This is a genomic window from Spartobacteria bacterium UBA695 (assembly GCA_002298145.1).
GTDB lineage: Bacteria > Verrucomicrobiota > Verrucomicrobiia > Chthoniobacterales > Chthoniobacteraceae > UBA695.
The window spans coordinates 173015-288357 of record DBMP01000006.1 but is presented as its reverse complement, the minus strand read 5'-3'; the positions used below and the strand labels follow the sequence as shown (position 1 = coordinate 288357).

Sequence of the window (115343 nt, the reverse complement as noted above, 5' to 3'; positions counted from 1 at the left end):
GGGGATTCCACCTTCCATAGCTTGCCTTGTCGGTAATATTCGCCGTGCCCGCGAAGAATCAGCGAGAAGTTACACGTCCCGAAATCGTGATGCACCCAGTCCTGCTTCGGCGCGAGGACGTCGGCGCTGACCACGGGCAATGCCGACGGAAACCGGCGGGGGAACGGAGCCCAGTGTTTGATTGAAAAGTCCATGTTTTTGAAATGACTATCCATTCCGAAGGCGGGGGGATGTCAACTACTATCGCCACAGTTCTGCAATAAACTCCCATGTCCTCCAAAACACGCATCGGAATCATTGGCTGCGGTAATATCAGCAGCATCTATCTAAAAAACGCTCCTCGCTTTGAGGCGATCGAAGTGGCCGCCGTGGCCGACCTCGACGCCGACCGGGCGGCGGCTCAAGCCAAGGAATACAACGTGCCCCGGGTGCTGAGTACCGAGGCGCTTCTTGCCGATCCGGGGATCGACATTGTGCTCAACCTCACCATCCCCGGCGTTCACGGGGAGCTGGCGATCAAGGCGCTGGAAGCGGGCAAATCGGTTTACAACGAAAAGCCGCTCGCCCTGGATCGCGAAAGCGCCGCGAAAATGCTGGCCCTCGCCCGGGAAAAGGGCCTGCGGGTTGGCTGCGCGCCGGATACCTTCCTCGGAGCCGGTTTACAGACTTGCCGCAAGCTCATCGACACGGGCGCCATTGGCCAGCCGATCGCGGCGGTCGGGTTCATGATGGGGGCGGGGCCTGAAGCATGGCATCCCAATCCGTTTTTCTTTTACCAAAAAGGCGCGGGCCCGCTCTTCGACATGGGGCCCTACTACCTTACGGCGTTGACCACGCTGTTCGGACCGGTTAGCCGCGTGACGTCCTCTTCGCAGATCCCCTTTAAGCAGCGCCCCATCGGCAGCGAACCGCATCGCGGAGAGTTGATCAATGTCGAGGTGCCGACCCACGTGGCGGCGGTGCTCGACTTCGTTTCCGGGCCGGTCGCAACGCTTATTACCAGCTTTGACATCGCCGGGAAGAACCATCTGCCTCGGATCGAGATCTACGGGACGGAAGGGACGCTGCAAGTGCCCGACCCGAACACGTTCGAGGGCCCGGTGCTCCTGAACAAGCGAGGCGAGGAGGCTTGGACCGAAGTGCCGATCACCTTCGGCTACAACGAAAACAGCCGGGGCGTGGGCTTGGCCGACATGGCGGTGGCCATCCAGTGTGGCCGTCCGCACCGCGCCAGCGGCGAAGTGGCCTTCCACGTGCTCGATTTGATGCACTCCATCCACGAAGCGTCCGAAGCCGGGAAGCATCTCCCCATGGCCAGCACGATGTCTCGCCCGGAGCCCTTCCCTGAAAACCTGCCTTTTGGCCAAATCCCCGCCTAACCCTACACTAATCTAGAAACAACTCCATGAAACTGAACCAAGTTGGTTTTCAACTCTACACCTGTCGGGATCTGCTCAAAACGCCCGAAGGGATTGTCGACACGCTCAAACGCCTGCGCAAAATCGGCTACACGACGCTGGAACTTTGCGGCGTGGATGCGGTTTCCGCTGCGGAGCTCGCCAACATCATCTCAGGCGAGGGCTTCAAGGCCATCAGCTCGCACGAACCGTCCGATGAGCTGCTGGCCTGCCCCGAGAAGTCCATCGAACACCTCGATCTCTTCGGGTGCTCCGCAGCCGCTTATCCGTACCCGAGCGGCGTCGACTTCGGCAGCCGCGCCGCTCTTGAGGAGCTGATCGCCAAGCTGCAACACGCGGGCGATGTGCTGGGGAAGGCGGGCAAGTCGCTGGCCTACCACAATCACCATGTGGAGTTCCGCAAGGTGGATGGCAAAATCATTCTCGATAGGATCTACGACGGTACCTCCAAAACCGCGCTGAAAGCCGAACTCGACACCTTCTGGGTTCAACGCGGCGGCGGCAGCGTGGTGGAGTGGGTCCAAAAATTAAGCGGGCGCATGGAGGTCATTCACCTCAAGGATTACGTGATCAACGACCAGACCGAGGCCCAAATTTGCGAAATCGGCGCGGGCAACATTAACTTTAAGCCCGTAGTGGCCGCTGCGGAAGCTGCTGGGTGCCAGTGGTTTGTGGTCGAGCAGGATACGTGCCCCGGCGATCCGGTTGATTCGCTGGCTCAGAGTTTCCGCTATATCCAAGAGAACCTTGTCTAGAGTAGAATAGCGCCATGTCCAGACCCGTTACGATATTTACCGGCCAGTGGGCGGATCTCCCGCTCGCGGAACTTGCCCCCAAAGTCAAAGCCATGGGCTACGACGGCTTGGAACTCGCCTGTTGGGGCGACCATTTCGACGTCGAGCGCGCGGTGAACGAGCCGGATTATATTCCTGCAAAGTGGGCGCTGCTGCAACAGCACGGCCTGACATGCTATGCCCTTTCGGCTCACTTGATCGGCCAGGCCGTTTGCGACCGCATCGACGCGCGCCACCAGGCGATCCTCCCCCCGGATATCTGGGGCGATGGCGAGCCGGAAGGGGTCCGCTGCCGCGCGGCGGAAAAGATGAAGACCGCCGCCCGCGCCGCCCGCAAGTTCTTCGACGCCCGGCCTGCCGCCGAAAAGGGCCTTCCTGCGATCGTCAACGGGTTTACCGGGTCCTCCATCTGGCACGCGATCTACGCCTTTCCGCCCACGGACCAGGCGTTTTGGGAACAAGGTTACCGGGACTTCGCCGACCGCTGGTTGCCGATCCTCGATGTGTTTGAAAAAGAGGACGTGCTCTTCGCGTTGGAGGTGCATCCGACGGAAATCGCCTTCGACATCGCCACCTCCAGGCGGGCGCTGGAAGCCGTCGGCAATCACCCGCGCTTCGGGTTCAATTTCGACCCGTCGCACCTCGGCTACCAGGGCGTGGATTACGTCAAGTTCCTGCGCGAGTTTGGTTCGCGCGTTTTCCATGTCCACATGAAGGACGTCTGGTGGGGGCATGGCGACGGCTCGGTTGGTGTTTTTGGCGGCCACACCGATTTCACCGACCCGCGCCGGTACTGGGATTTCCGCTCCCTGGGCCATGGCGATATCAACTTTGAGGAGATCATCGTCGCGCTCAACGATATCGGCTACCAGGGGCCGCTTTCCGTCGAATGGGAGGACGGCCGCATGGACCGCATCCACGGCGCTACGGAGTCGTGTGCGTTCGTTCGCAAGCTTGACTTTACCCGCAACTCGGCGGCGTTCGACGCAGCCTTTGCCCACAAATAAATCCCCCCAAACAACATGAGCATCAAAGTTGCCATCATTGGAGCGGGCGGTATGCTCCAGTATCACGCGGCGGGATTCCGGGCCGCCAAGGCGGAGATCGTCGCCGTTGCTGACCTGAACCTTGCCGCAGCGCAAAAAGCGGCGGCCACCCTGGGCGTCCCCAAGGCCTTCGGGTCGGTGGATGAACTGCTGGCCGCGTGCCCCGAGGTCGAGGCCGTCAGCGTCATTACGCCGAATAAATTCCACAAGGCGCTCGCTATCCAGGCGTTGAATGCCGGGAAACATGTTTTCTGCGAAAAACCGCCGGCTCTCAACGCCGCGGAGGTTGCCGAAATGAAGGCCGCAGCGGAAAAGGCGGGCAAGCGTCTCATGTTCAACTTCAACAACCGCGCGCGGCCCGAGACGGTGGCGATGATGCGCTACATCGCCGACGGCACCGTGGGCGGGATCAACTCGGCGCAGGCCAAGTGGATTCGCCGCACGGGCATCCCCGGCGTGGGCGGCTGGTTTACCAACAAGGCGCTCTCTGGCGGCGGCCCGCTCATTGACCTGTTGCACATGATCGACCTGGCGCTCTATTTCATGGGCTACCCGGAGCCGGAATACGTGCTCGCGCAGAGCTTCAATGACTTCATCCACGACCCGGCGTTCAAGGGCCCGTGGGGTATTCCCGACAATGCCGCCGGGGTCACGGACGTTGAAAACGCGGTGCACGGGTTTGTGCGTTTTAAGACGGGGCAGGTGCTCACGCTGCAAGTCTCCTGGGCCGAGATGGTCGAGCGCGAGGAAGTTTCTGTCGTCTTCCAGGGCCGGAAGGCTGGGGGCGTGGTGCGCCGCCTCTTCGGACGCGACGGCATCGACGATACCGCCATCGACCTGGGCGAGCTTTACGTTCAGGAGCATGGTGTTTCTGTGAATCGCCGCCTGATCACCGAGCCCGATCCCGCCATGGGCCGCGAACGTTCCGCCGCGAATTTCATCGAAACCCTGGAGGGGAAAGCCCAGCCGCTCAATAACGTGGACGAGGCGCTCAAGCTGATGAAGATCATTGACGCAGCCTACGAATCGGCCGCCACCGGGAAGCCTGTCGCCGTCGGGTAGGGTCGATTTTTCGCTGTTGCGCAAGCGCCGGGGCTCCCCATCGGGTCCCGGCGCTTTTTGTTTGCCCATGACGGACGGGGAAATATTTTCCGCTTGCGGTTTAGTGGAAACTACGGATACTGAAAAAGTTTCCAATGTGCCACGTTTGTCATGAAAACTGATTCTCCCGCGATCGGCGCCGATTCGGCCCGCGAGCGCATCGTTAGCGCCGCCCGTATCCATTATTTCGCCGCCGGTTTCCGTGGGGTGACGATGGATGATCTGGCCGCCGAACTCGGGATGAGCAAAAAAACGCTCTACGCCCACTTTCCGTCGAAAAACGCCCTCCTAGAGGCCGTGCTGGAGAATAAATTCGGCGAGGTGAACGCCGATATGGAGGAGGTGGTCCGGCACTACCGGGGCGATTTCGCGGCGACGTTGCACGAGATGCTCGCGGTGATGTCGCGCCACATTGAGGAGGTCCACGTGCCGTTTCTGCGGGATATGCGGCGCGCGGGCCCCGAAGTTTTCGCCATGGTCGACAGCCGCCGCAGCGCGCTCTTTGGCCGGTATTTTGATTACCTCATTCGCGAAGGGCGCAAGTCCGGCCTGGTGCGCAAGGATGTGCCGGTACACTTCATTGTCGAGATGGTCATCTCGGCGGTGCGTTCGCTCGTGACCCCGGCCAAGGTGGTCGAGCTGAAAATGACGCCCAAAGCCGCGCTCTCTTCGATTGTTACGGTGATCCTCAATGGCGTGCTGATCGCCCGTGAGGCCCCTGCTCCCCGCCCCCCCCATGAAGCGTAAACTCCTCATTCTGCTCCTGCTCGCCGTCATCGGAGGATTGGGCTACGGCCTTTGGAAACTGCGGCATCCCGCGCCGTCGTCGGTGCTGACGCTCTATGGCAATGTCGATATCCGCGAGGTGAACCTCGGGTTCCGCGTGGCGGGCCGGATCAAAGACGTGCTCAAGGAGGAGGGAGACGCCGTCAAGCCGGGGGAGGTCGTGGCCCGGCTTGATCCCGAGACCTACCGCCATGACGTGGCCCAGTACACGGCGCAATTAGCGACCGCCCGGGCCAAGCTGGAGGAACAACTCGCCGGGTACCGCCCCGAGGAGATCGCGCAGGCCCGCGCCAACGTCGAGGAACAGAAGGCGACGGTGGCCAACGACGAGCGGCTTTTCCTGCGGCAGAAAGAGCTTTTTAAGCGCTCGGTCGCTTCGCAGCAGGAGTACGACGCGGCGGAATCGACCTACGAAGCCGCGAAATCGCGCCTCCTTTCGCTCCAGGCCACGCTCGCGCTTGAGGAGGCGGGCTACCGGCGCGAGGAGATCGAGCAAGCCCGGGGCAATCTCGCCTCGGCGGAGGCCTCGCTGGCCCTGGCCCGGACCAACCTGGCCGATACGCAAATCGTGGTGCCCTCCCCAGGCATGGTCATTACGCGTTCGCTGGAGCCGGGGACGGTCGTTTCAGCGGGAGCCTCGGTGCTGACGGTCTCGCTGGCCGAGCCGGTCTGGGTGCGCGCTTACGTTTCGGAGACGGAGCTGGGCCAGGCATGGACGGGCAAACCGGCACGGCTCTTTATTGATTCCCGGCCCGGATTTTCCTACGAAGGGCGCATTGGCTTCGTCTCGCCGCGAGCGGAGTTCACGCCCAAGAACGTTGAAACGCCGGACCTTCGCACGGGGCTGGTCTACCAGATCCGCGTGGTGGTGGCCAATCCCGATGAGCAGTTGCGCCAGGGGATGCCGGTGACGGTGAAAATCGAGCGCGGCAAATAGAGGGCCTTATGTCTGTCGTCACGCTCCGGCAAGTCAGCAAGCACTTCGAAGGGGCGAAAGCTCCGGCGGTCGCCCCGCTATCGGGTGAGCTGCAAGCCGGGCTGGTCACGGGGCTGGTCGGCCCCGACGGCGCGGGAAAGACGACGCTTTTGCGGATGATCGCGGGATTACTGCATGTTACCGAGGGCGAAATCCGCGTCAACGGCCTCGACCCGCTGCGCGACGGCCCGGTGCTCTCCAACGAAGGCTATATCGGCTACATGCCCCAGAAATTCGGGCTCTACGAGGATCTCACGGTTCAGGAAAACCTAGTGCTTTACGCCGATCTGCGCGGTGTGGTCGGGCGGGAGCGTAAGGAGTCCTTTGCGCGGCTGCTGGAGTTTACGGATCTTGCCCGGTTTACCGATCGCCCGGCGGGAAAGCTCTCCGGCGGTATGAAGCAGAAGCTCGGCCTGGCCTGCGCGCTCCTGGGCAAGCCGCGCCTGCTGTTGCTGGATGAGCCGGGCGTGGGCGTCGATCCGATTTCGCGCCGCGAGCTTTGGAAGATGGTGCAGGCGCTTGTGGGCGAGGGGATGGCGGTCGTCTGGAGCACGGCTTACCTCGACGAGGCCGAGCTTTGCCAGGAGGTGCTGCTGCTCAACGATGGTAACTTGCTTTTTGCGGGGAAACCGGCCGACCTGACGGCGCGGGTCCGGGGGCGCTGCCTGGAATTACGGGACCCGCCCGGTAACAAGCGCGACCTGCTTTCCCGCCTCCTGCGCGAACCGGCCGTGGCCGACGGTACCATCCAGGCCCGCAGTATCCGCCTCGTATTGCGCGAGGGGGCGACGCGGCCCGCGCTTTCCGAGGGCGAGGCAAAGGCGGGGGCGCATTACGCCGAGGTGGAGCCCCGGTTCGAGGATGCTTTTATCGACATCCTCGGGGGCGGGCCGGGGGGTGTTTCCGTGCTGGCTGATCGGATGCGCCAAATACCACTGGATCATACAACGGTAATCGAGACCCACGAGCTTACCAAGCAATTCGGCGATTTTGTGGCGGCCAATAAGATCAATCTTTCCGTGCGGCGGGGGGAGATCTTCGGCCTGCTGGGCCCCAACGGCGCGGGTAAATCGACCACTTTTAAAATGATCTGCGGTCTGCTGCGCCCGACCTCGGGGACCGCGAACGTTCTGGGCCTCGACCTGGAGCACAGCGGCAGCCAGGCCCGCCAGCGCTTCGGCTACATGGCGCAGAAATTCTCCCTCTACGACCGCCTCACCGTGCGGCAGAACCTCCGGTTTTTCTCCGGCATCTACGGCCTGGCACTTTTCAAGCAAAAGGCCGCCTGCGACGAGATGATCGAGGTGTTTCACTTGCAGCCCTACCTTGACACCACTCCGGCCACGCTGCCGCTCGGCTTCAAGCAGCGCCTTGCGTTGGCGTGCGCCGTCATGCATGAGCCGGATGTGCTCTTCCTGGACGAGCCGACCTCCGGCGTCGATCCCGTTACGCGGCGCGAGTTCTGGACTCATATCAACGGCTTGGTTTCCAAGGGCGTCACGGTGATGGTGACGACGCACTTCATGGACGAGGCCGAGTATTGTGACCGCATCGGGCTCGTCTACCGGGGGCAGTTGATCGCCAGCGGCACGCCCGATGAGTTGAAGCGCATGGCCCACGGAATGGTCGACCCAACGATGGAGGACGCGTTTATCGAATTAATTCTGCGCCACGACGCCAACGCCAACGTATGAAAACGCCCCGCCTATCTCCCTCGCTCCGGCGGCTCTGGGCGCTCTCGCTCAAGGAATCGTACCAGATCGTCCGAGACCCGAGCAGCATCTTGATCGCGTTCATTCTGCCCATGGTAATGCTCGTCATTTTCGGCTATGGCGTGAACCTCGACTCTTCGTCGCTGCGGGTGGGCTTGGTCATGGAGGACACGGGCGCGGAGGCCCAGCGCTTCGCCGCGCGGATGATCGGCTCGCCCTACATGCAGATCACCGTGGGAACGCGGCCCGAGATGACCGAGGCGCTCACCCGGGGGGCGGTGCGCGGATTCGTGGTTGTCCCCGCCGACTTCACCGCGCAGCTCCACCGCACCAGCGGCACGGCCCCGCTGCAAATCATCACCGACGGCTCCGAGCCGAACGTCGCCAACTTCGTCCGGGCCTACGTGCGCGGCGCTTGGCAGGAATGGCAGGCCCAGCGCGCGCTGGCAAAGGGGGCGGCGCTTCCCGCGCAGATCAACGTGGAGTCCCGCTTTTGGTTCAACCGCTCCGCAGAGAGCCGGAACTTCCTTATTCCCGGATCGATTACCATCATCATGACCGTCATCGGCGCGCTCCTGACCTCGCTCGTGGTGGCGCGCGAATGGGAACGCGGCACGATGGAGGCGCTCCTTGCCACGCCAGTGACTCGCCGGGAGCTGCTCTTATCCAAGCTGATTCCATATTATATTCTCGGCATGGTATCGATGGTGATCTGCGTCGGCGTGGCGGTCTTCCTCTTCGGCGTGCCCTTCCGGGGCTCCATCCCGATGCTGCTGGTCTCGACGACCTTCTTCCTGATGGGCGCGCTGGGGCAGGGGCTTTTTCTTTCCACCGCGCTGCGCAACCAGTTCATAGCGGCCCAGGCGGCGCTCAACCTTGCGTTTTTGCCTTCTATCATGCTTTCCGGGTTCATCTTTGAAATCAGCAGCATGCCCGCGCCGATTCGCGCGGTAACGTATCTCTTCCCCGCGCGCTATTTTGTCACCGCCATGCAGACGCTCTTTCAGGCAGGCGACGTTTCCGGGCTCCTCTGGCGCAACCTGGGCATCCTGGCGCTTGCCGGTCTCATTTTCCTCGCCCTTACCGCGGCCAAAACCCGCCGCCACCTTGACTAATGCTTCACCGGATTTTCACGCTCATTCTCAAGGAACTCCAGACGCTCCTGAGCGACCCTCAGAGCCGGGCGATCCTAGTTATGCCGGTTTTGCTCCAACTGCTCCTTTTCCCCAAGGCCGCCACGCTGGAGGTGAAGAATAACGCGCTCGGCGTCTACAACCAGGACAACGGCCGGGAGTCCCTGGAGCTCATCCAGCGTATTGGCAAGGCCCAGGCGTTTTCGCGGGTCGAGTTTTTCCGCAGTGACGGCGAACGCACTCGGGCCATCAATGACCAGGACGTTCTGCTCGCGGTGGAATTCCCGGCGGATTTTTCGCGCAAGCTGGCGGCGGGGGCGAGCCCATCGCTCCAGATCATCCTCGACGGACGGCGCTCCAACAGCGGCCAGATTGCGCTCGGCTACATCCAGGAAATTCTCTCCGATTATATGAGCGAACGCTCCAGTGCCGCCACGCTCTCCACCACTGTCGTGCGCAATTGGTTCAATCCGAACCTCGACTATTTTTGGTTCATCGTCCCGAGCCTGATCGCGCTTATCACCAACATCGGCACGCTGATCATCACCGCGCTTTCCGTGGCGCGGGAGCGGGAGCAGGGGACGTTTGAGCAACTGCTCGTCTCGCCCCTGACGCCCGGGATGATCATGCTCGGGAAGGCCGTGCCCGCGATCATCGTGGCCGTTGCGCAAGGGACCGTCATCCTCCTCGGGGGCGTGTTTCTCTACAGCATCCCCTTCCAGGGCTCGCTGCTGCTGCTCTATGGCAGCATGATCGTCTACATCATCTCGCTGGTCGGCTTCGGGCTGGCCATTTCGTCGGTTTGCGCCACGCAGCAGCAGGCGTTTTTGGGCATGTTTGCCTTCATCATGCCATCCGTGCTGCTTTCCGGATACACCTCGCCCATTGAAAACATGCCCATCTGGCTCCAGAAAATCACCTGGATCAACCCGCTGAGGCACTTCAATGTCATCGCCAAGGGCATCTACCTGAAGGACATGACGGCGGCGGAAGTCTTCCATAACGTCTGGCCCATGCTGGTCATCGCGGCCATGACGCTTTCGCTGGCAAACTGGGCCTTCCGGCGGCTACGGTAAAAAATTCCGCGAGTTTTTTAAAAAATAGGCTTTCCAAACGCCCGGAAAGCGGGCAGATTTCCCATCCCATTTCGGACGCTTAGCACAGCGGTAGTGCGTTCCCTTCACACGGGAGAGGTCGCAGGTTCGAACCCTGCAGCGTCCACCATTTTCCCAGCTCCGGACTTAGGGTGACACAGGAAGGGTTAGGTGTTTTCAAACCTATCGCGGTGCGCATATGGAAAAAATGGCGGTTTTTTGCGCGGTTTCCGAAAAACAGCAAACTGTGCTACGTCAATCCAGGCGGAAGCTGTTTCTCTGCTGCTAAACGCCCGTACGGGATCTGCCTCACGGGGGAGTATGGGCGACGGAAATGCTACCGAGTTCATTTTCGTCTCAGTTTTGGTCGGTGTCTTGGTCGCTAACGCTATATGTACAATCTGATAAACGCGGTTGTATAAGTTAATCTATATTTAACATCTGTTGTTTAATGTGGTTGCGATGCCTTCACATGGCTTTCACAATCTTCACGGTTCTGCCATTTTTGTGGCGGTAGATGTTACATTCGCGGTCTTGTTAATAGCCTCAAAGCTTAGCATAAACGGCGCCCGTCAAATGCAGGCCGGAGTTCCGGTTATTGCATCGTAGTAAATATTATCATTCTCGGAGGTTGTATGTCCCATGCGGCCTTTCGAGAACATGCCTATGTGCACCTGTTTTGTATGGTTATGAATTTGAAATTTTCCCGCTCCGGCTTGGGATGGGTTGCCGGATTATTAATGACGGTTGTTTTAGCCGTCAGCGCACATGCCGCGACGCTTGCGGGCTATTGGGAGTTTACCCAAGCGGCCCAGGTGACGACCAGTGGAACGGTTTTTCATGGCGTGAAGTTGCCGAGCGGATCCACTTCGCCCGACCTGTTTGTCAACGGTACGGCGCCCAGCTATTCGGCGACGCTTTCCGATGGATCAACGACGCTCTCCGGTGCGATTACAACCGTCTTGGGGCCGGCCAATCGCCTGAAGGTTACCCATGGGCTGACAACTGGGGCGAGCGGCTACGTTGAGAACTATTCATTGATGTTTGACCTCTTCAGTCCCTCGACAAGCATCGGAAAATGGCGCTGCCTATTGCAGACAAATGCCGGCAACACCAATGACGGTGACTACTTTATCAATGCTTCAGAAAAACTCGGATCTTCTGAACTGAACTACTCCGGAGCGCTGGCTAGCTCGAAGTGGAAGCGCGTTGTCGTGGTGGCGTCGATGAATAATTTCATGAAGGTGTACGTCGATGGAACGCTGTTTTATACCCACAAGACACCGGCGCTGAGCAGTTCAAACAGCCGTTATGCGCTGGATTCGGCGATGCTTTTGTTTGCCGACAATGATGGGGAGAATTATCCGGTGAACGTTGGTGCGGTGGCGGCGTGGAGTGGGACGCTGAGCGCGACGGAAATCTCGGCGTTGGGCACGGCGGGAACTCCGGTTTACACGCCAACGAACAGTGCGCCGGTGATTTCTCAGGGGACTTCGACGACGCTCCAAGTGGCGGAAAATGGAACGGTTGCCACGACGTTGAGCGCGAGCGATGTCGATGGGGACGCGATTAGTTGGAGCGTGGTGTCGCAGCCGACCCATGGGAGTATTCAGTTGACCGGCAACAATACAAGCGCACCGTTAAACTACACTCCGGCAACGGGATATGCGGGCACCGATTTGTTTGTCATCCAAGCGACCGATGGTGCGGCGTCGGCCCAAATCACTGTTTACGTAACGGTGGCGGAGAAGTTGGGCGATGTGATGTTGACCGGCTATTGGAAGTTCGATGACGCTACCAACCGCAACAAAGCTACGGTTGGCTTCGATCTGCAAGCCTTGGGGACTGGCTTTTCCTCGGTTACCGGCATGACGGATAGCGATGGGGCGATGCAGGTTAGCAAGGGCAGCTTTTATAAAATAATTCACGGTATGGCTCCCAACGGCAGCACCACTGCGAAAAAGGTGAACCGTTACACGGTGATGTGGGATGTGATGGTGCCTGCGGAGAGCAGTTCGGTGTTCAAGACGCTGTTGCAAACCGACACCACCAACACGACTGATGGTGACCTGTTTATCAGCGGTTCAAATCAGGTGGGGACGCTGACAGGGGTAGGGGGGTATACGACGTCGGCGCTGACGTCGGGCAGTTGGTACCGCATTGTATTGACGGTGGACAATGGCACGGCGCGCAATATTTATGTCAATGGTACGAAGGTCTATACCGGCTCTGTTGTGGGGACGCTGGACGAGGTTCGCTATGGGTTGCAGGGCGAGATCCTGGCTTTTGCCGATGACAACGGTGAAGACGGAGCGATTTGTGTTTCCAATATGGCGGTATGGAGCGGGGCGCTTTCCGACACTCAGGTGTCCATTATCGGCGCTCCGGGCAGCGATCCGGATGCGGCGGTGGCTTCCAAGCCGTATCCCGGCAGCCTTTGGGAATTCAATGAACCGACACGGATGGAGGCGGCCACCATTGGCAACCGTCTCTATCGCATTGGCACCACGTTCACGGCGGCCGTTGGGAACGGCAGCGATGATGGAGCCTCGCAAATCGGTGCGGGTAGCCACTATGTTGTGCCCCATGGCTTGGTGGCTTCAAGCGGTAGCGGAAAAATCAATGAATATTCCATTCTCTGGGACGTGAAGTACACCAACTCGGGTACCGCGAAGGCCCTGTTGCAGACGGATCCCAATAACGCCAAAGGCGCTGATCTTGTCATCAATAATGACGGTACCGTTGGCCATGCCGATTTGGGCGGATTTTCCACCCAAGCGACTTCGGCGGCTACCTGGTACCGGATCTTGCTTGTGGTCAAGAACGGGACCAGCCGCTCGGTATATGTCAACGGGACGCTTTGGCTCCAGGGGAATGCGGGCAGCGTGGACGATCACTATGCGCTCGATCCCGCGAGTTTCCTGGCTTTCGCCGATAACGGGGGAGCGGAGGGCGGCATCACGGTGACCAATCTTGCCGTGTGGGGCCGTGCCGTTAGCTACGCCGAGGCGGTTGCTCTGGCGACGCCCGCGAGCACGGTTGCCGATGGGACTCAGGAGGTCCAGGCTGATAACGCGCCGGTCATTACCGAAGGAGGCAGCTACACGATTAATGCCACGAAGAATAAAGCGGCGCAGGCGGTGACGCTTCATGCGACGGATGCTGATGGCGAAGCGCTCACGTGGAGTGTCGGCCAGGCGGCTGGAAAGGGGACGGCGACGGTGTCGTATAGTGACAGTGGCGTCTGTACGGTGAACTATATTCCGGCGACTGGATACACCGGGCTGGATTCATTTACTGTGCAGGTGAGCGACGGGTGGCTTGCGGCGTCGGTCGCCTTCAGCGTCAGCGTTACCGATCCGGCGGCCAATCCGGTGTTAACCGTAGTTTCCGCCTATGGCACTGCCACTCCCGCTGTGGGCACGCATGCCTATACCCGGGGGACGAAGCTGACTAATAGCGTGGCCGATGAAGAGACCGCCACTGAGCGACACCACTGCATTGGTTGGAAGATGATCGGAGACAGTCCGGCGGAAGGTAACGCCAATACCATGGACATGACGATCACCCGTGACTCAATGCTCACGTGGCTTTTCCGCACCGAATACCGCGTTGAGACCGCTGCGACAACCGGCGGCACGGTGAGTGTTGCGAGCGGCTGGTTTACGGCGGGGCGTCCGATTCAGATTACCGCCGTCGCCGATGATGGGTATTACTTCAAGGGCTGGACCGGCGACACGGATGGATGCACGCTCGGCGGCAAGCAGATCGTCGTTCCCATGGATCGCGCCCGCTCGGCGATCACCGCGCAGTTCGCTCCCAACGAGAATTTCTCCGTTATCGCACTCCCGGATCCGCAGAACTACAGTTCGCAGACCTCCCCGGCCGATCTATTCACGCGGCAGACTCAGTGGGCGCTGGATAACAAGGACAACCTGAATATCAAATACCTTGTCCCGATCGGGGATCTCGTTAACAGCGCCACCAGCGACAGCCAGTGGCAGCGGGTGACTAACGCCATGGATTTGCTCAATGGCAAACTGGCTTACGGCGTCATCGCGGGCAATCACGATCTGGCCTCCGGTGATACCCATTACATCACTCGCTTTGGTCCCAACAATGCGCGCTGGATCGATTCGTCCACCGGTAAGTATTACGATTGGCTCAAGGGCTTCTCGCCGCGTGGCTACAGCTCTTATCAAATCGTAAACGTCAACGGGCGCGACTACATGTTCCTGCTGCTCGATTGTGATTGCCCCGACTCGGACATGGCCTGGGCCGTTTCCGTTCTCAAAGCCCATCCGTACACGCCCACGATGGTGGTGACGCACGATTACCTCGCGGAGACTGGCGCTTACGGCAATACCGGAAGCGGTACCGGGGCGCGCGGGCGGGTCAATTATCCCTCGCCCTACATTAGCCTGGCCCCGGATCGCAATACCCCGACGGAGATTTGGAACACGGTGATCAAACCGTTCAACCAAGTCTACATGGTCTTCTGCGGGCACAACTTCGCGCAGTATTGCCTGCCAGATACCAACGCGGCGGGCAAGAAGGTTTACCAGGTCCTCGCCGATTACCAGACGCTCCCCAATGGCGGTAATGCCTTCCTGCGCATCATGGAATTCCGGCCGTCGAAAAACGAAATCTACAGCACGACCTATTCACCGTACCTCGGGCGGTACATGGCCAACAGCAGCAGTCCCTCGGCGCTAATCACATCGGATAACACGGGAATGTTGAACCTTACCGATGTCGACGGCGGCGAGTTTTCGGTTACCACGGATTTCGATACCCGCTTTAACTACAACCTGACCGTCGTCTCGTCGCAAGCTTCCGTCTCTCCAGCTTCCGGCTCCAGCAGCATCGCCCCGGGAACGCCCGTGGCCGTCAGCGCCGATGATAATATCGACGGCACCACGCGCTATGTCTGCACTGGCTGGACGCTCTCTGGCGCTACCGTGGCCTCGGGTACGGGCAACTCCACCTCCTTTACCATGGACGGCGACACGACGCTGACCTGGAGCTGGGCCAAGCAATATTACCTTTCCACGTCGGCCGTCGGTCGCGGCTTGGTCAGCGTGAGCAGCGGCTGGCAGAGTGAAAATGCTTCCATCACCGTTGTCGCCCAGGCCGATTCGGGCTACAGCTTCATCGGTTGGAGCGGAGACATTGAGGGATGCACGGTTTCCGACAATCAAATCACCGTGCCGATGACCCGGGGGCGCGGTCCGGTGACGGCCCAGTTTACCACCTCGGTACCGACCTATAGCGTCACCGTGGCCAGCGCCAATGACGGCGTCTCGCCCACCCCGGCTACCTACTCTTACGAAGAGGGGACCAGCGTAACCTTTACCGCACAGGATAGCAGCGACGGCACCACGCGCCGCATCTGCACCGGCTGGCAAACGAGCGGCTCTGTCGCGCTCTCGGGTACGGGCAAGGAAGCCACGATCAGCGTGAACGGTGACTTCACCTTCACGTGGAACTGGAAGACGCAGTATCTCCTGACGACCTCCGTTTCCGGCGCGGGTACCGTCAGCGTGGCCTCCAGCCAGTGGGTGGATGAAGGCACGGCGGTTAGCATTGTTGCCACGCCTAATTCGGGCGCTGCATTTAGCGGATGGTCCGGCGATACCGGTGCGGGCACGGCCAACGGCAGCACCTTTACCATCGCCCAGATGACGCGCCCTGTTACGCTGGTGATGGCGAACTTCTCAAGCAACCTCTGTACGCTCACGGTGGTTTCCTCCGGAAGCAATACGATCCCGGCTCCGGGTTCGACGCAGCTGGACTACGGAGCGGTCGTGACCTTCTCGGCGTCGCCGGTTGAAAATGGCCGCAGCCGCAAGGTGCCCACGGGTTGGACTCTCGCGACGGGCTCATCGACGCTCAGCGGAACCACGACCAGCGGCACCTTTACGATCCAGGAAAACACTACGCTCTCGTGGACGTGGCAGAACCAGGTGGTCCTGCAGTTGACCTCGGGCGTGCAGGGCGCCGTGCTCCCCTCCGACGCGGGTGGCTGGCATGCCGTGGGCGAGCAAGTGGTCCTCGAAGCGGTTCCCTCGTTTGATTTCAAACTCCATCGCTGGAGCGGCGAGGTCGGCTTTGAATCGACCTCAGGAACGGTGACCATCACCATGGACCAACCGCGCACCATTGCTGCCGACTTCACAGCCGAGGCTGCGGGGGGCGGTACACCTCGCTGGTGGCTGCGTCGCCATGCGCATCTCATTGGCGATAATTTCGATGCCGCTGAGCAAAGCGATTACGACCAGGACGGACAGAGCGCCGCGCAGGAATTCGTAGCGGGCATGGACGACCAGGATGGCTTCCAGCGTTTCGCGGTCGCGAGCACCTCGCTGGCCACCGGCACCAACCCGCAGATGGTGCTGACATGGCCCGGCGCAGCCAATCGTTTCTATAGCGTCTGGTCGTCGACGAACCTGCATGGGGCCTACTCGCTTGTGCGCGACGAGATCGCCGCGACCGAGCCGTACACCTCGGCAACGGTGCCGCTGAGCGGTACCTCCGCAAGGTATTACCGGGTAAAAGCCGAACTGGTGCCTGGCGGTGAAATCGACAGCAACCCGCCCGCATGCAGCCACGAGCCCGAGATCGGTTCATTGCAGCGCACGATGAGCCTGGTACCCGCTGGAACCATTGGCATGGGCCGGGACAATGGCGGCGATCTCTACAGCTCTCCGGCTCACCGGGTCTACACCAGCGCCTTCTTCATGGATCAATATGAAGTGACCGTGGCGGATTGGAAAAAAGTGGCTGCCTGGGCGGCCAAGAATGGATACGACCTGAGCTCCACGCTCTTCTTTACCCGGCCTGATAATCATCCCGCAGCGGCCATCAGTTGGTACGATGCGGTGAAGTGGTGCAACGCCCGCTCGGAAATGGAAGGACGTATTCCGTGTTACTATACCGACGCAGCCGCCACCAACGTCTACCGGAGTGGAACGCTCGATCTGGGGCCAGCGCAGGTCAACTGGACCGGCAATGGTTACCGCCTTCCCACCGAGGCGGAATGGGAAAAAGCCTGCCGTGGTGGCACTGACGGCCTGCTTTACAGCTGGGGCAACGATGGGACGGTGGCTACCACCCAGGCTAACGGATGGTCCTATCAGACGTTGATTAACAATACGGACAGCCCATATCCGCTGACCACAGCCGTTGGGACCTTTGCGGCCAACGCTTACGGCCTCTACGATATGCACGGCAACGAATGGGAATGGGTGTGGGATTATTACGCGCCTTACGATAGTCCGGCGGTATACGATCCCAAGGGGCCCAAGACCGGCACGCAGCGGCTCCTGCGCGGCGGCAGTTGGTGGAATGAAAACTCGGCCATGGTTGATAGCAACCGCTATCCCTTCCCGGCCGTTGGCGAGACCGTCTATGGCATGATCGGCTTCCGGTGCGTGAGAGCCGCTGGTCCGAACGAACAATGACCATGGCTTCCAAAATATTAACGATCATGAAACGCATCCCTTCCCTTTGTCATTGGCTTCGCGCCGTGCTGTTGCTGGCGTCGATTCCGGCCGTCGGCCACGCGGATACCGAGGTTTTAACGGAACCTGTGGCCGTTCTTCCGATCAAGGTCAACGGCGGCACCGTGGCGTCGCCTACCTTATCGGCCATCGCGCCGACGCTGGTTCATCCGGTGAGTTGGCGTGGCCCCGTGGCCGCTGTTTCCGGCACGGTGATCTCCGTCGCTGAGGGTAACTGGGCGGCCGGTGATTTCAGCGGTGCCAACGGCTCCTTTTATCTTGAGATTGTCGATGGAGCCAATGCCGGGCGTTGGTCCACGATTACGGCCTGCGGCGAAGACAACATCACGACTTCCGATAATTTGAGCGCCCTGCTTTCCGCCGGGACGACCCTCAGCATCCGCAAGCACGTTACCGTGGACGATTTCCTCGGAGCGGCCAACACGGCCGGGTTGCAGGGAAGCACGTCGCTCTACAGCGCGGATGAAGTGCTTATCTACAACGGGTCCAAAGCTACCACCTGCTGGTATTTAAATAAAACCTCCAAAGCAGGCTGGTACACAGCGTCTGGAAGCGCCGCCGGTTCACTAGTCATCGCGCCCAACCAAGGCATCATCGTCAAACGCAAAACCGCCTCCACGGTCGGGTTTTTGACGGCCGGAACGGTTAAAACTGGGCCGACTGCGCTCCTGATCCAGCCGGGCGTCAACGTCGTGGGTTCGATGTCCCCGCAGAGCATGCCCCTTTCCAGCAGCGGCCTCTACACGGGCGATGCTTCCACTGGGGTCAAAGCTTCCACCTCCATGGCGAGTGCCGACCAGTTGGTTATCTACGGCGACTCAGGGCAGAGCACTTACTGGTATCTCGCACATCCCTCCAACTCGAGCTTATCGGGTTGGTATAACGCGAAGGCTCAGTCGTCGGGCAGCGTTGGCATCGCGCCGGGGAGCGCGGTGGTCATCCAGCGCCTTTCCAGCCAATCGTCATTCCAGTGGGTTGTCCCAGCTTTTTAGAAATCCTGCCGTTAACCGCCTCAAGCCGTCCTTTAAATTCACCAAACTATGAAACGCCTGATTTGCCTGTCGTTGCTCTATTTTGCCATCGTGCTGCCCGCTCCCGCTACCACGATCAACTTCACTAGCATGAACCTCTTTGATGTGGGTTCGTTTACCTTCGTTGATGCCAATGGAAATATTCTTTCCAACGGCGACCTGGTGCGCGTTGGATATTTTGAGAACCTCTCCGCGCTTTCGGCGGGAATGTCTGTGACTCAAATGGAAACTGCGGGCTCTTGGCACAACTTTGGGGACATGCAGATTTCCAGCCCGTTTGATTACGCGGGCAAACTCTACGGCGATATTACCGACACCAGCGCAGCGGCTTCGGCGTTTGACGGGAAATCGCTTTACGTCTGGGTTTTTGACGCCGGGACGACGAGCGCGGCTTCGTCGTACGGCATTTTCCGGGCCTATTCGGCCGAGACGGCGTGGATCTTCCCCATCAACCAATACGGCCTGGGCGACAGCGTCACGCTCAATGTTGACGATGGAAGTCTGCAAGCCGTCCGGAACGTCGGGGATGTTGACGCGGCTTCCAGTGAGGTCAAGCTCACAAGTATCGAGTCCGTTCCCGAACCCTCGTCCATTGCGCTGGGCGGGCTCTCCCTTCTCGTGGTCGGAGGACTCCGCTGGGTGCGGGCCCGAGGATTGCGCCGGGAGGCGTAAGGAGGGCAACCTACCGGTGGCCTGCCCTCGGGAAAGTTTTGGCCTCCTTGTAGGGTTGGTCCATCGGAAGAACCGTGGCGTGAAACCGTGACATCAACGGCTCTCCGCGCGGAGGTCGGCTATTTGGGATGGAGGGCAAAAAAAACGCGTCCGCATTCAGGTTTTGCGCGTTTAGGTTAAGTGCGATGCCAATGGAATGAGGTGGAATGGGCAAAACCGTGTTGGAGAAGCACGGTGAAATACCTATGACAGGAGCCGCGCCAAACCCAGATAGCGAAAAGGCGGCCATGGAGAAACAACGCCTCTCGGAAAATAGTGCAGGCACCCATAACTGGAGCCACTGGGGGCCCTATTTGTCCGAACGACAATGGGGCACGGTGCGGGAGGATTACAGCGCGGGCGGGGATGCCTGGAGTTACCTTTCTCACGACCAGGCTCGAAGCCGCGCCTACCGGTGGGGTGAGGATGGCATCGCGGGCGTTAGCGATGATTCGCAATTGCTGTGCCTCTCGCTAGCGTTGTGGAATGGGGTGGACCCGATTTTGAAGGAGCGGCTTTTTGGCCTCACCAATGATGAGGGGAATCACGGCGAAGACGTTAAGGAGTTGTATTACTATCTCGACGCCACGCCGACGCATTCCTACCTCAAGATGCTCTACAAGTATCCCCAGGGCGAGTTTCCCTATACACAGCTGGTTGAGGAAAATAGGCGCCGCGGCCTGGAGCAAATGGAGTTTGAATTACTGGATACCGGCTGTTTTGATGAGAACCGCTATTTCGACGTGTTCATCGAATACGCGAAAGCCGCGCCCGACGATCTGCTTATGCGCGTGACGGTGTGCAACCGTGGCCCGGATCAAGCGCCCCTCTGGTTGTTGCCTCAGCTCTGTTTTCGCAATACGTGGGTGTGGGAGCAAAACGCGCCCAAGCCAAAGCTCGCGGGGCAAGGCGGCGTAATCATCGCGGAGCATCCCAAGCTGGGTAACTATCGGCTCGCCTGTGAGGGGCAGCCCTCGCTGCTGTTTTGCGAAAACGAGACCAATGCCCGCCGCCTTTATGGCGAAACCCAGGCGCAGGGTTTCTTCAAAGACGCGTTCCATGACTACCTCGTCCACGGCGACCATGACGCGGTGAATCCCGAAGCAACAGGCACCAAAGCGGCCGCCGTTTATGCATTGAGCGTCCTACCGGGCGGGGAGGTTGCCATCCGTTTGCGCCTGACAAAAACCGGCGACGCTTTGCCGAGCGATCCGTTTGCCGACTTCGATGCCATTTTTGCCCAAAGGCAGGCAGAAGCAGATGCGTTCTACGCCGGAGTACAGGCGGGGATCGCAGATGACGACGCGCGGCTGGTGCAGCGGCAGGCCTTCGCGGGGATGATCTGGAGCAAGCAGTATTACCGCTATTCCGTAAAGGAGTGGCTGACCGGCGATCCTGCCATGCCCCCGCCGCCGCAGCAGCGCAAGTGGGGGCGTAATCACGACTGGAAACACCTTGATTGCGCGGATGTGATTTCCATGCCGGACAAATGGGAATATCCTTGGTTTGCCGCATGGGATCTGGCCTTTCACTGCATCCCCCTGGCGTTGATCGATGCCGAGTTTGCCAAGTCCCAGCTCGTTCTGCTGGTGCGCGTTTGGTATATGCATCCTAACGGTCAGTTGCCCGCCTACGAGTGGTCCTTTGGCGACGTGGACCCGCCCGTGCATGCATGGGCAGCGTGGCGAGTGTTCGAGATCGACCGCAAGCAGCGCCGAGAGTCGAACCCGGCGGACCCTGGCGATTTGGAGTTCCTTCAACGCATCTTTGAAAAGCTGCTGGTGAACTTTACCTGGTGGGTGAACCGCAAGGACGCGCAGGGCCGCGATATTTTCCAAGGCGGCTTCCTCGGTCTGGACAACATCGCCTGCTTCAACCGGAGCGCGCCCATCCCCAACGGCGGCTTCATCAACCAGGCCGACGGCACCAGTTGGATGGCGATGTACTGCCTCAATATGATGCGCATCTCGATTGAGCTGGCCTCGCACAATGCGGTGTATGAAGACATCGCGACCGAGTTCTTCGAGCATTTCCTTTCGATCACAGCCGCCATCAACGGCGTAGGCGATCGCTTTCCCGGGCTCTGGGACGAGGCGGATCAATTCTACTACGACCATCTTTGTTTCCCGGATGGCCGGAACATCCCGCTACGTGTGCACTCCATTGTCGGCCTGATCCCGCTATTTGCCGTGGAAGTGCTGGAAGCGGATCTCTTTAAACGCTTGCCGGTTTTCTCCGAGCGGCTGGAATGGTATCTCAAACACCGTCCGCAACTTGCGGCGCTCGTGTCTCACTGGCAAATCCCCGGGCAAGGAAAACGGCGGCTCCTCGCATTGCTGCGCGCTCATCGCATGAAGGCCCTTTTAAAACGAATGCTCGACGAAACGGGTTTCCTTTCCGACCACGGAGTGCGAGCCGTCTCAAAGTATCATGAGCAGCAGCCGTTCCGGTGCGGGATTGACGGAACCATCCACGAGGTCGATTACTGGCCTGCGGAATCTCACAACCGGGCCTTTGGCGGCAACTCGAATTGGCGCGGCCCGGTCTGGATGCCGATCAACTATCTCATCATCGAGTCGCTCCAGAAATTCCACCACTACTACGGCAATGATTTCAAGATTGAATATCCCACAGGCTCGGGCCGGTTTATCACAATCAACGATGTTGCCAACGAGCTTGGCCAACGGCTCACACGTCTGTTTCTAAAAGGCGAAGACGGTCAGCGGCCCGTTCTCAAATACCATCCGAAACTCGCGGGGGACCCCCACTTCCGCGACTACGTGCTCTTCCACGAATACTTCGACGGCGACACCGGGCGCGGCGTTGGCGCTTCGCATCAGACGGGTTGGAGCGGCTTGGTCGCGAAGCTGATCCAGCCCGCAAGCAAACCCGACTAAAAAAGAGACCCTATGAGCAACGGCCACTACGATATCATCATCATTGGAACCGGAGCCGGAGGTGGAACCCTCGCTCATACTCTAGCTGCATCGGGAAAGCGAATCCTCATCCTTGAGCGTGGCGGCTGGCTGCGGCGCGAACCGGAAAACTGGAGCGCAGAGGAAGTCTTCATCCGCAACCGTTATGTCTCCCGTGATCTCTGGCGCGATAAAACCGGCAAAACTTTTCAGCCCGGCGTGCATTATTTCGTTGGCGGTGCGACGAAGATGTACGGTGCCGCATTATACCGTCTGCGCAAAGAGGACTTTGGAGAGATCCAGCATAGCGACGGCATCTCGCCTGCCTGGCCCATTAGCTACGATGAAATGGAGCCCTACTATACCAAGGCCGAGCATCTATACCAAGTGCATGGAGTGCATGGCGAAGACCCGACCGATCCGCCCGCCAGCGCGCAGTATTCCCATCCGCCGGTGTCGCACGAACCGCGGATTCAGAAGCTTGCCGACGATCTTGCGGGAGCGGGCTACCATCCGTTCCATTCGCCGTGCGGCATCATGCTAGATGAGCAGAACATGCCCTACAGCACTTGCGTGAGGTGTATGGATTGCGACGGCTTTCCGTGTCCCGTCCATGCCAAATCCGATGCGGAAGTTCTAGCGATCCGCCCCGCTCTGCAATCTCCAAACGTCACCCTGCTGACCGAGGCGCAGGTCATTAAGCTGAATACCAATTCGGAGGGAACCGCCATTACTGAGGTCGTCGTCAAACGCCACGGCGAAACAGAAACCTATCAAGGCAACCTTGTCGTGGTTTCATGCGGAGCCGCCAATTCGGCGAAGCTCCTCTTAATGTCTGCGAACGACAAACATCCCAACGGACTCGCCAACGGATCGGACCAAGTCGGGCGTAACTATATGTTTCACAATAGCCAGGCGGTGCTGGCCATATCCAAGGAACCGAACCCGACCATTTACCAAAAGACTCTGGGCTTAAACGACTTCTATTTGCGCACCGAAGAATTTGGGTTCCCGCTTGGCAACATCCAGATGGTCGGTAAATCCCAGGGGCCGATGTATAAAGGCGAAAAGCCGCTGGAAACGCTCCTGGCACCAAACTGGACGCTCGACATGATCGCCGCCCACGCCGTGGATTTCTGGCTCTCTACAGAGGACCTGCCGAGGCCGGAGAATCGCATCACCGTGGACCGCGAGGGCAACATCACGCTTAGCTATACCCCCACCAACCAGGTCCCCAAAGTGAAGCTCTATGAAAAGCTCCAGTCGATGCTTAACCGACTTGATATGCACGAGAGTCTGATTCGGCGGAATCTCTACATGAAAAACGAAATCGAGATTGGTGGCGTGGCCCATCAATCGGGAACCTGCCGGTTTGGCAAAGATCCGAAAAGTTCCGTGCTGGATACGAATTGCAAAGCCCACGAACTGGATAACCTCTACGTCGTCGATACCAGTTTCTTCCCCAGCATCGGCGCGGTCAACCCCGCCCTCACGGCGATGGCGAATGCCTTGCGGGTAGGCGATCATCTTTTGGAACGGCTCAAATGAGCAGAGGCCGCCCCAGCGAAGTCGCTTCCGTCTACGCCGCGGCGGCGGTGCAGGGTGTTGCGCTTGTTACTTTCCCTGCTGCGGGCGCGATCTTCACCAGCAGCAGGTATTACGGACTATCCAGCTCGGCCTACGGGGCCATCTTTTTGCCTCAGGCCCTCATGGCCATTGCGGCGGCTCTCTTCAGCGGAACGCTTGCCCGTTGGCTCGGCATTAAGCAGATCTTTCTCGCCGGTCTTGTGGCAAACGCCGTCTCCATGGCGCTGCTGTTTTTGAGCCAGTACCTCACGGGTTATTCTGGAGTGGCTTACGGAGTGTTACTCGCCGCGACGACGGTTTTGGGAATTGGATTTGGTCTGACGACCTCGGTTCTGAACACCTACACCGCGGCGTTCTTTCCTCAGAGAGTCGACTCCGCGGTATTGATTTTGAACGCACTTCTGGGGGTGGGAACTGCATTGGCCCCTGTCTTCATCGCGCTCTTTGTGGGCTTGGGCATCTGGTGGGGGTTGCCCGTTCTCGTGGGGGCGCTGCTTGTTGGCCTACTATTCTTCAGCCTCGGTCTGCCGCTTCGGATTGCGGCCCAGGATGCCGATTCGCAGGAGAGGGCGGGGGGATCCGTTCCCCGGCGTTTTTGGCTGTATGCCGCATTTGTGCTGCTCTATGGGGTCGTAGAGACCGTCAACGGAAATTGGGCGACGCTCTATATGACGCGTGACTTGGGTTCGAGCGTTACGGCAGCTTCCCTGGCGCTGACCGGTTTCTGGGCGCTGGTAACTTTGGGTCGCATTTTGTTCGCGGCGATCCATCAGTGGTTCTCCGAAAGCAACTGCTACCGCCTTCTTCCCGCTGTAATTGCTTGCGCGCTGATCGTGATTGCCCTACTCCCAAAAGACCAACCGGCGTTTGGAATTTCGGCCTTTGCCTTGGCTGGCCTGGGCTGCTCGGCCTTGCTGCCGCTCACCATCAGTTTTGGCCAAAAAGAGCTGACGACGATATCGACCTCGGTGGCGGGTTACCTGATTGCCTTCTACGAAATGGGATTCGGCATCGCGGCCTTTGGTGTGGGGCCCTTGCAGGGAACGGCGGGCTTGAGCCTAAGCTCCATCTACGGTGGTACGGCTCTCGTAGCGCTCACGCTGGCGGTTCTTTCCTTTAGCGTCGTGCGCTTGCAACTTACGCAAAGTGGAATATCCGATCATATTAATAACAAAGGAGAACCCATATGAGTCTTAAAGGCAAAGTGGCAATTGTGACGGGCGGCAACAGTGGCATTGGGATGTCCATTACGCTGGAATTGGCGCAACAAGGCGCGAATGTCGTCATTGATTATGTAGCGCACCCGGAGGCAACCGAGGCCCTGGAGCAGAAGATCGCGGCATTGGGCGATCAAGCCATCGGGGTGGATGCGGATGTCAGCAAGGTCGCGGATTTGCAGAAACTCGTGGATGCGGCAGTGCAAAAATTTGGGCGGGTGGACATAATGGTAAACAACGCCGGGGTCGAAACCCGCACGTCGGTTCTCGACACAACGGAGGCGCAATACGAGAAGGTTCTGGAGATTAACCTAAAGAGCGCATTCTTTGGCACCCAGCTCGCGGCGCTGCAAATGATCAAGCAGGGCGGAGGCGGCCGGATCATCAACATTACTTCAGTGCATGAGGACTGGCCGATGCCGGGAAACACGGCCTACTGTCTTTCCAAAGGCGGAATGCGGATGCTCACGCGGACGGCGGGCGTCGAACTAGCTACCCACAATATCCTGGTGGTGGGGGTGGGCCCGGGAGCGGTCGCCACGCCGATCAATCTTTCCACCATGAAGGACCCGGCGCTGATGAAACATCTCGACGCGGCGATTCCCCTGGGCCGCATGGCCAAGCCGGAAGAGATCGCTAGTGTCGTCGCGTTCCTGGCGGGCGATGGCGCAAGCTATATGACCGCAACCACTGTGTTTGCAGATGGCGGCATGATGCACAGCAGCCCCGGCCTTTAGGTTATGTCTAGTCAACCTCACGTCGTGATTCTAGGGACGGGCTTCGGCGGCATTGGCGCTGTGCGGAAGCTGCGTGATGCGGATGTTCAAATTACGATCATCGACAAGCGCGATTACCACACATTCCAGCCATTGCTCTACCAGGTGGCCACGGACGAATTGGGCCCCGAAGACATCGGCTTCCCGGTCCGCGATCTGTTGCACGGCCACACCAATATTGAATTTCACCAAGCCACGGCCAGCGGCATCGACTTGGCGCACAAGACCGTGGAAGTGGAAGGCCTGGGCCCCGTTTTGTACGACTATCTAGTCATCGCGCTTGGCGCGGTGGTCAACTTCTTCCACACACCGGGCGCGGATCAATCCGCCTTCCCACTCTACACGATGGACGATGCCATCCGGCTCAAGAAGCATATTTTGGAAACCTTCGAGGCGGTGGATAAAAACCCGGCGCTCATTGACGACGGCGCGCTGAATTTCTGCGTGGTGGGAGGGGGCGCGACGGGGGTGGAATTCTCCGGTGCGCTGGCGGAGTTGTTGCGCGCCGAGTTGAAGGAAGACTATCCGAATCTCCCGGTGGAGAAGGCGCAAGTGATTCTCTACGAGAGATCGCCACATCTGCTGGCACCATTTGAGGCGAAGCTTCAAAGCTATGCCCAGCAAGCGCTGGAGGAGCGCGGAGTGCAGGTGCATACCGGGGTTGGAGTGAGTAAGGTGGATCCAGCGAGCATTGAGTTATCAAGCGGCGAAACCGTCAAGACGCATACGCTAGTTTGGGCGGCGGGACTTCAGGCAAATCCGATCGTGAATTCCTTGGGCGTGCCGCTGGGCCACGGGGGACGAATTCCCGTGGGCCCTGATCTTCAGGTGAAAGATCACCCCGGCGTATTTGCCATTGGCGACATTGCGGCGATGACTGACGGCGAAACCGGCAAGGTGTTGCCGGGCTTGGGCGCAACGGCGCTTCAGGCAGGCCGCCACATTGGGGAAACGATTGCCTCTTTGGTTGCGGGCAAGGCGGCCGAACCCTTTAAGTATCTGGACAAGGGGACCATGGCGCAGGTGGGCCGGGGTGCGGCGGTTGTGGAGTTGCCCACCGGCGGAACGCTGACCGGGCGGGTTGCGTGGCTGGCTTGGCTGGGGGTTCACCTGGCTTTGCTCAATGGCAGCGAAGAAAAGACTAGTACGTTTGTGGAATGGGGATGGAATCTTCTTACCCACAAACGCGGCAAACGTATCATCTTGAGCGATGAGGAAGCTGCCGGGCATGACAACCCGGACCCATGATTTTGAGGGCCGCGGCGAGCGTCGTGGGCGAAATGACTATAACCCCGAAATCTGCGCATGAATGTTGAGATTCTTTCCCGTATCCAGTTTGCCCTGACGGTTGCGTTTCATTTTCTGTTTCCGCCGATGAGCATTGGGCTGGGGCTGATGCTCGTTATGATGCAAGGGCTGCGGTTGCGCACGGGGAACCCGGTTTACCTGACCATGTCGCGCTTTTGGACGCGGGTTTTTGGGCTCATCTTCGCGATCGGGGTTGCCACCGGCATCCCCATGGAATTCCAGTTCGGGACCAACTGGGCTCGCTATGCGCGCTTTGTCGGCGACATCTTTGGCAGCCCGCTGGCCATCGAGGGCATCTATGCGTTCTTCCTCGAATCGGGCTTTCTCGCGCTGCTGCTCTTTGGCTGGAATAAGATCGGCCCACGCATGCACTTTTTTTCCACATGCATGGTTGCGCTGGGGGCGCATTTCAGCGCTATCTGGATTTTGGTGGCCAATTCATGGATGCAAACTCCGGCGGGTTATCACTTGGCAAAACAAATCAAGCTCACTGCGAGCGGTCAGCAGTTTCCGATGAATGCTGACCTGGGGCCGATCGCCTATACGGTCCGGGAAACGGTGCTTCCCGCGGACTATGTCGTCCGGCCGGAAGATTTGCATCAGGTGCGCGCCGTGGTCGATAGCATTTATGCCGCGATCCTGAACCCGTCTACGCTCGACCGGCTTGCTCATACCGTCCTGGCATGCTGGATCGCGGGGGCGTTTCTTGTGATCGCCGTTAGCGCCTGGTGGTTGCTGCGGGGGCGGAATATCGACGTCGCGCGGGCATCGGTCAAGCTGGGCCTGGTGGTTGCCGTGGTGGCGTGCTTGCTCCAAATGCAGGCGGCGGACTCGACGGCCCGTGGAGTGGCGCGCCTGCAACCAACCAAGCTTGCCGCGATGGAAGGCCTTGCGCAGTCCCAAACGGAAGCCCCGCTGGGCGTCGTGGGCTTTGCGCGATGGAAGCGGGATGCGCGGGGCGAGATCATCGGGGTAACGACCGATGCGCTCCGCGTTCCCGGGATGCTTAGCGTTCTGGTGTCCGGGAATTTTCTTCATCCGATTGCGGCCAGCGCAACCGAGGTCGCCGGGCTGGAGTCTCTGCCGTCGGATGAGTTTCTGCGCCGTCGGCATCCCGAGGCGAGCGCCGCGGAACTAGTCAAACTAAGGCCCTCGTATTGGCCCAATGTGCCGGTGCTCTTCCAGACGTATCACCTCATGATTGCCCTCGGGATGGGGCTGACCGGCATCGCGCTGCTGGGGCTTTGGCTTTGGTATTCCGGCCAACTATGGAACACCCAGTCGAAGCTCATCCGTGCGTTTCTCTGGCTGCTAGTTGTCTCGGCTGTGCTGCCGCAGATTGCCATCCAAGCAGGCTGGTTCACCGCTGAAATGGGCCGCCAGCCCTGGATCGTATATCAAGTGCTTAAGACGAATGATGCGATGTCCGCCGTCGTCAAAATACCGCAGGTTCTCAGCTCGATCCTGATGTTTTTGTTCATCTATCTTCTCCTTGGAATTCTATTCGTTTTCTTGTTTGTAAAGTTTGTTCAACAAGGACCGGTTGACTCGGAATCGGGAGCCGGGCTGATGGACCGGTGGCGGCCGCTTTCGTTGAAGGCAGGACGGCAGACGACCGGTAATACCAAAACCCCGGGGGAATAAGCCAATGGACTTGAACACACTATGGTTTGTGCTGGTGGGCGTGCTTTTTACGGGCTACGCGATGCTGGATGGGTTCGATCTTGGCGTTGGCGCATTGCTGCCTTTTGCGAAGGGGGATGAGGAGCGGCGGATCTTTCTCAACGCCATCGGGCCGATCTGGGATGGCAACGAGGTCTGGCTGGTGACAGGCGGCGGCGCTCTGTTTGCCGCCTTCCCGAATGTTTATGCCACGGTATTCTCGGGATTTTACGACGCCTTCATGCTGCTGCTCGTGGCTTTGATTTTTCGGGCCGTGGCGATTGAATTCCGCAGCCAACGGCAAGGAGGAGGCTGGCGCACGACGTGGGACGTTGCTTTTTCGGTCAGCAGCATGGCTTCCGCGCTGCTTATTGGCGTGGCATTGGGTAATATCGTTTGGGGGATTCCGCTGGATGCCAGCCGCGACTTCTCCGGCAGCTTCCTTTCGCTTCTCCATCCCTACTCGTTGCTGGTTGGAGTTACGGCGGTGGCGTTGTTTGTGATGCACGCCAATCTTTATCTTTTGCTGAAGACCGATGGCGCTTTGCAGGAGAAGCTGGCCCGGTGGACCAAGCTGACGGTTCCCGCCTACCTGGGGTGTTTTCTGATTTTAAGCGGAGTCACCGTGTTTGCGTGTCCTCATATCCAGGCGGCGCTCGCTCAACGCCCGTGGATCTTGGGTGCGATCTTCCTCGTGGCCCTGCTGGTAACACTCAATATCCCAGCCCAGGTCCGAAAGGGTCCGGGGTATGAGGGGCGGGCCTTTGTGAGCTCGTGTCTTTCGCTGGTCATGCTGATGCTCCTGTTCGGCGCGTCGGTTTACCCGACCATGGTTTTCTCCACGCCGGACGTTGCGGATAGCTTGAATATCTACAACGGATCCTCGACGGACAAATCGCTTCGCTTCATGGCCTGGGTCGCCCTTATCGGCATGCCCATCGTCGTGGCCTATACCGCGACGGTCTATTATGTATTTCGTGGAAAAGTGACGCTTACGGATAGATCATACTAGTCAGCGGCCATGGCGTTCCCCGCGATCCATCCGGTGGTCCACGCGGCCTGGAAATTGAACCCTCCGGTGAGGCCGTCGATATCCAGGAGTTCCCCGGCGAAATAGAGCCCGGGGGCGATCCGGCTTTCCATGGTCTTGAAGTTAACCTCGCCCAGACGCACCCCGCCGCAGGTGACAAACTCTGCTTTGTTGGAGCTTTTGTTGGTCACCTGAAATTCGGTTTGCGTGAGCTGCTCGGCAAGGCGGTGCAGCGCGGCGCGGGGGAAAGCGGCCCAGCGGGTTTCCGGTGGGATGCCTGCGTTCTTTACTAGTGCTTCCCAGAGCCTCGTGGGCAAGGGACGGATGGGCGTTTTGATGACGAAAGCGGCGGGCTGCGATTCGCTCCGGGCCTTGAGTGCCGCGGCGATGGTCTCCGCCGACAAGTGCGGCAGCCAGTGAATATGCAGCGGGAAGCGGTAGCCGCGCTCGTGCAGCAGGCGCGCGCCCCACGCGGAGAGGCGCAGGATGACGGGGCCGCTGACGCCGCTGTGCGTTGCCAGGAGCGGCCCTTGTTCCCGCAGCTTGGTGCCGGGGACGGAGGCTTCCACCACCGCGACGGAAACTCCGGCCAGGTGCCGCAGCCAGGGTTCTTCAATATGGAAGGTGAACAGCGAGGGCACGGGCGCTTCCACGGCGTGCCCCAGGGAGGTCGCCAGGGCGCAACCGTGATCCGTGCGGCAACCGCCGGTGGCCAGCAGCAGCCGGTCGCACGCGAGCGTTTCGCCATTGGAAAGCGCCAGCTTGAATCCCCCTTGCGGAAGCCGTTCGATTCGCTCCACGCCGAGGTCCGTTTTCAAGACGACCCCGGCGGACCTGGCTTGGCGGACCAGGCAATCGACAATGGTTTCCGAGGAGTCGGTCACGGGAAACATCCGGCCATCGCCTTCCGCCTTTAACTTGACGCCACGGGCTGCAAACCAATCCACGGTGTCCGAGGGCTGGAAGCGCGAGAACGCGGCGATCAACGCCCGACCGCCCCGAGGGTAATGGGCAGCGAGGGTGCGCGGATCGGAGCACGCATGGGTGACGTTGCAGCGCCCCCCGCCGGAGACACGGACCTTGGTGAGAAACTGCCGCCCTTTTTCAAGGAGCACCACCTCCGGCCTCTCCCGTCCCGGCGGGCACGCCTCTGCGCAGGCAATGGCTGCAAAAAAACCGGCGGCTCCCCCGCCCACGATGACGATACGGCTCATGATGGGAGAACCTATCAGAGCCCGGCGCGCGGCATCCAGCTGGAAAAGGAAAGATCTCTCCGCTTGCAGACCGGAGCAGGCCGGTTACCTCATGGAGACACCGCCGTTTTTGGGGTCTCCACTAAGGCTTTGCAGGTTTTGCGAAAGTGGTGGCCAAAGATGGAGAGGGCGATGGCCAAGGGGAGCAAAGTAGGGCGGCGAAAAGAGGTCCAGAGCAGCAATTTCCAGTATTGGAACCGTTCGCGGCCAAAAATCCCGAGGCGCAAGATGGAGCGGAAAAAGGCCAGGACATGCTGCCAGGTCCACGGCTCAGAAATGGCTGGCCGACGGTATTCCCGTAGAAAGGTGCGGATCCGCTGGTAATAAGGCCCCGGCGCGTAGATATACCCCATGAGGCTCTTATAGCCTTCGCGCAATAGGTCCCGGTTCATGCGGGGGATGAAGTTGGTGCTTCCGTCCAAATTGTTGCCAGTCGTCTTGCCGGTCAGCCGACCTTCGGCTTTTAACCTCTGGTGAAGCTTGGTGCCGGGGATGGCTTGCAAGAGGCCGACCATGGCCGTAACGATGCCGCTTTTTTGGATAAACTCGATCTGTTGCGCAAAAGTCGCGGCGGTGTCGCTGTCGAACCCCACGATAAAACCGCCCTGGACTTCCAGCCCCGCGCGCTGAATGCGTTTCACGTCGGCGACCAGGTCGCGCTTTTGGTTCTGTCGCTTATTGCACTCCGCGAGGCCCGCATCCTCCGGCGTTTCGATGCCCACAAACACTTGGTTGAAGCCCGCCTCCACCATCATCCGCATCAACTCCTCATCGTCGGCGAGGTTGATGGATGCCTCTGTGAAAAACGGGGTGCCGCGTCCGCGTTTTTGCCACTCGATGAGAGCCGGTAGCAGCTCTTCCTTGAGCACCCGTTTATTCCCGATGAAATTATCGTCCACGAAAAATACCGCCCCGCTCCAACCGGCCCGACGGAGCGCATCGAGCTCTTCGATCACCTGAGCCGTTGTCTTGGTGCGCGGACGATGCCCGAACATCGCGGTAATATTGCAAAACTCGCAGTCAAATGGACAGCCGCGCGAGAACTGTACGCTCATCGAAGCATACAGCCGCATCTCGGCCAGTTCCCAGAGCGGGGGCGGCGTCTGCCGGATGTCCGGAAATTCGCTCGAAGCATAAACGCGCCGGGCCGTGTTGCGTTCGAAGTCCTCCAAAAACAGCGGCAAAGTAACCTCCGCCTCATTGAGCACGAAATAGTCCACTCCCGGAAACTGGTCGTGCCCCAGGGTAAAGAGCGGGCCGCCCGCCACGATAATTTTGCCTGCCACGCGACACCGCGCGATGAGTTCGAGCGCCGAGGATTGCTGGGCGATCATTGCGCTGATGAACACGAGATCGGCCCAGGCCAGGTCGCTTTCGCGCAGCTTCCGCAGGTTCGTATCCACGAGCCGCTTGGCCCATGGTTTTGGCAGCAGCGCCGCCACGGTGAGCAAGCCCAAGGGAGGGAGCGCCGCTTTCTTACCAATGAATTTTAAGGCGTGCTTAAAACTCCAGAAGGTGTCGGGAAACTCCGGGTACAACAGCAGGACCTTCATTAGGCATTCATTATGGCCAGAAATCGTCCGCGCACAATGGGGTGTTTACCCCAATCGGGTCGCCTTGTTCCCCTGAAAAACCCGTGATGCTGCTTGACCTTGCCGGAACCCGGATCACACTACGGAAGCGGCAAGTTTGTTCCGGTCAGAACGCCGTCCGGGTAGCGTGAGGGGGGTGTGGATATGACAAAAAAACCAGCCTGCAAGTCTTCCAGCGGGGCGAATGATTTACGCGCTCGGGCCAAGAAAAGGACCGGGAGGGACGAACCTGTTTCGCAGGCGGTGCGCTCGCGCATCATGCAGGATCAGCTGCGGGATCTTTCTCGCCAGGTGCTCATGGCACAGGAAGAAGAGCGCAAGCGCATTAGCCGCGATCTGCACGATGTCATCGCCCAGACGTTGACGGGGATCAACCTACGCCTGGATCTGCTGAAAAAGGAGGCCCTCCTCGACCCCAAAAGCCTGGACGCCAAAATCGCCAGCGCCCAGCGGCTCGTGGAAGAGTCCCTCGATATCGTCCATCAATTCGCCCGCAAACTGCGCCCCACGGTATTGGACGATCTGGGGCTGATCCCCGCCCTCCATTCCTACATGAAAGACTTTACGGAACGGACCGGTATTCACATTCACTTGACGGTCTTCGCGGCGGTGGAAAAAATGGAGAGCACCAAGCGCACCGTCCTTTACCGCGTCGCCCAAGCGGCGCTGACCAACGTCGCGCAACACGCCAAGGCAACGTGCGTGGAGGTGACGATCAAGAAACGTGCGGGCGCGGTTTGCATGGAGATCCATGATGACGGAAAATCCTTCAAGGTCGAGCGCGTGCTCTTTGGCAAAAGGAACAAACGGTTGGGGCTCATCGGCATGAGAGAACGCGTTGAAATGGTCGGCGGGACCTTCGGGATCGAGTCCGCCCCGGGCGCGGGCACGACCCTCCGGGCCCGGATTCCCTTCGCCCGCGCCAGAAATCATCCCCCGGTATGAACATACCCAATCATATTAAGGTCCTGCTTGCCGAAGACCACATGGTTGTGCGCGAGGGGCTCTGTTCGCTCTTGAATGCGGAAGGGGATATCGAAGTCGTAGGCCAGGCGCAAGACGGTCGCCAGGCGGTGAAGCTCGCCCGGCAACTTCTTCCCGCCGTCATCGTCATGGACATCGCGATGCCGCGGCTCAACGGCCTGGAGGCTACCCGCCAGATTCTCAAAGCGCGCCCGGCCGCCAAAGTGCTCATCCTCTCCGCGCATAGCGATGAAGCGTATGTCCAGAGCGCGGTCGATGCGGGAGCGGTGGGATTTTTAGTCAAGCAAACCTCTGCCCGCGACGTGTGCCGGGCGATTCGGGAAATCCAAAAGGGAAAGACGTTTTTTAGCCCCACGATTGCCCGGCGTCTGGAAAGCCTTCACCCGCGGTCGCTGGATCGCAAGGGAATGTTTGGCAAGAAAGGCCACCAGCTGACCTCGCGCGAAGTGGAGGTGCTCCAACTGATTGCCGAAGGCAAGGCCAACAAGGAAACCGCATCGGAACTAGGCATCAGCACCAAGACGGTCGAAAAACACCGGCAGGCGCTCATGGGCAAACTGGATATCCACGACATCGCCAGCCTGACCCGTTACGCCATCGCGGTGGGAATCGTCGAAAGCAGCGTCCAGTTGACTATTGTGTGATGGCCGCGGCGGCCGCGCATCCCGGCGATTTCAAGGGGCGCCGAGCGCGTCCAGCAAGCTGTCGAGTTCCAGCGTCACGATAGTCGTCGTCGTGTCGGAATACCCATAGGGCAGGAAAAGCCGTCCGCTATGAACCAACCCGCCGCAGGTATAGACCACATTGGGCACGTAGCCCTCGCGCTCGTCCTCCCGGGGGCTTAAGAGCGGCTGGGCAAGGTGGCTGATCACCCGCGAGGGATCGTTGAGATCCAGCAGCATTGCGCCGATGCAGTATTTGCGCATCGGCCCCACGCCGTGGGTCAGGACTAGCCAGCCAGCCTCCGTTTCGATGGGCGAGCCGCAGTTGCCGATTTTGACCGATTCCCATGATTCCCCCGGCTGGCGCAGCAATTTGGGATCGCTCCAAAAGTGGGGGTTGTCGGAGAACATGAGAAAGAGATTCTCGTTGTCCTGGCGGGAGATCATGGCGTAGCGCCCGTCAATGCGGCGGGGGAAAAGCGCCATGCCTTTGTTTTGCACCGCGCGCCCGTTGAGCGTGAGGGCGCGGAAGTGAAGGAAATCCGTGGTTTCCAGGAGCTGTGGCAAAATGGCATGGCCGTTGTAGGCGGTATAGGTAGCGTAGTAAATAACACGCCCATCGTCTTCAACAAACCGGACAAAGCGGGCATCTTCCATCCCGTTGCTTTCATTGGCCGAGACTGGGAAAATGATGCGCTCGGAGACGGCTAGGGAAGGGTCGAAATCAATGCCGTAGTTCGACTCAGCCAGCCAGCGCACGCACTCCAGCGTCCGCTGCTCTTCCCGTGGTAAGTGCCCCTTTCCATGGCTGGCGTGTTGCATGGCCCCTTCCAGGTCGCTGAGCGCAAAGCTATCCCCCAGCGACTCCATGACCAGGCTGGACCATTCGTTCTCGAACCCCATCTCCATGAGCTTGTCAAAAAAGATCGTTTTGCGGTAAGTCGGGTTCGGATTGACCGTGGGCGCGGTGACGAAACGCGAGGGTTCCTCCAGTGCTACCGAGTAATCAGAGCGAATGATGCCGGTGCGAAACTCGATCGACGAGATGTGCCCCTCGCCGGTGGCCCGCAGGCTCAAAATGAAGCGCAGCTCCCCCTCCGCCAGCCCGCTCTGGTCCGGGTGGGCTACCAGTGATGGATTAAATAGGGCGGCGGATTCCAGGGCATACTCGCCCGAGAACAGCGCGCCGATGTAGAGCTGGCGAGCCTCGGAGAGCGGTCGACTGCTGAAGATGTGCTCCTTCACGCGCTCGAAGATATTCCGCCAATGCGTCTGAATATCCAAATGCCGTTTGGCGAAATCCGCCATCAAGGTCACCAGCTCCGCCTCGGTTTCGGCTTCCGTAAGGGCGAGCGCCCGCCCGATGATATTTACGATCTTCGCGGGGTTAGTGGGAATGAAAGGCCGGATGAGTACTCGTGCGCTGTTGGCTCGGAGAATGACGCCGGTGGGCTGGATATTCAGGCTATGCATGGTGGTGAGAGGGCGTCATTTTCCGCGTTTCCGGGGCGCGGTGATTTCTGCAAATGAAAGATAATAGGCGAGGCTCGATTCCGCGCCTTGGTTTTGGTTGAGGTGATCTTGTAGGAGCGCGTCCCGGCATCCTCCGGTCGTGCTATCGTAGAGCGGCAGCCCCAGATCATTGCGTCCGAGAAACCACTCGAAACAGCGGCGGGCTGCCGTGCTCCAAAACGTATCTTGTGTGACGGAATAAGCCTCCAGACAGGCCGACACCATTGCGTAAGCCTCCAAGGGCTGCTGATCAAAGCGGGCTTTATCGCTTCCGCGCACCCAAAAGCCGTTACAGCCGACCGGCGCAAAGTGGCCGTCCTCCGCCGTCTGTTCCGCCAGCAACCAGCGCAACGAGGCGAGGCCGATGTCGAGGATTTCCGGCTTCCCGGTCCAATGCCCGCTGAGGATCAAGGCGTGGGAAAGCTTGGCATTGTCATAGGTGACAATCCGCTCGAACCACTGCCAGTCCGGCGCCGAATTCGCCCGGTAGAGATCGGCCAGCCGGTTCATCAACACCTCGCGCATCTGGTTGACCAAGCGATCCCCGGCAAACGTTCGCAAGTATTCATGAATCGCGATCAGCGAGAAGGCCCACGCCCGAGGGGAGGCGAAGCGGGCAACCGGCGGCAGGCCCCGTTGGAACAAAAGCCCGCAGAGGCTGCGGTGGCCGTCATTGTGCGAACGCCCCAGGGCCGTTCCCGCGGCCCATAGTGCCCGTGCGTGGCTGTCCTCCGAGCCGTGGAGTTCCAGCCATTGCCGCTGGTGGCTCATGAAATTGCGAAACCGGCAGGTGTTCGCGTCAAAGGCATACCAAAGAAAAGCGAGATAGCTGCTGGCCAGCCGATCCAGTTGCGGCGGGTAGCCGGTATTTTCCTGCATCAGAACGGTGAAAATATAGGCGCGGGCGTTGTCGTCCGTGCAGTAGGCTTCGTGGTAGTTCGGCACGTTGTATATGGCGTGCTGAAAGATGCCCGTGTGGTCGCTCATCTTGATGAGATGATCGAGCTTCAGGGGAGGGATCGGGTAATTCGAATTCCCCGGTTTTCGCTCGGCGATCCGTTCGACGCAAGGCGCGCTTAAGCTCGCCCGAGCCCGCTCGAAACTCTCCATGTAGCGCCGCGCCACCACAGGCCAGATCATTTCTCGGCCCGCCTTCCAGGCCCGCTTGCGCATCGCGGTCATCTGGGTCGGGTTGGCGAGGAAGAAGTTCACGCCGTCGGCAATGGCTTGCTCATTGGCAAAGGGGACCAGGATGCCGCGTTCGTGCGCGAGGAGCTCCTGCGCATGCCAATACGGCGTGGAGATCAGCGCTTTCCCGGCCCCAAAGGTATAGGCCAGCGTTCCCGAGGTGATCTGCGCTTCATTGAGGTAAGGCGTGATGTAGATATCCGCCGCGCCGATGAACTCCTTTAGTTCATCCAAATCCACGAAGCGGTTATGGAAAATCACATGATCCGCCACGCCGCGATCCACGGCCAGTTTCTCCAGCCGTTCGCGGTACGCCTCGCCCTCCGATGCCAGCAAATTTGGGTGCGAGGCCCCCAGGATGATATAAACAACGTCCGGGTGCGCCTGGAGAATCGCAGGCATGGCATTGATGACGTACTCGATGCCCTTGTTCGGCGAAAGCAGACCAAAGGTGAGCAGCACCGTCTTGCCCTCCACGTGAAAGAGATCCTTGAAGAAATTCGAGTCGATAAACGGCATGTCGATCACCCCGTGCGGGATGAGGTCGATCTTATCAGGTGATATCGAGTAAATCGTCTCCAGCATGTTCTTCCCGCGCTCGGCCATGACGATGAAGCGTTGGGAAAGGGCGTCGAGTTGCTTCATCACCGCGCGCTGCTCTTCGGAGGGATCGCGCAGGACGGTATGCAGCGTCGTTACCACGGGCATCTTCACATTGCGCAGGAACTCCACGATATGGCTGCCGACCGGGCCGCCGTAGATGCCGAACTCGTGTTGCAGCGAGACGACCTCCACATTATTGATGTTCAGGAATTCCGCCGCGCGATGGTAGGAATCAATTTCCTGCTCGGCAATTTCGAAGCGCACGCGTTCGGGATAATCGTAGCCCTCCGGGCGGTCATTCACCGAGCCGACGATGCACTCGGCTTGCGGGAACTCCGTCGCGATGGCTTCGCAGATATCGGCCGTGAACGTAGCAATGCCACACCGGCGGGGTACGTAGTCGCCGAGAAAGGCAATATGTTTAGTGTTAAGGGGTGTTCCCATAGGCGGAAAGGCAAGGATTGATGAGGTTTAGCACAATGAATATCGTTTCTCGATGGCCGACCAGTATTCGCCTTCAGCCATACCTCGTCTATGGGGTGTAACCCTACCCCGTGTGCCCGCCCTCTTGGGGGAGCGGGGCACCCTGTCTACATTGCGACCAAGCCTCGCAGCACCCAGCGCGGGCGGGTCATGCCTTTCGGGTCTTTGATCATCATTAGCTCGAACTCCACGTAAGCGTTTCTGTTATCCTCCAGATCGCGCTCCAGCAGATCGTCGGCGCGAATGGGCAGCCGAATGACCGTATTGTAACCACTTGCGGCCTGTGCTGCCTGATTCGGATCGGGCAGGTCCTTTGCGATCGCATTCAAATGGGTCAGGCTGAATAAATTCATAGCAGTCCTCGCAGGATAGAGGCTTATGGAGAGAAGCGGGGCATCTAAAATCAAATTCGTTTATAGAAACGGTATAACTTATTGCGCCTCTTGCACTTGAGAAACCCCCAGCTTTTACCGGAATTTACCAGTCAGGGTTTACTCCATCCGGTGAGCCGCTCTTACCTGATTTTCAAGGCCCGCTTTGATGGATAATCTCCTGCCCCATGAAAGCGGCAGGGACAGCTTATCTTTTGTTCGCTCCGTATCTGGACGAAGCGGGCCGTTGTGGCGCATGGACCTGGCGTATGAGTCGACAGGGATCGTCGTGGATGCACATCCTACGTTCCCCTTGGTTTGTTCCTAGCCTGGGCGGAAGGGAGGGCTCCAGTTTTTCAGAGGTTGTTGGCTGGAGCCCTTCCGACCGCTGCGCCTGATTTTGAGACTGCACGCGCGTATTTCTCCCTCTCCAAAGCGTGTGCAATCTCATGACTGAGGACACCGGCGGCCGCACCCCTCGAATGCCGCCGAGTGTCCTCTTTTTTCCCCCGCGAAAGGCCCCTCGCTGCTGCGGAATATTACCCTGGAATTGCGCGCAATTCCCCTTGCGGACCGCGGCGGCGCTATCCTATGCTTGCCCCCCTCTATGTCTGACGTCGTAACATTTGGTGAAATCATGATGCGCCTGGCCACGCCGGGCTACCTCCGTTTTGCACAAACCCCCGTACTGGAAAAAACTTTCGGCGGAGGCGAAGCCAACGTCGCCGTCTCACTGGTCAACTATGGCCTTACCGCAGACTTCGTGACCCGCCTCCCGAAGAACGATATGGGCCAGGGGGCCATTGACGAACTTCGCGGAATCGGCGTGGGCACCGGCCACATCGTCCGTGGCGGCGAGCGCATCGGCATTTATTTTCTCGAAACCGGTGCCAGCCAGCGCGCCTCCAAGGTCACCTACGACCGCGCCCACTCCGCGATCTCCGAGATCCAGCCCGGCGAAGTCAACTGGGAAGCCGCCTTTGCCGGAGCCAAGTGGTTCCACTGGACCGGCATCACCCCGGCCCTCTCCGACAGCGCCGCCGCGGTCGTTGAAGAAGCCAGCAAAGCCGCCAAGAAGCTCGGCCTGACCGTCAGCACCGACCTCAACTTCCGCAAGAAGCTCTGGAGCAAGGAAAAAGCCGGCAAAGTCATGGGCAACCTCATGCAGTATGTCGACGTCTGCATCGCCAACGAAGAGGACGCCGAGAGCGTCTTCGGCATCCACGGCGCGGAAGTCACCAGCGGCAAGATCGACCATGCGCAGTACGAGTCCGTCGCCCGGCAGCTTACCGAGCGTTTCGGCTTCAAGAAAGTCGCCATCACCCTGCGCGAATCCTACTCCGCCAGCCACAACGGCTGGAGCGCCATGCTCTGGACCGAGGGGAAAGCCTACTTCTCCCGCAAATATGACCTCACCGTCATCGACCGCGTCGGCGGTGGCGACTCCTTCGGCGGCGGCCTCATCTTCGCCTCCCTGCGCGGCGACGCGCCCCAGGAAGCCATCGAATTCGCCGTCGCGGCCAGCGCGCTAAAGCACACCATTCCCGGCGACTACAACCGCGCCACGCTCGCGGAAGTGGAAGCCCTGGTCAAGGGCGACGGCAGTGGCCGCGTCCAGCGATAAAAAAATTCGTTGAATTGATCAACAAAACTCACCCGGCATAGCTCACCTGTGCCGGGTGTTTTTTTGTTTCCGTTCTTGAAGAGGGCGGCCTTTATCGGAAATAAAAGCGCTATGCCTCTTACATTCGACAAACCGCTCCCCGAACTCCGGAACTACAACGGAATCAATCCGCGTCCGGACGATTTCGATACCTACTGGGAAGAATCCCTCGCCGAACTCGACGCCCTCGATCCGCAAATCGAGCTTCGCCGCAACGACACCCTGCCTCTGAGCCACTCCGAGTGCTTCGACCTCTGGTTCACCGGCGTCGGCGGCGCGCGCGTCCATGCCAAGTACGTCCGCCCGCGCGGCCTCACCGCACCGGCTCCCGCCGTCCTCGGTTTCCACGGCTACACCGGCAACATCGGCGACTGGACCGACAAGCTCGCCTTCGTCTCCGAGGGGTTCTGCTACGCCGGGCTCGACTGCCGCGGCCAGGGCGGCGCCAGCGAGGATAACCTGCAAGTCAAAGGCAACACCCACAACGGCCACATCATTCGCGGCCTCGACGACCCGAACCCGAAGAACCTGCTCTTTCGCCAGATCTTTTTGGACACCGCACAGCTGGCCCGCATCGTCATGAGCTTCCCCGAAGTCGACGCCGAGCGCATCGGCGCGATGGGCGGCTCGCAGGGCGGCGCGCTCACCCTGGCCTGCGCCGCGCTGGAGCCCCGCATTCGCCTGGCCGCGCCGATGTTTCCCTTCCTGTGCGATTACAAGCGCGTGTGGGAAATGGACCTCGCCAAAGACGCCTACGCCGAACTGAAAACGTGGTTCCGGCACTTCGACCCCACCCACGACCGCGAAGAGGCGGTCTTTACGCGCCTCGGCTACATCGACCTGCAATACCTCGCCCCGCGCATCAAGGCCGAGACACTCTTCGCCGTCGGCCTCATGGACACGATCTGTCCGCCGTCCACGCAGTTCTCGGCCTACAACAAGATCACCGCTCCCAAGGAACTAGTGCTTTACCCCGACTTCGGCCACGAAGGCCTCCCCGGGCATTCCGACCGCACCTTCCGCTTCATGATGAAGCTCAAAGGCTGCTAAAAAATGGCGTTTGACCCCGAGAGCGACGCGCTGAGGGCACGGGCCCAGGCCGAACTGGAGGAAATTGCCCGGACCGTCATGCCCTTTGGGCGATGCGCCGGGCAGCACCTGCACGAGCTGCCCGCCGAGTACCTGCAATGGTTCGCGGCGAAAGGCTGGCCTAAGGGGCGGCTGGGGCAGCTCATGCAGATGGTCTACCAGATGAAGGCCGACGGCTCGGAAGTGGCCTTCGACCCCTTTCGCGATCCGCAATTCCGGCAGCGGAAAGCGGATCGGTGAACGCGTTACCCCACCCGGAAGAGCGCCCCGAGCTTCTTGCCCAGGATCCGGCTGGCCCCGAATAGGGCGATGCCCAAAAACACCATCGCCCAGACGCCCAGCGCCGAGGCCAGGAAACGCCCTTCGCCCAGCAGATTGAAGAGTTCGTAGATCGCCTTGGTAATCGGGAAATCCGCCTGGCGCTGCGCCAGCACCAGCGAATCAGACACCTCCAGCATCGCGAACGCAAACGCCAGCAGCCCGCCCGCGAGCAGATTGGCCGAAATGAGCGGCAGCGTAATCTTTCGTAACGCCCTCAGCGGCGTGGCCCCCAGGTTCTGCGCCGCCTCCTCCAGCGCCGTGCTCGTCTGCTGGAGCCCGGCGGCTACCGAGCGTACCACGTAGGGCAGGCGGCGGATCGAATAGGCAATGATGAGGAGCATCGTCGGGTCCTTGGTCGGGTTCAGAAAAGCGAAAACACGGCCCTCCTGCGTCATCGCCAGGTAGCCAAAGGCCAGCACCAGCCCCGGCACCGCCAGCGGCAGCATCGCGCAAATATCCAGCGCATTGCGGCCCGGGAACGTCGTGCGCACCACCACATAGGCAATCCCGATACCCAGGAGCAGATCCACCCCCGTGGCCAGGCCGGAGTATTTCACGCTGTTCAGAATCGACGGCACCGTCAGGTCGTGCCCCAGGGCCGTTTGGTAATGCGCAAGCGTCCAGGCCGTCGGCAGGATACTCTGATACCAGTCGCGCGCGAAGGAGACCAGCACAACACCGACGTGCGGCACCAGCGCCAGCGCGATCACGCCGCCGAACGCCGCCGTGCAAAGCAGCCCCGGCCAGAGGCCGAGCGGCCGGGTCTCCGCAGCGCGAGTCGCCTTCGGGAGCATCGCAAAGGCCCCCCCGCCGATGGCCCATTTCCCCGCCGCGTAGAAAAGGATCGACGCCACGAGCGTCACCACCACCAGCGCGTAGGGCAGGGGATTGCCAGAAAGCTCTTTCAAGCCCCGGAAAATCTGCACCGGCGTCACCCGGTTGTAATCGAACATCAGCGGCACCCCCAGCTCCGTGAACGCCCAGATAAACACGATCGCCCCGCCCGCGAACAGCCCCGGCATCATCAGCGGCAGCGTCACGCGGCGGAACTTGCGCCAGCCCGTACATCCGAGGTTCTCCGCCGCCTCGCCCAAGGCGGGATCAATATTGGCCAGGGCCGCCGCGACGTTAAGGAATAAGATCGGGTAAAGGTGGAGCGTATTGAGCAGCGCCACGCCCCAGAAGCGCCCGTGCCGCCCGCCACCGAGCCAGTCAGGCGGCACGGCATCGGCCGCGAGCCAGCCGAGGTGGGTAAAGAGCGCATTGAGCGCCCCGTATTGCCCGAGCACCTGCTTGAGCCCGATGGCCCCGACAAACGGCGGCAGCACCATCGGCACCAGCAGCATCGCCAGGAGCAGCTTTTTGGCCGGAAACTCGAAGCGATCGGCCATCCAGGCCAGCGGAATGGCCAGCGCCGCCGTCATCGCCGTACTAACGAGCGCCAGCAGGAACGCATTGCGTAAGCCGTCGAGATAAACGCGGTTACGGGCGATCTCCAGCAAATAGGCCCCCGTCCAGTGCCCACTCGCATCGACAAACGCTCCGCGAACCGTCTGGAGAATGGGCCACGCGAAAAAGCAGCCGAAAAACAAGGCCGCCAGGCAACCGACGAGAATCGCAAACGCGCGGGACATGCCCTCTTTCAAGCACAGACGGCTGGGGATTTCGATAAATAAGATAATACCTGCATTGGAATTAAGGGTTTCCATGTGGGTTGGAAAGTGGGACAACCTAGGGGCCATGAATCGCTGGCTTGCCTACCTGTTTATCGTGCTGTTCTGGGCCGCGGCCTATTTGCCGGGATTGGGGACCAAGGCCTTGAAAGGCGAGGAAGCCCGGCGCTCCCTGCCCGCCATCGAAATGCTGGAGACCGGCAACTGGCTGGTGCCGCACCTTAACGGCACCCCCTACCTGCGCAAACCGCCGCTCATCAACTGGGCCATCGCCACCTCGCTTTACGTGGTGAATTACCGGGACGAATGGGTGGTCCGGCTGCCGTCAGTCCTGGCAATGCTGGCCATGGCCTCCGTTCTCTTCTGGACGGCGCTCCGTTGGCTTTCCCTGCCCGGCGCGTTTGCCGCCGCCGTGATTTCGCTTTCCGCGATCGGCCTTTGGGAGAAAGGGAGCCTGGCGGAAATCGACGCAATGTATTCCTCGCTGACGGGGATGGCGTTTGCGGTTTGGATCTCGGCCTGGGTACGGCGGCAAACCGGCTGGCGGCTCTGGCTCTTCCCCTGCCTATGTCTTGGCGTGGCGTTCTTGGCCAAGGGCCCGCTGCATTTGCTGCTTTTTTACGGCGTCATCATTCCGCTGCTGGTCGCGGCGGGGGAGCAGCGCCAGCTCTGGTCGCGGGCGCACGGCGTGGCGCTTGGGTTGGGGCTCATCATCGTGGCGGCCTGGCTCATTCCCTATCTCCATGCCACCGCCGCCATGGACCCCGGGACCGTCTGGGCCGAGCAGATGCAGAGTACCCTCGGCCGAGGCAAAGCCTCAAAGATTCTGGCCAACGAATTCAGCACCCTGGCGAACGGATTGCCCTGGCTGCTCTTTGTCCCCCTCTGTTGGTGGCGTAAAGCCTGGGAGGGCCTGGAAGAGCGCCAGCGGCTCTTGATTTCCGTCCTTCGCTGGCCCCTCGCCGTGGCGTTCTTTGGGCTGATCCTGATCCCGGGCATGTTGCCCCGCTACACCCTGCCGCTTTCAGCTCCGGTCTCGCTGCTCCTGGCAATGGTGCTCCCGGCGGTTGGAGCCCGGTTCCAGCAGGGGTGGAAATGGTTTTGCGTCACCGTTGTCGCCGCCGCCGTGCTTGCGGCCGTCTCGGGACCGCTCTTGGTCAAGCCGGACCAGGTCGACTGGCTGGCCTATCTCCCGTGCGTGGCCTTGGGCGTGGTGTTCCTGGTTCAAAAACGCCAACTGATGGGCGATACCTCAGCTCGCTTGGCCGTTCTTCCGGCCCTGAGTTTTGCCTCGGTCATCGCGGTGTACGCGGCAGTGGGTGTGCCCCGGTTTCACGCAGAAGTCCCGGCTACGATTTCCGGCCGTGGCATCACCGAAGCCGTTCCTCGCGATGCCACCCTGGCCATCGTCGATCCGGGATACGAGCCGGTCTTTTTCTACATCGACCGCTCCCTGGTTTTTGTGCCGACCGTCGAGAAGCTCCCCGAAGCCGTGCACTATGTTCTCCTGGCGGCCCCGGAAGACTGGAATGTCAGCGGACTGATCCCCGGGGGCAAGATCCTGGGAACCTTTCGGGGGCATGGGAGCCGCCAGTTGGTCCTGATTTTCCGGGGAGACGAGGCTAATTCCCCCGTCGCCCAGCGGTAAGGTAAGAATAGGTTGACCGGCAGCCCTGCAAACAGGCTCTACTTCAGCAGATCGAGAACCGGCTGCGGGTAAACACCGAGCGCCACGATCAAGAACACGAGGACCCCGACGGTCACCTGGGTTAGCCGCCCGGCTTGAATCGGTTCGTTGTTCTTGGCAGGGTTCCAGTACATCGCGCGAACGACTTTCAGGTAATAGTAGAACCCGGCGCCAACGGTCACAATGCCCACCACCACGAGCAGCCACTGATGGGCTTCAACCGCGTCGGCGAAGACAAAGAATTTGCCCATGAACCCGGCGGTAAACGGAATGCCCGCCAGCGAAAGCATCGCCACGGTCAAGCCGAACGCCAACCACGGAGCGCGCTGCCCCAGGCCGTTGAAGTGGGCAATGCTATCTCCGCCCGCCACCCGGTTCACCACCACCATGACCAGGAAGGCCAGCAGCGTCATGAGGAGGTAGCCAGCTAGGTAGAACGACACCGTGGTCTGTTTGAAATGCCCGTTTTGGAAGCTCGCCAGGGCCATCAGCAGGTAGCCCGCGTGGGCGATGCTGGAGTAGGCCAGGAGGCGTTTCAGGTTCAGCTGCGGCATAGCCGTCAAGTTACCGTAGACCAAGCTCAGCAGCGCGAGCGCCACGAGCACAAGCTGCACCTTGCCCGAAGTCGCCGGGGCCTTGATGAAGGGATCGAGAATGCGAATCAAGAGGACAAAGCCCGCCGCCTTGGAACCGACCGAAAGGAAAGCGGTGATCGGGGTCGGTGCGCCTTGGTAGACGTCCGGGACCCAGAGCTGGAAGGGAACTGCCGCGATCTTGAACCCGAGGCCCACAAGCAGCAGCGCCAGGCCAAAGAGCAACGCGGTCTGGTTCTCCACTGGAAGACTCAAGATCGCCTGGCCCACCGCGCCCAAATTGGTCTTGCCGGTCACACCAAAGATCCACGTAATGCCGTAGACGAAGAAGCCCGTCGAGAGCGCGCTCAAAATCAGATACTTGGTGCCCGCTTCCAGCGACGGATTATTCCGCCGCATGTAGGCCACCAGCACGTAGAAGGAGATTGTGACCAGCTCCAGCGAAACAAAGATCATGATGAAATCCACCGCCGAGGCCATCCACATCAGGCCGAGGCAGGTGAAGACCGGCAGAGCGAAAAACTCGGCCACTCCGCCGTTGCGCACGCTCGCCGGGAGGTAGTGGCTCAGAATCGGCCGGAACTCGATCGCTATGATCAGCACGATGAGCGTGGTTCCCAGAGCAAAGCGCTTGAAGAAAATCGCCAGCGGATCGGCCGTGTAGAACGGGACCAACTGGGTGGCGACGATCTCCTGCGGAGAAACGAGGAAGGAGAGGGCGAAGATAACGCCGATGCCCGCGGTGGCGATCCACCCTAGGAAAGCTTTTTCTTTCCCATCATTGAACGCTTCCAGGAAAACAAGGACGAGCCCGAGGGCGAGGACAGCCAGATCTAGAGAGAGTGGGTTCATTTGGCGGAGAGAGAAGTCTGATTTTGCAGGATGCCCTTAACGGTGGGCTTGACCAGGTTGACAAGCAGTTGAGGCCGGAACCCGGCGATCATCGTAGCAGCCAGCAGGAAAATGATGGCGGGCCGGGCGCAGAAGCTCAGATCGGCGAGGCCGACCCAGCGTTTGCCGGTTTCGCCCAGGAACGCCGCGCGATAGCCGCGCAGCATGTAGACGGCGGAAATCACCAAGCCCCACAGGGCGGCGATTCCGGCAACCTGGAAGTTTGAAAAGGCGAGCCCGTCGCCCGCGTGGGCAAAGGTGCCAAAGAAGACGGACATTTCAGCAGGGAAATTGGCGAACCCGGGCAGGCCGACCGAGGCAAACGCCGCAAGCCCGAAGGTGAACCCAAGGAAGGGCATCGGCTTGGCCAGCCCACCAAGCTTGGTGAATTCCAGGCTACCGGTCCGGTCGCGAACGAAGCCCGTAATGGCGAAGAGGATCGCGATGGAAAGCCCGTGCGCGAAGATCAGCAGCGCCGCGCCGGTCAGGCCGATCGGGTTGAAGGCTGCGATGCCCAGGAAGATGTAGCCCATGTGCATCACGGAAGAGTAACCGAGCATGGAGTCGAGCCGCTTCTGGGCGATGGTCGCGAGGCCGACGTAGAGGATATTCCCGACGAGCAGGATGAGGAGGAGGTTGGTCCAGTGTTGCGCGGCCTGGGGCATGAGCGGCAGCCCCACGCGGAGCAGGCCGTAGAGGCCGAATTTCTTTAGCACGCCCGCGTGAAGCATGGCGGCCGGGGCCGGGGCGGAGGCGTAGGCCTGCGGGGCCCAGGTGTGGAAGGGGAAGAGGGAAATCAGCACGCCGAAGCCGAGCAGGATGGTCAGGTAAATCCAGGGCGTCTGCGGGATGCTCCCTGCGGCGGCGAGCGTCTGGAGCGCCGGGATGCTGAAGGTGCGGGCGGCCTCGGGGATGCTGAAGTAGAGTGCCAGCAGGCCGATTAAGAGAACGAAGCTGCCCAGCGCCAGGTAGATCGTGACTTTCCAGGCCGCCGTGATCCGGTCGCCCGAGCCCCAGATGCCAATTAAGAGGAAGGTCGGGATGAGGGCCAGTTCATGGAAGGCGTAGAAGAAGAAAAGGTCGAGCGAGGCGAACGCGCCCGTGGCTCCCGCGATGATGAAAAGCAGGCAGGCGTAGTAAAGGCCGGGGTAGCGTTCCAGCTTTTCCGGATGCGGGGCGACCCAGACCGCCGCGAACCCGACGATGGCCGTCAGGAGCAGCATCAGTAGGCTCAGGCCGTCGACGCCGACGGAGTAGGAGAGGCCCAGGGCGGGGATCAACGGCGTGGAGGCGGTGGCTTGGTAGCCGGGAGCGCCGTAGTTTTGGACCAGCAGCACCAGCGTTAAAACCAGATTGGCGGCTACCGCGGCGAGGGCGGTCTTTTTGGCGCAAGCACCTAAAAGAATCGCGACGGCGGCGACGAGCGGGATGGCGATAAGAAGAGTGAGCACGGCTATTTGATGAAGAGGATGAAGTAGAAGAGAGCGACGACCCCGGCTCCGAAGAGGAGTGCGTAGCCTTGCAGGTTGCCCGCCTGGGCAAAGCGCATCACGAATCCGGTGGCCCAGGTGCCGCTGGAGAGGCCGCGCACGATGGCGGTGTCGAGAATCCAGCGGTCGATAAAGGCGCAGATTCGAGCCAGCAGGTCTTGCGTGTACCAGATGATGTGGGCGTAGAGTTCGTCGAAGTAGAATTTGTTGGCCAGAAGAGGGATGCGGATCGGGTCTTTCGCCTTGCCGAAGTAGAGGAGCGCGCCGAGCAGGATGCCGATCACCCCGGCTCCGATGGCGAGCGACGGGACGATGGATTCGCCGTGGTGCTCGGGTACCGGCAGGAAGTGGCCTGCGATGCTGGCGTAACCGGCGATCACGGACGGGATGGCCAGCAGTACGAGCGGCCCCCACATCACGACCGGGGCTTCATGCGCATGAGAGGCGGCCTCGGTGTGGGCCTTGCCGAAGAAGACGATGACGAAGAGGCGCGTCATGTAGTAGGCCGTGAGCAGCGCGGTGAAGAGGCCGAAGTAGGCCAGGATTCGGTGGTGCTCGTAGGCTGCGACCAGGATGGAGTCTTTACTGTAGAAGCCGCTAAAGAGCGGGATGCCCATCAAGGCCAGCGTGCCAGCGAGGAAGCAGATGAACGTGATCGGCTGTTTGCGAACCAGCCCGCCCATTTTCCAAATATCCTGCTCGTGGTGGCAGGCGAAGATCACCGAACCGGCGCCCAAGAAGAGAAGCGCCTTGAAGAAAGCGTGGGTGAAAAGGTGGAACATCGCCGCGCTGCTCGCGGCCACGCCGACGGCCATGACCATGTAGCCAAGCTGCGAGAGGGTCGAGTAGGCCAGCACTTTTTTGATGTCGTTCTGCTGGGTGGCGATGAGCGCCGCGCCGAAGGCGGTGATCGTGCCGATGACGGCAATGACCTGCATGGCGTCCGGCGAGATTTTAACAATGAAGAAGATGCGCGCCAGCATATAGACGCCAGCCGCCACCATCGTCGCGGCATGGATCAAGGCGCTGACGGGCGTGGGGCCCTCCATGGCGTCCGGCAGCCAGACGTGGAGCGGGAATTGGGCCGACTTGCCAATGGTGCCGCAGAAGAGGAGCACGACCGTTGCGGTGGCGAAGGCCGGGACCGCGAGGAACGGAGCATTGCCAGAGTCGATGGCCTGTTTGATGCCCTCAAAGTCGAGGGACTTGGTGGCTACCCAGACAAGCAGGATGCCCAACAGAAAGCCGAAGTCGCCCAGGCGGTTGCAGATGAATGCCTTGTTCGCGGCGGCCGCCGGAGCGTTGCGGAAGTACCAGTGGCCGATCAGGATAAACGAACTCACACCGACCAACTCCCAGAAGATGAACATCATCAGAAAGTTGTTGGCAAACACGATGCCGAGCATCGAGAACATGAAGAGCGACAGGCCCGCGAAGTAGCGGGATTTGCCCTCGTCATCAGCCATGTAGGCCCAGGAGTAGATGTGGATCAGCGCGCCGATGAAGGTGACGACGATCATCATCGCTTTGCTCAGGCCGTCGATGGTGAACGAGATGGGCGCTTTGAACGGAACGCCGAACCCGGTGAAGTCGAGCCACGGGATCGTCGCGGTGGCTGCGGAATCGGGCGCGTTCAAGAAGAGCGTAATGCTGGCCGCCAGCGAGACAAGCACGGCGGCGATGGAAATCAGCGCGCTAAGGTTCTTCCACTTTTGCGTGAAGAGAACGATGACGGCCGCGCTGATGAGCGGAGCGAAAAGGATGATCCAAGGCATGTTCGGGAATCGGTTAGAACTTCAGGCTGGTAAGGTCCTCGACGTGCGTGGTCTGTTTGGCACGGTAGAGCGCGACGATGATGGCGAGCCCCACGGCGACCTCGGCGGCCGCCACGGTGATGACGAAAAAGACGAGCATTTGGCCGTTGTAATCCGGCAGGCCGTTGGCCACGCCAAACCGGGAGAAGGCCACCAGCGAAAGGTTCGCCGCGTTGAGCATCATTTCGAGGCCCATGAAAATGACGAGGATGTTGCGGCGCAGGAGCACGCCCGCGAATCCAAGCGAAAAAAGCAGCCCGCTCACAAGCAGGTAATCGTTGAGGGTAACCATGGTTAGTTCAGTTCACGTTTGCTCAGGACGACGACCCCGATGCTGGCGACCAGAATGAGCACGCCGATCACCTGGAAGGGGAGGTTGTAATGGCCAAAGAGCGTCAGGCCGATGTTGACGGCGTCAGGGTGGGGGAGCGAGAGGGGAGGAAACTCGTGGTTGCCCTTCGGGAAATGCCGGAGCACGAGCACGACCTGGCTGGCGAACAAACCCGCGATGACGACTCCGCCAATCAGTGCCGAGAGGCGCACTTGGCGGCGCTGCTCGGCTTTCAGGTCGAGCAACATGATGATGAAGAGGAAGAGCACCATCACCGCGCCCGCGTAGACGAGCACCTGGACGATGCCGATGAAGGTGGCGCTCAGCGAGGTGAAGAGCGCCGCCAGGCCGAGGAACGAAACGGCTAGGCTCAGCGCGCTGGCCACGGGATTGCGGTTGATGAGCGTCGCCGCGCCGAAGCCGAGCGTGATCGCGGCGAAGATCCAGAAAAGAGTGGGAGACATGGCAGGAGAGTGACTAAAAGGTGACTATTTCTTCTCGTTCCATTTGTTGACGAGCCCGGTCTTGATGCCGCCCATTTCGAGGAGCTTTTCCTTGTTGTGCATCAGTTGCGTGCGGGCGGTGCCGGTGAGCGCGTATTGTTTTTGGAGGAAGATGGCCTGTTCGGGGCAGACTTCCTGGCAGAGGCCGCAGTAAATGCAGCGCAGCATGTCGATATCAAATTCTGCCGGGTATTTCTCCACTTTGCCGAATTTGTCCCCGGCCGGGATTTCGCCGGGTTTGATGCGGATGGCGCGCGGTGGGCAGATGAATTCGCACAGCTGGCAGGAGACGCAGCGGGTGCGGCCGTGTTCGTCGCGCACCAGCGTGGGCGCGCCGCGGTAGTACTCGGGGAGATGGGAATCCCACTTTTCCTCGGGATACTGCATGACCACGTGCGTTTTGCCGCGGAGCATCCGCCAGAGGTGCCCGAGGGTGATTCTCAAACCCGCCAAAACCGAGGGCAGGTAGATCTTTTCCGCGAAAGTCAGGTTGGGACGTGAAACTTTGTAGGCCATGGCGTTTTAGGGCACGAAAGCTAGGATGAGCGCGGTGAGGAAGATGTTCACGAGCGCGATTTCAAAGAAGTAGATCCAGCCCAGCTTCATGAGCTGGTCATAACGGAAGCGCGGGAGCGTCCACCGGATGGCGATGAAGAAGAGCAGGAAGGCGATGACCTTCACGAAGAAGACGCCGATATTGACGAAGCCCAAGAGGAGGCCGGCCAGGCTCGGCGCGCCGCCCTCGGGGATGCCCGGGAAGTGCCAGGCGCCCAGGAACAGTGTGACGATGAAGGAGGAGCCGGTGATCATCGCGGTGTATTCGCCAAGGAAGAAGAGGGCGAATTTCAGCGAGGAATATTCGGTGTGATAGCCACCGACCAGCTCCGTTTCGCCTTCGGGAAGGTCGAACGGGAGGCGGTTGGTTTCTGCGAACATCGCGATGGTGAAGACGATGAAGGAGATGAGGATCGGGACGATGATGAGGTAGGAGCCCAGCGTGCCGGGAAGATGTGGCTTGGCCGCCGTGATGCCCGGCAGGATCATCCAGCCGTTCTGCACTTGGTAGCTGACCAAGTCCACGAGGTTCAATTTCCCGACGATCATGAAGAGCGGCACGACCGAAAGGCCGAGAGAAAGTTCATAGGAAATCAGCTGCGAGGTGGAGCGCACCGCGCCCAGGAACGGGTATTTGGAATTGGAGGACCAACCGGCCAAGACGATGCCGTAAACGCCCAGGGACGAGATGGCGAAGACGAAAAGCGGGCCGATGTCGATGTTGGCAATGACCATATCGACGCCCCAGATCTTGCTGCCAAAGGGGATGACGGCCAGCGAGACGATCGCCGCGCCGATGCCGAGGCCAGGGGCGATCCAGAAATAGAATTTCTTAACGAAGGCCGGGGTGAATTCCTCTTTAAGCAAGAGCTTCACGGCGTCGGCGATGGGCTGACCCAAACCGCCCAGAATCGGCGACCAGTCCCGCCACTTGATGCCGAAGAGGTTGCCGAAAAGGCTCAACGGGAAGCCGGTGCGGTTCGGCCCGAGACGGTCCTGGATGAGCGAGCTGACGCGGCGTTCGGCGTAGACGGTGTAGGAAACCATCACGAGCACGATGCACAGGAGGCCGATGGATTTGGCCAGCGTCGTCCAGAGCAGGAAGGGGATCGAAGCGGGGTCGATCAGCGGGTGGAGAAATTGGAGAATCGCGTTCATCAAAGGTTAGAGGGAGAGTTGCACGCCGAGGTCGCCAATTTTGCTCAAGGAAAGACCGGCGAGGGCCGGAACTTCCGCCGACATGGCTTTGAATACCTCTTCAATGGTGGTGAAACCGGAGACGGACTCGGTGAGAGCCTCGATCAGGCCGACCAGGATTTCCCAGTCGTCCCGGGCGATGCCGGGAGCAGCCACGGCGCGGTTGAGGCGCTGGAGACGGCCCGTTTTGTTGATCATCGAGCCGCGCTTTTCGGTGAACCCGGCGGCGGGCAGGATGTGCGAGGCGAAACCGGTGGTCCGGTTGGGAAGGAGGCTGGTGACGATGAGCGTCTGGAGTTTGTTCAGGTCGGCTTCGATCAAGCCTGCGTCCGTCGCGTCTTCGCCGAGGACGATGAGCGCCTTGATCCTGCCTCCGCGAATGCCGCTGGCGATGACTGGGAGCGCCGAGCCCGGTTCCGTAGCGCTGAGGCCCAGGAGCTTGGCTCCGGCGGTGTTCGGGTTGCGATCGGCGGCGACGAGCAGGTCGTCGGCTTTGCCGGTGTGAGAGATGATGTCGTGAATCGGGTTGCCGAGCTTTTTAAGGAGCCGGGCGGCGAGGAAAAGTTCTTCGTTGGTCAGGCGGCCCGAGGCGATGAGGGCGATCTCCTCCGGTTTGAGGGCCTTGAGGGCTCTGGCCGCGCTGGCGAGCGCCGCTTTCCAGTCGGCTTCCGGCGCGCCCTTGACGACGGGCTCCAGGAGCCGGTCGGCGCTTTGCAGGTAGTGGAAGTCGAGACGGCCGTGGTCGCACATCCAAGACTGGTTGACGTCGTTGTTTTCGCGCGGCGTCTGGCGGTAGACGACATTTTCGCGAGCGCCGATTATCGTGTTGCAGCCGGTGGCGCAGCTTGTGCAGATGCTCTTGGTTTCCTTGAGGAACCAGGTGCGCATCTTGAAGCGGAAATCCGAGGAGGTCAGTGCGCCGACGGGGCAGAGATCGACGGTGTTGAGCGAGTAGTTGCTATCGAGTTTGCGGTCCGGGTAGACGGCGATCTCGTTGTAGCTGCCGCGGTTGACGATGCCGATGACGTCGTCCTTGGCCACCTCGCGCATGAAGCGGATACAGCGGGTGCAGAGGATGCAGCGCTCGGCGTCGAGGGTGACGCGCGGTCCGATCTCGACGCGCTTGGGCTTCTTGACTTTCTGCTCGATGAAGCGGCTCTTGGCCTGGCCGTAGTCGAAGGAAAACTCCTGGAGACGGCATTCGCCCGCCTGGTCGCAGATGGGGCAGTCGAGCGGGTGGTTGATTAAGAGGAATTCGAGGATGCCTTCGCGCGTTTCCTTGACGATGTCCGAATCGGTGCGGACGGCGAGGCCTTCGCTCACATCCTGGGCGCAGGAGATGTTCGTGCGCGGGATCCAGTTGTGAACCGGCTTGCCGTCGGGGCCGAGCTCCGGCTTCCGGTCGGGGCCCATCTTCGGCATGCCGAGCTGGACCATGCACATGCGGCAGTTGCCGGGGGCAGAGAGGCGCGGGTGGTAGCAGTAGCGCGGAACGTATTTGCCCGCTTGCGAGCAGGCTTCGATGACGCGCGTGCCCTTCGGAAATTGATGCCAGACGCCGTCAATCTGGACGTTGACGAGATTTTGAGGTGCTTCGTTGCTCATCAGAAAAAGAGGCTAGTGCTGCGCTCCGGTTAAAATTTCGCTGGTGAATTCCGGCGGGGTGAACGCGGGAACTTGCTTCTTCGCCTTTCCGGCGAATTCCTCTTTAAACTTGGCCACGAAGCTCATCGTCGGCCACGAGCAGGCTTCGCCAAAGGCGCAAATCGTTTTGCCCGCGATGCGGTTGGAGACGCTGGCAAGCAGCTCGGGATCGCTCTCCACGCCGCCGCCTGCCAGGATGCGGTCGGTGATTTTGCGCATCCAGAGGGAGCCTTCGCGGCACGGGGTGCATTGGCCGCAGCTTTCGTGGGCGTAGAAGTGGTTGAGATTGTTGAGGACCTCCACCATGTCGCGTGTGTCATCCATGACGATGACGCCGCCGCTTCCGGCCATGCTGCCGCAGGCGGCCATGGTGTCGAAGTCGAGCGGGATGTCCAGCACCCCGATTTCGTTCTCCACCATGGAGCCGTCGGCTGCTTTGGCTTTAAGCTTGAAGCGTTCGTCGGCGCGGAAGACCTTGGCGGAGCTGCCGCCGGGGATGATCGCTTTTAGGGTGCGGCCCGGCTTGAGCCCGCCGCAAAAGTCGTTAATGAGTTCGCCCATTGTGATGGAGCCGACTTCGATTTCGAAATAGCCGGGCTTTTGCACGTCGCCGCTGACGCCGATGATGCGCGTGCCGGTGTTGTTCGGCTTGCCGAGCTTGGCGTAATCCGCACCGCCCATCTTGACGATATGCTTTATGTGGCAGAGCGTTTCGACGTTGTTGACGATGGTGGGGCACATGTAGAGGCCCAGGACCGCCGGGAAATAGGGAGGCTTGATGCGCGGATAAGCGCGTTTGCCTTCAAGGGATTCGATCAGGCCTGTTTCCTCACCGCAGATGTAGGCGCCCGCGCCCCGGTGGACGTAAATTTCGAGATCGAAGCCGGTGCCGAGCAGGTTCTTGCCCAGGAAGCCCTTGGCTTTGGCTTCCGCGATGGCGTTTTCGAGGATTTTGGCTCCGTGGGGAAACTCGCCGCGAATGTAGAGGTAGGCCAGGTGGACGTTGAGCGCGAAGCACGAGATGATCATGCCTTCGATCAACTGATGCGGGTCCTGGTGGATGATGTAGCGGTCTTTAAACGTGCCGGGCTCGGATTCGTCGGCGTTGCAAATGAGGTAGACCGGTTTCGTTTCGCCCGGGCGGATGAAGCCCCACTTGACGCCGGTGGGGAAGCCCGCGCCACCGCGTCCGCGAAGTCCGGAGGCCTTGACCTCGGCGACGATGTCGGCCGGTTTCAGGGTGACGGCTTTCTTGAGCTCGGCGTAACCGCCATGGCGGAGGTAACAGTCGATATCCGGCGTGTAACCTTCGCGGTCGATGTTGGCGAAGATCATCCGCTTTTCGCGCGGGTGTGGGATGCGGCGTGCGGGCGCTGGCATGGGCTTAACGGTATTTAGAAAGGATGGTTGGAATTTCTTCGGCGGTCACGCGTTCGTAGAGGTCGTCGTTGACCATGATGACGGGGCCGCTGCCGCAGCTGGCAAGGCATTCCACTTCCTCAATGGAAAACTTGCCGTCGGGGCTGACGGAAATGGGCGATTCGGCGCTGTTGGCGTGACGGAGCGGGGGGATGCCCGCGATCTCGCAAATCGTGGTCTTGAGCCCCTCGGCTCCGGCCAGTGCGCAGGAGAGCGTGCGGCAGATGCGGATGTGGGCTTTGCCCGCCGGTTGCCGCCGAAACATCGGGTAGAAGGTGACGATCTGCTCGATCTTGATCGCCTCAAGTTCCAGTTTCGCGGCGATCCACTGGATCATTTCTTCCGAAATGTACCCGAAGTGTTCCTGAAAGAGATGCAGCAACGGGAGCGAGGCGCTCCGTTTGGAAACGGGGTAGTGCGAGATCGCCTCGTCGACTTGAGCTTGGAGTTGCGGTGGAATCTGCATGGATTATTTGAGGGTTCCCGTCATGGCCGGGAGGCCGTTTTTGGCGCCGGTGCCGAGCCGGTCGCCGAAGAAGAGCAATTCGATTTTCTTGCCGTTCTGTTCATACACATAGCGCGTCACCGGGGTCGTCTTGACTTCCTGCGAGACCAGCTCCGGGGCGGATTCCACCCGGGTGGGCGCGCCCAGGATCGACTCGACCTCCTTGGTGGTCATGTCCGGCTTGACGGCGTTCAGGTTGGCTTCGGAGATCTTGCGCTGGCAACCGTCCAAGACGAGCAAGGTAACGAAAGCGGCGAGGGCTGTGGTAAAAAGGAACGGGATTTTCATGCTTTACCGGTCGCATTCACCCATGACGAAGTCCAAGCTGCCGATGATGGCCGGGACGTCGCCGATGAGGTGGCCCTTGAGGGCTTCGCCCAGGATGCTGATGCTCGTAAAGGAGGGCGAGCGTACCTTCAGGCGGTGGGGCGAGCCGCCGCCGAGGCTGTTGATATAGAAGCCGAGTTCCCCCTTCGGGTTTTCCGCGGCGAAGTAGACTTCCCCCTCCGGCGCTTTGACTCCTTCGGTGTAGAGCATGAAGTGGTTGATCAACTCTTCCATCTTCGTGAGGACCTCGCGTTTGTCGGAGCGGTAGTTCTTCGGATCGGTGACGGTGACGGGCCCGGAGGGGAGTTTATCAATCACCTGGCGCAGGATCTTGATGCTCTGGCGCACTTCCTCCACGCGCATCATGTAGCGGTCGTAGCAGTCGCCCACGGTGCCCACGGGGATGTCGAAGTCGTAGCGTTCGTAATCGAGGTAGGGCTGCTTTTTGCGCAGATCGTGGTCCACGCCCGAGCCGCGCAGATTAGCGCCGGTGAGACCGTAGCTGATGGCCGCTTCCTTGGAGATCACGCCCACGTCCTTGGTGCGGTCGACGAAAATTCGGTTTTTGGAGATGAGGGCCTCGATTTCGTTGACCACGGGCTCCACTTCATCGAGGAATTTTTTGAGCTGGGGAATGAAGCCTTCGGGGAGGTCCCGCAGTTGGCCGCCGACCCGCGTATAGCTGGTCGTCAGGCGCGCGCCGGTGAGGAGTTCGCAAAGGTTGTAGACCTTTTCGCGCTCGGCCATGACGTAGAGAAAGACCGTCATGGCACCGACATCCATGGCGTAACAGCCAATGCCGAGGATGTGCGAGGAGATGCGGGCCATCTCACAACAGATCACGCGGATCGCCTTGCCCCGGGGCGGCAGTTCCAGGCCCATCAGCTTTTCTACGGCTAGTGCGTAGGCTACGTTATTGGCCAGCGGCGCGAGATAGTCGAGGCGGTCGGTATACGGTACGAACTGGTTGTACTGCATGTTCTCGGCAATCTTTTCGCTGCCGCGGTGCAGATAGCCGATGTGCGGGGTCGCCTTCAGGATCGTCTCACCGTCCAACTCCAACACCACCCGCAGCACGCCATGCGTCGCCGGGTGGGAAGGGCCCATGTTGAGAATCATTTTCTCCCCGAGCATGTCGGAGACTTCGTCGCCAGCAAAGGCAGCCGGGTCGAGATTTTTAGAGACGCGTCCGAGCGGGTCGGACACTGAGAACTCTTGCGTTGTGCGGGCCATTTTTCGGTGGGTAAAAGGGATTGGACGGTGGAAAATGTAAGGTCGTAACGGAAAGCGACGCAAGTGTATTTGTGAAAAATTTCACAAAGTGAGAAATTTGCGCCGTGAAATCCGCCCCCCGGATTCGTTTGCGAAGGGGCATTTTGGCGGAAAGAACTGTCCTTTCATTTTTCTGAATGCTACAGATTACGGTTTGTAACACACTGTTTAATTTGATGTAAAACCCCATTCATCGTCACGAAGAAAGAACGTTGAAGAATTAGCGCCATTAGTGGAAAAACTACGCATTGATTACTTGCGGGCACGCGAAATTCATCGGAGATTGCCCCAGACTCAAAACTGACGCGGGGCCTCCAGTTCCGCCTATAGAGATAGAAACAACAACATGCTAGTCTTATCACGCAAAGTGGGGGAAACCATCATGGTCGGCGATAACATCGAGATCATGGTGACTCGAATCGAGCGGGACACCGTTCGGATCCGGATTGCGGCCCCTCGGGAAATTCCGATCTTCCGGGGCGAGCTCTACCGCGAAATCAAGAAAAACGCGGGCGAGGCTCCTGAAGCACCCCAGGCCCCGACCTCAACCGCCCTCTAGTTAAAGCCGCCCCCAAATACACCCCAACCCTTAGTGCCGCACAGGTTTCCCAAAAGAATCTGTGCGGCTTCTTTTGCCGATGCCCTCGACCCTCCCTTCCGATCCCGTAAACGCGCGCATCCTTGCCATTTCGGAAGACCGTATAGCGGGCTTTGTACGCGAACCCTTTGACGCCATTGCCGAACTCTCCGGCGTCCCCCTCTCAACCGTCCTAGAGCGCATCGCCGCCATGCTGCGGGCGGGCACCGTCCGCCGGGTGCGCCAGACGCTCATCGCCACCAACCTCGCCGACGGCGCGCTAATCGCCTGGCGGCTGCCAGAAAAAAAGCTCCAGGCGGCGTTCGACTTTATCCTGAAAAACGACCCCTTCTCCGGCCACGTCGTCACCCGCTCAGTGGAAGCCGGAGCCTACGGCGGCGAGTACCGGCTCTGGACCACCCTTAAAGTCCCCGCGGGCACAGACATCGGGGCGCATTGCGACATTTTACGTAGCCACATCGGCGCGGACCACTTCGAGCTCATGCCCGCCCTCGGCGTATTCGCCCTCGGCGTGGGCCACACCCGCCGCCTTCAGGTCGAGCCGGGCGACAAAACCCCGCACCGCGCCGCCATGGTCCGCCCAAAGATCGTCTCCCTAAGCGACCTGGAATGGCGCGTCCTCCTCTCCCTAAAGCGGGAATTCACCCCGGAGGAAATCGCCCCCAACCCATGGAAAGCCCGCGCCCTGGAGGCCGGAGTATCGCTCGGTACCTTCTTCGAAGTCGCCCAGTCCCTGGCCGAGCGCCACGTCATCGGGCGGTTTTCGACCTTCCTGGAACACGTCAAACCGGCCGAAGCCTCGGGCGAAGCCGTCAGCAGCTTCAACGGCCTCTTTCACTGGGCCGTCCCCGCCGGACGCGAAGAAGAAGCCGGGGGAGAGATCGGTCGGCACGAAATATTGACCCACTGCTACTGGCGCAACGGCGGCCCCACCTTCGGCAACGTCAACATCATGGCCGTCGCCCACGGCTCCGAGCGCGGGCGCGTCCTGGCCCACAAAGCGGCCATCGACGATCACCTCGCCCAATGCGGCATCCCCGTGAGCTACAGCGCCGTCTTCTGGGGTGGCCGCAGCGAGATCCGCCCCTCTGAAGTCTCGCCCCGGGAATACCGGGAGTGGCTGGAGCGGATGGGGAAGTAAGGGGCCCGCTGAGTGCGTGCGCCTTCCTTTTCCTTGTTCCCAATCTCCAGATTGGGAACATCCCTTGGGGGCGAAACTCCGTTTCGCGGCGGTCGGGGCGAAAAAAAGTCAAAAGTTACAAACCTGATCCTGATCAGGAACACCTCTGGCAAAATTATCCGCTACTCTGGGGCATGCCTCGGCAATCCCGCCCCATTCGCAACGTTATCGGCTCTAATTTGAAACGGATTCGAAAATCCCGTGGCCTGACTCAGGCCGCACTTGCAATTCGGCTGCATAATGCGGGTTGGGAAATAAGTAAAAAAACCGTTGCCGCCATAGAATCCGGGTCGCGCCGTACGGTTGACCGTGAATTAATCTTGCTTGCAGATATTCTTGAAGCCAAGGTCAGCGAATTCTTCCCGCCCTTTGAAGAAGTGCGCCAGCTTGTCTCATCTCCCGCCTTCAAGCGCAACTAACCCCCACTTCTCCTAGAAGCGCGCAAGTTTTTAGTTGCAAATCAGGGCAATTTCGTGTTTCTTCGCCCCTCCCAAGCGCTTTTAAGAACTTCGCCGTTGGTCCTTGGGCCGCCTCTTACGAGGGCAGGCCGACCGCGCCAAGGGTAACCCGGCGAACCAGAGAAAGATCGAGCAAGCTTAGAGACAGAATATTTGAGGCGGAACCCGCTGAAACACAGAGCGGCTTCCACCGGAAAATCGGGATAACCCGCCTCTCGCTTGCCGTTATTTACCCTATGCCAGTTCGTTTAGGCCGTTTCGAAATGCCGAAAACTCTCGTTAAAGACGAGAGCAACGCCACGGAAACCTACGCCAAGTTCATCGCCGAGCCCTTCGAGGCCGGCTATGGCCACACCGTGGGCAACTCGCTGCGCCGCGTCCTCCTCTCCTCCCTTGAAGGCGCCGCCATCACCAACGTCCGCATCCAGGGCGCCCAGCACGAATTCGCCACCCTCCCGGGCGTGGTCGAAGACGCCACCGACATCGTGCTCAACTTGAAGAAAGTCAAATTCAAGAGCGCCGACCACGAAACCCGCCGCCTCTCCCTTAATGTCACCAAGGAAGGCCCCGTGACCGCCGGAGACATCCAGGAAGTCGCTGGCCTCGAAGTCCTCAACAAGGACCAGGTCATCGCCACCCTCGACAAGAAGCAGAAATTTGAAGCCGAGCTCGAAGTCAAAGTCGGCCGCGGCTTCGCCACCGGCGACGAGAACAAGTATCCGGACATGCCCATCGGCGTCATCCCGATCGACTCCATCTTCTCCCCCGTCACGCGCGTCAAGTACGCCGTCGAGGCCACCCGCGTAGGCCAGCGCACCGACTACGACAAGCTCGTCCTCGAAGTCTGGACCGATGGGCGCATCAAGCCCGAGGACGCCCTCCTGCACGCTTCCGCCATCCTTCGCCACCACCTCGACCCGTTCGTCAACTACGACGAGAACGCCGTCGAATTCGACGAAACGCCGAAGGAAGTCAGCCAAGAGAACGCCGCCTTGAAGAAGCTCCTCAACATGAGCGTCAACGAGATCGAACTCTCCGTTCGGGCCGCCAACTGCTTGAACAACGCCAACATCACCACCGTCGGCCAGCTTGCCCAGAAGACCGAGGCGGAGATGCTCAAGTACCGCAACTTCGGCAAGAAGTCGCTCAACGAAATCAAAGAAAAGCTCACCCAACTGGGTTTGAGCCTCGGAATGAAGTTCGATACCAACCTCATCGAATCTCCGACCGGCGAAGCCTACGCCCGCTAAACTTAAGGCAACCAAGGAAATACCATCATGCGTCACCAGAAAAAGACCGTCAAACTAGGGCGGACCACAGCGCATCGGGATGCCCTCCTGGCCAACCAGGTGGTCAGCTTGATCGAACACACCCGTATCACCACCACCCTCGCGAAGGCCAAAGCCGTTCGTCCTCTGGCGGAGAAGCTCGTGACCCTCGGCAAGAAGGGGACCCTTCACGCCCGCCGCGTGGCCCTCTCCTACCTGCACCACAACGAAAAGGCCGTGACCAAGCTTTTTGCCGAAGTCGCCCCTCGTTCCGCGAACCGCAACGGCGGCTACACCCGCATCATCAAGACCGGCCCCCGTCTGAGCGACGCCTCCTCCATGGCGTTCATCGAATGGGTGGACCAAGTCGCGCCCGAAGCGAAGGAAGAAGCCAAGGTTGAAGCGAAAGCCGAAGCCCCCGCCGCCGTCGAGGCGACCGAAGAGAAGAAGGACTAAGCGCCTCTCTCTCCAAGAGAAAATATTGAGGGATTCCGGTTCGCCGGAATCCCTTTTTTGTTATTAGCCGAGCGTTCCAAAAACGCTTTCGAGGCCCTCGTTACGAATCTCCAGATTCGTAACGTCCCTGTTCAGGAAAACTCTGTTTCGCCCCCATTGCGTTCCCCATATAGAGATTGGGAACCAGGAAAACGCTTCGGCTTCGGGACGGTCTTTACTTCCAGAGGTGCTTCGGGTAGCGGCGTTGCAGCTCCGCCTTCACCTTGGGGTACCCCTCGCGCCAGAACGTCGCCAGGTTTTGCGTCACCTGGATCGGACGTTGATTGGGGGCCAGCACCTGGATTGTCACCGGCACACGCCCGGCGGCGATGAGGAGTTGCTCTTCCACGCCGTAGAGATCCTGGATGCGCACCGCGATCGTCGGCCCTCCTGCGGCGTCATAGGCGATCTTGAACTTGCGTCCGTTGGGCATTTCGAGCCGTTCGGGGGCGAATTTATCCAGGAACCCGGCCTGTTGCGGGCTCAGCCACTCTTTCAGCACCGGCCAGACCTGGCGCTCTTTGATTTCCTTGTACGTCGCGGCGCCGTAGCAGAGCTGCTCAATGAGCGCCGCCCGGTCCTCATCGCCCAGCGAGGGAAGTTCCAGCTCCGGCATCCATTCGCGGAGGCGGTTGAGCCGGATGATCCACTGTTCCACCGCGTGGTCCCAGTGCGTCAGAGGGCAGTTTCCCGCCAGCACCTCGCGCGCCAGGTGCGCCGCCGCTTCGCCGGGCGGCACCTTATCGGTCAGCGACGAAGCCAGCACCAGGTCGTGAAAACGCCGTTCATTGCGTGCCATGACGCGGCGCAGCGTTTTGTCGTAGAAAACCTCCGTCTCCTCTGAAAACGCTCCCGGAAACAGCTCGTGGAGCCACGCTTCGTCAATCGCCGTGGCCAGCGAAAGAAGCGTCTGTACGCCCCCCTTGCCGCTGATTTCGCGGATCTCCCCGACGACCAAGAGCGGCGAATCGCGCACCACGCTTTCCCGCGCCAGCACCCCGCGCCGCCCGTGGACCATCGCGCAGCGGAGCGTGCCCGAGTCGAGCCTTACGGCCACCTGGTCCGGGAACCCGGCCAGGATGCACTTGGCCAGCGCCTCGTCGGGCGAGACGCCGGGCGCGGTGCGGTCCGTGGTGGAGAGGCCTTCCGCCTTGGCGATTTTGAGGAATTGCTCGAAAAGCTGCCCCGCCTCGCGCGCGGCGATCGAGTTGACGCCGAGGCTGCGGGCGATTCCCCCGTTGTGGCCCGTGACCTCCCAGGCGCGCATCATCAGGAACAAATCCGAGGCGTGCCCTTCGCCGAGGGCCCGGTCCCGGGCATCGTCGGTCTCGTTGCCGCCGCGCCGGAGCAAATTGCGCCCCTGGGTGAGGGCCGCCGCCAGCGCCGCCTCGCGCACGCAGCCGTAGTCGTCGGCCGCCAGCAGCATCCGGGCGTAGCGTGGATGGAGCGGGAAGGCGAGCATCCGGCGGCCTTGGTCGGTGATGGAGCCGGTCTGGGGATCGAGCGCCCCCAGGTCGCGCAAAAGCGTCTCGGCGCGCTCCAGCGAACGCGGATCTGGCGGCTCCAGCCAGCGGAAGGCAGCGATATCCTCCACGCCGCCCGCCTTTAGCGTGAGGACCACCTCGGCCAGGTCGAGCCGCTTTACTTCCGGGAGCTCCTGCGCGGCCCGCTCAAGGTGCTCGCGCTCGCTCCAGAGCCGGAGCGCCACGCCCGGGGCGGTGCGGCCTGCGCGGCCCGCTCGCTGATCGGCTGAGGCGCGCGAAATCTTCTCCACCAAGAGTGTATTGATGCCCCGGTACGGGTCGAACCGGGCGATGCGGGCCAGCCCCGCGTCGATCACCACGCGCACTCCGTCGATTGTGAGCGACGTTTCCGCCACATTGGTTGAAACGATCACCTTGCGCTTCTCGTAGCGTTCCATCGCGGCGTCCTGATCGGCCACGGGAAGCTCGCCATGGAGCGGCAGGGCGATGAAATCGCGACCCGCCTTGGAGGCGCGGATCGCTCCGATGGTTCGCGAGATTTCGTAAGCCCCCGGCATGAAAATGAGTACGTCGCCCTCGGTGCAGGTCGCGAGGCCCTCCAGCGCGTCGGCGGCGAGATCCCACACGGGCGTCTGGTCAGCGCGAACGGGGCGGGGGAGGTAGCGGATCTCCACCGGGAAGGTCCGGCCCTCGCTTTGCAGCGTGGAGCAGGGGGCCAGGTAGCGCTCCAGCCCGGCGGTATCGAGCGTGGCCGACATGACGACGAGCTTCAAATCAGGCCGCCGCGTGGCCTGTAGATCGAGCGCCCGGGCAAGCGTGATGTCGCCGTAAAGATGCCGTTCGTGGAATTCGTCGAAGAGGATTGCCGAAACGCCGCGTAGCCCCGGGTCATTGAGCATCTGCCTGAGAAGCACCCCTTCCGTGACAAACCGGATGCGTGTCTTGGCCGAGGCGACTTTGTCGAACCGGATCTGAAAGCCGACCTCGTCGCCCAGCTTGCCCCCGCGCTCGGAGGCGACCCGCGCCGCCAGCATTCGCGTGGCCAGCCGCCGGGGTTGGAGCACGACGACTTCGCCCTGCCCGAGGAGGCCGTTGTCGAGGAGCATCTGCGGCACCTGGGTCGATTTACCGGACCCCGTGGGCGCTTGCAGCACCAGGCGCGGCTCACGGGCGAGCGCGGCGGTGATGGCGTCCTCAAGTTCGAAAATCGGCAGTTCGCGGCGGCGGGTCATTGGGAGAGCCTACCGGATTTTTGAGCCGCAAAAAGGCGCAAAAAACGCAAAGGAAGAAATCCGTCTCCTTTATTTGCGTCTCTTGCGCCTTTTTGCGGCTAATCCTCCGACTTACATCGGGGGCCCTGGCGGGTCCACGAGATCGGCGCGATGCAGAGCTGGCGGCGGGCCATGTTGGCGTCCCAGGCATGGTAGGCCATGTAGTCTTTGCCGTTGGGGGCGGTGACGAGGCTGTTGTGGCCGGGGCCGATGACTTTCCCGGGAATCGTGTGGAGCACGCGCGGGCCGGTTTCGTTTCCGTCGCTGGTCCAGGGGCCCGTGATCCGGTCGGCCACGGCGTAGTCTACGCCATAGGTCTCGTTTTCCCATCGGCCGGAGCTGTAGAAAAGATAATATTTGCCGCAGTGCTTGATGACCGCTGGGCCCTCCAGCGTGTGCCAATCGTAGTGGCTGCCGTACATCGGGCGGTTGGCCTGGAAGCGCTGCCAGTCATGCTGGGCGCGCAGCACCGTCCAGGGCTGGCCTGCCACGCGGTCCATGGTTTCCAGCCGGTCGCACGCTAGTGCCGTTCCGGGGCGGTCGCCGTCCAGGAAATCGTGGGCGTAGAAGAGATACCACTGGCCGTCGTCGTCGCGAAACGGGTGGGCGTCGATGGCAAAAGGCGGATCGTCTGGTGCGATGAGCGGGGCGGGGTGTGCATCCCGGTACGGTCCCGGCGGTTCGTCGGCCACGGCTACGCGGATCTGGTGGTGCTTGTCGCCGAAGCCTACCGAGTAGTACATCCAGTAGCGGCCGTTGGCAGCGGCGACCTCCGGAGCCCAGAACGTGCCGCCGAACTTCGGGTCGGGGCGTTCCAGAGCTTCGCCGAGGCGCTTCCAGTGGACGAGATCGCGCGAGTGGAGCATGGAAAAGACCCATCCGGCACTTTCCTTGACCCCGGCGACCTCCTCGCGGCCCGTACCGACCGCGAAATACTCGGCCCCGGCCTTCCAGACGAACGGATCGGCAAAGTACTCGTCGAAAACAGGATTCTGATAACGCATTGGCCCTCCCCCGAGGACTACGCACCGCGCGGGGCCGACGGATGGGAAACAGAAGGGATGCAAGGGGGAACGCCCCTTGCCGGAGGGTTTGGGAGGCGGCGCCTCCCATCTCCTGGTCTTCTGGCAAGGCGGACGTTCACCCCCCCGTAACACAGCGGCGTTTTCCGGCCTGTGCCCGCGCTTTCATAGCTCTTTAGCCCGCCTTGCCGTCTCCCGAAAAGAGCGCAGCGTTTTTTTCGGGAGCGGGACGCCAAGGAATAACCGGATTCGCTGCGCTCTCCAGCGTGTGTAAGGCGGGGCTTATGTGGCCGCTACACAAGACGCGCTTTTTTTGAGCCCGCCTTACAGATGGTTTTGGCTTCTGGGGCTCTGCCCCAGTCCCCGGCAAGGGGCATTGCCCCTTGCATCCCATCTTTTTCTACCACCAGTGCATTTCGGTGTTTTTGAGCCAGCGGGCGTCGTCTGTCTGCGGGTAATCGAGCGTGTAATGCAGGCCCCGGCTCTCTTTGCGCTGTAAGGCACAATCGACGATGAGCGCGGCTGTGGTTGCCAGGTTGCGCAGTTCCAGCAGGTCGGTATTGGGCTTGAAGTCCCAGTAAAATTCCTGGATTTCGCGCAGCAGGTTGCGCAAACGGGCGCTGGCCCGCTTGAGCCGCTTGTCGGTGCGCACGATGCCGACGTAATCCCACATCAGGCGGCGGATCTCATCCCAGTTATGGTAAATGACCACCATTTCGTCCACGTCATGCGCGTCGCCGCTGACCCATTCGGGGATCGGCACCTCGCTGGGCCCGTGGCCATTGACGGGAATGTCTACCAGCACATGGTTAATGGCCCGGTGCGCAAGCACCACGGCTTCGAGCAGCGAATTGCTCGCCAGGCGGTTGGCCCCGTGCAGCCCGGTGCAGGCCACTTCGCCGATGGCATAAAGCCCGCGCAGGCTCGAAGCGCCGTTGTCGTCGGTCAGCACGCCGCCGCATTGGTAGTGCGCTGCCGGAACCACCGGGATGGGCTGCTTGGTAATGTCGATGCCGAGCTTGAGACAGCCCTGGTAAATCGTCGGAAAACGTTCGGCCACGAAATCGGCCGGTTTGTGGCTGATATCGAGGTAAACGCACGCCGCGCCGGTCTTCTTCATCTCGGCGTCGATGGCGCGGGCCACGATATCGCGCGGAGCCAGAGCCCCGAGCTTGTGGTATTTGCCCATGAACTCGCGCCCCTTGGCATCCACGAGCTTGCCGCCTTCGCCGCGCACCGCCTCGCTGATCAAAAACGAGCGCCCCTGCGGGTGGAAAAGGCAGGTAGGGTGGAACTGGATGAACTCCATGTTGGCGATGGTCGCCCCGGCGCGCCAGGCCATGGCCACGCCGTCGCCCGTCGCCACGTTCGGGTTGGTCGTATAGAGGTAGACCTTGCCGCAGCCGCCCGTGGCCAAAATCAGGCGGTCGGTGCGAAAGGTCTCCACCTTCTCGGTCGCTTCGTCGAGCACGTAAACGCCCACGCAGCGGTCCTCGGTGGCTTCGCCGAGCTTGCCGGTGGTGATGAGGTCGACGGCGGTGTGGTTTTCGAGCAGCTCGACATTGGGCGAAGCCTGGGCCGCGCGCAGAAGCGATTGCTCAATCTCCCGCCCCGTGGCGTCGCGGGCATGCAGGATGCGCCGCTTGGAGTGGCCGCCCTCGCGCCCGAGATCCAGCTCGAATTCGCCGCTCTCCGCCTCGCGTTCGTCGAAATGGACGCCGATTTCCATTAGCTCCTTAATGCGCGCCGGGCCCTCGGTGACAATCGTGCGCACCATCGATTCCTTGCAGAGCCCCGCCCCGGCGGTGAGCGTGTCGCGCACGTGGAGATCGAACGAGTCCTCGCTGCTGGTAACGCAGGCCACGCCCCCCTGGGCCTGGCTCGTGTTGGAGTCGATGCCCATGCGCTTGGTGATGACGGCCACCTTGCCGTGGCGAGCGGCCTTCAGCGCGAAGCTCAAGCCCGCGATGCCGCTGCCAAGTACGATAAAGTCATAATTTTTCACGAAATGGGTGTCCTTCAGAGAGAAATTTCGATGTTGTCGATGAGCCGGGTTTTGCCGAACGCGACGGCCACGGCGATGAGGAGTTTGCGTGTTTTCGGCCCCGGCTGGGCGAGGCTACCGGCGTCCACGGCCTCCACGTAGTCGATCTTGGCGAGGGGGGAGGTGGCGATGGTTTTTGCCACGAGGTCGCGGAGCTTGGCGGGCGAATGCTCCCCGACCTTGGCTGCTTTGCGGGCTTCGAGGAGCGAGCGGCGCAGGATGAGCGCCTCGGAGCGTTCCTTGGGCGAGAGGTAGCGGTTGCGGGAGCTCATGGCGAGGCCGTCCGGCTCCCGGTAGATCTCCACGCCGACGAGTTTGATCGGCATATCCAGGTCGCGCACCATGCGGCGCAGGATGGCGAGTTGCTGGTAATCCTTTTTGCCAAAAACGCCAATATCAGCCTGGAAAAGGTTGATGAGCTTGCTCACCACGGTACAGACGCCGCGGAAATGGATCGGGCGGGACTTGCCACAGAGCCCCGTGGAGAGGGCCGTTTCGTTGACCCACGTGGAGGCGTCGGGCTCGTAGAAATCCTCGGGCTTGGGATTGAAGAGAAAATCAACGCCCTCCGCCTCGCACTTGGCGATGTCTTCGGAGATGGGGCGGGGATATTTGGAGAAGTCCTCCTTGGGGCCGAACTGCGTCGGATTGACAAAGACACTGACGGCCACGGTTCCCTTGGGACCGGCCAGCGCTCGGGCTTTTCGGATCAGCGTGAGATGCCCTTCATGGAGAGCCCCCATCGTCGGCACCAAGACGAGGGGACGCGGTACACTGCGGCGGATGCGCACCACGGAAGCAGGCGTGCGAAGAATTTTCACTATGAGCCCGGGAGGGTAGCAGCTTTTGCCGGGTAATAAAAAGGCATTTTTGCCCGGGAAGCGGATTGGAGGCTCCCGAGCGTCCTTTGCCCAGTGGACTGCCTCGTTTTTGAGTTAAACTGCCGCAACGTGGGGAGCAAAAACCCTAAGGAATCTTCAATTCACGAGGAACGGCGGTTGAGTTTGCTCCACCCCTACTTCTGGCGATTACCGTTTCGCGGTTTTCTTGCCACCAAGCGCGCCAAGTGTTGATGTATTCGTCGGGATTTTCGTTAAAATGCTGCCATCCCGGCATAACTGGAAGGTCCCTGGATTTGTAATGCAACTTCTTTACGGAGAAATGCAGGGAGAGAGCGCCGACATATTGAAGCTCAGGATCGGGGTCCGCTAATTCCTGGGACCAAAGATCGAACATTTTTTCCGAAGGCTCGGCGCGATCCAGGGATCGGGCGGCAATTCTTCGCGCTTCGGGTATTTTGCTGTGGAAAAATGCGATAAGCAATTCGGTGTCGTTGGCTTGCTTAGCCTCGTATACGGCATCGCTCCAAATCATTTTTGGGTTTGGCCGAACCCTTTGGCAGAGGCCCGACGGGTTTTTGGAAAACCGAACCCCTACGAAACCTACGATAGCAAATCCCAGTAACATCAAAACCACGCAACGAACCTGTATCCAGAATACTTCCGATCGATTCATGGTCATGAAGCTACTTGTGCGCCTGCGAAAATATCGAAGCAAGGTAAATTGGTGTTTTCCTTCTGGCGCGAATACAAAAAAGGCGCAAAGAGACGTTCATCCCTTTGCGCCTTTGAGTAAGCTAAAAGCGACTACTTCTTGGCTTCCTTAGCCCAGGTGTCCTTCAGGGTGATCGTCCGGTTGAAGACGAGCTTGCCCGGGGCGCTCTCTTTATCGAGGGCGAAGTAGGCCAGACGCTCAAACTGATAGCGCTCCTCCGGCGTGGCCTGGGCCAGCGAGGGTTCGCATTTCGCGGTGATTACTTCCAGGCTGTTCGGGTTGAGGTGGGCTTTGAAGTCCCCCTCGGCATCCGGTTCCGGCACGGTGAAGAGGCGGTCGTAGAGGCGCACTTCGGCGTCGATGGCGTGCTTGGCGCTCACCCAATGGATCGTCCCTTTGACCTTGCGGCCTTCGTTGGGGCCGCCCCGCTTGGTGGTAAGGTCGACCGTGCAGCGCAGCTCGGCGATGTTGCCCTCGGCGTCTTTGACGACCTCTTCGCACTTGATGATGTAGCCGTACTTGAGCCGGACCTCGCCGCCCGGACGCAGGCGGAAATACTTGGGCGGCGGGACCTCCCGGAAGTCCTCGCTCTCAATGTATAGCTCGCGAGTGAAGGGGACCTTGCGAGTGCCCGCGTTCGGGTCCTCGGGGTTGTTCACCGCGTCGAGTTCCTCGGCGTAGTTCTCGTCGAGATTGGTTAGCACGACCTTGATGGGCCGCAGCACGGCCAGCTTGCGGTGGGCCACGTGGTTTAAGTCATCGCGGATGGCGTGGTCGAGCACGCCGACTTCCGTGAGGCCATCATACTTGGTAATTCCGATGTTGTAGGCGAAATCGCGCAGTGCCCGGGCCGGAACGCCACGGCGGCGGATGCCGGAGATCGTGGGCATGCGGGGATCGTCCCAGCCGGAGACGTAACCCTCGCGCACGAGCTGCATCAGTTTGCGCTTGCTCATCACCGTGTAGGAGAGGCTGAGCCGGGCGAATTCGTATTGATGGGGCAGGGGACGAGGCAGTTCCAGCGCTTCGAGGATCCAGTCGTAAAGCGGCCGGTGAACCTCGAACTCCAGCGTACAGATGGAGTGCGTGATGCCTTCGATGTAATCCTCCAGGCAATGGGCGAAGTCATACATCGGGTAAATGCACCATTTTGCGCCGGTGTGATGATGCTCGGCGTGGCGGATGCGGTAGATGAGCGGGTCGCGCAGCCAGATATTGGGCGCGTCCACGGTGATCTTGGCCCGCAGCGTGTGGGTGCCGTCGGCGAATTCGCCAGCCTTCATGCGCTCGAAGAGATCGAGGTTTTCCTCAATGCTCCGGTCGCGGAACGGGCTGGCTTTGCCGAGGCGGCGGTATTCGTCGGTCTGTTCCGGCGTCATGTCGCAGACGTAGGCCTTGCCGAGCCGGATCAGCGCCACGGCGTATTGGTAAATCTGGTCGAAATAGTCGCTGGCGTAGAACGGCTCGACCTCCGGCGTGCCCACGGGCACCGCGCCGAGGTGAAAGTCGGTCTTGCCGTTGACGGTTTGCGTTTCCGGTTTTTTGCCCTTCGGCTTGAGGCCCAGGTGGTCGTTGGCGAAGCCGGAAATGAGCCAGTTCACGTCGGCCTGGATGGAATCGACATACTCCACGTCCTCCTTGGTCGGGTTCGTGTCGTCCATGCGGAGGTGGCACGTTCCGCCAAATTCGCGGGCGATGCCGAAATTCAGGCAGATCGACTTGGCGTGCCCGATGTGCAGGTAGCCGTTGGGCTCCGGCGGGAAACGCGTGATGATTTTCGGGTAACGCTGCGCCTGGACATCTGCGGCGACTACGTCGCGGATAAAGTCGGACGGGGTGGGCGAAGGTGCTTCGGCGGAAGGGTTCATGATGTTCAAAAGCGAACGTTAGCAACCATGGGAGGGAAGTTCAACCCTTTGGAACCCAAGAAATTCAGAAAGGGAGCTTTTGCACCTGGTTGTAATTAACAAAAACTTAACGTTTTTGACATACCTCAAAGATTAACCTTCTTTGATATAAGATTTATACGCAGCCAGAGCGCGCTGAAATCCAAACTCGGCAGCTACTGGGGGCGTTCCGGATTGGTTGTTGTTTGTCTTGTGCCCAAACTCTATTTGGGCACAAGCTTGCTCCCGCAACTTGATTGCGGCAATGGAGTTGCCGGAGCACTGGCGTTCCCAAATAGAGTTTGGGAACGAGGAATTGGAAATCCGCGGATCGACCTCAATCCGTCGCTGCTTACTTAAACTTCTCCACCGTCTTGCGAATGCGGGCCACCGTCCGGTCCTTACCAAGCACTTCCATCATGTGGTAGAGGCTTGGGCCGACAGAGCGGCCGCTCACCGCGATGCGCGAGGGGTGGATGAGTTCCTTATTCTTCCAGCCATTGGCCGCTGCCGTGCCCTTGAGCGTGGCTTCGATCGCCTCCGGGGTCCACGTCTCGCTGGCTTCAAACGCGGCGGCGAGCGCCGTCAACTTATCCAGCGCGCCGGGGACCTTGAGCGCCTTTTCCACGCCCTCGTCCTCGTAAGCATAGTCCTCGGTAAAGAAAAAGCTGATGCGGTCGGGTACTTCATCGAGCTGCTTGGTCTTTTCCTTAACAATGGCCAGTACGGCGGTCAGTTCCGCGTCGTTTTTGTAGGGAATAGCTGCGCGGTCGATGAAGGGCCGGGCCAGTTGCGTAAAGCGCTCCAGGCTCATGTGCAGGAGATATTGCACATTCATCCAGTGGCATTTTTCGAGGTCGAACGACGCCGCTTTGCGGTTGATGTGGGCCAGGTCGAAGCGTTCGATGATCTCTTTAATGTCGAAAATCTCGCGGTTTTCCTTTGGCGACCACCCGAGCAGGCAGAGGAAATTCACCACCGCCTCGGGGGCGTAACCCTGCTCCATGTAGCCGCCGACCGCCGCGCCCTGGTCGCGCTTGCTCATTTTGGAGCCGTCGCGGTTCAGGATCAGCGGAATGTGGGCGAACTGCGGGTGCGGCACGCCGAGGGCTTCGTAGAGCTCCACGTGCTTGGGCGTGTTGGAAAGGTGGTCCTCGCCGCGGATCACGTGCGTCATGCCCATCTCGATGTCGTCGACCACGTTGACGAAGTGGAAGATCCAGCCTCCGTCCGGGCGGCGGATGGTGATGTCGGGGTGGATCTCGGCGTTGCTCATGTCGAACTCCACGTGGCCGCAGACCAGGTCGTCGAATTTGACCACCTTGCGCAGCGATTTGAAGCGCCAGGAGCCGTTCTCCTCCTCGTAGAGGTGTCCGGCGTCCTTGAGCTTATTGAAATAGCGCAGGTAGATGTCCTCGCGCTCGCTCTGGAAATAGGGGCCATGGTTGCCGCCTTTGAAGGGGCCTTCGTCCCAGTCCAGGCCGAGCCAGTTCAGGCCGTCGTAGATCGCCTGCGTGGCTGCTTCCGTGTTGCGCGCCTTGTCGGTGTCTTCGATGCGCAGAATGAACGTGCCGCCGGTGTGGCGGGCGAAGAGCCAGTTAAAAAGCGCGGTGCGCGCGCCGCCGACATGAAGGTAGCCGGTGGGCGAGGGGGCAAAACGAACACGGACGTTGGAACTCATAGGAACCGCCCATCCTGCACGAGCCGCCGGGGAATTTCAAGACCCGCGCTATTTCTCGTACTGCCAGCCGTGCCAGTTGATGATCGGTTTGTACCCGGCAGCCGCCGCGCGGTCCCATAACAGCGCCAGGCAGGGGTAGGCCCCCTCGGCCTGGAAGGTGTGGGTTCCCGGGGCCAGTTCGCGGGGGCCGTCAAACGGTTGGCCGTCCAGAAGGCCGTGCACCGGGAGGCGCTTGCTCCAGAGGACGTAGCTGCCCCCGACCGCCACGGGGAAGGTGAATAGTGCCCCCGGGGCCGTCTTGCCCACCGAGAGGATGCGCCCCGAGACGCGTACCTGCCCGATGGTGAGGTAATTCTCCGTCAGGAAATCGACCGTGTCTTTCAGGTACGATTGCTTGCGGTTAAGGACCACATGCACGTTTTTGGCGACTAGGTCCTCTTTAATCGTGTCCTTGATGAGCTTGCGCGACATCCGGTTATAGGTCAGCGGTTCGATGACGTAGTAGAAGGCGCGTTGCCGGAAAACCGCCTCGCCTTTGAAGTCCATCACATACTCGCCCGGGCGGGTCAGTTGCAGCACTTCGCGCAGGATTTCCCGCTCGAAGAGCGTGCCGTTGATCCCCGGGGGGCGGCCTCCGAGGATGAGGGCGATTTCAATCACGCCGACGGTTCCCATGACCCAGGGCGTTGCGCGGCTTCCCAGCCGGGCCGCTCCGTACAGAATCCACGGGACGACCACCAGCACGGCCACCGGGTAGAAGGGGAGGTAATCCTGCCGGGTGATTAGCGCCCAGAAGCTCATCAGCGCCGTATAGTAGAACCCGGCAAAGAGAAACAGCGTGGCTTGCCGGACCGCGCGCGGCGTCGCCCCGCGCCCGATGAGGGCCGCTCCAACAAGGAAAAACGGGAGCGCGATAGGAAACGCGAGCCGGTCGCTCATCGGGTGCGCGTTTTTATCGACCGAGAGCATCATATTATGCTGAATTACTCCGTAATAAAATTCATGCCAGCACCCTTTGGCTGCAAAGGCCGCGCAGAGAATGGCCGGGACCACCACGACCCCCGCCGCAATGACGAGCGCCGCCTTGAGTTGTGTTTTCAGCACCGCGGCATCCAGCCGCCGCGCGGCGATGTGCGGGGCGATCCCCGCGGCCAGCGCGGCCATGGCTAAAATCAGCGTGGTTTTCATCGAAACCCCGGCGGCCAGGCCGAGCAGCAGCCCGCCGGTGAACCAGGTTTTCCAGCCGGGTTTGCCGGTGATGAGCACCGCCAGCGCGCAGAGCCAGAGGGGGGCCCAGAGGTTGTCCGTACGGTACTCCAGGGCGGGGAAGAACCACCACGAGAGGAGCGAAATGCCCACCGCGCTCCAGAGCCCTGCCCGGCGGGAGTAGACCTCGCAGCCGATCTTCCAGACCGCCCAAAGGCAGACCAGCCAGAGCGGCACCATGGCGAAGCGCATGTAGGTCAGGATATCCGAGCGCTCGCCGATCAGCGCCACCAGGGGCGAAAAGAGGAGGTGGAAAATCGGCGTGTGATTGTCAAAAAAGTCGCGATACTGAATCAGCCCCTGTGTCCACCCCCAAGTTGTGTGAAGGTGCTGCGGCTCATCGTTATCGTAACGAAACCGGAAGATGTAAAAACAACGCAGCGCCAGCGCGCAAAGCAGGAAAAATGAGGCAGCCCAGCGTTCACTGCGAGGAATTTCAGGAGCGCTGGCGACGGTTTGTGGTTTGGCAAGTTGCTGCATTGGGGTGGCGAGTAACATAACGAAGAGCGGGGGGGTGAAAAGAGAAATTCGAAACAGGGGGGGCAAACGGGGGGGCCCTACGGCTTGTTTTTTTCTCATTTTCCTTTGGGTCGTTCCGGGGTATCCCTAGACCCAACATGAAATTAGGTTTTATTGGTTGCGGCAAAATGGCGACGGCCCTCGTGGGCGGCGTCGTGGAAGCGGGCGTTTTCCCGGCGGAATCCATCGCGGTGTACGATTGTTACCCCGCCGCCGCCGAGGTGCTCTCAAAGAAGACCGGCGTGAAAATCGCCGCCAGCGCCGCCGACCTGGCCGCCGAAGTGGACGCCCTGGTCCTGGCCGTGAAACCCGTGGATGCCCTTTCCGCTCTGCGCGACGCGGGCGACGGCCTCAAGGATAAACTCGTCATTTCCATCGTCGCGGGCCTTTCACTTTCCCGCCTGGAGGAAACCGGGGGAGCCGAAACCCGTTTCATCCGCGTCATGCCGAATACCCCGGCCCTGATCCGTCAGGGGGCGGCCGCCTTCGCACGCGGCGGAAGCGCCACCGAGGCCGACGCCGAGCTGGTTCAGAACATCCTCTCTGCCGTGGGCCGGGCCGTCCAGGTAAAGGAAGTGCTCCTCGATGCCGTCACGGGCCTCAGCGGCAGCGGCCCCGCCTTTGTCTATCTCGTCATCGAGGCCCTCGCCGACGGCGGCGTGCTGATGGGCCTCCCGCGCGACCTCGCCCTGCAACTGGCCGCCCAGACCGTGGCCGGTTCTGCCGCCATGGTGCTGAACACCGGCATCCACCCCGCGGCGCTCAAAGACCAGGTCACCAGCCCCGGGGGGACGACCATCGCCGGGGTGGAGGTGCTCGAAACAGCGGCGGTCCGCTCCGCCCTGATGAACGCCGTGCGCGCCGCCACGGAACGTTCCCGCCAACTAGGAGCGTGAAGACTGCCTTTAAGTCCCTGGTATTTGCTGCCCTGGCCCTTACGCTGATGGCCCTGGCACCGTGCGTTCTCGCCGTGGACGAGGAGGAAGCCGCCATCCGGGAGCGCATCCAGAAGGTTCTCGACACTGAGCCGAACAACCCCGCCGCCCTTCTGGAGCAGGGGACCCTGGAATGCCGCGTGCGGAATTTCCCCGCAGCCCTCAAGCCGCTCACCCGCGTCACGCAGCTCACCCCCGAGGACCCCAAAGCCTGGCTCGCCCTGGGGGAAGCCGCGTGCGAGGGGGGCAAGCTCGACCTCGCCTTGGCCGCGCTCTCCCGCGCCGTGCTCCTGGACCCGAAAAACGCCCGAGCCCATAGCTACCTGGGCGTCACCGTCGGCCGCAAAGGCTGGATGGACGGCGCGGAAGCCGAACTGCAACGCGCCCTGGAGCTCGACGACTCGCTGGCCGAGGCCCATTTCAACCTCGCCGTGGTCTACCTGCGGGCCACCCCGCCGATGGTCGAACTTGCCCGCCGCCACTACCGCCGGGCCCGGGATCTTGGGGCCCCGCCCGATTCGCTTGTTGAAAAACAGCTCAGCGAGAGTAAACAATAGGGCTACCCGATTTTGAACAGCGCCGGGGAGCCTGTTTACACAAATGATTCGCAAATTCTTCCAGTATGGACTGGCCGCCCTGATGATGGCGGCCCTTACGGTGCCCGCGGGCGCCACGACCAAGAGAAAATCGCGCGCCACGGCACAGCCGACGCCCGCCTACGAGCCCGGCGGCACGCCGCGCACCCGCGCCGCCTCCGTCGTCGTCGCCGATGCCGTCACGGGCCAGGTCCTTTACGAGAAAAACTCGAATGAGGCCCGCCAGCCCGCCAGTACGCAAAAGCTGCTCACCGCGTTACTCATCGTCGAAGCGGGCAACCTCGACAAGCCCGTCGTCATTCGCGAGACCGACACCTTTGCCGAGCCCGTCAAGCTCGGCGTCCGCCCCGGCGAGATCTACACCCGCCGCGAACTCCTCCGCGTGCTCCTCGTCCACAGCGTCAACGACGTCGCTCGCGCCCTCGCCCGCGACAACGCCGGGAGTGTCGAAGCCTTTGCCGAGAAAATGAATTTCAAAGCCCGCCAGCTCGGGATGCTTCACTCCAATTTCGTCAACCCGAACGGCCTCCCGGCCCCGGGGCAGTACTCCACCGCGCGCGACATGGCCCGCCTGGCCCTGGCCGCTTACCGCAGCGCCACCATCCGCTTGATCGTTGGCACCAAAGACCTCGCCTTCCAGTTTAACAGCGGTCGCGTGGAGACCTTCTCGAACACCAACAAAATGCTCCGCACCCTGCCGTACTGCACCGGCATGAAAACCGGCTATACCCAGATCGCAGGCCATTGCTTGATCTCCAGCGGCAGCCAGAACGGCCGAGAAGTCATCACCGTGGTGCTCGGCGACAAGGACCGCGACTGGCTCTGGCGCGATTCCTCGGCCCTGCTCTCCTGGGGTCTGTCGAAATCGTAACCAGCCCTCACCCCCAAGAAAATGCCCCGGCAGTTCGAAGACGAATTAGATCACCTCAAGCAACAAGCGTTGCTGCGGCGTTTGCGTGAAATCGAGTCGCAGCCCGGCACCGCCATGACCTACGCGGGTCGCAAGCTGATCAACTTTTCCTCCAACGACTACCTGGGCCTGGCGGGCGAGGCGTTCCTGCGCGAAGCGGCCAAGCTGGCCATTGACGAATACGGCGTCGGGGCCACCGCCTCGCGCCTGGTCTGCGGAACGATCTCCCCGCACGTCGCGCTGGAAAAACGCCTCGCCGAGTTCAAGCAAACCGAGGCCGCGCTCACCTTTTCCAGCGGCTACGCTACCTCGCTGGGCACCCTGAGCGCGCTCGCGGCAAAAGGCGACGTCATCATTCTCGACAAACTGGCCCACGCCTCGCTCATCGACGGCGCGCGACTTTCCGGCGCGACCCTGCGCGTCTTCCCGCACAACCAGGTCGACAAGCTGGAAAACCACCTCCAGTGGGCGCGCGATGCCCATCCCGGCGCGCGGGTCGTCGTGGTCATCGAGTCCGTCTACAGCATGGACGGCGACCGGGCCCCGCTGGCCGAGATCGTCGAAGTCAAAGACCGCTACGGAGCGCTGCTGCTCGTGGACGAAGCCCATGCCCTGGGCGTCGTTGGCCCGAACGGACGCGGCTTGGCGCACCGCCTGGGGCTCGCTGATCGCGTGGAAATCCAGATGGGCACGCTCAGCAAAGCCGTCGGCGTCGCAGGCGGCTACATCGTGGGCAAACAGGCGCTCATCGAATGGCTCATCAACCGGGCCCGCTCCTTTGTCTACTCCACCGCGCCGCCCCCGGCCCTTGCCGCCGCCGCCACCGCCGCCATTAATTTCCTCGACAGCCCAGCCGGTGAAACGCGCCGCCATCAGCTTTGGGACAACCTCAAGGTGCTTGCTGCCGGGCTCCCTCCCGGCCTCACGCCCGACCGCCTCCAGAGCGCCATCGTCCCCGTCATGATCGGCGACGAAACCGCCGCGCTGGCCGCCTCGCGGATGTTCTACGACGCTGGGTTCTTCGTCCCTGCGATCCGTTACCCGACCGTTGCGCGCGGCACCGCCCGCCTGCGCCTGACGCTCTCTGCCTCGCACTACGCCGAGGAAATCCAGGCCGTGACCCACGCCCTCTGGGAACTCGACAAACGTGACGTTTGATCCATTTCGCGCTACCGCTCGCTGCAGCGGCTTACGCACGCCGCTGTGGTGATGCGCGGCCCTATCTTAACGACAAAAGGCGCAAGGAACGATAGATCCCTTTGCGCCTTTGCGTCTTTGCGTGAGATTTAAATTACTTCCACTCCAGAATCCCCTTCGCCCAGGCCCAGACAAGGCCTTCGATGAGCAGGAAGAGAAAGAGCAGGATCGCGCCGAAGCTGCCGACGGAGATATTCACGAGCCCCATCGCCGCGAACGGCATCAGGAATACCGTCTCCACGTCGAACACCAGGAACACCAGCGCGTAGAGGTAGTAGTGGGCCTGGAAGCGAACATGCGCCGGGCCCTGGCTCACCAGACCGCATTCGTAGATGGCGCCTTTGTCCTCGCCCGGCTTTGGCGGGTAGAAAATGCGGCACCAGATCCACGCCATCGCGAGCGGCATGAACGGGAACACCACCGCGATGACCAGAAAGAGCGTTAAAAGCAGGTAATCGTAAGACATGAGCGAGCTTTAGGGTTGAGCCACGAGCGCCTTCGCCGGGTTCGCCACGGCGGAGCGGATCGCGTTTTGGATCGGATTCAAGAGAGCGTTGGGATAAAGGCCGAGAGCGACCACCGCCAAGGCGAGCAACCCGACGAAAGCCGAGACGCCGCAGTGGCAGGCACGGTCATGGGCAGGCGCGTCATCCGCCGGAGCCACAAAGACGTGCTTCAAAACAATCACGTAATAGTAAAGCGACACGGCGTTGAACACGATGGCCACGATCAAGAGCCAGAGCAGGCCAAACGAGCCGTCATGGACCGAGGCCACCGACCCGAGCGCCCCCGAGAAGAGGTAGAACTTGCCGAAGAACCCGGCCAGCGGCGGAATTCCCGCGAGCGAAATCATGAAGATCCCCATGCAGAGCGCGAGGCCCGGCGAAGTCCGGTGCAGGCCGTCGAAATGGTCGAGATCCGAGCCGCCCCGGCGCTGTTCCACAATCGCCACGACGCCGAAAGCGCCCAGCGTGGTCGCCGCATACACGATCACATAGAAAAGCACCGAAGCCACGCCGTTCGCATTTGCAGCGGTGAGGCCCAGGAGCATGTAGCCGGATTGCGCAATGGCCGAATAAGCCAGAATGCGCTTTACGTTGCGCTGACTGAGCGCGGCAAGGTTGCCGATGACGACCGAAGCAGCCGCGATCAACGCCAGCAGCGGCAACCAGCCCGCTTGCATCAAGTCCCAGGCGGCGCTGCCGCTGGTCTTGGCGAGGCCGAAGGTCAGGAACTTGGCCAGGATCAGGAACCCGGCCACCTTGGAGCCGGAAGCGATCAGCGCGGCGGAAGAGGTCGGCGCGCCTTCGTAAACGTCCGGAGCCCAGAGATGGAAGGGGACGGCGGCGACCTTGAAACCGAACCCGGCCAGTGCCATTACGATGCCCGCCAGCAGGAGCGGATCGGTTCCGGTCGTGCGGGTGATTGCGGCCAGCTCGCGCAGCGAAGTAACGCCCGTGACGCCATAGATGAGGCTCAGGCCAAAGAGCAGGAATGCCGCGGAAACGCCTCCCACCATGAAGTATTTCAGCGCAGCCTCGGCCGAGGTGCTGCTTTTTTTCAGGTAACCGGTGAGGAGGTAGAGCGGGATGCTCGTCAGCTCCAGGCCGATGAAGATCATTAGCAAATCCTCCGTGCCCACGAGCAGCATCATGCCGATCGTGGAGAAGAGGATGAGCGCCAGGTATTCCGCGAAATGCTCTTTCACGGTGGACCCGTAGGCGAAGACGCAGGCGATGAGGCTCAGCGCGAGAACGGCGACCTTGGCCAGCTGCGTGAGCGGGTCGAGCACGACCATGCCGCCGAAGAGGCTGTAGTTGGCCGGGTGCGTGAGGATCCAGGCCCCGGAGAGGAGGCCGCCGAGGAGCGTCAGGCTCAGGATCATCCCCCGGTGGGACGAGGTGAAGGGAATCAGACCGGCGATGAGCACCACCAGCGCGGCGTCGGCCAGGATCAGCTCGGGCGTGAGCAGGTTAAAAAGAAGCGTGTTCATCGGGCAACCCCCTGGATCAAGTGATGCATCATGGATTGAGAGCTTTCGAAACTGTGCAGAATGGGATCAATGAGAACCTTCGGGAAGAGGCCGACGCCGATCGTTGCGGCCATCAGGATCACGGCTCCCAGGCGTTCGGGGAAGGTAATGGGCGGCAGCGGTTCGTGAGGTTCCGGAGCCGGGGCAGGGGCGGTTTCGCCGGAAATCAGTGCCGGGAAGAAGCTCTTCTGCAAGGCGCGCAGCGTGAAGGCCACGGTGATGCCCACGCCGAGCATGGTGAAAATCAAGAGCACCGGGAAGGCTTTCCACGTCCCGAGCAGGATTTGCAATTCGGCAATGAATCCGCTAAATCCGGGCAGGCCCATCGAAGCCGCCGAGGCCACGGTGAAGGTCAGCGCGGCGAACGGGAGCGACTTGGCAAGGCCCATCGTGCCGAGCACGCTGATTTCGCGCGTGTGGGTGCGGTCGTAAATCATCCGGCCCACGACGGCGAAGAGCAGCCCGCCGATGATGCCGTGCGAGAACATCTGCAACACCGCCCCGCTCAGGCCCAGGCTGTTCAAGGTTAAGAGACCCAGGAGCACGAAGCCCATGTGGTTGATCGACGAATAGCCGACGACGAATTTGAGATCGCGCTGAGCCAGGGCGACCAACGCGCCGTAAAGCAGGCCGATGGTGGCGAGGATGGCCAGCGGCATCCGCCAATATTCGAGGCCCTGCGGGAAAAGCGTCATGGCCACCCGCAGCGCGCCGTAGGAGCCGAGCTTCATGACCACGCCCGCGAGCAGCATGGAAACGGCCGTCGGAGCGGCGACGTGGCCGGTGGGGGCCCACGTGTGGAAGGGCCAGAGACCCGCCAGTACGCCGAAGCCGATGAACATTACCGGGAAGGCCCAGAGCTGGAAGGCGACTGGGAAGGGATACTGCGAGAGCGCGACCAGGTTGAGCGTCCGGCCAGGCGCGAGAATGTAAACGCCGATCAGCCCGAGCAGCACGAGCGCCGAGCCCGCCACGGAGTAAATCGTGAGCTTCATGGCACCGTATTCCCGGTTCGTCGATCCCCAGTTGGAGATGAGGAAGTATTTCGGGATGATCACGACTTCGTAGCAGACGAAAAGCAGGAAGAGATCCAGGCTCTGGAAGACGCCGTAGGAGCCGCCGATGATTGTCAGGAAGAGCGCGAAGAACGCACGCGGCTGCCGGGTGACGTTCCATGAAAAAAGGACGCCGGTAATTGCGATGATGCCCGTCAAGAGCAGCAACACGAGGCTGACGCCATCGGCCCCGGTGGCAAAGTGGATGCCGAGGCTTTCGACCCAGGGAACGTCCACGCCGAATTGCAGCGGCAGCGCCCCGGCGCTCATGTCATAAGCGCGGAAGGCGGCGGCGGCGAAGCCAAACCCGGTCACGGCCGAGAGAAACGCAATCCATTTGGCGGCCCCGCCCCAGCGCATCGGGAGCAGGAGGATGAGGAGTACGCCCGCGAAGGCGGAGACGATCGTTGCGGTAAGAAGATAGGAGGCGGTCATTCTAGAAAATCAGTTTAAGGACCGTGGGGTTAAAGAGCCCGATGAGGAGCTGCGGGTAAATGCCGAGCACGAACATCAGCGCGATGGCGGGGATGACGGTGAGGCGTTCGCCGGTCGAAAGGTCGGGAAATGCCTTCCAGCGCTCCGCGAGCGGTCCCGCGAAGACGCGCTGAATCAAGGTCAGGAGGAACACAGCCGTGACGAATAGGCCGATGGCCGCGAGTGCTGTCGCGCCCGGGGCGATGGCGAAGGAGCCCTTGAAGATGAGGAACTCGCCCACGAATCCGTTCAAGCCCGGCAGACCGAGCGAGGAGAAAATGGCGATCCCCATCAGGCCCGCGAACACCGGGGCGACCTCGCGCAGGCCGCCGAAGTCGTTCAGGCCGCGAAGCCCGCCGCTCCGTTTTTCGATGAAGCCGATGAAGCAGAAGAGGGCGGAGGCGGTGAGGCCGTGGTTAAAGATTTGGAGAATCACGCCGTTCATCGCGGCGGCGCGGTTGACGGTGTCGGCATGGGTCGCGGCGGCCACGGCGAAGAGGCCCAGTAGGCAGTAGCCGAGGTGGTTCACCGAGGAGTAGGCGACGATCCGTTTCAGGTCCCGCTGCGCCAGGGCGGCCAGCGCGGAGAAGACGATGGTGACGACTGCCAGCGCCAGGAGCGGCACCTGCCAGTGGAACATCAGGCCTGGGAATAGTGGGTAGAGCAGCCGCAGGAAACCGTAGACGCCCATTTTGGAGAGGAGCCCGGTGAGCAGCATCGAAACGGGCGCGGGGGCCTCGGTATAAGCGTTGGGCAACCACGTGTGGAGCGGGACGACCGGCACTTTCACGCCGAGGCCGACCAGGATGCCGAGGAAGACCGCGCCGCTGATCCAGCCGGAGAAGGCCGGGAAGGCGGCGCTGAGCGCGTGGCCGAGCTTCTCCTGCCGGGCAAGGGCGGCAAGCTCGGTGAGATCGAAGGTGTGGGTCGCCTGGTAGATTGCCAGGAAGCCGAGCAGCATCGCGAAGCCCGCGAAGAGTGTGTAGATGAAGAACTGCGTGGCGGCCGCTGTCGCCTTTGGGGTGCCGCCGAGGCGGATCAGGAAGAAGGCGGGCACGAGGCTCAGCTCGTAGAAGAAGAACCAGTGGACGAAGTTCAGCGCGGTGAACGTGCCGAAGAGCGTCGTTTCCAAGAGCAGCACGAGGACGACCGCCAGCTTGGAGAGGCCCTTGCCGAAAGCCAGCAGCGAGAACGGTGTGACCAGAGCTGTGAGGACCAGCAGCACGAGGCTGAGGCCGTCGGCGGCGAGGTAGTACTCGATGTGAAGCGAGGGAATCCACTCATAACGCTCGGCGAATTGCAGGCCGCCCGCGGCGCGGTCGTATTGGAACGCCAGCGAGAGCGTCAGGGCGAGCGCGACGAGCGTGGTAAAGAGCCCGGCGAAGCGCAGCTGGCCGGTGCTCTTGGACGGGAGCAGAGCGGCCCAGATGGCGCCGATGAGAGGAATGAACGTGAGGAGAGTAAGGGAATTGCTCATGCCAGTGCTACACTAAAAGCCATCCAATGACGGCGAGGAGAATGACGGTTCCGAGAGCGATCAAGCGCAGGTAACCCTGCACCCGTCCCCCTTCGCACGATGCCGCCGCGCCGCCGTATTCGCGCAGGGCATTGCAGGAGTTGTCGAACCCGAAGTTGATGACGAAACGGTCGATGCCGTTGCTGACGGCCGAGACGAAGAACGACAATGCGGCGACGGCGGAGACGATGCCCGCGAGAATCTGTCGGTCGATCCAGGCGGCGAGGCTGCCGAATCCGTGCAGCGCGCGGATGACGGTTGCGTCGTAGATTTCGTCAATGTAGAGGCGGTTGGCCAGCGCGCGGAAGGCCGGGGCGGCGGCGGTCTGAATCGGATCGACAGCGCCCAGCGGCTTGCGCCCGTAGATCAGCCAGCCCAGCCCGATGCCGAGGAAGACAATGGCTGTCGAGGTCAGGGCGATTTGCAGGAAGCCGGGTTCGGTGAGGCCTTCCAGCGAGAAGTGAGCCGCCTCGCCCTTGAGAAATTCCTCAAACGCAGGCCACGCCGGAGTGGCAGGCAGGGACATCAAAATCGCGGCGGCGGCCAGGATGACGAGCGGGAGGGTCATCACCGCCGGGCTTTCATGCGGGTGGGCATGGCCGCGGTATTGGCCAAAGAAAACATAGGCCATCTGACGCGTCATGTAGAAGGCCGTCAGGAACGCGGCGGCGGTCGCCATGTAGAAGGGCAATTGCGAAACCGGCCAGAGGTGCGCCGCGTGCAGGATGGCGTCCTTGCTCCAGAAGCCGGAGAAGAGAACCGGGAACCCGGCCAGGGCCAGCATGCCGATGGAGTAGGTCACGAATGTCACCGGCATGAACCGGCGCAGGCCTCCCATCTCGCGGATGTCCTGTTCGTCATGCACGCCGTGGATCACGGAACCCGCGCCCATGAAGAGGAGGGCCTTGAAGAAGGCGTGGGCAATAAGGTGGAGCATCGCCACGCCCGGGTGGCCGACGCCTGCGGCCAGCATCATGAAGCCGAGCTGAGAAACGGTCGAGTAAGCCAGGATGCGCTTGATGTCATTCTGCGCCACGGCGATGAGCGCGGCAAAGAGCGCGGTGAAAGCGCCGACGCTTGCCACGACGATCAGCGAAATGGAGTGCGTGCCGGTGGCGGCGAAGATCGGGAAGACGCGGGCGACGAGGTAAACCCCGGCGGCCACCATCGTCGCGGCATGGATCAAGGCGCTGACGGGCGTGGGGCCTTCCATCGCGTCGGGAAGCCAGACGTGGAGCGGAAATTGGCCCGATTTGCCAGCGGCTCCGCAGAAAATCAGGAGCGCGATGATGTTGGAGAGTGCGAGGCCACCGACGAGCGTCTTGGCCATCGTGGCGAGCGCGGCTTGTTCGAGGCAGCCCGCGCCGTTGTCGTAGAAAAGGAGCGTCCCGGCGGCTTTGTAGAGCCAGAACATGCCAATCATAAGCCCCATGTCACCGACGCGCGTGGTGAGGAAGGCCTTCTTTGCGGCGGCGGCGGCGGACGGTTTGAAAAACCAGAAGCCGATCAAGAGATACGAAGCGAGGCCGACCAATTCCCAGCAAACAAAAGTGAGCAGCAGGCTGTTGGAATAGACCACGCCGAGCATCGCGCCGGAGAAGAGGCCCAGGAAGGTGTAGAAGCGCGTGTAGTTGCGGTCCTCCTTCATGTAGCCGTGGCTGTAGATGAAGATGAGGAGCGCGACAAAGGCGACCATCGCGCCCATGACGCCGCTCAATGGATCGACGAGCAAGCCGAGCTTCAGCGTTTCATGGCCGAAGGTGAGCCAGGGGAAGTTGACAAATTCGTGAATCAACCCCGGTTCGCCATTGTCCGCGCACATTGCCAGCAACAGCGCCCAGAGGCTCAGCACGCAAGCAACCGTTTGCGCCCCGATCACCAGCGTGGCCGAGAGCGCTTTCTGTTCCCGTTTCAAGAGCGCCGTGAGGCCCGCCGCCACGAGTGGCAATAGCGGGATGAGCGCGATAAGAAGAAAGTCCATGAGAGTGGGGCTAGCCTTTCAGTTGAGTGGCTTGGTTAACGTCCACGCTGTGCAGACGGCGGTGGACCTGGATCACAATCGCGAGCCCCACGGCGGCTTCGGCGGCGGCGATGGCGATGGAAAAGATCGCGAACATCACGCCGGTAAGCGCTTCCGGGTTCGCGCTGAATTTCCAGAACGCGATGAAATTGAGGTTGCCCGCGCCGAGCATCAGCTCGATGCCGATCAGGACCAGGATCGCGTTGCGGCGGGTCAGCGTCGCGAGCAGGCCGAAGCAAAAGAGCACGGCCGAAATGGCGAGCAGGATTTGCAACATGGGTGTGGTTTGAATCATGAGCGTTTATCCTCCTTGGCGAGAAGCGCGGCGCCGATCATCGCGGCGGTGAGCAGTACGGCCACGGCTTGAAGCGGTAGCAGTGTGTGGGACAAGAGATTTTCGCCGATCTTGGCGACCGGCAGCGTGGGGGCAACCGCCGGGAGCGTGACGCCACCCGCGCGCGGGCTGAAGAAGATCGCGGCGAGCAGGCCGACCAGGACGAGCCCGGTAACGGCCACACCGATCACGGCGTTGACGGCGCTGGAAAGCTTGAAGTGAACGAGCGGATTGTTGCTCGCGCTGACTTCATCCGAGGGCGTCAGCAGGATGGCGAAGATCACCAGCATGGAGACCGCGCCGACGTAGACGAGCAGCTGGACAAACCCGACGAACTCCGCGCCGAGCGCCATGTAGAGCACCCCGAGCGCGGCGAAGCTCAGGACGAGCCAGAGCGCGCAGTGGATCAAGTTGCGGAACACCACGGCTCCGGCGGCGGCGAGCAGCATGATGCCCGCCGGGATGAGGAAGAGCCACTGGGGAAGCTGGTCCCAGGGCAGCGAGAGGAAGCGTTGAAGAAGGTCGTGCATGGGCTATTCGGAGAAATAGTAACGGCGGTTGGTGGGCGAATGCCGGTTGCCAAAGCAGAACCGGCCCAGCAGAAGATACGGTGCGGCGACGAGCACGGCGGAGAGGCCCCAGCCGAGTGCGTTGCGTCCGGCGTAGTGCCAGGCGGCCAGCGCGAGCAGCGCGGCGAAGCTCATCGGCAGCATGAATTTCCAGGCGAACTGCATCATGTGGTCGATGCGCATGCGGGGCAGGGTGGCGCGCACCCAGACGAATGAGAAGGCGATGGCCGCGATCTTCGTGAAGAACCAGACATAGGAGGGGATCCACTCCAGGAACGGGAACGGCGCATTGTAGCCGCCCAAAAAGAGCGTCACGAACATCCCGACGATGGCGAACATGCCGACGTATTCCGCCATGAAGAAGATGGCGTATTTAAACCCGGAATACTCCGTAAGATGTCCCGCGACGAGTTCCGATTCGCCCTCGGGCAAGTCGAACGGGCAGCGGTTGGCTTCGGCGAGCGCTCCGATATAGAAGAGCGCCCCGGCGGCGAAGCCCCATGGCGTGCAGATGTACCAATTGGGGAGGAACCCAGCGGTGTACCCGCTTTGCGCCTGCACGATACCGTCCGGTGAGAGCGTTCCGGCGGCGAAGGCGGCGACGATTGCCGCCATGACCAGCGGCAGTTCGTAGCTGATCATCTGGGCGATGGCGCGCATGGCTCCCATCACGGAATATTTGTTATTGCTCGACCACCCGGCCATGAACACGGCCAGTTCCGTCCCGGCGCTGAGGGCGAAGAAGTAGAGGATGCCGGAGGAAAGGTTGATGGCCGTCATCCCATGGCCGTAGGGCAGAATGGCCGGGAGCATGAGGGCCGGGGCGACCATCATGACGGGCGCAAGGAGATGGACGATCTGATCGGCGGCTCGGGGCACGAGGTCCTCCTTGGTCAGCATCTTGATGCCGTCGGCGACCGGCTGAAAGAGGCCCCACGGGCCCACGCGGTTCGGGCCGTAGCGGTTCTGGGCGCGGGCGAGGATCTTGCGCTCGAATACCGACATCAGCGCGAACATGATCATGAAGACGGCGATGATGGCGACGATGGCGACCAGTGCGCAAATGGCGTCGATGATCCACTGAGGCGTGGTAAAGCCGACGAGCGCGCCGAGCTTGGCGAGGAACTCCCGCAGGAGCCGCATCGTTTCGGTCGGGATGGCGTCCCAGTTTTTCAGGAACAGCCCCAGGAACTGGAGCACGTAATCCCAGATGAGTTTAAAGAAGTCGTTCACGGTGTGGTTTTACTCCGGTTGAGAGGGTTTGGTTTCCGGCTGAGGCGCGGGAGCCTCCGGCTGGGGCGCGGCGGCTTTTTCAGCGGCGGCTTTGGCGGCGGCCTCCTTTGCCGCGGCGACCTTGGCGGCTGCGGCCTTTGCTGCGGCTTCCTTTTTCTTGCGGGACGCCTCGATGCGGGCGTCGGTTTCGGCCGCTTCGGTGGGGTGGATGCTGTGGTAGTACTCGTTGGACTTGAGCAGCTCGGCCTTCGTCAGCACCAGCGGCTGGAAGCGGTCATAGGCGCTCTTTTCGTAGATGTTGTCCATGCGGATCGACTCGAACGGGCACGATTCCACGCAGATCTGGCAGCTCATGCAGACGGAGATGTCGATGTTGAAAACCTTGGGCCGCCGGATCGGCTTGCCGTTGGCGTCGCGGTCCTGCTCGATAAAGATGCACTGGGGAGGGCATTCCTTTTCGCAGATCTTGCACGCCACGCAGCGCATCCCTTTTTCGGGATCGTTGCCGTCGAATACGAGGAACGGGAAGCTGCGCGAGGCCTCGACTAGCGTGGGCCGTTCCTCCGGGTATTGCTCCGTAATGAGGCGCTTTTCGTGCTTGCGGTCAAAGTAGCTGCCAAACAGGTTGATGGCAGAAACCCACATGCCTTGAATGATGCCGATGCCGGGTAAGTTCATTGAAATTTAGCGGTCTACTTCGCCCAGAACGATGTCGATGGAGCCCAGGATGACGATCACGTCGGCGATCTTCGAGCCCAGGCACATTTCTTCGAGGAGCGTCAGGTTGATGAGGCTGGGGGGCCGGACGTGGTAACGGTAGGGCTTTTCCGTGCCGTCGCTCACGAGGTGGAAGCCGAGTTCGCCCTTGGGGCATTCGATGCGCCCGTAGGCTTCGCCCGCCGCCGGTTTGAACATGCGGTTTTTCACCGCCGGGTTCTGGATCGGCCCCTCGGGGATTTGTTCGAGCGCTTGCGAGAGGATCTTTAGCGTTTCGCGCGCTTCCAGGATGCGGAGCATGAAGCGGTCGTAACAGTCGCCAACCTCGCCGCGCGGCACGCGGAATTTCAGCTTCGGGTAAACGCCGTAGCCGTCCACTTTGCGGATGTCGTAATCGACGCCCGAGGCGCGCAGCACGGGCCCGGAAAGGCCGGCGTTGATGGCCCGCTCGGCGCTCAGCACGCCGACGCCCTGGAGACGGGAAAGGAGGATTTCGTTGCCGACGAGGAATTTCTCCATTTCGTCGAGGAACGCCGGGTAGGTGGCCAGGTACTCTTTCACGCGCCCGAGCCAGCCCGCCGGGGCGTCGCAACGGACGCCGCCAAAGCGCATGTAATTAAGCATCATGCGCGCGCCGGTCAGCTCTTCGAAGAAATTGAGGATCTTTTCGCGTTCGCGGAAGCCGTACATCAGCGCGCTGCCCCAGCCGCCCAGGTCGCCCAGCATGAAGCCGAGAAACGCGGTGTGATTCTGCAAACGGGTCAGCTCGCCGACGATCACGCGGAGGTACTCGGCGCGTTCCGGCACTTCGATGCCCGCGAGGACTTCGACGGCCCGGGCGTAGGCCCAGTTGTTCGTGCCGGAGCAGATGTAGTCGAGCCGATCGGTGTAGGGCATCGAGGCCAGCCAGCTATTGCCTTCGGCGATTTTTTCGTGATTGCGGTGAAGGTAGCCGAAGACCGGCTGGAGCGCGACAACGGTTTCGCCGTCCAAGCGCACGTTCATGCGGAAAACGCCGTGCGTGGAGGGGTGTTGCGGCCCGAGCGAGACGTCGAGGGTCGTTGCCCCCGCCCCGACCGAAGTGGAGAAGAAAGTTTGCGAACTCATGATGGTTATTGAGCCCTGGCGGCGGTGGCTTTCTGGGCGACGGCGCCGTGGGGCGTCGGTTCGTATTCGTAGTCCTCTGGGGCTACGTAATCTTTGCGAAGAGGATGGTCCTCGAACTCGTCCCACATCAGGAGACGGCGCAGATCGGGGTGGCCTTCGAAGCGGATACCGAGGAGGTCGTAGGCCTCGCGCTCCTGGAATTCGGCGCTTTTCCACACCGGGGTCAGCGAGGGGACGCGGGCGTCGTCGGTGCGGTTGCCGGTGCGCAGTTTCAGCGTGATGGGGCCGGTTTTGCGGCGGATCGAGTAGAGGTGGTAGACGGCCTCCAGGTACTCCGGGTAATCGACGCCGCTCACGTCGGAGGCGTAGTCGAGGAGCAGCTCGGGATCGTCGCGGAGGAATTCGGCGACTTGCAGCGCGTCGTCGCGGTGGACGAGGAGCGCGTGCTGGGCCGAGGGACTTGGGTTGTTGACGAGTTCGACTCGCGCGTTGGGAAGGGCGGAGGCGATTCGCGAAATGATGTTATCGGGAGTTAGGGTGCTCATTCGCGGGTGTTGGGACAGGGCGGACAGAAGACCTTGGGATTATAGGCGGGTTCCAGGTCGTGGGGGCCGTAGGCGGGAACCGGGTAGGACGTCGGGGCTTCGGGATCGGCGTGCCGGGGAAGGGTCTTTCCAAAAAGGCGCTGCTTTTCGATCTTCTTTTGCAGCGTAATGAGGCCCTCCAGGAGCGCCTCGGGGCGGGGGGGACATCCGGGAATGTAAACATCTACGGGAATGTAGCGGTCGATTCCCTTGAGCACGTTGTAGCCTTCCTTAAAGGGGCCGCCGGAGATGGCGCACGCGCCCATGGCGATGACGTACTTCGGCTCGGGCATCTGGTTGTAGAGCCGGACGACCAGGGGAGCCATTTTCTTGGTCACCGTGCCCGCGACGAGCATTAGATCGGCCTGGCGGGGCGACGGGCGGAAAACCTCGGCGCCAAAACGGGCCATATCGAAGCGCGCGGCGGCGGCGGCGATCATCTCGATGGCGCAGCACGCGAGACCGAATTGCATTGGCCAGAGGGAATTTTTACGTCCCCAGTTGTACAAATCTTCAAGCGAGGTTACAAAGATGCCCCGTTTTTCCAGTTCGGATTTGAGCGCTTCGTCGGTCATGTGAGTTGGAGAGTCTCCATGGAATTTGTCCCTTAGGCAACCCCTGAATTGCTGCCTCCACCCCACAAATTGGCCATTTTTGGTGCAAAATATGTGAGGCTTTCCGTTAAGTTCTGCTGGATTTTCTCGGGATTTCCCTTTCTCTAATAGGGAAACCGGAGAGGCCTTCTTGATATCCAACTTGTTACTTATTGCCGCGGCTGCCCTTTTAAGCATGGGCTTGCGGAGCTTTTCTCACCCGGTCTTGCGCAAACTTGGCTCGTTCGCCATCCTTGGGACCTCGTTTTTGATCGGCTATCTGGGCACGGGCCGCTGGCAGGTGGGGGCGTGCTTCGTGGCGAGCTGGCTGATGTTGCCGTGGCTGGAGATCCTGACCCGTGTGCGCCGCGCCCGGCTGCCCCGGATCAAGCCGCTGCGCCATCAATTTCCGCCTTCGCGTGAGATCTTCCCGGACCTCTCCGAGCTGACCGAGGAGATGGAGGAGGAGGGCTTCGAGTCGGTCGATGACGCCGGGTGGGACTGGGGCGATCACCGGCAATTTTTCCGGCTTTTCTACAAAGGCGACGAGCGTTTGCAGGCCTCCATCTGCCTCGTGGACCAGGACGATATCGCGTTTTATTTCCTGAGCGTCTCCTCCCGCGGCCCGTGCGGCGAGACGTGGACGACGTGGAATTACCCGTTTTCCTACTCGATGAAATTCGCCCCGAAGTTCCGCACCAACCGGCTCCGGGGCGACCGCAGCGTATTGGAGATTCTCGCTTCGCACCGGGAGTTCCTGACCCGTGAGGGAGTCACCCCCGGGATGATTGCCGCGTCCGACCCGGATACCATCCAGCTTGAATTGCAGCGCGACATGGAGCAGCAGATCGCGCACAACCTGGCCGCCGGGCTCCTCTTGCCGGTGGACGAGGAGATGGTCCGTTATTCCTGGCGCGGGATGCTTTTCATCTGGCTGCAATTCCTGCGCGATTTTGTGCGGCTGATGTAATTATAAGAGGGCTTGGGATGATTCTATAGCTAGAATTTCGCGCGGATTGTTGGCCCCGGCTCTTTCCGTAGACTTGCCGCCATGTTCCCCCCTTTCTTTCGCCAGGTTTATCGTTCTTTGGTCCCCATCATCGCGGCGGCGGTATTCGTTCCGCCGGTGGCTTTTGCGCAGCAGGAGGTGGCCAACCCGGGCTTCGAGCAGGGCATCCAGGGCTGGGTGACTTCGCCCGAAGACGCCGCTGCAAAGCTGAGCCAGGCCGTTGCCGAAGCGGCCCATAGCGGCTCGCTGGGCCTGCGGGTGCGGCAGGAGGCTACGGGGCCCGGTTCCTGGCTCCAGAGCGGCAAGGTGGCCGTGGATGCCGGGGCGAAATACCAGCTCCACTTCTGGGCGCGGGCGGTGGAGGAAAGCGGCGTGGGGGTGTGGATTCAGTTCTACGACGCCGAGCGGAAAGTGATCCAAACCTCGGCCCCGGTAATGACGCAAATCGTCCCCAACGCCAAGGACTGGAAGGAGTACACCTTCCCGTTCCAAACCCCGGCGGGTGCTGCCTACGCCACCTTGGCCGTTCATTGCTTCTCCAAGCGGGCGTGCCTGGCTGATTTCGATGACTTTTCCATTATTCCGCCTGTCGCTGCGGCGGCTCCGGTTTCAACGCTGCCTTTCAACAACCCGGGCTTCGAGCAGGGCATCCAGGGGTGGGTGACTTCGCCCGAGGACGCCGCTGCAAAGCTGAGCCAGGCCGTTGCCGAAGCCGCGCACAGCGGCTCGCTGGGCCTGCGGGTGCGGCAGGAGGCTACGGGGCCCGGTTCCTGGCTCCAGAGCGGCAAGGTGGTCGTGGATGCGGGGGCGAAATACCAGCTCCACTTCTGGGCGCGGGCGGTGGAGGAAAGCGGCGTGGGGGTGTGGATTCAATTTTACGACGCTGACCGGAAAGTGATCCAAACCCCGGCCCCGGTAATGACGCAAATCGTCCCCAACGCCAAAGACTGGAAGGAGTACACCTTCCCGTTCCAAACCCCGGCGGGCGCGGCCTACGCGACCTTGGCCGTTCATTGCTTCTCCAAGCGGGCGTGCTTGGCTGATTTCGACGACTTTTCCATGATGCCGTCTGTTACTGGCTCGTCCGCGTCCGCAGCCCCCGGCCTCATCGTGCCCCCGGCGGCGGCATCGAGCGGGGCCGCCACGCCGCCGCCTGTGCCGAATCTCCCGCCTCCGGGCGTGGCCCGAGTGAGGGAAATCGCCGCCAGCCTCGATCCCGTGGCGCATGGCCTGGGGCCGAAGTTCAGCAACCGCGCCGTTTGGGATGCTCTGAAATCCGACCCGGTTTTCCAAAAAAACATCCCCATGGCCGAGCGGTTCATGAACGAGCCGCCGCCTGAAATCACCGAGCAAGCCTACGCCGAAAGCGCCCGCACCATTGACCGGAAAGTCGACGGAGCCATAGACCGCCGCCGCTTCCGCATGATCACGCTCATCCTGGCCGAGGGGATGGAGAACAGCGGCCGCTTTCTCCCGGCCATCGAGCGGGAAATCGCCGCCATTTGTGCCGAGCCGAGCTGGGTTCTCCCCGCGCATGCCAAGTACACCCGGGGCAACGATCTGGGGTCGGCCATGACCTCCTGGAACCTCGCCGCCGCCGTCACCATCGCCGGGGAAAAACTCAGCGCGTCCACCAACAAGCTCGTGCGGGACGAAGTCCACCGGCGCGTCACGGCCACCTACCTGGAGCAGGTTCACGGCCAGAAAAAGCCGGAATGGTGGAGTTACGACGCCAACAACTGGAACGCCGTGGTGCATGGCGGCATCGTCGGCTCAGCTCTCGCCCTGGACGACAACGCGCAGGAACGGGCCGAACTGATTGCCGCCGCTGAGAAGGAGCTTGGCTTCTACCTTGGCAACTTCCACGACGGCTACTGCACCGAGGGCCTCGGTTATTGGAAATACGGCTTCGGCCACTACGTTCTTTTGGCGGAAACCGTGCTCGCCGCCACGCACGGCAAAGTGAACCTCTACGCCAGCGAAAGCGCCCGCGCCGTGGCCCAGTACCCGCGCCGTCTGGAAATGGCGGGCGGCTATATCCCGTCCTTTGCCGACTGCCCCTTCGACGACAAGCCCAACCCCTGGCTGCTCCACGTCATTGGCGTTCGTTACGGCCTCGGCGCCCTGGCTCCCCGGACCCTCTCCATGGGCGACATGTACAGCGCCTTCCTCTACGCCTACGCGGTCAATCTTTCCTTCGACCCCAAAGCTGCCGCGCCCTTTGACAAAGGCGGGGCATCCACGAAATCCGGCGGCCAGCGCGATTGGTTCGAAGAGGCCCAGGTGCTCGTCGCCCGGCCCCCGGCGGGTAAATCCGGCCTGAGCCTTGCCTTGAAGGGGGGCCACAACGGCGTCGGCCACGCCCATCTCGACCTCGGCTCCTACGTCGTCGCCGTCGGCGGCCAGCCGGTCATCGTCGACGCGGGCGGCACCGTCTACGACGCCACCACCTTCGGGCCCCAGCGGTTTGAAAACCAGGTGCTCAACTCCTATGGCCATGACGTCCCCATCGTTGCCGGGCAGTCGCAGGGCCCCGGGGCATCCTACAAAGCCGCCGTGGTCGCCAAGGAATTCTCCGACCAGCGCGACAGCCTTGTCCTCGACCTCATCCAAGGCTACGCCGTCGCCTCTCTTAAGAACCTCACCCGCAGGTTCGACTACGTGCGCGGCGAGGGGGCGTCCGTCACCGTCACCGACCGCGCCGAATTTTCCGCTCCGGAGCCCTTTGCCACCTCGCTCATCACCTACGGCGAAGCCCGGGAGGCAGCCCCCGGCGTCTGGATCATCACCAAGGGGGCCCAGAGCCTTCGGGCGGAAATCGATGCCCATGGCGCGGCCTTCACCGTCACCGACGAACTGCTCAAAAACCCCGCCCGGGCCGGGAAAGTCCGCCGCATCGGGATCAGCTTGAAGGAACCCTCCGCCAAGCCGGAGATCACCATCAAAATCACCCCGGCCACGTAGCCTCGCACGCTTTTAGAAGGCCTGCAAACCTCGGGGAGCGATATGGAGGTATGCCCCTCGTGCGTCCCTTCCTGTGGTATTGCTGGGCGGTTCTCTGCCTGGGCGGCCTCTGTGGCTGCCGAAAGGCCGGGACCCCTGACGCCCCCGGTGCGCCCGAAGTGCGCGTGATCTCGGTGGGGCTGCGAGATGTGCCGGTTTACCAAGACTGGATCGGCACCCTCAACGGCCTCGTCAACAGCCAGGTCCGGGCGCGCGTCAACGGCTACCTCATCGCGCGGAACTACAACGAGGGCTCCTACGTCACGGAGGGCCAGCTCCTCTTTACCATCGACCCGCGCCCGCTCGAAGCCGCCCTTAACCAAGCCTGCGGCGACTTGGCCCGCGCCGAGGCCACGGAAAAGCTCAACTGCGCTAACTACGTCCGCTCCGTCGCCCTTTACCGCACCGGCGTCGTCAGCGCCCAGGAGCGCGATACCGCGCAGGCTAATCACGGCACCGCCAAGGCCGATGTTCGGGCCCAGCAGGCGGCGGTGGAGACGGCCCGGCTCAACGTCGAGTTCTCCCGCATCACCGCCCCCGTTAGCGGCATCGCCGGAGCCGCCACGGCCCAGGTGGGCGACCTGGTCGGCCCCTCCACCACGGGCACCACTCTCCTGACCACTGTTTCCACCGTCGATCCGATCAAGGCCGAGTTCACCCTCACCGAGCAGGAATACCTCGGATTCATTCGCCGCCAGAAGCAGGCCGAGCTGGGGCGCAAGCTGGAGGGCGAATTGCAGCTCATCCTGGCCGATGGTTGGGTCTACCCGAAAAAGGGGAAGTTCGAATTTGCCGACCGCAGTGTCGATCCCTCCACCGGCTCGATCCGTGTCTACGCCCTCTTCGCCAACCCTGGCAACCGCCTGCGCCCGGGCCTTTTCTGCCGTGTGCGGACGCAGATCGACCTCCTCAAAGATGCCACCGTCGTCCCGCAGCGGGCGGTCTCCGACGTGCAGGGAACCCCGATCGTGATCGTCGTCACCCGCGAGGGCAAGGCGGCCTACCGCGTCGTGCAGCTGGGCGAGACTGACGGCCCCTGGCGCGTCGTGCGCAAAGGCGTCGCCCCGGGCGAGCGCATCATCGTCGAGGGGCTGCAAAAAGCCCGCGACGGCCAGCCCGTCCAGGTTGTGAAAAAAGAGGAGGCCCAATGAAGAGGGGGAGATGGGGCGGAGGCGCGGATTTCTACGGGTAAGCTATGTACCGCTTTTTTATCAACCGGCCCATCGTGGCCATCGTGATCGCCATCCTTATGGTGCTGGTAGGGAGCATCGCGGCCTATTTCCTGCCGATCGCGCTGTTCCCGAACATCGTTCCCCCGGAGATCCTCATCCACGCTACCTACCTGGGAGCGGACGCCGAGACCCTCGAAGCCGCCGTCGCCGCCCCGCTGGAGCAGCAGCTCAGCGGCGTGGACAACATGCAGTACATGATCTCCACCAATGCCAGCAACGGCCAGATGCAGCTCCGCATCGCCTTTGACGTGGCCAGCGACCCGAACATCGACCAGGTGCTCACCCAGATGCGCGTCTCCCAGGCCGCCTCGCAGCTCCCCACCGAGGTGAACAACTACGGCGTCACGGTGCAGAAGTCCCCCTCCTCGCCGCTGATGTTGATCGCCCTCTACTCCCCCGGCGGCAGCTATGACAACGTGTTTCTGGCCAACTACGCCTACATCAACCTCGTTGATCCGCTCACGCGCCAGCCCGGCATCGCCAGCATCAACGTCTTCGGCGCGGGCCAGTACGCCATGCGCCTCTGGGTGCGGCCCGACCGCCTGGCGCAGCTCGGCATCACCGTCCCGGAGATCATCACCGCCATCCGGGGGCAGAACTCGCCCAACCCCGGCGGGCAGATCGGCGCCGAGCCCGTCCCCGCCGGGCAGGAATTCACCACCACCGTCCGCACCCAGGGGCGGCTCGTCACGTCGGAGGAATTCGGCGACATCATCCTGCGGGCTAACCCCGACGGCGGCACCGTGCGGGTCAAAGACGTGGGCCGGATCGACCTCGGGGCGCAGAGCTACAACATCGAGGGACGCTTCAACGGCGAGGCTTCCGCGATCCTGGCCTTCTACCAGCTCCCGGGTACCAACGCCCTCCAGGCCGCCGACTCCGTGAAAGCCAAGATCGCCGAACTCTCCAAGCGCTTCCCCCCGGACATGCGCTACAAAGTCTCCCTCGACACCACCGTCGCCGTTCGCGAAGGGATGCGGGAGATCGTCAAAACCCTGGGCGAGGCGCTTCTCCTTGTCGTGCTGGTCGTCTTCGTCTTCCTGCAAGGCTGGCGGGCCACGCTCATCCCGCTCTGCGCCGTGCCGGTGTCGCTCGTCGGCACGCTGGCTTTTTTCCCGATCTTTGGGTTTTCCCTCAATACCCTGGCCCTATTCGGCATGGTGCTGGCCATCGGTGTGGTGGTCGATGACGCCATCGTGGTCGTCGAGGCCGTGGAGCGCCAGATGGAGCACGGCCTCGCTCCGCGCGAAGCCACGCTCGCCGCCATGGAGCGCGTCTCCGGGCCGATCATCGGCACCACGCTCGTCCTGGCCGCCGTCTTTGTCCCCACGTCGTTCATCCCGGGCATCACCGGGCGGCTTTACCAGCAATTCGCCCTCACCATCGCTATTTCCGTAACGCTCTCCGCCTTTAACGCCCTTTCGCTCTCCCCGGCGCTCGCCTCCCTCCTGCTACGGCCCCGCCATGAGGGTAAGGGACCGCTTACTTGGGCGTTCGGCGGCTTTAACCGGGGCTTTGAAAAAGCCACGGAGCGCTACGTGGCCACGAGCCGGGGGGCTATCCATCACCGCTTTTTGAGCCTCTTGCTGTTGGCCGCTTTCTGCGCGGTCTCGTGGTTTTTTGTGCGCCATATCCCCACGGGCTTCCTACCCGAGGAGGACCAGGGCTATTTCTACATCTCCGTGCAGCTTCCTGATGGGGCCTCGCTCCAGCGCACCTCGGAGGTCTGCAAAAAAGTGGAGGATATTCTCCACAAGACCCCCGGCGTGGCCCAGTTCAGCACCGTGGCCGGGTTTAACCTCCTGAGCACCCTGCAGGCGACCTACAACGGCTTTTTCTTCGTAACGCTCAAAGACTGGAGCGTTCGCACGCGCCCCGAGGAGCAGCTGCCCGCCATTCGCGCCCACCTGGCCCGGGAGCTGGCGCGCGTTCCCGGGGCCATCGCCTACAGCTTCCCGCCCCCGGCCATCCCGGGCGTCGGCACTTCGGGCGGCTTCACCTTCGCGCTGGAGGACCGGGCTGGAAAAGACGTCCCGTTTCTCGCCGCGCAGGTGGATCAATTCATGGCGGCGGCCCGGAAACGCCCCGAGATCGTCGGCCTGAGCACCACGCAGCTTCCGTCGGTCCCCCAGGTCTACGCCCAGGTGGACCGGAGCAAAACGCTCAAGCAGGGCGTGGATCTCGCCTCCGTCTACCAGGTCCTCCAGACCTACCTGGGGGGCTATTTTGTGAACTACTTTAACCGCTTTGGCCGCCAGTGGCAGGTCTACGTCCAGGCCGAGGGGGATTTCCGGCAAAACACCCGCGGCATCGAGGATTTCTACGTGCGCAACCAGGACAACCGCATGGTGCCGGTCAAGTCCGTCCTCGCCTTGCATCCCCAGAAAGGCCCGGAGTTCACCACCCGCTACAATCTCTACCGTTTTGCCCAGATCAACGGCGCGGCCGCCCCCGGCTACAGCTCTGCCCAGGCGATGAAGGCCCTGGAGGAAACCTTTGCCGAGACGATGCCGCCCGAAATGGGCTTCGACTACATCGGCATGTCCTACCAGGAGCAGAAAGCCGCCGCGGGCATCCCTCCGGCGGTCATTTTCGGCGTCTCGCTCATTTTCGTCTTCCTGATCCTCGCCGCCCTCTACGAAAGCTGGTCCTTGCCCTTCAGTGTCCTTCTGGGCGTACCGGTCGCCGTGGCCGGGGCACTCACGGCCATCTGGGGGCGGAACCTTGAAAACGACGTCTATGCCCAGATCGGCATGATCCTCCTCATCGGCCTCTCGGCCAAAAACGCCATCTTGATCGTCGAATATGCCCGCGCCGGGGTCGAGGAGGGGAAGGAAATCACTGCCGCCGTCCTCGAAGCCGCCCGGTTGCGCCTGCGCCCGATCGTCATGACCTCGCTTGCCTTCATCCTCGGGTGCGTCCCCCTCTGGACTGCCACCGGCTCCGGCGCGGCCTCCCGGCAGATCATCGGCACATGCGTCATCGGGGGGATGCTCGCCGCTACGGGCCTGGCTATTTTCCTAATTCCTGTCACGTTTGACACCGTGGAGCGTCTGGCACGGGGGCGGCGTGCGAAGTAAGGGCGGCTTCAATTTATAGCCAAAGTGCTTCCCAAAGTACTCGATTCGTCCTAAACATCCAAAAACGTCCTATGCCTAAAGCATCCAACAGCAAGCCGAACTCTGCATTGATGAAACCCGTGCAGCCCGATCCCGCCCTCGCCGCCATTGTCGGCAGCGAGCCCTTGTCGAGACCCGAGCTGACTAAGAAAATCTGGGATTACATCAAAAAACACAGTCTTCAGGATCCGGCCCAGAAGCGGATGATCAATGCCGATGCGACCCTCAAGCCGGTTTTTGACGGCAAGAGCCAGGTGAGCATGTTCGAGATGACGCGGCTTGTGAACGGTCACATCCAATAATGGGCCTGGGAACCAAAAACCGCCAAAACCAGACCGCCGAGACCTGCCGTGCGCATCTTCGGAGCGCCCACCGTGCGCAGTCTGAGCTGGTCGAGGAGTTTATCCAGGAAATCGAGGGCGGCCCCGTTTCGCCCGACGTCACCCGCTGGGGAAAATTTACCGATACATCCCGGAACGTGGATGCTATGCTCCAGCGCTTGGACGAATGCTTTACGCGCTGGCTTAATGGAGAGTCTTAAGCGCGCAAGCGGCGATCCCTTTTTAAAAAATGCCAAAACCTAACTACGGATACGAAAAACGCAGAAAAGAACTGGAAAAGAAAAAGAAGAAAGAAGAGAAACGGCGAGCCAAGCTTGAACGCCCTCATGATGGGGCCAGTGGAGAGGAAGCTCCAGCCGATGGCGTAGAAGCTTCTGCCGGTAACGCAGACGCTCCGACCAGCGAGGCTTAGTTAAAAAGCCAGCTCATTTTTTTTGCAAAGCGTTTAAAGCCTCCCCGGCAACAGCATCACTGTGACGAGGACCGATGGACTTTAGTGTCGTCCAGGAGAGCGCCGGGTGGATCGTGGTGGACAAGCCGCCGTTTTTGCAAATCCACCCCAAAAAGCCCGGCGGCCCCAGAACGCTCTGGCACGGCCTGCGGGAATTGCTGGCCTATGAACTGGCCAACGGCGGCCAGGTCTCCATCATCAACCGCCTCGATCGTGAAACCAGCGGGCTGGTGCTCGTGGCCAAACATCACGAAAGCGCCCGCCGCTTCCATGAAGCCATGAAGCGCCGGGCAGCGTGCAAGGAGTACCTCGCGCTCGTCTGGGGCTGGCCCGAGGCGGACGAGTTCACTGTCGATGCCCCCATTTTGCGCCAAGGCGAGCGCCTCCCCACGGCGATCTACCTGAAGCGCTGCATCCACCCCGAGGGCGCGCAAGCGGTGACGCATTTCCGGGTGGAAAAGCGGTTTGAGAAACCGACTAGCGCGGGGGAACGTTTCGCCCTGGTTCGCGCCTATCCCAAAACGGGCCGCACGCACCAGATTCGCCTGCATCTGGCCCACGCCGGGCACCCGATCGTTGGCGATAAAATTTACGGCCCCGACGAGCGCTGTTACCTGGAGTTTATCGAGACTGGCTGGACGGAGAGTCTCGAAAAGCGTCTGCTTCTGTCGCGCCATGCCCTGCATTCCGCGCGGCTGCGCATCGAAACGCCTGAGGACGGTGTATTGGAGTGGAGCGCCCCGCTCGCGCCTGACATGGCGGCGTGGATGGAGGTGGGGGGGCCATTACGGAGGTAGGATCCGCAGATTTCGCCGATTAACCTAAACCCGGAAATAGGATGAGCCGCAAAAAGGCGCAAAAATCGCTAAACGAAAGAGATGCTCTGATTTTGCGCCTCTTGCGCTTTTTTTCGGCTATTCCATCGCCGCTTTTAGTCCGCGTCTAAAACCTCCTCTTCTCGTGCCCAAACTCCATTTGGGCACGCCCTTGCTCCCGCAATTCCATTGCGGCCCATGAGGGTGTCCTGAAAGGGCACCGGTCTCCATAGCCCAGGGCAACGCCCTGGGATGATGGGTTCATATTTTACAAACGCACCCTGCAAGGGTGCGGGTAACTTTGCCCACGCCTAAAACCTCCGCACCTGCATCACGATCCAGCTCGAAAGCTCGATGCAGTTGTGCAGGAACTCGCGCCCGAAGCCATGAACGGTCAGGTGCGGCGCGGTGATTACCACCATGGCACTGATGATCGCGAGATTGGCCAGGTAAATGATCACCAGCGAAAAAAACGTCCCGTGCTGAGAGAGGTCCGACTGGCCCTTTGGGATCATCCAGAGCGTAAAGCTCATATGGAAGGTCCACGTGATGCCGAGGGCCAGGAATAGCCAGCGCGTATACGGCGTCATATCCCAGAAAAGCCAGCAGAGCGCGTAAAAGACGATCACCGCCACGCTGTAGAGCGGATAAAAATAGGGCGCCAGGGCGATCCAGACGTTGCTCTTGTTGGTGAGGATGTGCCCGCCGTCGCGGCGCACTTCGAACGCGCTGACTTTGCCTCCCATCAGCCAGACCCAGATGGCGTGGGTGAACTCATGCCCCCAGACGTAGGCGTAGTTGACCGCCCGCCGCGGCAGGCCGAAAAAGGCGATTCCCCAAAGCAGCCCGCCCAGGCAGAAAAACCAGAATTCCTCGGTGGCCCAGTACTGGTATTTAAACGTCTCGCGCGTGAAGATGCGGAAGAACGTCTTGGTCCAGACGAACGCCAGCGGCAGCAGAAAGACCGCGATGACGGTGTTGAGGACGCGCGTCGGGATGACGAGCTGGCGCCTCGGTGCCGGTACGTCGAACGGCTCGGCGCCGCCGATAAGCGATGCCGAGCCGGTCTGGAATCGGTGAACCTTCCGCTTTGCGTTTCCAGGGCGCTTGGGGAGCCGTGGCATTAGGTTCGCTAGGCGGTTGCAGGTTTATTTACGCGCGACCGAGGTAAGCGCCGTTGCGCGTGTCAATTTTGACCAGTTCGCCTTCTTTGATGAAGAGCGGAACGTTGATTACCTTGCCGGTTTCGAGCGTGGCCGGTTTCTGAACGTTGTTGGCGGAGTCGCCCCGGACGCCTTCGGCGGATTCGATGATTTTCATCGTGACGGTGGAGGGGAGCTCGACCTGGACGGCCTTGCCCTCGGCGTAGAGGACTTCGACGGGGAGGTTCTCCACGAGGTAATCCTTGGCTTCTTCGATGAGGTGTTCGTCGAGCGTGACGGTCTCGTAGGTTTCCGGGTCCATGAAGTTGAAGCCGGTGTTGTCCTTGTAGCTGAATTCCAGCTTCTGGCGGGAGACTTCGACGAGTTCCACCTTGTCGGTCGAGCCGAACCGGACGTCGGCGGATTTGCCCGTGCCGATGTAGCGGATGATGAGTTGGACAAATGCACGGAGGTTACCGGGGGTACGGTGCATGACTTCAAGGACGATGGCGACGTTTCCGTTGTAACGGATGGCCATGCCTTTGCGGAGATCGTTTGCTGCTGCCATGAGGTTTAGTAGAAAGAAATGATTGGAAAAAACAAATGAAGCAGTCCCAAGCCGCTTAGACAAGTCTGAACTTGGCCAGGTCTTGCGAATCGACGAGGCCGACGGGAACGGGGCTGCCGCTGGACTGGTCGACGACGATGAGGTCGTCTACGGCGTGTTTCTGCATAATCCGGAGGACTTCGACGGCCATTTTGTTGGCGTTGACGGTGATGGGGCAGGGGGTCATGAATTCGCCGACTTGCCGATTGAGCAGGTCGGGCACTTTTTCAAACTGCCGGCCGAAGTCGCCGTGGGTGAAGACGCCTGCAAGCGTGCCGTCGGGGTGGACGAGGACGGCGGCGCCAGCCCGGGCGTTGGCCATGCGTTTGATGACTTCGTGGATGGGCGTCTCGGGCGGCATGAGGGCGAGCTGGTCGCCGGTGCGCATGATTTCGGTGACTTTAAGGAGCAGGGAGCGCCCGAGGCTGCCGCCGGGGTGGTAGCGGGCGAAGTCTTCTTTTTTGAAGTTGCGGGCTTCCAGGAGCACCATTGCCAGGGCGTCGCCCAGGACGAGGGTGGCGGTGGTGGAGGAGGTGGGGGCGAGGCCGAGCGGGCAGGCTTCCTCCTGGATGGAGGCGTCCAAGTGGACGTCGGAGTGGATGGCGAGGGTCGATTTCGGGTTGCCGGTGATGGAGACGATCTTGACTTCGAAGCGGCTCAAGGCCGGGAGGATGCGCAGGAGTTCCTCGGTTTCGCCAGAGAAGCTCAATGCCAGGATGACGTCGCCGTCGGCCACGACGCCCAAGTCGCCATGGAGGGCGTTGAGGGAGTTAAGCACGACGGCGGGGGAGCCGGTGCTGGTCATGGTGGCGGCGATTTTTTCGCCGATGTGACCCGATTTGCCCACGCCGATGACGACGATTTTGCCGCGCTCTTTGAGGCTGGCCAGGATGGTCTCCACGGCACGAGTGAACGACTCGTCGAGGCGCTCGCCGACGCGGCGGACCTCGTCCAGTTCGATCTCAAAAACACGACGGGCTTTTGCAAGAAAATCCATACGGCAAAGTTTGGATGGGGGAGGGGATGCTGCCAAGGAAAAGTTGTCCCTGGCAAATTTATCAGGAGTAAAAAAAGCCGCGCCCGGTTTTTACGGAGCGCGGCTTTTTAAGGAGTCGATTGGTTACCAGTTGGTGATCCAGGTGGCCGTAGGGGTGGTGCCGGTTTTGGCCGGATCGACGGTGCACCAGAGGTCGAAGGTTGGGTTCATGCCGGGATTGGTGCCGGAACTGGCTGCCGTTCCCGAGCCGATGGTCGAGTAGCCGTACACGTTGCCGAAGGGATCGGTGACGGCCGTTACGTTGCCGGTGCCGTTTTTGGGAAACAGCATCCCGGGTTTGAACGGGAAGTAGGTCCGCTGCTGGCTCCGTTCGGCGGCCGTTACGATGCGGTTGCCATCGGCGTCGCCGCTGAGGGCTTTGTAAAGCACTACAGAGGAGGAGCCGCTCATCGTCGGCACGGCACCGCCGGCCTTGGGGATGACAACTCTCGGGTTGCCCGAGGCCTTCATGGACGCGGAGTCGGTGCTGCCGTCGTCGCGCGGATAATCGCCGTTGTCGACTTTGTACGATTCCAGCGCCAGCTCCAGGGCGGAGATTTCCGCCTTGGCCCGGTCGCGGGCCGCTTTGTTCTGCGCGTACTGGACGGTGGAGAGGGTCAGCCCGGCGAGCAGGGCGATGATGGACATCACCACCAGCAGCTCGATGAGGGTGAAACCAAAGAATAGGGGGCGTTTCATGGTGTGTGTGTTCCCTCGCTTCTAGGTCTGGTTCTGCATCTGTTGGATGATGGAGATCAGCGGCATGAAGAGGGCGATGACGATGCTGCCGACGACGACGGCCAGGATGACGATCATGAGCGGCTCAAGCATGGCGGTGAGGCCCGCGACGGCGTTGTCGACTTCGTCATCGAACACGTCGGCGATTTTCAGCAACATGTTGGGGAGTTGGCCGGTTTCTTCGCCGACGTCGATCATGCTGATGACTAGCGGTGGGAAGACGCCGCTGGATTCCAGCGGGGCGACGATGGATTCACCTTCTTTGACGGCGTCATGTACTTTCATGATGGCGTCGGCGATGACGGCGTTGCCCGCTGTGTCTTTGGTGATGTTGAGGGCCTGGAGGATCGGGACGCCGCTTTCTACGAGTGTTCCGAGCGTGCGGGTGAAGCGGGAGATGGCTGATTTGCGCAGCAGGTCGCCCAGGAGCGGCATTCGGATCTTGATCTGATCGAGGATGACGCGCCCTTTGGCGCTGTGGGAAAAGATGTTGTAGACGACGATGATGGTGACGATACCGCCGACGATGCCGATGAAGTTCTCTTGAATGGTCCGACTCAAGCTGATGACGAACTGGGTCAGCTCGGGCAGCGGCTTGTTACCGAGCATGTCTTTGAAGATCTGCTCGAATTTCGGAACGATGAAGACCAGGAGGAACCACATGATCAGCATGGCGATGATCAAGACGATGATCGGGTAGGCCATGGCTGACTTGACCTTGTTGGCGATCTTCTGGGCTTTTTCCTGGAACTCGGCCAGACGGTTGAGGACGAGCTCGAGAACACCGCCGAGCTCACCGGCCTTGACCATGTTGATGTAGAGCTTGTTGAAAATCTTCGGGTGCTGTGCCAGCGATTCGGAGAAGGTGTTGCCGCCCTGGACGGAGTCGGCGAGCTGGTTGATGGTTTTCTTTAGCACCGGGTCGCGCTCTTGCTTGGCGAGCACCGTCAAGCCCCGCAATAGCGGTAGACCGGCGTCGATCAGCGTGGCGAGCTGCCGCGTAAAGATCATGAGCGTCTTGCTCTTGACGGTCTGTTTGGTGAAGAGGCCTGAGCTGCTGGACTTCTTTGCCGTTGCCGAGGCTGCCGCCGGGGCCGGTTTGGAAGCTTTTTTAGCGGATTTGCGAGGCGCTCCTCCTTTTCCTTCTTCCGTCACACTGGTGGGGAAGTAGCCAGACTGTCGCAGCTGGCCGATGGCATCGTTGGAGGAAGCGGCTTCAATTACGCCGGTGGATTCACTGCCACGGGCGTCTAGAGCGACGTAGTTAAACTTTGGCATAGGGGGCTTGGGGACAATGGAATGGATCACACTGCGAAACAAAAAACAAGAGGCCCGCATCCTCCGGCTCGGTGTCGTTATGAACGGAGGTCATGCGGCTGCCCGTTGACTCCGCCCATGGCGTTTTCCCCTTTGGATGTTTTCCTCGCTTGGGTCTCCGTGCCTTTTGCTCAGCAATTCGTAAAAAGAATGGCCATGGAACCGGGATTTGTCCAATGAGAACTGTGTCTGAAGCCATTTTGTTACCGGGTTTTTTCCCTTCTGTGCGGGCAACGTCATTACTTTGTGAAACTTTTTAAGCTCCCGCCCCGCAAGGGAATGCTTTAGGATGGGGTTTTTATGAATCCTCGCCTTGCCTCCATTGCCGCCTTTGCCGAAGCCCGGAAACTGATTCCCGGCGGAGTGAACTCTCCGGTTCGCGCTTTTCGCAATGTGGGGGGGGAGCCGTTTTTCGTGCAGCGGGCGGCGGGGGCCCATATTTGGGATATCGACGGCAATGAGCTGATTGACTACGTGGGGACGTGGGGCCCGGCGATTCTGGGGCATGCGCCGGAGTGTGTGATCGCGGCGATTCGCGAGACGGCGGGCAATGGCGTGAGCTTCGGCATCCCGAACCCGCTGGAGGTGGAGATGGCCCGGCTGATTCGCGCGTGGATGCCGTCGGTGGAGAAGGTGCGGATGGTCAATTCGGGCACTGAGGCGACGATGTCGGCGCTGCGGCTGGCGCGCGGGTTTACGGGGCGGGACAAGATTGTGAAGTTCGAGGGTTGCTACCATGGGCACGGCGACAGTCTGCTGGTGCGGGCGGGCAGCGGCGCGCTGACGCACGGGGAGCCGGATAGCGCCGGGGTGCCCAGGGCGTTTGCGGAGCTGACGCTCACGCTGCCGTTCAATGATGTGGAGGCGCTCAAGGGGCTTTTTGCGCGGGAGGGCCGGGAAATCGCTGCGGTGATCCTGGAGCCGATTCCCGCCAATGCGGGCCTTTACTTTCCGCAGCCGGGTTTCCTGGAGGAGCTGCGCGCGCTTTGTTCGCAGTACGGCGCGGTGCTTATTTTCGACGAAGTGATGACCGGCTTCCGCGTGGCCCGGGGCGGTGCGCAGGAGCTCTACGGGATCGTGCCCGACTTGAGCACGATGGGTAAGGTGATCGGCGGCGGGTTGCCGGTGGGGGCCTTTGGCGGGCGGGCGGAGATTATGGACCAGCTTTCGCCAGACGGTCCGGTGTATCAAGCCGGGACGCTCTCGGGTAATCCGCTGGCCATGGCGGCGGGGCTGGCGCAGCTGCGGGAGCTGGAGCGCGTGAACGGCTGGCAGCGCCTGGAGGAGATTGGCGCGGCGTTTGAGGAGGCGCTCGGGCCGGTGCTAAAGCGGAAGGCGGGCGCGCTGACTTTCCACCGCGTGGGCTCGATGTTCTGCCTCTTTTTTACGGGCGGCCCGGTGCTCAACTTGGCCGATGCGCTTAAGAGCGACCGCGAGGCGTTCGGCAAATTCTTCCACCGCGCTCTGGATAGCGGCGTTTACTTTGCGCCGTCGCCGTTTGAGACGGGCTTTCTGTCGCTGGCGCACACGTTCGAGGATATCGAGACGACGGCCCGTGTGGCCAGCGAGGCGCTCGGGTAGGGGGGCACTAGCACTTTCCGTTCTCCGACTCCGGCAGGCGGAAGGTGCAGACGACTTTCGAGCCGCCCTCGGGCTTGCGCGAGGAGCAGAGCCGGGCGCCGATGATCCGGGCCCGGTAGCGCATGGTGTGCATCCCGAGGCCGCCGTTGGTGCTGGAGGGTTTGGGGTCATCGGGGATGCCGACGCCGTTGTCGTCGACGGTGATTTCCAGGTTGTCGCCCTGCTGATCCACGTAGATGATTACTTTGGTCCCCTTGCTGTGTTTGACGGCGTTGTGGAGGGCCTCCTGGGCGATCCGGTAGAGGTGCGTGGCGACCTCGTGGTTGTCGATCTGCACCGGGGCGCGGCAAACGAATTCGCACGGGATGCGGAAGATCCGCTCGGTGTTGGCGGCGAGCGTTCTCAGCCCTTCCAGGAGCCCGCCATCGGTGAAGTCGAGCGGCGAGAGTCCCCGCGCCAGGCTGCGGGCGTGGTCCACGGCGTTGTTGAGCATGTCTTTGATCTGCGCGGCGTCGTCGGCCTGCTTGAGGCCGTATTGCCGGAGGTCTTTTTCTAGCAGGCAGCAGAGCATGATGACGCCCACGAGGTGCTGGCAGAGGTCGTCGTGCAGGTCCTGGCCGATGCGCTGTTTCTCAAAGTCCGAAATCTCCAGGACTTCTCTCTCCAGCCGCCGCCGCTCGGTGATGTCGCGCACGGTGGCGGCGATGCCCTCGATCCGCCCGGTGACGCCGTAGATGGGGGAGAGGGTCAGCGCGACGTCGATGCGGCGGCCGTCTTTGGCGATGCGCACGGTTTCGACGTCGTGGACGGCTTTTCCTTTGAGGACGGAGGTGGTGAATTCCCGGCTTTCCCGGAGGTGATCCCTGGGTACCAACTGGAGGCAGTCGGCCCCGAGCATCTCTTCCTCCGTGTAGCCGAAGATCCGCGTGGCGGCGGGGTTCCAGCTCGTGACGGTGCCGTCCGGGCCGGTGCTGTAGATGGCGTCGATCGAGCTTTCGACAATGGCCTGGAAACGCTGCAAGGCCCGCTCGGATTGCTTGCGCTCGGAGATGTCGCGCACGTTGACGATCAAGGCCCGCACGCCGGGGTCGTCGAGGAAATTGGAAACGGTGGTTTCGACCCACCGCCAACTGCCGTTTTTGCAAAGGACCCGTACCTCGCCGGTGGCGGAGCAGCCCGGGGCTTTCTTGAGTTCCTTAAGGTTCTCCCGGACTTTCTTTACTTCATCGGGGTGAATCCAGAAAAAGATATTGGCTCCGATCCAGTGGGAGGCTTCGAAGCCGAACATTCGCTCTGCCTGCGGGCTGACGTAGAGGACGTCGCCTTGCTCGGAGACGATGCCGATGGTGTCGCTGCTTTTTTCGATGAGCGCCCGGAAATGGCGTTCGCTGCGTTCGAGTTTTTCCTCGGCGAGTTTCCGCTCGGTGATGTCGCGCGAGATGCCGATGATGCCGACGATCTGGTTGCGGTGGTTGCGGTAGAGCCCTTTTTGAATCAAGAGCGTCCGGTCGCCCGCCGGGTGTTTTAGTACGATCTCGTAGCCCAGCATGCGCCCGGTGCCCAGGACGACTTCGTTGTGGCTGTGGATGGACTGGGCGAGCTCGGGCGGGAACACTTCGTCGATGCTTTTGCCGGTCAGCCGTTCGTGCCCGCTGCCGAAGAGGTCCTTGCAGGCTGAATTGTGCATCAGGAAATGCCCCTCGGTATCGTAGATGAAAATCCCGTCGCCGGTGCCTTCCACGATGCGGTTAAAAAGCGAGTGGCTCTCTCTGAGGTCCTGTTCGGTTTTGTGCTGGTGGGTGGTTTCTGTCAGCGTCAGGAGAAAATGGCCGGTCGATTCCAGCGGTTCGGCGCGCAGATGAAACCAGTGCTGCTGTTGGGCCGCGCGGACGTGGAACTCCGCCACGAATTTGGGCAAGAGGCCCTGCACGACTTTGGCGATGCCGATGTAGACTGGCCGTGCCTCGGGGGAAATTTTCTGAAATGCGCCGAGGTCGATTGCTGTGTGGCCGCCGCCGCGGGGATCTCTGAGGTTGAGCTTGGCTTGCAGGCTGTGCCAGGCCTTGTTGGCGAGCGCGATGGCGCCCTCGCGGGTGAGGACGGCGACGGCGTAGGGAAGGTTGCGGATCGCGGCCAGGGACAAGGCTGTTGCAAGCTTCTCCGAATGAGGAGAAGTGCGGGCCGTTTCATCCTGTTGGGCCGGTTCGTCTGCTGCCATTTTGGGGAACACGATTGAGCTGGGGGTAAGTCCCAATCCTCCGGGAAAGTCCCAAATTATTAGGACACGTGAATATTTGTGCAAGCGCTGAGTTGATGTTTCGCAGCGAGGCTTGCCTTCGGTTGTCTAGTGGGGCGGGGAAAACCTTATTTTTTAATGTCCCTGAGTCGCATCGCCGCTTTCTTCCGTGGGTTCGGGCTTCTTTTTGTCTACCGGCTTTTTTTTGCCTTTTCCCGTCAGGGATTGCCAGAGGTTGAGGAATTGTGTCCCGTACTTTTGCCCCATGAGGACGGGCAGAAGATCGGTGCTGGGATGGGAGACGGTGCCTTTGATGTTGAAGGCGATTTCGCGGAAGCTCCGCCCGGGGACGGGCTGGAACCCGGCGTCCATCCAGCCCGGAAGCTGGCGGCTGATTTTGGGCCCGACGGCGAGGCGCGCGGCGAGGTTGAGCTTGCCGTCCCATTCGCTTGTGCCGTTGGCGGCCAGGCTCATGTTGGCCGATTCGACGACGAGGCTGTCGATGAAGACTTTGCCCTCGGCGGCGCGGAGGTCGAGCTGGGCGTTGTGGAGCTGCATTTCTCGCAGTTCCTCGATCTGCAAAATTTTGCCGATGGCCTCCAGGATGCCGACTTGCTCGACTCGGCTCTCGCGGAGCTTGAGCTGGCCGATGCCCTGGATGGAGCGCTTCTGGCCCACGGCGCCGTAGAGATCGAGGCTGCCTTGCATGGTGCCGGTGGCGCGCTCGGCGGTCTGCTCTTCGCCGAACTGGGTCAGCAGGCCGTTGAGGCTCACGCCGTCAAAGAGCAGGTCGAGGGTGAAGAGCGGCAAATCCTGCGTGGGCTGGAGGGTGGCGCTGCCGCGAATGGTCCCCTGGGCGATGCGTGCGTCGATGGGGGCAAGGGCGATGCCGCCTTTTTGGAAGGAGAAGGGTGCGGCGAAGCCGTCGATGACGAGGCCCTCGCGCAAGGTGGTCTTGGCGACGGCGACGGTGCCCTCGGGTTTTTCCGGATCGCGCAGGTAAACGTTGGCCCCCTCGAAGGTGACGGTGGGACGCCCTTGGTGGTCGATGAAGCGCAGGGTAGCGTTTTCCACTTTGATGGCTTCGATGCGGAATTCCAGGGGGCGTTTGGGGCCATGCTCCCGCGTTTTCTTATGCGGCTTGTGGGGGCCCTCGGGGGTGGGGGATTCGGTGGCTGACGGGCTGGCTTTTGCTACAGGGGGGGCCAGGGGGCAGGGCGGTTTCTGCGGTACCGGGTTCCACATCCCGTCCTTGCCTTGCGTCCAGGTGAGTAACGGGGCTTTGAAGAGCAGTTTATTAATGACCACGCGGCCCGAGAGGAGCGGCAGCCAGCCGACGCTGGCGGAGACGGATGGAATGGTCAGCGTGGAGCCGGTGCCCCCCTCGGTCCCCATGGGGCCGAAGTTGCACTCGACGTCATAGCCGGTGAGGCCGCCCCAGAGGGTGTAGTGGAGGCTGCTGAACCGCACCGGTACGCCGAGTTCGCGCTTTAGGGCGGTTTCCAAGCACGTCCGGACCTCTTTCGAACCTGCGTACAGGTCGAGGCCGAGGAGAATCGCCGCCCCGGCGAGGATTCCCGCGGAGATCAGAAACCGCTTGGAAAAGTTTTGCACGGACACCAAAGTAGTCACGATGGTTTGAAAGAAAAGACCGAAGTCAAATGAGCAAGATAATGGTGATCCTCAACCCCGCCGCTCGAAGCGCCAAGGCTGCAGGGCTTCTCGGAGAAATCGAAACGCTGGTGCGTGGCGAGGCCGTGGTCGCCCTGAGCAGCGAACCGGGGGACGCCCGAAGGCTGGCGAGGGAGGCTGCCTTATCCGGTGCGCAGGTGGTGGTGGCAGCAGGGGGGGACGGCACGGTGAATGATGTCCTCAACGGCATCGCGGGCACGGGGGCGACGCTGGGGATTTTGCCCACGGGGACGATGAACGTTTTTGCGACCGAGCTGGGCTTGCCGAGAAATCTCCGGGAGGCGTGGGCGGCCATTCGCAACGGCGACTCCCGCGAGATTGATTTGCCGAGGGCCTCTGGGCACGCGTTTGTTCAGATGGCGGGGGTGGGGCTCGATGCTCAGGCGCTGCAATCCACGAGCTGGGAGGCCAAGCGCAATCTGGGGCCGCTGAGCTACGTTATCTCGGCCGCGCAGGTGGCTGCCCGCAAGCCGCCGACGCTCCGGGTGAAGGCGGAGGGGGCGGAGCATGAGGGCTCCTTTGTGCTGATTGGCAATGGTCGTTTCTACGGAGGGCCGTTCCCGGTTTTTCCCAATGCGCGGCTCGATGATGGATTACTGGATGTGATCCTGTTTGAGCGCGTTGGTCATCTGGATTTGATCCGCTACCTTCAGGCCGCGCTGTTTGGAAAGCACATTGACATGCCGGACGTGACTTATCTGCAAACGCGGGCGCTCTCGGTGGCGAGTGAGAGCGATGTGCCTGTCGAAGTGGACGGGGAGGTGGTTGGCCGGGTGCCGGTGGATTTCGAGTGCGAGCCCCGGGGGCTGCGCGTGATCGTGCCGGGATGAATGAACCGGTGGCCGCCCCGTTACGAATTTCAAGATTCGTAACGAGGCAACGAGGCGTTTTTCTTAAAGCTCGGCCAGCTTGGCCTTGATCGCGTCGAAGTGCGGGAGGTCGTGCGGGGTCGGCGTTTGCTCGGCGTATTGGATCACCCCGGCTTTGTCGATGACGAACGCGGCGCGGGCCGCTGTGCTGCCGAATCCGCCGAGGTCGGCCAGCAGTACGCCGTAGGCGGCCGCGACCGTTTTATTAAGGTCGCTGGCCAGCGTCAGGCCGATGTGCTCCTTCTGGGCCCATGCGTCCTGGGCGAAGGGGCTATCCACGCTGACGGCGATCACCTTGGCATCCAGGCTCTCGTAGGCCGCGATGCCGCCCGTGATGTCGCATAGTTCCTGGGTGCAGACGCCCGTGAAGGCGAGCGGGAAAAAGAGCAGGACGGTGTTCGTCTTGCCGAAGTTGGCGCTGAGCTGGATATCGGTGATGGCTTCGCCCTTTTTGGATTTGAGGGTGAAGTCCGGAGCTTTGGTTCCAACGGTGATCATAGTGGTAAGGTTTTAGGGACGCTTTCCCTATAGCACACCGAGCACCCGCAAACAAGCTCTACCGCTTGGGGCTGGTTATTACCGTACAATACCGCGCTCGGTGGTCTGGAGGAACTCCAGCAGCTGGCAGATCTCCGGAATCGGGGTGAGCTTTTCGTGGATTTGCTCCGCCGCGTCCTTGACGTTCAGGTTCATCCGGTAGAGGAGCCGGTAGGCTTCCTTGATTTGCTTGATCGTTTCCGGGCTGAAATCGTGACGCTCCATGCCGACTTTGTTGATCCCGCGAATCTCCGCCGGGTTGCCGTCGGCGATCATAAAGGGCGGCACGTCCTGGACGATTTTCGTGCACCCCCCGAGGATCGCATGGCGCCCGATGCGGCAGAATTGATGAATGGCGGTCAGGCCACCGATGATCACGTGGTCGCCCACCTGAACATGGCCCGCCAGGGTCCCGTTGTTGGAGAAAATGACATCATCGCCCACCGTGCAGTCGTGCGCGATGTGGGCGTAGGCCAGGAAGTTGCCCCGGTTGCCGATGCGCGTCGTGTTGCCCGGGAAGGTCGCGCGGTGGACGGAGACGTATTCGCGGAACGAATTGTCGTCGCCGATCTCCACATGGGTCGGTTCGCCCCGGTACTTGAGGTCCTGCGTTTGCTGGGCGATGGAGCCGTAGGCAAAGAACTTGTTGTTTTTCCCGATCCGGGCGGGCCCGGTGATGGTCACATGGTGCTGGAGCCAGCAGCCGTCGCCCAGGGTGACGTCCGGGCCGATGATGGAGTACGGCCCGACGTAGACGCCGCTTCCAAGCTGGGCGTGAGGATCGACGATGGCGGTGGGATGAATCTCGGTCGCGGGCATGGATGGCTCGGGGTTACTCGACGAAACAAAAGAGCATGTCGGCTTCGGAAACAACCTCATTGTTCACCACGCAGCGGCCCTTGGCTTTGGCGAGGCTGCGTTTGGCTTTGGTGACTTCGACGTGGATAAAGAGGGTGTCGCCGGGCATCACTGGCTTGCGGAATTTGACGGAATCCGCGCTCATAAAGTAGCCGACGCGCCCATTGGGCGTCTCGCCTGCGAAGTGCAGGAAGGCGATGCTGGCCACCTGGGCCATGGCTTCGAGCTGGAGCACGCCGGGCATCACCGGATGGCCCGGGAAGTGGCCCTGGAAATACGGTTCGTTGATTGTGACGGCCTTGATGCCGGTGCACTTGCTCTCGCCCTCGAAGGCGACGATCCGGTCCACCATCAGGAATGGGTAGCGGTGGGGGAGGAGCTTCATGACGCTGTTGACGTCGAGCACGTCGCCGCCCTTGGGCGTTGTCGACGGCGGCACCATGGCCAGGAGCTGCGCGTGGCGGCGGGTCAGTTGCTTGGAAAGCTCGGTGTTGGCTCCATGGCCGGGCTTGACGGCGATGACGTGCCCCTTGATGCGGTGGCCGAAGAGCGCCAAGTCGCCCACGAGATCGAGGATCTTGTGCCGGGCGAATTCCTCTTTGTAGCGCACGGGCTCTTTGCTCATGACGGATTCGCCCTTTACCACGACGGCATTTTCGAGGCTGCCGCCTTTGATGAGGCCCTTGTCGAGCAGCGGCTTGACGTCCTCGTAGTAAACGAACGTCCGGGCCGGGGCGATTTCCTTCTCATAAAGCGCCGGGGTGATCTCGGTGCTGTAAAACTGGGTGAAGCGGCCTTCCGGGCCGACGTTGGTGCAGGAGATGCGGAATTTGTCGTCCGGCACGATGGTCAGGATGGAGCCGTTTTTGGTCTCGATGTGGAGCGGCTCGCTGATGGCGTAGAAAGAGCGGGGGGTGTCCTGGGCTACGACGCCCGCTTTGTTGATTAAATCGACGTAGGGTTTTGCGCTGCCGTCGCCGATGGGGGGCTCGTTGGCGTCCATTTCGATGAGCGCGTTATCCACGCCCATGCCGTAGAGGGCGGAGAGAACGTGCTCCACGGTTTGCACTTTGACGGCACCTTCTGAGAGGCTCGTGGCCCGCTCGACGGTTTTGACGAGCGAACAGTGGGCATCGACCACCGGCTGGTCCGGCAGATCGACGCGCTTGAACTTCCAGCCATGCCCGACGGGAGCCGGTTGCAGGGTGATGGTCGATTTTTCTCCGGTGTGGAGAGAGGTCCCCGTGAGGGACGCGGACGAGGCTAGGGTATGCTGGAGCTCAGACATGGGAGGGTTGACCCTAGCAGGGGGAATGGGATTGCTCAATGGATAATTACGGGGGGCTTTGCGCGCGTTTTTTGGGCGCGCTTCCCGTGCCCAATTTTCATCCGGGCACGGGAGGGCGGAATCCCCGGGAGGGGGCTTAGTTCAGCTCGGCTTTCCAGCGCTCCAGCTGTGCTTTTACGTTGGCCCTGGAGGGTGCGCCGGGGTTGGTGCGGGCGTCGATGGACCGCTCGACGTTGAAAACGCCGTACACGTCATCCTCGAACGCCGGGGAGAGCGCTTTGTAATCCTCCAGGCTCAGGTCGGCGAGGCCAACGCTGCGCTCCAGACAGAGCGCGACGGTTTTGCCGACGATTTCATGCGCCTTGCGGAAGGGGACGCCGTGAAGGACGAGGTAATCGGCCACATCGGTGGCCAGGAGCGCCCAGTCGGCCACGGCGGAGGCGCATGGGGCCGGGTTGACCTGGATTTCCCGCAGCATGGCGGCGTAGATTTGCAGCGAATGCTTCACGGTATCGAGCGAATCGAACACCGGCTCTTTGTCCTCCTGCATGTCGCGGTTGTAGGTCATCGGGAGGCCTTTGAGGAGGGTCAGCAACGCCATCAGGTTGCCCACGAGCCGCCCCGTTTTGCCGCGGGTCAGTTCGCAGACGTCGGGGTTCTTTTTCTGCGGCATCAGGCTGGAGCCGGTCGTGTAGGCGTCGGAAATCGTCACGAACTTGAACTCCGCGCTGGCCCAGAGGATGAGGTCCTCGCTGAGCCGCGAGAGGTGGACGCCGATCAAGGCCAGGGCCGAGAGGAGTTCCACGGCAAAGTCGCGGTCGCTCACGGCGTCCATGCTGTTCTGGCTGATCGCCGGGAAGCCGAGCTCGCGGGCGATCAGCTTGCGGTCGAGGTTGATCGTCGAGCCCGCGATGGCCCCCGAGCCGAGCGGGAGGACGTCGAGGCGCTTGCGGGCGTCGGCGACGCGCCCGGCGTCCCGCGCGAGCATCTCCACATAAGCCAGCAAGTGGTGCGCAAAAAGCACCGGCTGCGCCCGCTGAAGGTGGGTATAGCCCGGGATGATCACCCCGGCATTGCGCTCGCCCAGGTCCACGAGGCTTTTCTGGACCTCTGAAATAAGGTGGATAATTTCCCCGGCTTCGTCGCGGAGGTAAAGGCGGATGTCGAGCGCCACCTGGTCGTTGCGGCTGCGGGCGGTGTGGAGCTTTGCGCCGGGGTCGCCGATGCGCCGGGTCAGCTCGGCCTCGATGTTCATGTGGACATCCTCCAGGTCGCGCTGCCAGGGGAATTCGCCCTTGTCGATCTCGTCGCGGATGGCCAGGAGCCCGCCCCGGATCGCCTCCAGCTCCTCTTTAGTAATCAGCCCCGCGGCCTGAAGCGCCGTGGCATGGGCGATGGAGCCGACAATGTCATGCCGGTAGAGCCGCCAGTC

General features: G+C 61.3%; 94 protein-coding genes and 1 tRNA gene (2 of these 95 running past the window's edge). 45 read left to right on the top strand and 50 right to left on the bottom strand.

What is annotated here, in order from left to right:
• Positions 1-194: the 5' end (the start) of a helix-turn-helix domain-containing protein gene (locus B2828_RS03105; RefSeq protein ID WP_479632221.1), read on the bottom strand. The gene continues 637 nt to the left of window position 1, outside the view; 194 of the gene's 831 nt are visible here — the first part of the coding sequence; it begins with the start codon at positions 192-194; its stop codon lies off the left edge, out of view.
• Between the two features lie 75 nt (positions 195-269).
• Between B2828_RS03105 and B2828_RS03100 the strand changes: the two genes are divergently transcribed.
• From B2828_RS03100 to cydB, 20 genes are all read left to right on the top strand, one after another.
• Positions 270-1379 (top strand): Gfo/Idh/MocA family protein, encoded by a 1110-nt coding sequence (locus tag B2828_RS03100; RefSeq protein ID WP_479632220.1) that lies wholly within the window; start codon positions 270-272, stop codon positions 1377-1379.
• A gap of 26 nt (positions 1380-1405) precedes the next feature.
• Positions 1406-2173, top strand: a complete 768-nt coding sequence (locus B2828_RS03095) for a sugar phosphate isomerase/epimerase family protein (RefSeq protein ID WP_479632219.1) — start codon at positions 1406-1408, stop codon at positions 2171-2173.
• 14 nt (positions 2174-2187) lie between these two features.
• Positions 2188-3219 (top strand): sugar phosphate isomerase/epimerase family protein, encoded by a 1032-nt coding sequence (locus tag B2828_RS03090; RefSeq protein ID WP_479632218.1) that lies wholly within the window; start codon positions 2188-2190, stop codon positions 3217-3219.
• A gap of 15 nt (positions 3220-3234) precedes the next feature.
• Entirely contained in the window at positions 3235-4320 is a 1086-nt protein-coding gene (locus tag B2828_RS03085) for a Gfo/Idh/MocA family protein (protein ID WP_479632217.1), read from the top strand.
• Between the two features lie 150 nt (positions 4321-4470).
• The gene (locus tag B2828_RS03080) at positions 4471-5106 is read left to right on the top strand and encodes a TetR/AcrR family transcriptional regulator (RefSeq protein ID WP_479632216.1); all 636 of its coding nucleotides are present in this window, start codon (positions 4471-4473) and stop codon (positions 5104-5106) included.
• Positions 5096-6082 (top strand): secretion protein HlyD, encoded by a 987-nt coding sequence (gene hlyD / locus B2828_RS03075; protein WP_479632215.1) that lies wholly within the window; start codon positions 5096-5098, stop codon positions 6080-6082. The genes B2828_RS03080 and hlyD overlap by 11 nt, the downstream gene beginning before the upstream one ends.
• Positions 6083-6090: 8 nt before the next feature.
• Positions 6091-7815, top strand: coding sequence for an ATP-binding cassette domain-containing protein (locus tag B2828_RS03070; protein WP_479632214.1), 1725 nt, complete (start codon positions 6091-6093; stop codon positions 7813-7815).
• Entirely contained in the window at positions 7812-8948 is a 1137-nt protein-coding gene (locus B2828_RS03065) for an ABC transporter permease (RefSeq protein ID WP_479632213.1), read from the top strand. Before B2828_RS03070 ends, B2828_RS03065 begins: the two co-directional genes overlap by 4 nt.
• Positions 8948-10042, top strand: coding sequence for an ABC transporter permease (locus B2828_RS03060; RefSeq protein ID WP_479632212.1), 1095 nt, complete (start codon positions 8948-8950; stop codon positions 10040-10042). The genes B2828_RS03065 and B2828_RS03060 overlap by 1 nt, the downstream gene beginning before the upstream one ends.
• A 73-nt stretch (positions 10043-10115) precedes the next feature.
• A tRNA-Val gene (locus B2828_RS03055) sits at positions 10116-10190 on the top strand.
• Between the two features lie 559 nt (positions 10191-10749).
• Positions 10750-17523 carry an SUMF1/EgtB/PvdO family nonheme iron enzyme gene (locus tag B2828_RS03050; protein ID WP_479632211.1) on the top strand — a complete coding sequence of 2258 codons (6774 nt, stop codon included), beginning with the start codon at positions 10750-10752 and terminating at the stop codon, positions 17521-17523.
• 26 nt (positions 17524-17549) lie between these two features.
• The gene (locus B2828_RS03045) at positions 17550-18575 is read left to right on the top strand and encodes a TIGR02597 family protein (protein WP_479632210.1); all 1026 of its coding nucleotides are present in this window, start codon (positions 17550-17552) and stop codon (positions 18573-18575) included.
• Between the two features lie 48 nt (positions 18576-18623).
• Positions 18624-19286 carry a hypothetical protein gene (locus B2828_RS03040; RefSeq protein ID WP_479632209.1) on the top strand — a complete coding sequence of 221 codons (663 nt, stop codon included), beginning with the start codon at positions 18624-18626 and terminating at the stop codon, positions 19284-19286.
• A gap of 287 nt (positions 19287-19573) precedes the next feature.
• Positions 19574-22222, top strand: coding sequence for an MGH1-like glycoside hydrolase domain-containing protein (locus B2828_RS03035; protein ID WP_479632208.1), 2649 nt, complete (start codon positions 19574-19576; stop codon positions 22220-22222).
• A gap of 12 nt (positions 22223-22234) precedes the next feature.
• Positions 22235-23788, top strand: a complete 1554-nt coding sequence (locus tag B2828_RS03030) for a GMC oxidoreductase (protein ID WP_479632207.1) — start codon at positions 22235-22237, stop codon at positions 23786-23788.
• Positions 23785-25017 (top strand): MFS transporter, encoded by a 1233-nt coding sequence (locus B2828_RS03025; RefSeq protein WP_479632206.1) that lies wholly within the window; start codon positions 23785-23787, stop codon positions 25015-25017. The genes B2828_RS03030 and B2828_RS03025 overlap by 4 nt, the downstream gene beginning before the upstream one ends.
• Positions 25014-25781: an SDR family NAD(P)-dependent oxidoreductase gene (locus B2828_RS03020; protein ID WP_479632205.1), complete on the top strand. Its 768-nt coding sequence runs from the start codon at positions 25014-25016 to the stop codon at positions 25779-25781. The genes B2828_RS03025 and B2828_RS03020 overlap by 4 nt, the downstream gene beginning before the upstream one ends.
• A 3-nt stretch (positions 25782-25784) precedes the next feature.
• Positions 25785-27068: an NAD(P)/FAD-dependent oxidoreductase gene (locus tag B2828_RS03015; RefSeq protein ID WP_479632204.1), complete on the top strand. Its 1284-nt coding sequence runs from the start codon at positions 25785-25787 to the stop codon at positions 27066-27068.
• 57 nt (positions 27069-27125) lie between these two features.
• Entirely contained in the window at positions 27126-28772 is a 1647-nt protein-coding gene (locus B2828_RS03010) for a cytochrome ubiquinol oxidase subunit I (protein ID WP_479632203.1), read from the top strand.
• 4 nt (positions 28773-28776) lie between these two features.
• A complete protein-coding gene (gene cydB / locus B2828_RS03005; protein ID WP_479632202.1) occupies positions 28777-29802 on the top strand; it encodes a cytochrome d ubiquinol oxidase subunit II in 1026 nt (341 codons plus the stop codon).
• On the opposite strand, the gene B2828_RS03000 is transcribed toward cydB, so the two are convergent.
• On the bottom strand, positions 29799-31034 hold the full coding sequence (locus B2828_RS03000; RefSeq protein WP_479632201.1) for a BaiN/RdsA family NAD(P)/FAD-dependent oxidoreductase: 1236 nt from the start codon (positions 31032-31034) through the stop codon (positions 29799-29801). The two genes, cydB and B2828_RS03000, sit on opposite strands and share 4 nt — an antisense overlap.
• Positions 31035-31123: 89 nt before the next feature.
• Positions 31124-32626, bottom strand: a complete 1503-nt coding sequence (locus B2828_RS02995) for a B12-binding domain-containing radical SAM protein (protein WP_479632200.1) — start codon at positions 32624-32626, stop codon at positions 31124-31126.
• A 183-nt stretch (positions 32627-32809) separates the two neighbouring features.
• Between B2828_RS02995 and B2828_RS02990 the strand changes: the two genes are divergently transcribed.
• Complete coding sequence (locus B2828_RS02990) at positions 32810-33610, top strand: sensor histidine kinase (protein ID WP_479632199.1); 801 nt, start codon at positions 32810-32812, stop codon at positions 33608-33610.
• A complete protein-coding gene (locus tag B2828_RS02985; protein WP_479632198.1) occupies positions 33607-34293 on the top strand; it encodes a response regulator in 687 nt (228 codons plus the stop codon). Before B2828_RS02990 ends, B2828_RS02985 begins: the two co-directional genes overlap by 4 nt.
• A gap of 30 nt (positions 34294-34323) precedes the next feature.
• Here the strand turns inward: B2828_RS02985 and B2828_RS02980 are convergent, their stop codons facing one another.
• The 3 genes from B2828_RS02980 to B2828_RS02970 all read right to left on the bottom strand — a co-directional run bounded on the left by B2828_RS02980 (position 34324) and on the right by B2828_RS02970 (position 38450).
• The gene (locus tag B2828_RS02980) at positions 34324-35775 is read right to left on the bottom strand and encodes a glycoside hydrolase family 130 protein (protein WP_479632289.1); all 1452 of its coding nucleotides are present in this window, start codon (positions 35773-35775) and stop codon (positions 34324-34326) included.
• 24 nt (positions 35776-35799) lie between these two features.
• The gene (locus B2828_RS02975) at positions 35800-38058 is read right to left on the bottom strand and encodes a glycosyltransferase family 4 protein (protein WP_479632197.1); all 2259 of its coding nucleotides are present in this window, start codon (positions 38056-38058) and stop codon (positions 35800-35802) included.
• Positions 38059-38204: 146 nt separating this feature from the next.
• Positions 38205-38450 (bottom strand): hypothetical protein, encoded by a 246-nt coding sequence (locus B2828_RS02970; protein ID WP_479632196.1) that lies wholly within the window; start codon positions 38448-38450, stop codon positions 38205-38207.
• A 625-nt stretch (positions 38451-39075) separates the two neighbouring features.
• On the opposite strand from B2828_RS02970, the gene B2828_RS02965 reads away from it, so the two are divergent.
• From B2828_RS02965 to B2828_RS02955, 3 genes are all read left to right on the top strand, one after another.
• A complete protein-coding gene (locus B2828_RS02965) occupies positions 39076-40092 on the top strand; it encodes a PfkB family carbohydrate kinase (protein ID WP_479632195.1) in 1017 nt (338 codons plus the stop codon).
• A 111-nt stretch (positions 40093-40203) separates the two neighbouring features.
• Positions 40204-41181 carry an acetylxylan esterase gene (locus tag B2828_RS02960; protein WP_479632194.1) on the top strand — a complete coding sequence of 326 codons (978 nt, stop codon included), beginning with the start codon at positions 40204-40206 and terminating at the stop codon, positions 41179-41181.
• A gap of 3 nt (positions 41182-41184) precedes the next feature.
• Positions 41185-41460, top strand: a complete 276-nt coding sequence (locus B2828_RS02955) for a DUF3820 family protein (protein WP_479632193.1) — start codon at positions 41185-41187, stop codon at positions 41458-41460.
• 5 nt (positions 41461-41465) lie between these two features.
• Here the strand turns inward: B2828_RS02955 and B2828_RS02950 are convergent, their stop codons facing one another.
• A complete protein-coding gene (locus B2828_RS02950) occupies positions 41466-43175 on the bottom strand; it encodes an ABC transporter permease (protein WP_479632192.1) in 1710 nt (569 codons plus the stop codon).
• Positions 43176-43281: 106 nt separating this feature from the next.
• Here B2828_RS02950 and B2828_RS02945 point away from each other — a divergent pair, with 106 nt between their 5' ends.
• Complete coding sequence (locus tag B2828_RS02945) at positions 43282-44862, top strand: ArnT family glycosyltransferase (protein WP_479632191.1); 1581 nt, start codon at positions 43282-43284, stop codon at positions 44860-44862.
• Positions 44863-44900: 38 nt separating this feature from the next.
• On the opposite strand, the gene B2828_RS02940 is transcribed toward B2828_RS02945, so the two are convergent.
• From B2828_RS02940 to nuoD, 12 genes are read right to left on the bottom strand one after another with little or no spacing between them, the layout of a single operon-like run.
• Positions 44901-46346 (bottom strand): NADH-quinone oxidoreductase subunit N, encoded by a 1446-nt coding sequence (locus tag B2828_RS02940; RefSeq protein ID WP_479632190.1) that lies wholly within the window; start codon positions 46344-46346, stop codon positions 44901-44903.
• Positions 46343-47836, bottom strand: a complete 1494-nt coding sequence (locus B2828_RS02935; protein WP_479632189.1) for a complex I subunit 4 family protein — start codon at positions 47834-47836, stop codon at positions 46343-46345. Before B2828_RS02935 ends, B2828_RS02940 begins: the two co-directional genes overlap by 4 nt.
• A 2-nt stretch (positions 47837-47838) precedes the next feature.
• Positions 47839-49650, bottom strand: coding sequence for an NADH-quinone oxidoreductase subunit L (gene nuoL / locus B2828_RS02930; RefSeq protein ID WP_479632188.1), 1812 nt, complete (start codon positions 49648-49650; stop codon positions 47839-47841).
• Between the two features lie 13 nt (positions 49651-49663).
• Positions 49664-49981 (bottom strand): NADH-quinone oxidoreductase subunit NuoK, encoded by a 318-nt coding sequence (gene nuoK, locus B2828_RS02925; protein ID WP_479632187.1) that lies wholly within the window; start codon positions 49979-49981, stop codon positions 49664-49666.
• 2 nt (positions 49982-49983) lie between these two features.
• The gene (locus B2828_RS02920) at positions 49984-50484 is read right to left on the bottom strand and encodes an NADH-quinone oxidoreductase subunit J family protein (protein WP_479632186.1); all 501 of its coding nucleotides are present in this window, start codon (positions 50482-50484) and stop codon (positions 49984-49986) included.
• 24 nt (positions 50485-50508) lie between these two features.
• Positions 50509-51039: a NuoI/complex I 23 kDa subunit family protein gene (locus B2828_RS02915; RefSeq protein ID WP_479632185.1), complete on the bottom strand. Its 531-nt coding sequence runs from the start codon at positions 51037-51039 to the stop codon at positions 50509-50511.
• A gap of 6 nt (positions 51040-51045) precedes the next feature.
• On the bottom strand, positions 51046-52236 hold the full coding sequence (locus tag B2828_RS02910; RefSeq protein ID WP_479632184.1) for a complex I subunit 1/NuoH family protein: 1191 nt from the start codon (positions 52234-52236) through the stop codon (positions 51046-51048).
• A gap of 6 nt (positions 52237-52242) precedes the next feature.
• Positions 52243-53880, bottom strand: a complete 1638-nt coding sequence (locus tag B2828_RS02905; protein ID WP_479632183.1) for an NADH-quinone oxidoreductase subunit G — start codon at positions 53878-53880, stop codon at positions 52243-52245.
• A gap of 12 nt (positions 53881-53892) precedes the next feature.
• The gene (gene nuoF, locus B2828_RS02900; RefSeq protein WP_479632182.1) at positions 53893-55299 is read right to left on the bottom strand and encodes an NADH-quinone oxidoreductase subunit NuoF; all 1407 of its coding nucleotides are present in this window, start codon (positions 55297-55299) and stop codon (positions 53893-53895) included.
• A gap of 4 nt (positions 55300-55303) precedes the next feature.
• On the bottom strand, positions 55304-55804 hold the full coding sequence (locus B2828_RS02895) for an NADH-quinone oxidoreductase subunit NuoE family protein (RefSeq protein ID WP_479632181.1): 501 nt from the start codon (positions 55802-55804) through the stop codon (positions 55304-55306).
• Between the two features lie 3 nt (positions 55805-55807).
• Positions 55808-56131: a hypothetical protein gene (locus tag B2828_RS02890; RefSeq protein ID WP_479632180.1), complete on the bottom strand. Its 324-nt coding sequence runs from the start codon at positions 56129-56131 to the stop codon at positions 55808-55810.
• Positions 56132-56134: 3 nt separating this feature from the next.
• The gene (gene nuoD / locus B2828_RS02885; RefSeq protein WP_479632179.1) at positions 56135-57403 is read right to left on the bottom strand and encodes an NADH dehydrogenase (quinone) subunit D; all 1269 of its coding nucleotides are present in this window, start codon (positions 57401-57403) and stop codon (positions 56135-56137) included.
• A 385-nt stretch (positions 57404-57788) separates the two neighbouring features.
• Between nuoD and csrA the strand changes: the two genes are divergently transcribed.
• The 5 genes from csrA to rplQ all read left to right on the top strand — a co-directional run bounded on the left by csrA (position 57789) and on the right by rplQ (position 61402).
• Entirely contained in the window at positions 57789-58001 is a 213-nt protein-coding gene (gene csrA / locus B2828_RS02880) for a carbon storage regulator CsrA (protein ID WP_479632178.1), read from the top strand.
• A 79-nt stretch (positions 58002-58080) separates the two neighbouring features.
• On the top strand, positions 58081-59181 hold the full coding sequence (locus B2828_RS02875; RefSeq protein WP_479632177.1) for an Lrp/AsnC family transcriptional regulator: 1101 nt from the start codon (positions 58081-58083) through the stop codon (positions 59179-59181).
• Between the two features lie 173 nt (positions 59182-59354).
• Positions 59355-59639, top strand: coding sequence for a helix-turn-helix transcriptional regulator (locus B2828_RS02870; RefSeq protein ID WP_479632176.1), 285 nt, complete (start codon positions 59355-59357; stop codon positions 59637-59639).
• Positions 59640-59941: 302 nt separating this feature from the next.
• Positions 59942-60928, top strand: coding sequence for a DNA-directed RNA polymerase subunit alpha (locus tag B2828_RS02865; protein WP_479632175.1), 987 nt, complete (start codon positions 59942-59944; stop codon positions 60926-60928).
• A gap of 27 nt (positions 60929-60955) precedes the next feature.
• Positions 60956-61402, top strand: a complete 447-nt coding sequence (gene rplQ, locus B2828_RS02860; protein ID WP_479632174.1) for a 50S ribosomal protein L17 — start codon at positions 60956-60958, stop codon at positions 61400-61402.
• 214 nt (positions 61403-61616) lie between these two features.
• Here rplQ and hrpB read toward each other — a convergent pair whose 3' ends face one another.
• The 8 genes from hrpB to B2828_RS02820 all read right to left on the bottom strand — a co-directional run bounded on the left by hrpB (position 61617) and on the right by B2828_RS02820 (position 74147).
• On the bottom strand, positions 61617-64157 hold the full coding sequence (gene hrpB / locus B2828_RS02855) for an ATP-dependent helicase HrpB (RefSeq protein ID WP_479632173.1): 2541 nt from the start codon (positions 64155-64157) through the stop codon (positions 61617-61619).
• A gap of 98 nt (positions 64158-64255) precedes the next feature.
• Positions 64256-65200 (bottom strand): glycoside hydrolase family 43 protein, encoded by a 945-nt coding sequence (locus B2828_RS02850; protein ID WP_479632172.1) that lies wholly within the window; start codon positions 65198-65200, stop codon positions 64256-64258.
• A 418-nt stretch (positions 65201-65618) separates the two neighbouring features.
• Positions 65619-67223: an L-aspartate oxidase gene (gene nadB / locus B2828_RS02845; RefSeq protein WP_479632171.1), complete on the bottom strand. Its 1605-nt coding sequence runs from the start codon at positions 67221-67223 to the stop codon at positions 65619-65621.
• Between the two features lie 14 nt (positions 67224-67237).
• Complete coding sequence (gene panC, locus B2828_RS02840) at positions 67238-68083, bottom strand: pantoate--beta-alanine ligase (protein WP_479632170.1); 846 nt, start codon at positions 68081-68083, stop codon at positions 67238-67240.
• Between the two features lie 145 nt (positions 68084-68228).
• A complete protein-coding gene (locus B2828_RS02835; protein WP_479632169.1) occupies positions 68229-68636 on the bottom strand; it encodes a hypothetical protein in 408 nt (135 codons plus the stop codon).
• A 272-nt stretch (positions 68637-68908) separates the two neighbouring features.
• A complete protein-coding gene (gene glnS / locus B2828_RS02830; protein WP_479632168.1) occupies positions 68909-70684 on the bottom strand; it encodes a glutamine--tRNA ligase in 1776 nt (591 codons plus the stop codon).
• Positions 70685-71054: 370 nt separating this feature from the next.
• Positions 71055-72383 carry a glutamate--tRNA ligase gene (gltX, locus tag B2828_RS02825; RefSeq protein WP_479632167.1) on the bottom strand — a complete coding sequence of 443 codons (1329 nt, stop codon included), beginning with the start codon at positions 72381-72383 and terminating at the stop codon, positions 71055-71057.
• A gap of 48 nt (positions 72384-72431) precedes the next feature.
• Positions 72432-74147: a hypothetical protein gene (locus B2828_RS02820; protein ID WP_479632166.1), complete on the bottom strand. Its 1716-nt coding sequence runs from the start codon at positions 74145-74147 to the stop codon at positions 72432-72434.
• A 119-nt stretch (positions 74148-74266) separates the two neighbouring features.
• Between B2828_RS02820 and proC the strand changes: the two genes are divergently transcribed.
• From proC to B2828_RS02800, 4 genes are read left to right on the top strand one after another with little or no spacing between them, the layout of a single operon-like run.
• Positions 74267-75064: a pyrroline-5-carboxylate reductase gene (gene proC / locus B2828_RS02815; protein WP_479632165.1), complete on the top strand. Its 798-nt coding sequence runs from the start codon at positions 74267-74269 to the stop codon at positions 75062-75064.
• On the top strand, positions 75061-75660 hold the full coding sequence (locus B2828_RS02810) for a tetratricopeptide repeat protein (protein WP_479632164.1): 600 nt from the start codon (positions 75061-75063) through the stop codon (positions 75658-75660). The genes proC and B2828_RS02810 overlap by 4 nt, the downstream gene beginning before the upstream one ends.
• A 43-nt stretch (positions 75661-75703) precedes the next feature.
• A complete protein-coding gene (locus B2828_RS02805) occupies positions 75704-76570 on the top strand; it encodes a D-alanyl-D-alanine carboxypeptidase family protein (protein ID WP_479632163.1) in 867 nt (288 codons plus the stop codon).
• A gap of 21 nt (positions 76571-76591) precedes the next feature.
• Positions 76592-77767, top strand: coding sequence for an aminotransferase class I/II-fold pyridoxal phosphate-dependent enzyme (locus B2828_RS02800; protein ID WP_479632162.1), 1176 nt, complete (start codon positions 76592-76594; stop codon positions 77765-77767).
• Positions 77768-77900: 133 nt separating this feature from the next.
• Here B2828_RS02800 and B2828_RS02795 read toward each other — a convergent pair whose 3' ends face one another.
• Genes B2828_RS02795 through B2828_RS02740 form a run of 12 tightly spaced genes read right to left on the bottom strand, consistent with a single transcriptional unit; the run spans position 77901 to position 90022 of the window.
• On the bottom strand, positions 77901-78272 hold the full coding sequence (locus B2828_RS02795; protein WP_479632161.1) for an NADH-quinone oxidoreductase subunit A: 372 nt from the start codon (positions 78270-78272) through the stop codon (positions 77901-77903).
• A 9-nt stretch (positions 78273-78281) separates the two neighbouring features.
• The gene (locus tag B2828_RS02790) at positions 78282-79799 is read right to left on the bottom strand and encodes an NADH-quinone oxidoreductase subunit N (protein ID WP_479632160.1); all 1518 of its coding nucleotides are present in this window, start codon (positions 79797-79799) and stop codon (positions 78282-78284) included.
• A complete protein-coding gene (locus tag B2828_RS02785) occupies positions 79796-81328 on the bottom strand; it encodes a complex I subunit 4 family protein (RefSeq protein WP_479632159.1) in 1533 nt (510 codons plus the stop codon). Before B2828_RS02785 ends, B2828_RS02790 begins: the two co-directional genes overlap by 4 nt.
• Before the next feature lies 1 nt (position 81329).
• Complete coding sequence (locus B2828_RS02780; RefSeq protein WP_479632158.1) at positions 81330-82844, bottom strand: complex I subunit 4 family protein; 1515 nt, start codon at positions 82842-82844, stop codon at positions 81330-81332.
• Positions 82845-82851: 7 nt separating this feature from the next.
• A complete protein-coding gene (gene nuoL, locus B2828_RS02775) occupies positions 82852-84864 on the bottom strand; it encodes an NADH-quinone oxidoreductase subunit L (protein WP_479632157.1) in 2013 nt (670 codons plus the stop codon).
• 10 nt (positions 84865-84874) lie between these two features.
• Complete coding sequence (gene nuoK, locus B2828_RS02770; RefSeq protein ID WP_479632156.1) at positions 84875-85198, bottom strand: NADH-quinone oxidoreductase subunit NuoK; 324 nt, start codon at positions 85196-85198, stop codon at positions 84875-84877.
• The gene (locus B2828_RS02765; RefSeq protein ID WP_479632155.1) at positions 85195-85767 is read right to left on the bottom strand and encodes an NADH-quinone oxidoreductase subunit J family protein; all 573 of its coding nucleotides are present in this window, start codon (positions 85765-85767) and stop codon (positions 85195-85197) included. Before B2828_RS02765 ends, nuoK (B2828_RS02770) begins: the two co-directional genes overlap by 4 nt.
• Positions 85768-85770: 3 nt before the next feature.
• Positions 85771-87039 carry an NADH-quinone oxidoreductase subunit NuoH gene (gene nuoH / locus B2828_RS02760; protein WP_479632154.1) on the bottom strand — a complete coding sequence of 423 codons (1269 nt, stop codon included), beginning with the start codon at positions 87037-87039 and terminating at the stop codon, positions 85771-85773.
• Between the two features lie 9 nt (positions 87040-87048).
• Positions 87049-87717: a 4Fe-4S dicluster domain-containing protein gene (locus tag B2828_RS02755; protein ID WP_479632153.1), complete on the bottom strand. Its 669-nt coding sequence runs from the start codon at positions 87715-87717 to the stop codon at positions 87049-87051.
• A gap of 6 nt (positions 87718-87723) precedes the next feature.
• On the bottom strand, positions 87724-88863 hold the full coding sequence (locus B2828_RS02750) for an NADH-quinone oxidoreductase subunit D (protein WP_479632152.1): 1140 nt from the start codon (positions 88861-88863) through the stop codon (positions 87724-87726).
• A gap of 5 nt (positions 88864-88868) precedes the next feature.
• Complete coding sequence (locus B2828_RS02745; protein ID WP_479632151.1) at positions 88869-89408, bottom strand: NADH-quinone oxidoreductase subunit C; 540 nt, start codon at positions 89406-89408, stop codon at positions 88869-88871.
• Positions 89405-90022, bottom strand: coding sequence for an NADH-quinone oxidoreductase subunit B (locus tag B2828_RS02740; RefSeq protein WP_479632150.1), 618 nt, complete (start codon positions 90020-90022; stop codon positions 89405-89407). Before B2828_RS02740 ends, B2828_RS02745 begins: the two co-directional genes overlap by 4 nt.
• Positions 90023-90266: 244 nt before the next feature.
• Between B2828_RS02740 and B2828_RS02735 the strand changes: the two genes are divergently transcribed.
• The 8 genes from B2828_RS02735 (at position 90267) to B2828_RS02700 (ending at position 99992) form a co-directional block, all read left to right on the top strand.
• Positions 90267-91010 carry a hypothetical protein gene (locus B2828_RS02735; RefSeq protein WP_479632149.1) on the top strand — a complete coding sequence of 248 codons (744 nt, stop codon included), beginning with the start codon at positions 90267-90269 and terminating at the stop codon, positions 91008-91010.
• A gap of 81 nt (positions 91011-91091) precedes the next feature.
• The gene (locus B2828_RS02730; RefSeq protein ID WP_479632148.1) at positions 91092-94013 is read left to right on the top strand and encodes a carbohydrate binding domain-containing protein; all 2922 of its coding nucleotides are present in this window, start codon (positions 91092-91094) and stop codon (positions 94011-94013) included.
• Between the two features lie 50 nt (positions 94014-94063).
• Complete coding sequence (locus B2828_RS02725) at positions 94064-95203, top strand: efflux RND transporter periplasmic adaptor subunit (RefSeq protein WP_479632147.1); 1140 nt, start codon at positions 94064-94066, stop codon at positions 95201-95203.
• Between the two features lie 44 nt (positions 95204-95247).
• Positions 95248-98364, top strand: coding sequence for an efflux RND transporter permease subunit (locus B2828_RS02720; RefSeq protein WP_479632146.1), 3117 nt, complete (start codon positions 95248-95250; stop codon positions 98362-98364).
• 71 nt (positions 98365-98435) lie between these two features.
• Complete coding sequence (locus tag B2828_RS02715) at positions 98436-98705, top strand: SWIB/MDM2 domain-containing protein (RefSeq protein WP_479632145.1); 270 nt, start codon at positions 98436-98438, stop codon at positions 98703-98705.
• Entirely contained in the window at positions 98705-98944 is a 240-nt protein-coding gene (locus B2828_RS02710) for a hypothetical protein (protein WP_479632144.1), read from the top strand. Before B2828_RS02715 ends, B2828_RS02710 begins: the two co-directional genes overlap by 1 nt.
• 29 nt (positions 98945-98973) lie before the next feature.
• Positions 98974-99156, top strand: coding sequence for a hypothetical protein (locus B2828_RS02705; protein WP_479632143.1), 183 nt, complete (start codon positions 98974-98976; stop codon positions 99154-99156).
• Between the two features lie 74 nt (positions 99157-99230).
• On the top strand, positions 99231-99992 hold the full coding sequence (locus B2828_RS02700) for an RluA family pseudouridine synthase (RefSeq protein ID WP_479632142.1): 762 nt from the start codon (positions 99231-99233) through the stop codon (positions 99990-99992).
• A gap of 329 nt (positions 99993-100321) precedes the next feature.
• On the opposite strand, the gene B2828_RS02695 is transcribed toward B2828_RS02700, so the two are convergent.
• The 5 genes from B2828_RS02695 to B2828_RS02675 all read right to left on the bottom strand — a co-directional run bounded on the left by B2828_RS02695 (position 100322) and on the right by B2828_RS02675 (position 104811).
• Positions 100322-101134, bottom strand: a complete 813-nt coding sequence (locus tag B2828_RS02695; RefSeq protein ID WP_479632141.1) for a hypothetical protein — start codon at positions 101132-101134, stop codon at positions 100322-100324.
• A 28-nt stretch (positions 101135-101162) separates the two neighbouring features.
• Positions 101163-101720 (bottom strand): elongation factor P, encoded by a 558-nt coding sequence (efp, locus tag B2828_RS02690; RefSeq protein ID WP_479632140.1) that lies wholly within the window; start codon positions 101718-101720, stop codon positions 101163-101165.
• Between the two features lie 55 nt (positions 101721-101775).
• A complete protein-coding gene (locus B2828_RS02685; RefSeq protein ID WP_479632139.1) occupies positions 101776-102756 on the bottom strand; it encodes a KpsF/GutQ family sugar-phosphate isomerase in 981 nt (326 codons plus the stop codon).
• A gap of 123 nt (positions 102757-102879) precedes the next feature.
• A complete protein-coding gene (locus B2828_RS02680) occupies positions 102880-103494 on the bottom strand; it encodes a type II secretion system protein (RefSeq protein WP_479632138.1) in 615 nt (204 codons plus the stop codon).
• Between the two features lie 21 nt (positions 103495-103515).
• Complete coding sequence (locus tag B2828_RS02675) at positions 103516-104811, bottom strand: type II secretion system F family protein (protein WP_479632137.1); 1296 nt, start codon at positions 104809-104811, stop codon at positions 103516-103518.
• 339 nt (positions 104812-105150) lie between these two features.
• On the opposite strand from B2828_RS02675, the gene hemL reads away from it, so the two are divergent.
• Positions 105151-106431 (top strand): glutamate-1-semialdehyde 2,1-aminomutase, encoded by a 1281-nt coding sequence (gene hemL / locus B2828_RS02670; RefSeq protein WP_479632136.1) that lies wholly within the window; start codon positions 105151-105153, stop codon positions 106429-106431.
• Positions 106432-106438: 7 nt separating this feature from the next.
• Here hemL and B2828_RS02665 read toward each other — a convergent pair whose 3' ends face one another.
• Positions 106439-108649 carry a PAS domain-containing sensor histidine kinase gene (locus B2828_RS02665; RefSeq protein WP_479632135.1) on the bottom strand — a complete coding sequence of 737 codons (2211 nt, stop codon included), beginning with the start codon at positions 108647-108649 and terminating at the stop codon, positions 106439-106441.
• Positions 108650-108802: 153 nt separating this feature from the next.
• A complete protein-coding gene (locus B2828_RS02660) occupies positions 108803-110281 on the bottom strand; it encodes an AsmA family protein (RefSeq protein WP_479632134.1) in 1479 nt (492 codons plus the stop codon).
• 47 nt (positions 110282-110328) lie between these two features.
• Here B2828_RS02660 and B2828_RS02655 point away from each other — a divergent pair, with 47 nt between their 5' ends.
• On the top strand, positions 110329-111189 hold the full coding sequence (locus tag B2828_RS02655; protein WP_479632133.1) for a diacylglycerol/lipid kinase family protein: 861 nt from the start codon (positions 110329-110331) through the stop codon (positions 111187-111189).
• A gap of 63 nt (positions 111190-111252) precedes the next feature.
• On the opposite strand, the gene B2828_RS02650 is transcribed toward B2828_RS02655, so the two are convergent.
• The 4 genes from B2828_RS02650 to argH all read right to left on the bottom strand — a co-directional run.
• Positions 111253-111726, bottom strand: coding sequence for a redoxin domain-containing protein (locus tag B2828_RS02650; protein ID WP_479632132.1), 474 nt, complete (start codon positions 111724-111726; stop codon positions 111253-111255).
• 78 nt (positions 111727-111804) lie between these two features.
• A complete protein-coding gene (lpxA, locus tag B2828_RS02645) occupies positions 111805-112584 on the bottom strand; it encodes an acyl-ACP--UDP-N-acetylglucosamine O-acyltransferase (protein WP_479632131.1) in 780 nt (259 codons plus the stop codon).
• A gap of 13 nt (positions 112585-112597) precedes the next feature.
• A complete protein-coding gene (locus B2828_RS02640; RefSeq protein WP_479632130.1) occupies positions 112598-113911 on the bottom strand; it encodes a bifunctional UDP-3-O-[3-hydroxymyristoyl] N-acetylglucosamine deacetylase/3-hydroxyacyl-ACP dehydratase in 1314 nt (437 codons plus the stop codon).
• A 136-nt stretch (positions 113912-114047) separates the two neighbouring features.
• Positions 114048-115343: the 3' portion of an argininosuccinate lyase gene (gene argH, locus B2828_RS02635; protein WP_479632129.1), read on the bottom strand. Its footprint extends 69 nt past the window's final position; the window shows 1296 of its 1365 coding nt (coding positions 70-1365); its start codon lies beyond the right edge, outside the window; it ends in the stop codon at positions 114048-114050.

What these genes read in the sequence shown, in the direction of transcription:
- B2828_RS03100 (WP_479632220.1), top strand. Translation starts at nt 270, where the DNA reads ATGTCCTCCAAAACACGCATCGGAATCATTGGCTGCGGTAATATCAGC.
- B2828_RS03095 (WP_479632219.1), top strand. Translation starts at nt 1,406, where the DNA reads ATGAAACTGAACCAAGTTGGTTTTCAACTCTACACCTGTCGGGATCTG.
- B2828_RS03090 (WP_479632218.1), top strand. Translation starts at nt 2,188, where the DNA reads ATGTCCAGACCCGTTACGATATTTACCGGCCAGTGGGCGGATCTCCCG.
- B2828_RS03085 (WP_479632217.1), top strand. Translation starts at nt 3,235, where the DNA reads ATGAGCATCAAAGTTGCCATCATTGGAGCGGGCGGTATGCTCCAGTAT.
- B2828_RS03080 (WP_479632216.1), top strand. Translation starts at nt 4,471, where the DNA reads ATGAAAACTGATTCTCCCGCGATCGGCGCCGATTCGGCCCGCGAGCGC.
- hlyD (WP_479632215.1), top strand. Translation starts at nt 5,096, where the DNA reads ATGAAGCGTAAACTCCTCATTCTGCTCCTGCTCGCCGTCATCGGAGGA.
- B2828_RS03070 (WP_479632214.1), top strand. Translation starts at nt 6,091, where the DNA reads ATGTCTGTCGTCACGCTCCGGCAAGTCAGCAAGCACTTCGAAGGGGCG.
- B2828_RS03065 (WP_479632213.1), top strand. Translation starts at nt 7,812, where the DNA reads ATGAAAACGCCCCGCCTATCTCCCTCGCTCCGGCGGCTCTGGGCGCTC.
- B2828_RS03060 (WP_479632212.1), top strand. Translation starts at nt 8,948, where the DNA reads ATGCTTCACCGGATTTTCACGCTCATTCTCAAGGAACTCCAGACGCTC.
- B2828_RS03050 (WP_479632211.1), top strand. Translation starts at nt 10,750, where the DNA reads ATGAATTTGAAATTTTCCCGCTCCGGCTTGGGATGGGTTGCCGGATTA.
- B2828_RS03045 (WP_479632210.1), top strand. Translation starts at nt 17,550, where the DNA reads ATGAAACGCATCCCTTCCCTTTGTCATTGGCTTCGCGCCGTGCTGTTG.
- B2828_RS03040 (WP_479632209.1), top strand. Translation starts at nt 18,624, where the DNA reads ATGAAACGCCTGATTTGCCTGTCGTTGCTCTATTTTGCCATCGTGCTG.
- B2828_RS03035 (WP_479632208.1), top strand. Translation starts at nt 19,574, where the DNA reads ATGGAGAAACAACGCCTCTCGGAAAATAGTGCAGGCACCCATAACTGG.
- B2828_RS03030 (WP_479632207.1), top strand. Translation starts at nt 22,235, where the DNA reads ATGAGCAACGGCCACTACGATATCATCATCATTGGAACCGGAGCCGGA.
- B2828_RS03025 (WP_479632206.1), top strand. Translation starts at nt 23,785, where the DNA reads ATGAGCAGAGGCCGCCCCAGCGAAGTCGCTTCCGTCTACGCCGCGGCG.
- B2828_RS03020 (WP_479632205.1), top strand. Translation starts at nt 25,014, where the DNA reads ATGAGTCTTAAAGGCAAAGTGGCAATTGTGACGGGCGGCAACAGTGGC.
- B2828_RS03015 (WP_479632204.1), top strand. Translation starts at nt 25,785, where the DNA reads ATGTCTAGTCAACCTCACGTCGTGATTCTAGGGACGGGCTTCGGCGGC.
- B2828_RS03010 (WP_479632203.1), top strand. Translation starts at nt 27,126, where the DNA reads ATGAATGTTGAGATTCTTTCCCGTATCCAGTTTGCCCTGACGGTTGCG.
- cydB (WP_479632202.1), top strand. Translation starts at nt 28,777, where the DNA reads ATGGACTTGAACACACTATGGTTTGTGCTGGTGGGCGTGCTTTTTACG.
- B2828_RS03000 (WP_479632201.1), bottom strand. Translation starts at nt 31,034, where the DNA reads ATGAGCCGTATCGTCATCGTGGGCGGGGGAGCCGCCGGTTTTTTTGCA.
- B2828_RS02995 (WP_479632200.1), bottom strand. Translation starts at nt 32,626, where the DNA reads ATGAAGGTCCTGCTGTTGTACCCGGAGTTTCCCGACACCTTCTGGAGT.
- B2828_RS02990 (WP_479632199.1), top strand. Translation starts at nt 32,810, where the DNA reads ATGACAAAAAAACCAGCCTGCAAGTCTTCCAGCGGGGCGAATGATTTA.
- B2828_RS02985 (WP_479632198.1), top strand. Translation starts at nt 33,607, where the DNA reads ATGAACATACCCAATCATATTAAGGTCCTGCTTGCCGAAGACCACATG.
- B2828_RS02975 (WP_479632197.1), bottom strand. Translation starts at nt 38,058, where the DNA reads ATGGGAACACCCCTTAACACTAAACATATTGCCTTTCTCGGCGACTAC.
- B2828_RS02970 (WP_479632196.1), bottom strand. Translation starts at nt 38,450, where the DNA reads ATGAATTTATTCAGCCTGACCCATTTGAATGCGATCGCAAAGGACCTG.
- B2828_RS02965 (WP_479632195.1), top strand. Translation starts at nt 39,076, where the DNA reads ATGTCTGACGTCGTAACATTTGGTGAAATCATGATGCGCCTGGCCACG.
- B2828_RS02960 (WP_479632194.1), top strand. Translation starts at nt 40,204, where the DNA reads ATGCCTCTTACATTCGACAAACCGCTCCCCGAACTCCGGAACTACAAC.
- B2828_RS02955 (WP_479632193.1), top strand. Translation starts at nt 41,185, where the DNA reads ATGGCGTTTGACCCCGAGAGCGACGCGCTGAGGGCACGGGCCCAGGCC.
- B2828_RS02950 (WP_479632192.1), bottom strand. Translation starts at nt 43,175, where the DNA reads ATGTCCCGCGCGTTTGCGATTCTCGTCGGTTGCCTGGCGGCCTTGTTT.
- B2828_RS02945 (WP_479632191.1), top strand. Translation starts at nt 43,282, where the DNA reads ATGAATCGCTGGCTTGCCTACCTGTTTATCGTGCTGTTCTGGGCCGCG.
- B2828_RS02940 (WP_479632190.1), bottom strand. Translation starts at nt 46,346, where the DNA reads ATGAACCCACTCTCTCTAGATCTGGCTGTCCTCGCCCTCGGGCTCGTC.
- nuoL (WP_479632188.1), bottom strand. Translation starts at nt 49,650, where the DNA reads ATGCCTTGGATCATCCTTTTCGCTCCGCTCATCAGCGCGGCCGTCATC.
- nuoK (WP_479632187.1), bottom strand. Translation starts at nt 49,981, where the DNA reads ATGGTTACCCTCAACGATTACCTGCTTGTGAGCGGGCTGCTTTTTTCG.
- B2828_RS02920 (WP_479632186.1), bottom strand. Translation starts at nt 50,484, where the DNA reads ATGTCTCCCACTCTTTTCTGGATCTTCGCCGCGATCACGCTCGGCTTC.
- B2828_RS02915 (WP_479632185.1), bottom strand. Translation starts at nt 51,039, where the DNA reads ATGGCCTACAAAGTTTCACGTCCCAACCTGACTTTCGCGGAAAAGATC.
- B2828_RS02910 (WP_479632184.1), bottom strand. Translation starts at nt 52,236, where the DNA reads ATGAACGCGATTCTCCAATTTCTCCACCCGCTGATCGACCCCGCTTCG.
- B2828_RS02905 (WP_479632183.1), bottom strand. Translation starts at nt 53,880, where the DNA reads ATGAGCAACGAAGCACCTCAAAATCTCGTCAACGTCCAGATTGACGGC.
- nuoF (WP_479632182.1), bottom strand. Translation starts at nt 55,299, where the DNA reads ATGCCAGCGCCCGCACGCCGCATCCCACACCCGCGCGAAAAGCGGATG.
- B2828_RS02895 (WP_479632181.1), bottom strand. Translation starts at nt 55,804, where the DNA reads ATGCAGATTCCACCGCAACTCCAAGCTCAAGTCGACGAGGCGATCTCG.
- B2828_RS02890 (WP_479632180.1), bottom strand. Translation starts at nt 56,131, where the DNA reads ATGAAAATCCCGTTCCTTTTTACCACAGCCCTCGCCGCTTTCGTTACC.
- nuoD (WP_479632179.1), bottom strand. Translation starts at nt 57,403, where the DNA reads ATGGCCCGCACAACGCAAGAGTTCTCAGTGTCCGACCCGCTCGGACGC.
- csrA (WP_479632178.1), top strand. Translation starts at nt 57,789, where the DNA reads ATGCTAGTCTTATCACGCAAAGTGGGGGAAACCATCATGGTCGGCGAT.
- B2828_RS02875 (WP_479632177.1), top strand. Translation starts at nt 58,081, where the DNA reads ATGCCCTCGACCCTCCCTTCCGATCCCGTAAACGCGCGCATCCTTGCC.
- B2828_RS02870 (WP_479632176.1), top strand. Translation starts at nt 59,355, where the DNA reads ATGCCTCGGCAATCCCGCCCCATTCGCAACGTTATCGGCTCTAATTTG.
- B2828_RS02865 (WP_479632175.1), top strand. Translation starts at nt 59,942, where the DNA reads ATGCCGAAAACTCTCGTTAAAGACGAGAGCAACGCCACGGAAACCTAC.
- rplQ (WP_479632174.1), top strand. Translation starts at nt 60,956, where the DNA reads ATGCGTCACCAGAAAAAGACCGTCAAACTAGGGCGGACCACAGCGCAT.
- hrpB (WP_479632173.1), bottom strand. Translation starts at nt 64,157, where the DNA reads ATGACCCGCCGCCGCGAACTGCCGATTTTCGAACTTGAGGACGCCATC.
- B2828_RS02850 (WP_479632172.1), bottom strand. Translation starts at nt 65,200, where the DNA reads ATGCGTTATCAGAATCCTGTTTTCGACGAGTACTTTGCCGATCCGTTC.
- B2828_RS02835 (WP_479632169.1), bottom strand. Translation starts at nt 68,636, where the DNA reads ATGATTTGGAGCGATGCCGTATACGAGGCTAAGCAAGCCAACGACACC.
- glnS (WP_479632168.1), bottom strand. Translation starts at nt 70,684, where the DNA reads ATGAACCCTTCCGCCGAAGCACCTTCGCCCACCCCGTCCGACTTTATC.
- gltX (WP_479632167.1), bottom strand. Translation starts at nt 72,383, where the DNA reads ATGAGTTCCAACGTCCGTGTTCGTTTTGCCCCCTCGCCCACCGGCTAC.
- B2828_RS02820 (WP_479632166.1), bottom strand. Translation starts at nt 74,147, where the DNA reads ATGTTACTCGCCACCCCAATGCAGCAACTTGCCAAACCACAAACCGTC.
- proC (WP_479632165.1), top strand. Translation starts at nt 74,267, where the DNA reads ATGAAATTAGGTTTTATTGGTTGCGGCAAAATGGCGACGGCCCTCGTG.
- B2828_RS02805 (WP_479632163.1), top strand. Translation starts at nt 75,704, where the DNA reads ATGATTCGCAAATTCTTCCAGTATGGACTGGCCGCCCTGATGATGGCG.
- B2828_RS02800 (WP_479632162.1), top strand. Translation starts at nt 76,592, where the DNA reads ATGCCCCGGCAGTTCGAAGACGAATTAGATCACCTCAAGCAACAAGCG.
- B2828_RS02795 (WP_479632161.1), bottom strand. Translation starts at nt 78,272, where the DNA reads ATGTCTTACGATTACCTGCTTTTAACGCTCTTTCTGGTCATCGCGGTG.
- B2828_RS02790 (WP_479632160.1), bottom strand. Translation starts at nt 79,799, where the DNA reads ATGAACACGCTTCTTTTTAACCTGCTCACGCCCGAGCTGATCCTGGCC.
- B2828_RS02785 (WP_479632159.1), bottom strand. Translation starts at nt 81,328, where the DNA reads ATGACCGCCTCCTATCTTCTTACCGCAACGATCGTCTCCGCCTTCGCG.
- B2828_RS02780 (WP_479632158.1), bottom strand. Translation starts at nt 82,844, where the DNA reads ATGAGCAATTCCCTTACTCTCCTCACGTTCATTCCTCTCATCGGCGCC.
- nuoL (WP_479632157.1), bottom strand. Translation starts at nt 84,864, where the DNA reads ATGGACTTTCTTCTTATCGCGCTCATCCCGCTATTGCCACTCGTGGCG.
- nuoK (WP_479632156.1), bottom strand. Translation starts at nt 85,198, where the DNA reads ATGATTCAAACCACACCCATGTTGCAAATCCTGCTCGCCATTTCGGCC.
- B2828_RS02765 (WP_479632155.1), bottom strand. Translation starts at nt 85,767, where the DNA reads ATGCACGACCTTCTTCAACGCTTCCTCTCGCTGCCCTGGGACCAGCTT.
- B2828_RS02755 (WP_479632153.1), bottom strand. Translation starts at nt 87,717, where the DNA reads ATGAACTTACCCGGCATCGGCATCATTCAAGGCATGTGGGTTTCTGCC.
- B2828_RS02750 (WP_479632152.1), bottom strand. Translation starts at nt 88,863, where the DNA reads ATGAGTTCGCAAACTTTCTTCTCCACTTCGGTCGGGGCGGGGGCAACG.
- B2828_RS02745 (WP_479632151.1), bottom strand. Translation starts at nt 89,408, where the DNA reads ATGAGCACCCTAACTCCCGATAACATCATTTCGCGAATCGCCTCCGCC.
- B2828_RS02740 (WP_479632150.1), bottom strand. Translation starts at nt 90,022, where the DNA reads ATGACCGACGAAGCGCTCAAATCCGAACTGGAAAAACGGGGCATCTTT.
- B2828_RS02730 (WP_479632148.1), top strand. Translation starts at nt 91,092, where the DNA reads ATGTTCCCCCCTTTCTTTCGCCAGGTTTATCGTTCTTTGGTCCCCATC.
- B2828_RS02725 (WP_479632147.1), top strand. Translation starts at nt 94,064, where the DNA reads ATGCCCCTCGTGCGTCCCTTCCTGTGGTATTGCTGGGCGGTTCTCTGC.
- B2828_RS02720 (WP_479632146.1), top strand. Translation starts at nt 95,248, where the DNA reads ATGTACCGCTTTTTTATCAACCGGCCCATCGTGGCCATCGTGATCGCC.
- B2828_RS02715 (WP_479632145.1), top strand. Translation starts at nt 98,436, where the DNA reads ATGCCTAAAGCATCCAACAGCAAGCCGAACTCTGCATTGATGAAACCC.
- B2828_RS02710 (WP_479632144.1), top strand. Translation starts at nt 98,705, where the DNA reads ATGGGCCTGGGAACCAAAAACCGCCAAAACCAGACCGCCGAGACCTGC.
- B2828_RS02705 (WP_479632143.1), top strand. Translation starts at nt 98,974, where the DNA reads ATGCCAAAACCTAACTACGGATACGAAAAACGCAGAAAAGAACTGGAA.
- B2828_RS02700 (WP_479632142.1), top strand. Translation starts at nt 99,231, where the DNA reads ATGGACTTTAGTGTCGTCCAGGAGAGCGCCGGGTGGATCGTGGTGGAC.
- B2828_RS02695 (WP_479632141.1), bottom strand. Translation starts at nt 101,134, where the DNA reads ATGCCACGGCTCCCCAAGCGCCCTGGAAACGCAAAGCGGAAGGTTCAC.
- efp (WP_479632140.1), bottom strand. Translation starts at nt 101,720, where the DNA reads ATGGCAGCAGCAAACGATCTCCGCAAAGGCATGGCCATCCGTTACAAC.
- B2828_RS02685 (WP_479632139.1), bottom strand. Translation starts at nt 102,756, where the DNA reads ATGGATTTTCTTGCAAAAGCCCGTCGTGTTTTTGAGATCGAACTGGAC.
- B2828_RS02680 (WP_479632138.1), bottom strand. Translation starts at nt 103,494, where the DNA reads ATGAAACGCCCCCTATTCTTTGGTTTCACCCTCATCGAGCTGCTGGTG.
- B2828_RS02675 (WP_479632137.1), bottom strand. Translation starts at nt 104,811, where the DNA reads ATGCCAAAGTTTAACTACGTCGCTCTAGACGCCCGTGGCAGTGAATCC.
- hemL (WP_479632136.1), top strand. Translation starts at nt 105,151, where the DNA reads ATGAATCCTCGCCTTGCCTCCATTGCCGCCTTTGCCGAAGCCCGGAAA.
- B2828_RS02665 (WP_479632135.1), bottom strand. Translation starts at nt 108,649, where the DNA reads ATGGCAGCAGACGAACCGGCCCAACAGGATGAAACGGCCCGCACTTCT.
- B2828_RS02655 (WP_479632133.1), top strand. Translation starts at nt 110,329, where the DNA reads ATGAGCAAGATAATGGTGATCCTCAACCCCGCCGCTCGAAGCGCCAAG.
- B2828_RS02650 (WP_479632132.1), bottom strand. Translation starts at nt 111,726, where the DNA reads ATGATCACCGTTGGAACCAAAGCTCCGGACTTCACCCTCAAATCCAAA.
- lpxA (WP_479632131.1), bottom strand. Translation starts at nt 112,584, where the DNA reads ATGCCCGCGACCGAGATTCATCCCACCGCCATCGTCGATCCTCACGCC.
- B2828_RS02640 (WP_479632130.1), bottom strand. Translation starts at nt 113,911, where the DNA reads ATGTCTGAGCTCCAGCATACCCTAGCCTCGTCCGCGTCCCTCACGGGG.